This window comes from Ectopseudomonas guguanensis (assembly GCF_900104265.1).
GTDB classification, from domain to species: Bacteria; Pseudomonadota; Gammaproteobacteria; order Pseudomonadales; family Pseudomonadaceae; genus Aquipseudomonas; species Aquipseudomonas guguanensis.
On record NZ_FNJJ01000001.1, the window covers coordinates 1 to 112,745 of the forward strand.

The following is a 112,745-nucleotide window of genomic DNA, read 5'->3' on the forward strand; positions in this document are numbered from 1 at the left end:
TCGCTGTCATCGCCATTCTGCAGCGGATGATCCAGCGGGCCTTGCAGCAGGAATTCGTAGCTGCCATCGGTACCCACCGTCAGGGTGAAGATGGTCTTACCGCCGGCTGTTGCCGTCAGGGTGGTGCCATCGACAGATACTGAATAGCTCAGCGCCTCACCACCCGACTTCAGCCCCAGGCCTTCCAGAGCCGTCAGGGCGCCGGTCTCGGTACTCAGCTTGAAGCCGCCACGCCCGTCGGCGCCGAAGTTCACCAGCGCATCCAGGGTGCCGGCACCACCGCTGACGCTCAGCACCTGCCCGCCGCCCTCGGCATTGCCGGGGGTCAGGGCGTCTTCATGCACCAGCCCGACCACGCGCGGGCCTTCGCCATCCTGCCCGGCCTGCACCGGTACGTCGTCTTCCACGTCGATGACGAAGGTACCCGCTGCAAAGCCGCCGACTACCGCATCGCCGTCGCCGTCGATGGCGATCAGCAAACCGGAGAAATCCAGCACCAGGCTGCTGCCGCCGAGGGTTTCGCTGTCATCGCCATCCTGGCGCAGATGATCCAGCGGCCCCTGCAGCGTGAACAGGAAGCTGCCGTCCGGATTGACCACCAGCGTGAAGACCGGGTTGCCGCCAGCGGAAGCGGTCAAGGTGGTGCCATCGGCCGAAACCGCATAGGTCAGCGGAACCCCTCCCGAGGTCAGCCCCTGACTGACCAGGGTATCCAGGGCCGCGGCACTGCCATCGAGGGAGAAACTGCCGCGGCCGTCGGCACCGAAATTGACCAGGGCATCCAGTGCGCCCGTTGCGCCTGCCAGGGTTGTGCTCTGCGGTGCGCCTTCGAAGTTGCCATTGCCCAGGGCATCCTCGTGAACCAGACCTGCGACCACTGGCCGCTCGTCAGACACACCGGCCTGCTCAGGCGTATCGTCGTTGACCCCCAGGGTCAGGCTGCCGGTAGCCGAATTGCCGATGCCATCGGTGATGACGTAGTTGAACAGAAGGAACAGGTCGTTCTCGCCGCTGCCGCCAGGCGGCGGGGCCGGATGATCGAGCGGGGCGAAAATGCTGAACTGATAGGTACCGGAGGATAGATCCGTCAGTTGCAGGCTGAATACCAGAACGTCCCCGGCGAAGGCGCTGAGGGTCAGGCCGTCGGCACTGACGCTGTACACCAGCGGTACGCCCTGAGAGGTGATGCCCAGGGCCGAAAGACCACCGGTGCTCCAAGTGAAGCTGCCGATACCGTTGGGACCGAAGCTGTAGCCCAGAGACCCGCTGACTATAGTGTCTTCGCCCGCGGCATCGTTGGGTCCGCCGGCAATGCCGCCAGGCAGGCCGTCCTCATCGACGATATTGCTGCTCTCCCCCGCGCTGGGGAAGCCGAGGATGGTCGGCGGTGCCGGATCGGGCGTGATGATCGGCTCGGCATCCGGAAACTCCGGCCCACCCGGCAGCCCCTGGGTGGGGAAGCCGATGACCGGATCCAGTGCGCCGCCCACCTCGCTGAGCAATACGAAGGAGTGGCCGCCGCCGGCGCCACCCGCACCACCGGCGCCAGCACCCGGACCGGCGGCCGTGGCTTCGCCTTCCTGGGTCGGGTCGACGCCGGCCTCGATGGCCGCCTGCAGGCGCTCGACATCGGTGAGGTCAGCATCACTGGGAGCGGCGGGAGGGGTTTCGGCGACCGGGGCTTGCGACTCACCGCGATAAGCGAGCATCTGCGCGTCGAGCATCATGCTGCTGTCGCGCCCAAGAGTCAGTTGCTGACCGTTGGTCATGGTGACGGCCACCGCGCCAGAGGCACCGGTTACCAGTTGCTCGCCGGCGTAGACCCGGTCTCCTTCGCTGATTGGCCGGCGCGATCCGTCGCTCGCTACCGCGAACACTTCGCCGACAACCTGACTGACGACACCAATGAGAGTAGCCATGATTCCATCCTCACTACAGCTGCCGACCACCGCCGACACGTACCTAGCGAAAGGGTCAGAACACCTGGCCGAAATCGAGGAAGGAACCCAGACAGCTGATTGAAATGGAACGGCGCACAATCCCGAAAAACGCTACTGACAAAAAAATGTCACTACAGCATGCGTCGCACTACTCCATCAGATGAATCCCCGCCCTTTTGGTGCCTGACTGCCCATTTCAGCTGCACAGCCCGCAGAAAATGCGGCCCCGGGCAGCTCATACCTTGAAACAATGTGCTGCTTTTCGCAGAGTTCATAAGATTTTTTCCGAATAAAGCTTGTGAGAAAAACATCTTAGCTCCTTCAAAAGTTGTTCTTATCTCTGATGTTACAAGCCTGAAACGGTTTCACAGGCAAAAACGCCATTTTTATGGCGACAGGATAAGAACTTCAGTCAGGAGAAACGCCGATGCGCACCTTAACCCCGCTATGGAGCGCCATGTTTTTGGCGACCCTTTGCAGTCAGGCGTACGCCATGAGTCTGTCGGAGGCGATTCAAAGCACACTGGACAACCATCCGGAAATTCACGCCGCTGCCAATAGCCGACTCTCGTCGGATGAGGATGTGAAATTCGCCAAGGGCGGCTACCTGCCCACCGTCGATCTGCTGGTCGGTTATGGTCGCGAGCGCACGGACAGCCCCAGCACCAGAGCGCTCGGCGATCACAACAAGGAGACGCTGAACTACCGCGATGCCGAGCTGCGCCTGCGCCAGATGCTCTTCGATGGCTTCAATACGCCCAACGAAGTGGCGCGCACCCAGGCCGTGGTCAACTCGCGTGCCTACCGCCTGCTCGGCACCTCGGAAAGCCTGGCGCTGCGCACCGTGGAGGTGTACCTGGACGTGCTGATGCGCCGCGAGATGGTCACCCTGGCCCGCAACAACCTGCAGGCCCACCAGCGCATCAACGACCAGATCGGCCTGCGCAGCCGCCAGGGCGTCGGCAGCACCGCCGACCTGGATCAGTCCGAAGCCCGCCTGGCCCTGGCGCAGAACAACCTCTACACCGAAGAGGTCAACCTGGCCGATGCCGAAGCCAACTTCTTCAGCGCCGTGGGCCGCCTGCCGGATCAGCTGGAGAGCCCCGCATCGGTCAAGGGCAACATGCCCGCCGACCTGCTGGCCGCCCGCCAGACGGTGATGAACAACAACCCCTTCCTGAAATCGGCACAAGCGGACGTCAACGCCGCCGAGAAGCAGTACGAGGTCGCCAAGTCGCCGTTCTATCCGCGCTTCGACCTGGAGCTGGCCACCACCGCCGACGACAACGTGCAGGGTGACGAAGGCCACTACAACACCTGGCGAGCTGCCGTGGTGATGAACTACAACCTGTTCAACGGCATGCGCGACAAGGCTCGCCTGCAGTCGGCCGCGCACCAGATCAACGAGTCGATGGACATTCGCAACAACGCCCTGCGGGTGCTCAACGAGAACCTCTCGCTGGCCTGGAACGCCATGGAAAACGCCCGCCTGCAAACCCCCAAGGCACGCGACTACGCGGACTACACCTCGCGCGTTCGCGAGGCCTATCAGCAGCAGTTCAGCCTGGGCCAACGCACCCTGCTCGACCTGCTCGACAGCGAAAACGAGCTGTTCACCGCCAACCGCCGCTACACCGAGGTTCGCTACAGCGAAGAGTTCTCGATGTACCGCGTCATCGCAGCCATGGGGGATCTGCTGCGCCAGCAACAGGTCGTGGTCCCGGCAGAAGCCGTAGCCCTCACCGAAGTGAAGAGCGAAGCACGCCTGCCGGACATGAAGTAGACCGGCTCGCAAGGCCCGCACGTCAGCGGGCCTGACGAGCAGCAGAGGGCTGAACAGGCTCCCAGGAGTAGTAGAAATTGACCACCATGGAACGGCCAGGGCAGGCCAGCGATCCTCGGCTCAGTCATGACGATCCGCTGCTGGATGGTTTGCTGATCCTCTGCAGGCTGCACGGCTGCCGCGCCAGTCGCGGCAGCCTGAGCGCCGGCCTGCCATTGCCGGCCCAGCGCCTGAGCCCCGATCTGCTGCCCCGCGCGGCGGCACGCGCGGGGTTGCAGGGCCGTCTGCTGCAACGCGATCTGGCCAGCATTTCCCCGCTCAATCTGCCCGTGCTGCTGCTGCTCAAGGATGGCCGTAGCGCCGTGCTGCGCCAGTGGGGACCGAAGCAGCAGGCGCAGATCCTGCCCTGCGAGACCGACGGAGGTGAACAATGGGTCAGCCGCGAGCAACTGGCCGCCGAGTACAGCGGCCAGGCGTTCTTCGCTCGCCCGCGGCACGAGCTGGAGGAAGCCCGCACGCCGCTGGTGCCGCGCATCGACGCCTGGTTCCGCGACACCCTCAAGTTGTCGCGCTGGCTCTACACCGACGCCGTGCTGGCCAGCCTGCTGATCAACCTGCTGGGTCTGATGGTGCCGCTGTTCGTGATGCAGACCTACGACCGCGTGGTGCCCAACCAGGCCACCGCGACGCTCTGGGTGCTGGCCATCGGCCTGTTGATCGGCACCGGCTTCGAGCTGCTGCTGAAGGTGCTGCGCGCGCATCTGCTTGACACCGCCGGCAAGAAGACCGACGTGGTGCTCTCGGCCACCCTGTTCGAACGTATCACCGGCATGTCGATGACGGCGCGACCGGCAACCATCGGTGGCTTCGCCCAGAGCATTCACGATTTTCAGGGGCTCCGCGATTTTCTCACCGCGGTCACCCTCACCAGCCTGATCGACCTGCCCTTCTCGCTGCTGATGTTGCTGGTGATCTGGCTGATCGGCGGGCCGCTGGTGTTCATCCCGCTGCTGGCCTTCCCCATCACCGCGCTGTTCGCCTTCCTCATCCAGGTGCGTATGCGCGACACCGTGCAAAGGAGCCTGCAGCTCGGTTCGCAACGCCAGGCGCTGCTGATCGAGACCCTGGGCGGGCTGGAAACGCTGAAGGCCTGTGGGGCGGAAAGCGAGCGCCAGCACCAATGGGAGCAGACCCACGGTGCCCTGACCCGCCTGGACGGCCACGCCAAGTTCCTCGCCGCGCTGGCCACCAACGGCACCCTGTTCCTGCAGCAGTTCGCCGGCATGGCCACCATAGTCGCAGGGGTCTACGCGATCATCGCCGGCAACCTCAGCGTCGGCGCGCTGGTGGCCTGCTACATGCTCGGCAGCCGCATTCTCGCGCCGCTCGGGCAGATCGCCGGGCTGATCACCCGCTATCAGCAGGCGCGCCTGACCATGACCAGTACCGATGCGCTGATGGCCCTGCCCCAGGAGCGTCAGGACAAGCAGCGGCCACTGGAACGCACCCAGCTCAAGGGGGCGCTGGAGGTGCGCCAGATCAGCTTCACCTACCCGGGCCAGAACGCGCCGGCGCTGAACAACGTCAGCCTGCGCCTTGCCGCTGGCGAACGCCTCGGTATCATCGGCCGCAGCGGCTCGGGCAAGAGCACCCTGGCGCGACTGCTGATGGCCTTGTACAGCGCCGACGAGGGGCAGATCCTGCTGGATAATCTCGATTTGCGTCAGCTCGATGTCGCCGACCTGCGCCACCAGATCGGCTACGTCGCCCACGACCTGCCGCTGCTGGCCGGTAGCCTGCGCGACAACCTCACCCTCGGCGCCCGCTACGTCAGTGACGCGCGCATGCTCGAAGTTGCCGAACTCACCGGTGTCGTCGACCTGGCGCGCCAACATCCGCAGGGGTTCGACCGGCCGGTGGGCGAACGCGGCCAACTGCTTTCCGGCGGCCAGCGCCAGGCCGTGCTGCTGGCCCGGGCACTGCTGCTCGACCCGCCGATTCTGGTGCTCGACGAGCCCACCAGCGCCATGGACAACACCAGCGAAGACCTGCTGCGCCAGCGCCTGCACAAGTGGGTGCAGGGCAAGACGCTGATCCTCATCACCCACCGCGCCTCCATGCTCAGCCTGGTCGACCGCCTGGCCGTGCTGGACAACGGCCATGTGGTGGCGGATGGGCCGAAGGAGGCCGTGATCGAAGCCTTGCGCAAGGGCCGTGTCGGCCCGGCCAGCCTGTAGGAGCGCCCTGCCATGCAAGCCACTCAGAGCCTTGGCGATTACTTCGGCAGCCTGCGCGAGAAGCGCCAGGACACCGAATTCATGCCGGAAGTGGAAGGCGCCATTCTGGAGGATTCCCCCTGGCTCAGCCGCGCCACCGTCTGGGTGGTCAGCGCCTGCCTGCTCGCGGCGCTGGTGTGGGCGCACTTCGCGGTGCTCGAAGAGGTCACCACCGGCGAGGGCAAGGCCATCCCGTCGAGCAAAGTGCAGGTCATTCAGAACCTCGAAGGCGGCATCGTCAGCGAGATCTTCGTTCGCGAAGGCCAGGTGGTGGACAAGGGCGATACGCTGCTGAGGCTGGATGACACCCGTTTCCTATCCAATCGTGGCGAAACCGAAGCCGATCGCCTGGCACTGATGGCCCGCCTGGAAAGGCTCAGCGCCGAAGCCGAGGGGCGCGAGCCCAGGCTTCCGGAACAGATCACCCAGGGCGCCCCGCAACTGGCCGAAGACGAGCTGGCCCTGTACCGCTCCAGGCAGCAGCGCCTGAAAAGCGAGCAGCGCACCCTGGGCGAGCAGTTGCGTCAGAAGGAGCAGGAACTTGCCGAATTTCGCTCCAAGGCACAGCAGTACCGCTCCAGCCTTGGCCTGCTGCAGCAGGAGCTGAACATGTCGCAGCCCCTGGTGGCCTCCGGGGCGATCTCCCAGGTCGAGGTACTGCGCCTGCGCCGCAGCCTGGTGGAAGTGCGCGGCTCGCTGGAAGCCACCAACCTGGCGATCCCCCGCGCCGAAGCGGCGATGAGCGAAATCAGGAGCAAGATGGACGAATCCGAGCTGAGCTTCCGCTCGGAGGCCTTCAAGCAGCTCAACGAGGTACGCACCGAGCTGCAGAAGATCACCGCCACCAGCGTCGCCATCGAGGACAAGGTCACCCGCACCACCGTGACCTCGCCGGTACGCGGCGTGATCAAGCAGCTCAAGGTCAACACCATCGGCGGCGTGGTGCAGCCCGGCAGCGACATGCTGGAAATCGTGCCGCTGGACGACAGCCTGCTGATCGAAGCCAAGGTACGCCCGCAGGACGTGGCCTTCCTCCACCCCGGGCAGAAGGCCATGGTCAAGTTCACCGCCTACGACTACACCATCTACGGCGGGCTCAAGGCCAACCTGGAGCTGATCAGCGCCGACACCATCAGCGACGAGGAAGGCAACAGTTTCTACCTGATCCAGGTGCGTACGGAGAAAAGCCACCTGGGCAGTGAAGAGCACCCGTTGCTGATCATCCCCGGCATGATCGCCACCGTGGACATCATCACCGGCGAGAAAAGCGTGCTGGCCTACCTGCTCAAACCCGTACTCAAGGCCCGCTCCGAGGCCATGCGCGAGCGTTGAGGCCGGTGCGCACGTAGGGTGCGCCATGTGTTCACCAGCTCTATCGGAAAACGCTCTGGTGCGCGCGGCGCACCCTACGTGACCCAGCGCGTAGCCCGGATGAAATCCGGGATTGATCGTCGAGACGCAGAACCTCCCCGGATTGCATCCGGGCTACGCGCTGATCATCCCCGGCATGATCGCCACCGTGGACATCATCACCGGCGAGAAAAGCGTGCTGGCCTACCTGCTCAAGCCCGTGCTCAAGGCGCGCTTCGAGGCCATGCGCGAACGTTGAGACCGATGCGCACGTAGGGTGCGCCATGTGTTCACCAGCTCTATCGGAAAACGCTCTGGTGCGCGCGGCGCACCCTACGTGACCCAGCGCGTAGCCCGGATGAAATCCGGGATTGATCGTCGAGACGCAGAACCTCCCCGGATTGCATCCGGGCTACGCGCCGAAGCGCTACCCTAGGGTGCGCCGCGCGCACCTCATCAGCGCTGATGGTTGCGGATGAACACGTCCTGCCCCATCGCTGCGATCTGCCCTTCGATCAAGACATCGAAGGGCCGCAGCAGCGCGTCGAAACGCTGTGGTGCTTCCAACACATCCAGTGCGGCAGCGATCGCCTCGATGGTCGACAGCGCCCCCTCCTGCGGCGCCTTGCGCAGACGGTAGCGCGACGGCGCGACGGTGCCCAGACTGACCCGCGGCAAGGCTGCCAGCACCGGATTGAGGTACAGCAGTTTGCGCGCCTTGCGCCAGGTGCCGTCGGGCACCACCAGCAGCAGCGGCTTATCCGCCGGCGCGTAAGCGCTCAAGGCGACGGACTCTTCGCCGGGAAACAGCAGGCAGGCCCGGTAGTCGGGCTGGGCGAGCAATTGCGGCAGGTCCTCGAACACCTCGCCGACACGCAGCTCGGCATTGCGCAGCCCAAGCGCAGCCAGGCGCGCGGTATTGAGCGCATGATCGACCTCGCTCGGGTGCTGCAGGATGAGCACGCGGGTACGGCTGTCGAGTTCGGGAATCAGCGCGCACAGGCAATGGCGCAGTGGGCGCTGACAACGGGGGCAGGATGGACGGGGCATGCCGCGCAGTGTGCCACGAAGCCTGCAAGGCCGAAACGACGGCTGAAAAAAGCACAGGGGCCCCGTGCCGCGGCGAAGCTTTTGCTGCGCGCTGCGTGCCCGGTCGCATTGGCTGCGGGGGTGACCGCTGCGGGCCGGGCAATCAGACCGTGGGAGGGGCTTTAGCCGCGACTCGGCCATTGCCGGCTCGTCGCTGAAGCACCTCCCACAAACTGCTCAGCATCAGCGGTTGAAGCGCTCCGCCAGGCTGTGCAGGTAGTCGGCCATTTCCTCCAGCTCGCGGCTGATGGCCGCGCCCTGATGCGCCTGCCCGGCACTGTGGTCGGAAAGTTGTGCGATACGGGTGATCTGCCGGCTGATGTCGTCGGCCACATGGCTCTGCTCTTCGGAAGCCGCCGCCATCTGCTGGCTCATGCCGGTGATGCGCGTCACCGCCGAGCTGATGCCCTCCAGCGCATCGCGCACCGATTCCACGCTCTGCACGCTGCCTCGGGAAATCTCCTCACCCTTGCCCGCCGTCAGCACCGCACGCTCGGCGCCTGCGCGCAGGTCCGAAATGATCTGGTGGATCTGTTCGGTGGACTGGCGCGTGCGCGACGCCAGCGAACGCACCTCATCGGCGACCACCGCGAAGCCGCGGCCCTGCTCCCCGGCCCTTGCGGCCTCGATGGCGGCATTGAGCGCCAGCAGGTTGGTCTGCTCGGCGATCGAGGTGATCACGTCGGCGACGCTGCCGATGGACTGGGTGGAGTTGGCCAGCTCGTTGACCGCCTGACCGATATCGTTGACGGCCTTGGCCATCTGCCGCATGGAGTCGAGACTGCCCACGGCCAGGTCACGCCCCTCGCGTGCCAGACGATCGGCCTCCTCGGCGGCGTGCGAGGTGTTCTGCACGTTGTGCGCGACCTCCTGAATGGTCGCCGCCATCTGGTTGATGGCGGTTGCCGACTGGTCGGTCTCGGCCCGCTGCTGATCGAGCAGCTGCGCGCCGGAGCGCGACAATTCGGCGGACTGCGTAGCACGTTTCTTGACGTTCTCGCCGGCATCTTCCAGGCGCGTCAACGCCGTCTGCAGACGCGCCTCCTCGCTGAACATCGCCATGTCCAGCAATGCCTGGGCGCCACGATTGTCGCTGTAGGTCAGCGCCACCAGATCGCTGGTGAAGGCCTTGGGGTGTTCTTCGAGGGTACGCAGGATCAGCGCTCGGCTTCGGTGTAGCTGATACCCCCCCAGGGCAATCATGATGGCGAAGGTGAAGGCGATCAGCGCAGCGCCACTGAGCAAGGACTCGGCGAGCAGAATGATCGCCGCGGCCAGGATCAGGGACCAGGATCTGGTCAGGCTGTACGTCCAGCGTTCCAGGAGCGGAACGGCCGGCTTGCCGTCACGCAGGCGGGCATAGAGGGCTTCGGCACGGCGTTTTTGCGCCTGCGTCGGCAATGAGCGCACCGACTCGTAGCCGGACACCCGGCCGTTCTCGTAGATCGGCGTGACGTAGGCGCTGACCCAGTAGAAGTCGCCATTCTTCGAACGATTCTTGACGATGCCCATCCAGGGCTTGCCCTGCTTGATGGTGTCCCACATGTGGCCGAACACCGCTGGCGGCATGTCCGGGTGGCGCACGATGTTGTGCGGCTGACCGATCAGCTCCTCGCGGGTGAAGCCGCTGATCTCCACGAAGGCGTCGTTGCAGTAGGTGATCTTGCTGTTGAGGTCGGTAGTGGAGATCAGGCGTTCTTCCGCGGGGAAGGTTCTTTCCCGCTGAGTCACGGGCAAATTCTGGCGCATCGAGGCTTCCTGTTCGAGATGAGTGTGGGGCATACACATGAAACATGAATAAGTACTAGCACAAGGCTATGCGCCTGCTAGGCAGTGCATGACCTACTTTCGCAGTACAAGACGACGCTGTTTCAGATCTGATTCAGCTGCGTCTTGAGCAGGTCGCGAAAGGTCTGGATCAGCGGCTCGCGGCTTCGCCCGCGACGCAGGATGAGGGAGAACGGCGCCTGGTAGCCGAAGGTGGTGGGTAGCAGCACCTTGAGCCGTTTCTGCTCGACCCAGGGTTGCGCGTAATGCTCCGGCAGATAGCCGACGTAGGCGCCGGAGAGCACCAGAATCAGCTGCGCCTCCATCGACTCCACCGTGGCCGCACTGTGCTTGAACCCATGCCGGGCCAGCTCCGCCTGGCTCCAGTAGCCGCGGCCGACCATGCGTTGCTGGGTGATCACCTCGGCGGGGATGCGGCGCTGCTCGTACAGCGAGTGGCGCTCGCTGCAGTACAGCCAGTGCTGCTCGCGATACAGCGGCTGGTAGACCAGGCCGTTCATGCGCGTGGAGAAGGCGCCGATGGCCAGGTCCAGACGGTTGTCCAGCACCGCCAGCTGCAACTCGTACGGGCTCATTACCGACAGGTGCAGATGCACACCGGGGTGCTCCTGGCTGTAGGCACCGATCACTTCGGCCAGCGGCAGTGCCGGGTCGCTTACCGTGGAATCGAGCACGCCAAGGTTAAGGGTGCCGCGCAGCTCGCCCTTGAGCGCCGCCGAGTAGCGCTCGAAGCCTTCCAGCTCGCCGAGCAGGCGCAGGGTTTCCTGATGGAACAGCTCGCCCTTGCTGGTCAGGCTGAAGCCGCCACGGCCGCGATGGCAGAGCACGATGCCGAGCTGGCTTTCCAGCTGGCTCATGTAGGTGCTGATGGCCGAGGTGGACAGGTTCAGCTCCTGCTGCGCGGCGGCGAAGCCCTGGTGGCGTACCACGCTGGCAAAGATGCGCAGCAGTTTCAGATCAGGCAATTGGCTGGTCATGGTGTTCTCGACGGCAATGGAACAGCGGTGCGCACGGCCCACCCTACGCCACCTGTAGGGTGCGCCGCGCGCACCACTCTATCCCGCCGGCAATTAGTTTAGAAATCTCTGAACTAAGTTTTTGCCCCTGCCGATTTTTCCCTGAAGGTGCCTGGCCAAGAATCCGGCCAACGATTCCTACAACCACAACAACCGTGAGGCCTTCCCATGGACAAGGTTTTCCATCAGCCCCTGGGCGGCAACGAAATGCCCCGCTTCGGCGGCATCGCCACCATGATGCGCCTGCCGCATATCCAGAGCACCGAGGAAAAACGCCAGCTCGACGCCGCCTTCGTCGGCGTGCCGCTGGACATCGGCACCTCGCTGCGCTCCGGCACCCGCTTCGGCCCGCGCGAGATTCGCGCCCAGTCGGTGATGATCCGCCCGTACAACATGGCCACCGGCGCCGCCCCCTTCGACTCGCTGAACGTGGCCGATATCGGCGACGTGGCGATCAACACCTTCAATCTGCTCGACGCCGTGCGCATCATCGAAGAGGCCTACGACGAGATCGTCGAACTCGGCATCAAGCCGCTGACCCTGGGTGGCGATCACACCATCACCCTGCCGATCCTGCGTGCCCTGCACAAGAAGTACGGCAAGATCGGCCTGGTGCACGTCGATGCCCACGCCGATGTCAACGACCACATGTTCGGTGAGAAGATCGCCCACGGCACCACCTTTCGCCGCGCCCAGGAAGAAGGCCTGCTCGACAGCCAGCGCGTGGTGCAGATCGGCCTGCGCGCCCAGGGCTACACCGCCGAGGACTTCAACTGGAGCCGCAAGCAGGGCTTTCGCGTGGTGCAGGCCGAGGAGTGCTGGCACCAGTCGCTGGCGCCGCTGATGGCCGAAGTGCGCGAAAAGGTCGGCGGCGGCCCGGTCTACCTGTCGTTCGACATCGACGGCATCGACCCGGCCTGGGCGCCCGGCACCGGCACCCCGGAAATCGGCGGGCTGACCACCATCCAGGCGATGGAGATCATCCGCGGCTGCCAGGGCCTGGATCTGATCGGCGGCGATCTGGTGGAGGTCTCGCCGCCCTACGACACCACCGGCAACACCTCGCTGCTCGGTGCCAACCTGCTCTACGAAATGCTCTGCGTGCTTCCGGGGGTTCAGCGCCGCTGACCGCCGGCTTTTATTGCTCCGCCCGGGCGCCCAACGAAGCGCCCGGTACATACAACAACAATCAAGGTGCCCAGATGAATCGCGAAGAAACCATGCCGCTGCTGGACGACCAGCCGCCGGCCGACACCTCCTACAGCTTGCGCCAGCTCTTGATCTTCCTGATCCCCTCGCTGCTCGGCGTGCTGCTGTTTCTCACCCCCATCGTCTACGAGGAGAAGGTCACCATCGGCCTCGGCGTGATGGCCGACGCACTCAAGGCCATGGTCAGCGATCAGCTGCCGGCCATCGCCACCGCCCTGCTGCTGTTCTCCGCCGCCCTCGGCTTGCTCGGCAGCCTGCTCAAGCCCAGGTGGCTCACCGAACGCCGGGCGCTGAATGACCTGTTCGTGCTGCATCCGCTGTGGCTGGGCCTGCGCGTGCTCGGCGCGCTGTTCGCTGCCATGACCTTCTGGCAGTTCGGCCCGGAATGGATCTGGAACGCCAACACCGGCGGCGTGGTGCTGAAGGACCTGGCGCCGGTGCTGATCACCTTCTTCCTGGTCGCCGGCCTGATCCTGCCGCTGCTCACCGACTACGGCCTGATGGAGTTCTGCGGCACCCTGGTGCGCAATGTGTTTCGCAAGGTCTTCGGCCTGCCCGGGCGCTCGGCCATCGACGCCATCGCCAGCTGGCTCGGCTCCGGCACCGTCGGCGTACTGATCACCGCCCAGCAGTACCAGAAGGGCTTCTACAGCGCGCGGGAAGCAGCGGTGATCGCCACCAACTTCTCCATCGCCTCGATCGCGTTCAGTCTGCTGATCACCAGCTTCATGAAGCTCGATCACCTGTTCGTGCCCTTCTATCTCACCGTGGTGGTCGCCGGCCTGGCCGCCGCCATCATCACCCCGCGCATCCCGCCGCTGTCGTGGAAGAAGGACGACTACGTCGCCGGCGTCGGCAAGCAGATCCGGGAAGACGTGCCGGCTGGCACCTCGCTGCTGCGCTGGGGCCTGCTGCAGGCAGTCAGACGCGCCAACGCCAACCCCTCGCCGGCGCAGATGGTCAAGATCGGCGTGCACAACGTGGTCGACATCTGGCTGGGTCTGCTGCCGCTGGTGATGGCCATCGGCACCGTTTCCCTGGCGATCGCCGAGTTCACCCCGATCTTCAACTGGCTGTCCTACCCCTTCGTGCCCCTGCTCGAGCTGCTGCAGTTGCCGGAGGCGGCCAAGGCGGCGCCGGCCATGCTGGTGGGCTTCGCCGACATGTTCCTGCCGGCGGTACTGGGCAAGGGCATCGAAAGCGAGCTGACACGCTTCGTGGTGGCATGTGTGTCGCTGACCCAGCTGATCTACATGTCCGAAGTCGGCGTGCTGATCATCAAGGCCAAGCTGCCGCTGAACCTGCTGGAGCTGTTCGCCATCTTCATCATCCGTACCCTGATCACCCTGCCGATCATCGCGCTGATGGCGCACTGGATCGTCGGCTGATGCCAGGAGAAATGACCATGACCACCTGTGGCGAATTTCTCGTCAGGCAACTCGAGGCCTGGGGCGTCGACACCGTGTTCGGCATTCCCGGCGTGCATACCGTGGAGCTTTACCGTGGCCTGCCGGGTAGCGGCATCCGCCATATCACCCCGCGCCACGAACAGGGCGCCGGCTTCATGGCCGACGGCTATGCCCGCGTCTCCGGCAAGCCGGGGGTGTGCTTCATCATCACCGGCCCGGGGATGACCAACATTCTCACCGCCATGGGCCAGGCCTACGCCGACTCGGTCCCCATGCTGGTGATCTCCAGCGTCAACGAGCGCGCGCGCCTCGGCCTGGGCAAGGGCTATCTGCACGAGCTGCCCAACCAGCGGGCAATGACCGCGGGCGTCACCGCCTTCAGCCATACCCTGATGAGCGTCGAGGAGCTGCCCGGCGTGCTGGCCCGCGCCTTCGCCGTGTTCGAGGGCGAGCGGCCGCGGCCGGTGCATATCGAGTTGCCGCTGGACATCATCACCGCCGACGCCACCCATATGGCCGTGGCGCCACGGCCGACCGTGCGCCGCCCGGCGCCCAACCGCACGTTGATCCGCGAAGCCGCCGGCCTGCTCAAGCAGGCCGAACGCCCCCTGCTGCTGCTCGGTGGTGGTTGCGTCGCCGCCGAAGCCGAAGCGCGCGCCCTGGCCGCCGCGCTGGATGCACCGACCGCGCTGACCATCAACGCCAAGGGTCTGCTGCCGCCGGGCCACCCGCTGCTGCTGGGCAGCAACCAGTCTCTGCGCCCGGTGCGCGACCTGGCGCTGGAGGCCGATGTGGTACTGGCCATCGGCACCGAGCTGGGCGAGACCGACTACGACGTGGTGTTCGACGGCGACTTCCGCCTGCCCGGCCGGCTGATCCGCATCGACATCGATGCCCAGCAGCTGCAGCGCAACTTCACCCCGCACCTGGCGATCCAGGGCGATGCCCGCGTGGCCATGCGCATGCTGCTGGCCGAGTGCAACCCCGGCGAACCCCGTGCGGACAGCCCCGGCGCACGACGCACCGCCGCCGTGCAGGCACGCCTGAACGAGGACTTCAGCGGCTGGGCGCATTACCGCCAGCTGTTCTACTGTATCCTCGATGCCCTGCCCGATGCCCGCTTCGTCGGCGACTCGACGCAGACCGTGTACAGCGGCAATCACCTGGTGGAGCTGGACGGCGCGCGGCGCTGGTTCAACGCCTCCACCGGCTACGGCACCCTCGGCTACGGTCTGCCGGCGGCCATCGGCGCCAAGCTGGCCGAGCCGCAGCGCCCGGTGATCAGCCTGATGGGCGACGGCGGCATCCAGTTCACCCTGCCCGAGCTGGCCAGCGCCGTGGAAGCGCGGGTCGGCATCATCGTGCTGCTGTGGAACAACGCCGGCTACGGCGAGATCAAGCGCTACATGCAGCGCCGCGACATCGAGCCGATCGGCGTCGACATCTACACCCCGGACCTGCTGGCCATCGCCCGCGGCTTCGGCTGCGCCGCCGAACGAGCGCGCGACCATGCGCATCTGGCCGAGCTGCTGCGCAGCGCGCCGCAGGATCGCCCGCTGATCATCGAAGTACAGGAGGCCGCGCCCTTTCATCCCTGAACCTATTGATCGCGGCTAAAGCCGCTCCCACAAGAACGGAGTACCTCGTGGGAGGGGCTTTAGCCGCGACATCCCGCCCCGGGATTGCATCCGGGCCACGGACATAACCACAAGATTCAGCTGTATCACTGACTGCCGTTCGACCAATACCAACAATCAAGTATCGGGGAGTCGTTCCATGTTCAAGCATCTCAGCCAGCATTTCGGCCAGGACGGTCTGGCCCCAACCGACAAGGGCCATCGCAGCCTCGGCCTCGGCGGTACCACCGCCCTGTGGCTCGGCGCCAACGTGGTGGTCACCACCATCCTCACCGGCATGCTGCTGGTGCCGGATCTGAAATTCACCCAGGCCATGCTTATCGTGCTGATCGGTTCGGGTATCGGCATTCTGCCGCTGGTGCTGGTCGGCCTGATGGGCCAGCGTTCGGGCCTGACCACCATGGTGCTGGCGCGCGGCAGCTATGGTGTGCACGGCGCCAAGCTGCCGTCATTGGTCAACCTGCTGACCCTGCTGGCCTGGAGCTGGATCCAGGCGCTATTGGCCGGCATGAGCCTGAACTATGCGGTGGAGCACCTGACCGGCTACTCCAACCTGCCGCTGTTCACCATCCTCTGCGAGACTCTGGTACTGCTGATCGCCCTGCGCGGCCATCTGGGCATCGAGCGGGTCGAGCGCTGGGCCGCCATCGGCATGCTCCTGCTGGCCGGCGCGGTGTTCTACGTGATGGGGCAGAAGTTCGAGTTCGCCAGCCTTTTGGCCATGCCTACCGAGCCACGTAACGAGATCAGTCCCGGGATCGCCTTCGATATCGTCATCGCCACCGCGTTCTCCTGGATTCCGCTGGCCGCCGACTACAACCGCAACTGCCGCAGCCAGGGCGTGGCGGCGGTCGGCACCTGGGTCGGCTATGTCGCGGCCACGCTGCTGGCCATGGGCCTGGGCGCCACCGTGTCGGGCTTCTCGGTACTCACCGGCATGGAGCAGACCTACGACCCGGCGGTGCTTCTTGCAGGCTTCGGTTTCGGTCTGCCGGCGGCCATCGTGGTGTTCCTCTCGGTGATGACCACCAACGTCATGTGCGTCTACAGCGCCTCGCTGTCATACCTCAACATCAGCCCGAACACCCGCTTCTGGAAGCCGGCGCTGTGCATCGGCGTGCTGTCGATCCTGGGTTCGCAGATCCCCGGCATTCTCGACAACTTCCAGAGCTTTTTGCTGGTGATCGGCAGCGTGTTCATCCCCGCCTTCGCCGTACTGATCGCCGACTACTTCCTGATTCACAAGGGCGACTACGCGGTGGACGAACTGCTCAGCGAAGATGGCGGCCGCTATCGCTACCTGAACGGCTTCAACCCGGCCGCCTTCGTCGCCTACGGCCTGGGCGCCGTGCTGGCCTACTACTGGGGCTGGGTCTCGCCGCTGGCCTGGGGCGCTTCGCTGCCGGTGTTCCTGATCACCGCCGCCAGCTACGCCGTGCTGCGCCGCTGGGTGCTGGTGCCACGGGCACAGCTGGCGTAGCACGGCCAATTGAACGAGCAAAAAGAGCCGGTGCGCACGGCGCACCCTACGAGACTGGTAGCGGAGGCGCAGCTGGCGTAGCGTGATGAGGAGCGCGGCGGGTTGCATCCGCCCTATCGGAAACGACGCCCCGTAGGGCGGGTGCAACCCGCCACCGAGGCCACCTCGGGATGCGAGCCCGGTTTGAGGAACCATCATGAAAATCGTCAGCCGTGACCGCTGGTTCGAGGTGCAGCACCGCCACGATGGCATCTGCCTGATCCACGAGCCCTACGTGCGCCCCTTCTATCGCTGCAACATGTGGCATGTGCAGGGGCGCGTGCATGACGTGCTGATCGATTCGGGCTCGGGGCTGGTCAGCCTGCGTGAGCAATTGCCATGGCTGACCGAAAAACCGCTTATGGCGGTGGCCAGCCACTGCCACTTCGACCATATCGCCGGGCATCACGAGTTCAGTGAGCGCCTGGTGCATCCGGCCGAGGCCGACATCCTCGCCGCGCCGGACGGCGCCAATACCCTGGCCACCGATTTCGTCGGCGACGAGATGTTCGAGGCGCACCCGGATTGCCCGCTGTGCTACGCCGAATACCGCGTACGGGCTGCGCCGGCCACGCGCCTGATCGAGGATGGCGACGTGCTGGATCTGGGGAATCGGGTCTTGCAGGTGCTGCACACGCCCGGCCACTCACCGGGCGGCATCAGCCTGTGGGAAGCGCAGACGCAGACGCTGTTTTCCGGCGACATCCTTTACGACGGCCCGTTGATCGAGGACGCCTACCATTCGAATCTCGAGGATTATGCGCGCAGCCTGGCGCGCCTGCGCGAACTGCCCGTGCGCACCGTGCATGGCGGGCATTTCGCGAGTTTCTCGGGGCAGCGGATGCGCGAGCTGATAGACGCCTGGTTCGACGTCCATCGGCTCCCGTAGGGGGTCAGCGGCGCTGATGGGCTTCGCGACGCAGGCGTTGCTGTTCGGCTTCGCTGATACGAATCGGCTGAGGTTGCGGGACCAGGCCAAGGGCCTGCAGCAGGGCTTGCAGTTGTTCTTGCAGCTTGGCGAGCATGGGTACGACCTCCTGCCAAGTAGATGAAAGAGCCAGCGCGGTGGGCTCCCCTATCAGATTAGGCCCGCCGCAGCGGATTTCAACCGGACCGGGTCAAATCACCGGACTCTTGCGCCGATAGGGAAACACGTCGATCACCTTGCCTGCGCGAATCGCCTCCTGCAATTGTTTCCAGTAATCGGCTTCATAGAGATTGCCGTGCAGCTGGCTGAACAGCCGGCGCTGCTTGATATCGGCGAACAGGAATGGCGGAAACTCCTCGGGAAACACGTCCATCGGCCCCACCGAATACCAGGGTTCGGAGCTCATCTCGTCCTCGGGGAAACGCGGCGGCGGAATGCGCCGGAAGTTCACTTCGGTGAGAAAGCAGATCTCGTCATAGTCGTAGAACACCACGCGGCCATGGCGAGTGACGCCGAAGTTCTTCAGCAGCATGTCGCCTGGGAAGATATTGGCGGCCGCCAGTTGCTTGATGGCCAGGCCGTAGTCGTCCAGCGCCTCGCGTACCTGGGCCTCGCTGGCGCCTTCAAGATAGAGGTTCAGCGGCGTCATGCGCCGCTCGGTCCAGCAGTGCCGAACCAGCACGGTGTCACCCTCCACCACCACGGTCGAGGGCGCTACTTCCAACAGTTCGGCCAGGCATTCGGGCTCGAATTTGGCCTTGGGGAAACGGAAATCGGAAAACTCCTGGGTGTCGGCCATGCGCCCAACCCGGTCGACGCTTTTCACCAGGCGGTACTTCTCGATCACCGTGTTGCGGTCCACCGTCTTGGCGTGGGCGAAGCGGTCCTTGATGATCTTGAACACGGTATTGAAGCCCGGCAGGGTGAACACGCTCATGACCATACCGCGCACTCCGGGGGCCATGATGAAGCGGTCGTCGGTGCTGGCCAGGTGGCCAATCAGGGCGCGGTAGAACTCGGACTTGCCGTGCTTGTAGAAGCCGATCGAGGTGTACAGCTCGGCGACGTGCTTGCCCGGCAGGATGCGCTTGAGAAAGCCGACGAACTCGGCTGGGATCGCCACGTCCACCATGAAGTAGCTGCGGGTGAAGGAGAAGATGATCGACACCTCCGCCTCGTCGGTGATCGCTGCATCGGCCTGGATACCCTGCCCTTCGCGGTGCAACAGCGGAATCGCCAGTGGCCACTGCTCCTCGCGGGTGTAGATGCGCCCGATCAGGTAGGCGCCCTTGTTGCGATACAGCACCGAAGAGAACAGCTCGATGCACAGCTGCGGGTCCTTGCATACCCAGTCCGGCAGGCTGGCGCGCAGTTGCTCTTCCAGACGCTGCAGGTCGCGCGGCAGGTCCTCGTAGGGCACATCGAAGCGGTAATCCTCGAAGATCGCCTGCAGCGCCTGATGCAACTCGCCGGCTGGCCGGTAGCTGCGCGTCTGCGCGGCGCTGGGCTGGTTGCGCAGCGAGGGCCGGGTGGTATGGATGAACATGCAGCCATCGCTGATCAGGTCATGGCTGAACAGGCTGCAGAAGATCGAGTTGAACCAGGTTTCCGCCAGTTCGTCGTCGAAGCGCAGGTCGATCAGGGCGATATAGGCACTCTTGACCAGCGGCCACTGGCCCACCTCCAGCAGCGAAGCATCGAACCCTTGCAGCAGGCGCTCGCGGGTTTCTGCGACCTTCTCTTCGTACAGGTTGATGCGCGCCGCCGAGGCCTGCTGCGCCTCCTGCCACTGCGCCCGCTCGAAGCGCATGCGCGCGCCATCGGTGATCAGGCGAAAGTGCTCGCGATAGTCGTCGAAGCCATCGAGGATCAGGCGAGCGATCTCGCCGGCCGGCCATTGTTGCCCCATGGAAGTGCCTCGCAAGGAAATGAGTGAAGCGAGCTTAGCCGCAAAGTCGGTCAAACGTAGCCCGGATGCAATCCGGGGACTATCACCCGGTCTTCCCGGATTTCATCCGGGCTACGGGTTGGCACAAACCTTGTTCGAAAGTGCAATGCGGATTGCCAGAACCCCGCCCAGCGGCAACACTCTCGGCCCCATCCTGACGGATATACCGCCTTGCGTACCGCCGATCTGCTTCGCCTGCTGCTGCTCGCCGCCATCTGGGGCGCCAGCTTCCTGTTCATGCGCGTTGCCGCGCCCATACTGGGCAGCATGCCGACCGCCTTCTTTCGCGCCAGCTTCGGCGCGCTGGGCCTGCTCGCGCTGCTCGTGCTGCTGCGCAGCGACTGGGACTTTCGCGGCAAGCTGCGCATCTGCCTGGGCCTGGGCGTGATCAACGCCGGCCTGCCTTCGGCCATGTACTGCCTGGCGGCGCTGATCCTGCCGGCCGGCTACTCGGCGATCTTCAACGCCACCACGCCCCTGATGGGCGTGCTGATCGGCGCGCTGTTCTTCCATGAGGGCATCACCCCGAGCAAGGCGGCGGGCGTGTTTCTCGGCCTGCTCGGCGTGGCGGTGCTGACCCGTACCGGGCCGGTGGCATTCGACCTGCAACTGCTGCTGGGTGCAGGTGCCTGCCTGGTGGCCACCACCTGCTATGGCTTCGCCGGCTTTCTCACGCGCCGCTGGATCGGCCAGCAGGGCGGCCTGGACAACCGCCTGACCGCCTTCGCCAGCCTGGTCGGGGCCAGCCTGTTCCTGCTGCCATTGTTCGCCGGCAGCCTGGCGCTGCAACCACCGCCGAGCTGGGGCGGCATCGAGGTATGGCTGTCGCTGGCCGCCCTCGGCCTGGTCTGCACGGCGTTCGCCTATGTCCTGTACTTCCGCCTGCTGGCCGATATCGGGCCGATCAAGGCCAGCACCACCACCTTCCTGATTCCGCCGTTCGGCGTATTGTGGGGCGCCCTGCTGCTGGGCGAGCCGCTCAGCTGGGACTACCTGCCCGGCTGCGTGCTGATCGCGTTGGCCCTGTGGCTGGTAGTCAGGCCTGGCGTGAGCAGAGCGTAGCCCGGATGAAATCCGGGAGACAGGCGGTGAAAATTCCCGGATTGCATCCGGGCTACAGACTGATAGTCAGGCCAAGCACCGCCAAAGCCTAGAGGCCTTGCGGAACCACGAACCTGTAGGAGCGGCGCCCCGCCGCGAATCTGGGCAGCGCGAAATTGAAAAGCTTCGCCCCGGGGCGGGGCTCCTACGAAAGCAGCCCGGATGCAATCCGGGGAGCAGGCGGCGTGACTCCCGGATTGCATCCGGGCTACGGGCTGGTGGCTTGATCAGGCACCGCCAAAGCCTAGAGGCCTTGCGGAATCACGAACCTGTAGGAGCGACGCCCCGCCGCGAATCTGGGCTGCGCGAAATTGAAAAGCTTCGCCCCGGAGCGGGGCTCCTACGAAAGTAGTCCGAATGAAAATCCGGGGCGCAGGCGGCGTGACTCCCCGGATTGCATCCGGGCTACGGGCTGCTGGCTTGATCAGGCGCCGCCAAAGCCTGAACGGCGGTGCGCACGGCGCACCCTACGGCCGAGTCGGCCGGGGCGTGGGGGGAACGCGCTTCATTGATCCACCAGAACAGTGGATGTGAAAAGCGACATCAACGCCCAGCTCCGCCTGTAGCCTGTAGCCTGCAGCCGCTCTTACTGCTGCAGCTCCTGCTCGGTGAACAGGTCGCTGAACAGCATGCTCGACAGGTAACGCTCGCCGGAGTCCGGCAGGATCACCACGATGGTCTTGCCGTGCATCTCCGGTTTCTCGGCCAGGCGCACCGCCGCGGCCATCGCCGCGCCGCAGGAGATGCCGCAGAGAATGCCCTCCTCGCGCATCAGGCGCAGGGCCATGGCCTTGGCGTCCTCGTCGGCCACCTGCTCGACCTGGTCGACCATCGCCAGATCGAGGTTCTTCGGCACGAAACCGGCGCCGATACCCTGGATCTTGTGCGGCGCCGGCTTGACCTCGTCACCGGCCAGGGTCTGGCTGATCACCGGCGACCCCACCGGCTCCACCGCCACCGAGAGGATCGGCTTGCCCTGGGTCTGCTTGATGTAGCGCGACACCCCGGTAATGGTGCCGCCGGTGCCGACACCGGCCACCAGCACGTCGATGGCGCCTTCGGTATCGCGCCAGATTTCCGGGCCGGTGGTCTTTTCATGGATGGCCGGGTTGGCCGGGTTCTCGAACTGCTGCGGCAGGTAATAGTCGGGGTTGGCGGCCACCAGTTCGTTGGCTTTCTCGATGGCGCCCTTCATGCCCTTGGCCGGCTCGGTCAGCACCAGCTCGGCACCCAGGGCCTTGAGCACCTTGCGCCGCTCCAGGCTCATCGAGGCCGGCATGGTCAGCACCAGCTTGTAGCCGCGTGCCGCAGCGACGAAAGCCAGGCCGATGCCGGTGTTGCCCGAGGTGGGCTCGACGATGGTCATGCCCGGCTTGAGCACGCCGCGCTCCTCGGCGTCCCAGATCATGCTGGCGCCAATGCGGCACTTGACCGAATACGCCGGGTTGCGCCCCTCGATCTTGGCCAGGATGGTCACGCCCTTGGGGCCCAGGCGGTTGATCATCACCAGCGGCGTATTGCCGATGGCCTGGGCGTTGTCTGCGAAAATGCGGCTCATGGTCCCTTCCTTAGCGGGTGGATGACGAACAGGGACATCAGCCTATGCCTGGGTGCGGCAGCAGTCCAGCCGAACAGATCGGCGCGGGTGCAGTCCATCGAAGATACCTGCCCTGACAGACGCTGATTATGAAACGACGCTACAGCTGGCCCCTCAAGGCCTTGCTCATCCTGGCTCTGCTGCTGATCACCGCGCAGCTCGCGCTGCCCTGGCTGATCCGTGACTACCTCAACGACAAGCTCGCCGACATGGGCGACTATCGCGGGCACATCGGTGATATCGACCTGGCCTGGTGGCGCGGGGCCTACCGCATCAACGACCTGCGCATCGTCAAGACCAGCGGCGACGTGCCGATCCCCCTGCTCGAGGCTCCGCTGATCGACATCTCGGTGAGCGGGCCGCCGCTATGGCGCGAGCGAGCGGTGGTAGCCGAGGTGTACTTCGAACGACCGCAGCTGAACTTCGTCGATGGCGGCGAGAACGACCAGGCCGACCAGACCGGTGCCGGCACCGACTGGCGCGATCAGTTGAACAAGCTGCTGCCCATCACCCTCAACGAACTGCGAGTGATCGACGGGCGCGTCACCTTTCACAACTTCACCACCAGCCCCAAGGTGGAACTGAGCGCGGACGAGGTCAATGCCAGCCTGTACAACCTCACCAATGTCGGTGACGAGCCGGGTGATCGGGTCGCACACTTCGAAGGGCGTGCGCTTCTGCTCGATCATGCGCCGCTGGAAGCCGAGGCGGCCTTCGACCCGTTCGAGCAATTCGAGGATTTCGAGCTGCGCCTGCGCGCGCGGGATATCGACCTGACCCGCTTCAATGACTTCGCCCGAGCCTACGGCCGCTTCGACTTCAAGCGCGGCAATGGCGACCTGGTGATCGAGGCACAAGCCGACAACGCCCAGCTCAGCGGCTACATCAAGCCCTTGCTGCGTGACGTCGAGGTGTTCGACTGGGAGCAGGACGTCGAGGACGAAGACAAGGGTGTCCTGCGCTCGCTGTGGGAAGCCATAGTCGGCGGCGGCGAGACCCTGCTGAAGAACCAGCGCCGCGACCAGTTCGCCACCCGCGTCGAACTCAGCGGTAACGTTCACGACCAGCAGACCAGCGCCTTCCAGGCCTTCGTCGCGATCCTGCGCAATGGCTTTGTCGAAGCCTTCACGCCCCGCTACGAACGCCCGCCACCCCAACAGGACGAGGGCTGAGCCGTAGTCGAAAGCTGCGGTGACCGCCCATTCAGTGACTGAATACTGCGTCTGCGTTCACAGCCACCGGAGCTGCGCGTTATAGTCGCGCTCTGAATTTCTGCTGCGGGCCGCCCGCGTTACCGTTCCGAGGATTTTCCGATGAAGTTCGAAGGCACCCAGTCCTACGTCGCCACCGACGACCTCAAGCTCGCGGTCAACGCCGCCATCACCTTGCAGCGCCCGCTGCTGGTCAAGGGCGAGCCGGGCACCGGCAAGACCATGCTCGCCGAGCAACTGGCCGACGCCTTCGGCGCCAAGTTGATCACCTGGCACATCAAGTCCACCACCAAGGCGCACCAGGGCCTCTACGAATACGATGCGGTCAGCCGCCTGCGTGATTCGCAGCTAGATTCCGACAAGGTCCACGACGTTCGCAACTACATCAAGAAGGGCAAGCTGTGGGAGGCGTTCGAGTCCGACGAGCGCGTGATCCTCCTGATCGACGAAATCGACAAGGCCGACATCGAGTTCCCCAACGACCTGTTGCAGGAACTCGACAAGATGGAGTTCTACGTTTACGAGACCAACGAGACGATCAAGGCCAAGCAGCGCCCGATCATCATCATCACCTCGAACAACGAGAAGGAGCTGCCGGACGCCTTCCTGCGCCGCTGCTTCTTCCACTACATCGCCTTCCCGGATCGCGACACCCTGAAGAAGATCGTCGACGTGCACTACCCCAACATCAGCGGCGAGCTGGTGGCCGAGGCGCTGGACGTGTTCTTCGACGTGCGCAAGGTGCCGGGCCTGAAGAAGAAGCCCTCGACCAGCGAGCTGGTGGACTGGCTCAAGCTGCTGATGGCCGACAACATCGGCGAAGCCGTGCTGCGCGAACGCGACCCGACCAAGGCCATCCCGCCGCTGGCCGGTGCCCTGGTGAAGAACGAGCAGGATGTGCAGCTGCTCGAGCGCCTGGCCTTCATGACCCGCCGCGCCAGCCGTTGAGAGGCTTGTCTCCCCTCTCCCGCTTGCGGGAGAGGGGCCGGGGGAGAGGGTAGCCGGCTGCGTCGATACGGTCTGAAAAGCCCCTCTCCCTAACCCTCTCCCATGAATGGGAGAGGGAACCGTTCGTGCATCACCGGGAGACCCGCAGCCATGCTGCTCAACCTATTCAACGAAATGCGCGCGGCCAAGGTGCCGGTGTCGGTGCGCGAGCTGCTCGATCTGATCAATGCGCTCAAGCACAACGTCGTGTTCGCCGACATGGACGAGTTCTATTACCTGGCGCGCGCGATCCTGGTGAAGGACGAACGCCACTTCGACAAGTTCGACCGCGCCTTCGGCGCCTATTTCAACGGGCTTGAGAACCTCAACCAGCACATCGAGGCGATGATCCCCGAGGAGTGGTTGCGCAAGGAGTTCGAGCGCCTGCTGAGCGACAAGGAAAAGGCGCAGATCCAGAGCCTTGGCGGCCTGGACAAACTGATCGAGGAATTCAAGAAGCGCCTCGAGGAGCAGAAGGAAAAGCACGCCGGCGGCAACAAGTGGATCGGCACCGGCGGCACCAGCCCGTTCGGCTCCGGCGGCTACAACCCGGAAGGCATTCGCGTCGGCGATGCCGGCAAGCGTCAGGGCAAGGCCGCCAAGGTCTGGGACCAGCGCGAGTACAAGAACCTGGACGACCAGGTCGAGCTGGGCACGCGCAACATCAAGGTAGCGCTGCGCCGCCTGCGCAAGTTCGCCCGCCAGGGTGCGGCCGAAGAGCTCGATCTGGACGGCACCATCGACCATACCGCGAAGGACGGGGGTCTGCTCAACATCCAGATGCGCCCGGAACGGCGCAACACGGTCAAGCTCCTGCTGCTGCTGGACATCGGCGGCTCGATGGATGCCCACGTCAAGGTCTGCGAAGAGCTGTTCTCGGCCTGCAAGACCGAGTTCAAGCATCTGGAATATTTCTACTTCCACAACTTCATCTACGAGAGCGTGTGGAAGAACAACCTGCGCCGCACCAGCGAGCGCACCTCGACGATGGATCTGCTGCACAAGTACGGCGCCGACTACAAGGTGGTGTTCGTCGGCGATGCGGCCATGGCCCCCTACGAGATCACCCAGGCCGGCGGGAGCGTCGAGCATTGGAACGAGGAAGCCGGCTACGTCTGGATGAAACGCTTCACCGAGAAGTTCAAGAAGATCATCTGGATCAACCCCTACCCCAAGGACACCTGGAACTACACCGCCTCCACCAATCTGGTGCGCGAGCTGATCGAGGATCGCATGTACCCGCTGACCCTGCAGGGCCTGGAAGACGGCATGAAGTACCTGTCCAAGTAAGGCAAGCCGCAACGAAAAACGCCGCGAACCCTGCACAGGATTCGCGGCGTTTTGCTATTCGGTTGCACGCGCCTGGTTTGCATATTCCTGCTCCAACCGGCCGAGCATTCTCTCGGTATAGTCGAAACAGTAATCCAGCTTCTCGTGCGCTTTTACATAGTCCACGGCGAACCTGAGCGACATGTCGCTCAGGCATTTCTCGACGAGGGCGCTGATGATCGGCAACGCCTCTTCTGGCACGTCGGGAATCCGTTCGCGAACGAAATCGGCACTGCTGGCCAGTCGATTGGTATCGACGGCAAAAGCCCAGTCCCGCATGGTCGCCTCATGCAGCGTACCACCCTGATCCCATCCCTCGGCGAAGCGATCCGCTTGGCCACAGCCGGCGCCCAGCAACAGCACAACCGCAAGAAAGGAGCCGCGCAGTACGTCCCAGTGCATGACACCACCCACGCTTCGAACTCAACGCTTGCCCGCGTCGTCCGGCTTGTTCAGGTCCATCACCGTCTGCGCCGGGGCCTGTACCGGCTCCTCGACCTTGGCCTCGGCTGGCGCTGCCACAGGAGCAGCCGGCGCACTCGCTTCTTCGCTCGCAGTGTCCTTCCTGCTCAGGCCGATACGCTTGAACAGCCAGCCGATCACCACCACCGGGATGAACCAGAACTTCTTCAGCAGTACCAGCAGCATGGCCAGCAGGCCGGTCTTGGCCGCCACCTTGCCGGCGACCAACGCACCCAGGCCGTAGGCGGCCACGGTGTCGAGATCCGGGTCGAATTCGGCATAGCGCTGGCCCGGGTTGAATTCGGTGGCTGCCAGCACGGCCGGTACGCTGGCCTCGATTTCTGCAAGCTGATCCATGTTGGCAACGAAATTCAGCACCAGCACACCCCTACGGCCCAGCACGCGGATGTTGTAGTTCAGGGTGTTGGCCTCGCTGTCGCCGAACTTCAGTTCCTTGGCCCAGTGCAGCTTCTTGCCCTCGGCATCGTAGCGTGGCGCAGCGGCCCAGCCGACCAGCTGTACCGGCTCGTAGCCGTTCTCTTCACGCCAGGTGTTGGCCTCACGCATGTCGGCCTGCATGTCCTTGAGCATGTCGCCGTAGTCGATGTCGGCGGCGTCCTCGTCGGACACATAACCGCTGTCCTCATATTCGACGGTCACACCCCAGGACTCCTCGGCCAGCGGCGATACCCCGGCCGGCAGGATCATGCCCAGCGGCGGAACGTCGTCCGGCGGGTTGCCCCAGGCATCGACCAGCAGGCGCTGGGCATTCTCGCCATCGAGGAATACCAGCGAATCGGGCAGGTTGAGGGTGGCCAGATCGTTGCCGAGCACCACTCGCCCAGTCTTGAACTCCAGGCTGGCGACGAATTCTTCGGGGCTGATGTACTGCGCCGAATCGTCACCCTCGGTGACCTCCTCGCTGACTGCAGCGACGTCTGGCTCGGTTTCGGGCGTGGCCTGGGCAACGCAGGTGAAGGGCAGCACGGCAACCAGCGCGGCTGCCAGGATCGAATCCTTGATCGACATGGAAACTCCAGGGAAACATCGGGAAAGGGATAAATGTAACGCCGTATTACATTAACACAGCCTGCCCCATGCCCAGGCGAACCAGCGCACCTTTTTACGGCCCCGCCAGCAGCGCTGTAATACCGGCTCTACACGACTCGCATCCCAGCTCAGGGCGACTTGTGTGGCTGTGCAACCTTCCGCTCAACGCCAGTGGCGTTGCTGCGCACGCCGAGTCTGCCCTGCTCCGAACATCCAGCCGAACAGCAGTACCAGCAGTTCCACCAGCCAGGCCAGCAGCAAGGCGCTGATCACCCCCCAGAGAATCGCATCCGGGGTGAACAGCACCTGGTAGCGATACGCCTGCAGGGTTTCCTGGAACAGTTCGTGGTCGGCGCCGGTGGCCAGGTGCCAGGCCTGGGCGTACCAGGGCCCCTGCATGGCCTGCCACTCGCGCTCGAGCAGTGCCGAACGCTGCACCAGGTGTCCGACGCTGTTGGCATCGCTGCGCATCACCGGGTCGTCGCTGACGCGGTAGTGCGCCACCAGGGCATCCATGTCGCCCTTGAAGAAGTTGCGCGCCGTTTCCCGGAACCCCTTGAGGCTTTGCTGCGATTCCAGGCGATGCGCCTCGACGCGCTTGGCGTAGTCGTCGATGAAACCCGGCACCTGCACGCCGAGCAACAGGCCGAAGGCGAACAACGTCAGACGCAGGTAGCTTCTAAGCATGGGATCAGGCCTTGCCGTGAGTGATGCATTCGCCGCAACGCCACAGGCGCCATTCGCCCGGCTGATACAGCGACCATTGTTCGTTGTCGGTCAGAGGTTCGGTGGCGATGACCGTGACCACGTCATCGGGTGTGGTTTCCGCCTGAAAATCGACCTTCAGCTCGGCGTCCTTTAGTTGTGCCGGGCCGAAGGGTGCGCGACGGGTGATATGCGCCAGCTTGCTCGAGCAGAAGCTGAACAACCAGTCGCCATCGCTGAGCAGGCAGTTGAATACGCCCAGCTGGCGGTAGCTGGCACAGGCGGCGACCAGCACCGGCAGCAGCACCTCCACCGAAACCGGCTCGGGAAAGGCGCGCCGCACGCGGTTGAGCAGGTCGCAGAAGGCGGCCTCGCTGTCGGTATCACCCACCGGCCGATAGAAGCTGGTGGCGCCTTCGAGGCCAGCCAGCTGGCCGTTGTGGGCGAAGCACCAGTTGCGCCCCCAGAGTTCGCGGACGAAGGGATGGGTGTTGGCCAGGCAGACCCTGCCGACATTGGCCTGGCGGATATGACCGATCACCACCTCGCTCTTGATCGGGTAGCGCTGCACCAGTTGCGCCACCTCCGACTCGCTGCTCGCTCGCGGGTCCTGGAACAGGCGTAGACCGCGCCCCTCGTAGAAACCGATGCCCCAGCCGTCGCGGTGCGGACCGGTACGGCCGCCACGCTGCATCAGCCCGGTGAAGCTGAAGACGATATCGGTGGGGACGTTGGCGCTCATGCCGAGCAATTCGCACATCGGATCAATTCTCCTTGCCGAGGATCAGGCGCAGCCGCTCGGCTTCGCCCTGCAGGCGCGCCTCGAGTCGCTTGCGGCCCAGCGGCAGAAAACGCACCAGCAACCGCCAGAGCAGCGCCGGCAGGTCGCCCGGCCGGCGCGGAATCAGGTGTAGATGAAGATGGGGCACGTGCTGGTTGGAATCCGGACCATCGTTGATCAGCAGGTTGATGCCGTTGACGCCGTAGCCCGCCTCGCGCAGCGCCCCGGCCATGCGCTCCGCCAGAGTCAGCAGGCGCTCACGAACCGATACGGGCAGGTCACGCAGGAACGGCGCATGCAGGCGGCTGACGATCAGCACGTGGGCCGGACGCATGGGAAAGATATCCAGCAGAACGATGAAATCATCGTCCTCGTAGAGACGATGAGCGGGTAGCCGTCGCTCGGCAATGGCACAGAAAACGCAATCCATCGGGCCTCCCTTGCACAAGGTGATCATGCTGAACGCCCGGGCAGGCAGGCGCAAGGGGGCGACTCAAATACGCGGTTCCATGCGGCCGTTGCGATCACGACCGTAACCGCGAAGCGGCAGGTCGTCGTCTTCTTCCATGCGCTCGCGCAGGGTACGCGGATCCTCGTCGGGCTCGGCTGACTGCAGGCCATCGCGCCCCTTCCACCAGCGTTCGATGGGCCAGCGAACGGCAACGAACAGCAGATAGACGGCCAATGCGATCAGGCTGTAGAGCGCCAGATCGGCCACGGCGCGCCAGGCGTTGTTGCCGACCTTGAGCAGCAGGTCCATGGCGGTGACTGCGAGCGCAGGGGCGAACAGCTCACGCGCCGGGTCGACGATGGTCGGGCTGAACAGCAGCACCGCCACCAGGACGGCCAGCGGCTCGCGCAGATAGCGCCACATCCAGCTGGTCAGGCGCATCCACACCAGCAGGCAACCCAGGGCAGCAATCCCGTAGGCCGCCCAGGCCATGAGGTAGTCGTTTTCATTCATCATAAGCAGGCGCCGGCGTGGCAGGTCTGGCAAAGGGGCGCTTATGATAGCGGTTTTTACCCGGCTCGGCGCTCTTGCCAGCCGAGCTGCTAAGGAGCTTCGCCATGTCCTCTGCCCCCATCGCCCGTCAGGAAGCCGGCAACGATCCCTATCGCTGGCTGGAGAACCGCGACAGCGACGACGTGCTGGCCCATCTGCAGGCGGAAAACGCCTACCTGGAGAAGATGCTGGAGGCGCAGCAGGGGCTGCGCGAGCAACTGTTCGAGGAAATCAGGGGGCGCATCCGCGAGACCCACCTGTCGCTGCCCACGCCCTGGGGCGACTACCTCTATTACCAGCGCACCACCGCTGGTGACGAATATCCACGGCACTATCGCTGCCGTCGCCCTGCCGATGGTTCGCTGCAGGTCGACAGTGCCAGCGAAACGCTGCTGCTCGACCCCAACGAGCTGGCCGGTGGCGGCTTTCTTTCCGTGGGTGCATTCAGCATCAGCCCCGACCAGCAACGCCTGGCCTACAGCCTCGACAGCAGTGGCGACGAGATCTACCGCCTGTTCGTCAAGGAGCTGGGCAGCGGCCAGGTCAGCGAGCTGCCCTTCGACGACTGCGACGGCAGCATGACCTGGGCGAACGACAGCCAGACGCTGTTCTTTACCGAACTGGACGACACCCACCGCCCCTACAAACTTTATCGCCACCGCCTCGGCGAGGCCGCAGCCGAAGCGGTATTCGAAGAGGCAGATGGCCGTTTCTTCCTGCATTGCTACCGCTCCAGCTCGGAGCGCCAGTTGATTCTGCAACTGGGCAGCAAGACCACCAGCGAAGTCTGGGTGCTCGACGCGCAACAGCCGCAGGGCACGTTCACCTGCCTGGCGCCCCGCGAGGAAGGCCACGAGTACGACGTCGACCACGGCATGCTAGACGGCCAGTGGTGCTGGCTGATCCGCAGCAACCAGAGCGGCATCAACTTCGCGCTCTACCGCGCCAGCGAGGACAAGCTGCAGCGCGCGCATTGGCAACAGATTCGTCCACATGACCCGCAGGTAATGCTCGAAGGTGCCACATTGAACCAGCGCGCCATCGTTCTGGCGCTGCGCGAAGGTGGCCTGCCGGTCCTCGAAGTGCAGCCGCAGGGCCAGATGGCGTACCGCGTGCAGTTGCCGGACGCGGCCTACAGCCTCTACGTACAGGACAGCCTGGAGTTTCACAGCCCGGTGATTCGCCTACGCTACGAAGCGCTGAATCGCCCCGCCCAGGTGCGCCAGCTGGAACTGGCCACGGGCGAGCAGCAGGTGCTCAAGCAGACGCCGGTAGAAGGCCCGTTCGATGCCGATATCTATGAAAGCCGTCGTCTCTGGGCCAGCGCCGCCGACGGTACGCAGATACCGATCAGCCTGGTGGCGCGCCGCGAGGTGTTCGCCGCAGGCCAGCCGGCCCCACTCTACCTCTATGGCTATGGTGCCTACGGCGCGAGCCTCGACCCCTGGTTCTCCCATGCTCGCCTGAGCCTGCTCGACCGCGGCTTCGTCTTCGCCATCGCCCACATACGCGGCGGCGGCGAGATGGGCGAAGCCTGGTATCGCGCCGGCAAGCTTGCGCACAAGCAGAACAGCTTCACTGACTTCATCGCCAGCGCCGAACGCCTGATCGCCGAAGGTCTTACCACCGCCTCGCAGTTGGCGATCAGCGGCGGTAGCGCCGGCGGCCTGCTGATCGGCGCCGTGCTCAACCTGCGCCCCGAGCTGTTCGCCGCCGCCATCGCCGAAGTGCCCTTCGTCGACGTGCTCAACACCATGCTCAACCCGGACCTGCCGCTGACGGTGACCGAGTACGACGAATGGGGCGACCCGAACCAGCCGGAGGTGTTCGAGCGCATCAAGGCCTACGCGCCCTACGAGAATGTGCGCGCCCAGGCCTATCCGGCGATTCTCGCCGTCGCAGGTTACAACGACAGCCGCGTGCAGTATTGGGAAGCAGCCAAGTGGGTGGCGAAATTGCGCCGCGACAAGACCGACGACAACCTGCTGCTGCTCAAGACCGACCTCGGCGCGGGACATGGTGGCATGAGTGGGCGTTATCAGGGCATCAGGGATGTGGCGCTGGAATATGCCTTCCTGTTTCGTGTGCTCGGGATAGCGCACGCCTAGGAGCGACTTCAGCCGCGATTGCCCAAGCATCGCGGCTGAAGCGGAATGCCGCCCAGCCACTCCTACAGGAAAACGACGCTCAGTCCTGCTTGCGCTGCCCTTCCAGCCCCTGGCTGTTGCGGCGTATCTGCTCGTCGAGTTGCGGGATCGGCTGATCACCACTGGAGCGTGGCGTCGCACCGGGCAGGGGCTGGCCCTGGGGCGGCGGAAGAAGGGGCGCTGATCCCTGGCGCTTGATCGGTACGGCGGTCGAGGGCTGGCCGTAGGGTTGTGGCGTCGCCGTTCCCGGAGAACCGGCCTCCGGAGTTGAGGGCATGCGTATGGGCTGCTGTGCCCATGCCAGCGTGGCGACAGCGGACGCCAGGATCATCGCGGCGAGAATGGGGATACGCATGATGGCTCTCCTGCTCGGCTGGCTTTCGTTCTATTCTGGCAACATCCGCCCACGAACGTTCCAGCGAAACGCCTCATGAATACGACCAGCAAGCTCGACAAGATCATCGCCGAAGCCCAGCAACGCCGCGAAACCAGCTATCGGGAAAAGGCGCTGCGCATGTACCCGCATATCTGTGGCCGCTGCGGCCGCGAGTTCAGCGGCAAGCGCCTGAGCGAGCTGACCGTGCATCATCGCGACCACAACCACGACAACAACCCGGAAGACGGCTCCAACTGGGAGCTGCTGTGCCTGTACTGCCACGACAACGAGCACCAGCGCCAGGTCGACCTGCACTACCAGAAGGAAGAGGCGGCCAGCGCGGGCTCCGGCAGCAAGGTCACGCACAAGGGGCTGGCCGGCCTGGCCGCACTGCTGAACCGCCCGGAAGGCAAGCAGGACTGAACAGCCAGCCCCACCACCACCCAGACGCCACGCTCCCGTAGGAGCCCCGCCCCGGGGCGAAGCTTTTGCCTTTGCGGTGCTCTTTACACTCACAGTCTTTAGGACATGTACCCGGATATTGCGAGACGGCAGCTATTCGCTGCGGCGCGCAGTTCCTGCATGAGACCGCGGTGTTCCATAGCCTGGTGTAGGCGCGAATTCATTGGCGATTCGCGGCTGAAGCCGCTCCTACTCGATTGTGCCAGGGCTCAGCGCAGCAGGCGCGTATCCAGGGTCTTCGACGGGCCGCCGATGACGTTCTCGGTGATGTCGATGAAGTCCTTGGTGCTGACCCGATCCAGGCGCATCAGCCCGCGGGTGACGTCGTCCAGCGAGAGATTGCCCTTGTCCTTGGTCTTCTGGCGGATTTCCCGGTCCAGCTCCTGCAGCAGCAGTACGGCACGCGCAGTGACCGGGCCGCTGGCGTTGTCGGTACGCAGGCTGCTGACCGGCTTGCTCCAGCGAATCAGCTGTTCGCGAATCTTCTGGTAGCGGTCCTCGCTGATGCCACCGGCGCGGCGCATCAATTCGATGGCGTAATACTCGGCCAGGCCTTCGGCGATCCAGTCGCTGCGGTCGCGGCCATAGATGCGGCCGAACACGTGCACCAGCTCATGCACCAGCGAGCTGGTGCCGTTCTCGCTGACCAGCGGACGGTCGGCGTGCATGTAGTAGGAGTTGGCCGCCGACAGGCCACCACGCCACATCGGGTCGCCGGCCCCGACGATCAGCAGCTTGTCCGGATCGCGCGGGAACACCTGCTGCATCTGCGGCCAGACGAAGGTGAGGAAGGTCATGATATCCATGCGCCGCATGCCCTCGCCCACCGGCGCGGAAATGGCGACCTCGGTATCGCCGAGGCGGGTTCGACGAGTGCCCAGCTTGCCGGCCAGTATCCAGCCGGTGGGACGGTCGAACTTGCGCTGCGGGTTGTCGATGCGAAAGCGGTTTTTGCCAATGCGCGGCCAACCGGTTTCCACGCTCTTCCAGCCCTTGGGCAGCTCGAACTGCAAGCGCGCCACCAGGTCGGTCTTGTCGCGCTGGTCGAGCACCGCGGCGGGCACCAGATTGTCGCCGCGCAGCAGCGCCCAGTCCGGCGTCATGCGTGCATCGTAGCGGCCGGGCTGGCGCTCCTTGTCGATCTTCACCCGATAGGTCAGCACGCTCTTGCCTTCGGCCGGCTGCCATATGCCGCGCCCCGGGGCCTGTTCCGACCATTGGCCGTCAGCCTGGAAGTCACTGTAGCGGCCGTCCTGGCCCAGGTTGAAGTCGAAGCTGCGCACGCGCTCGCCCTTCTCCAGGGTGATGCTGACCTCGGCCTGGTTGCTCTCGGGCAGAAAGCGCACGAGGTAATCCAGATCGACCTTCTGCGTGGCCGCGAAGGCAGGCAGGCTCAGAAGCAGCAGAGACGAGAACAACGGCAAGCGAAGGGACATCGAGCAAAACTCCTGATGCGGGACGTGGCGGCATATGACAGCTGCGCCACAAGGCGAATTCCATGAACCGAGCACAGATTTGCCACGAAGCGGCCGGGCAATCAACCGGCGCGGAAGATCAGATGCTCTTCCCAGTCCTCTTCGGCGACGCTGTTCTCGCTGAGCATGCGGCCCGACTGGGAAATCCGCTCGGCATGCACCGCGTCCGGGTCGCCGCTGACCAGATGGTGCCAGTGCGGCAGGTCCTTGCCCTCGCTGACCAGGCGGTAGGCGCAGGTCGGCGGCAGCCACTGGAACTGGTCGGCCTGCGCCGGGGTGAGCTGGATGCAGTCGGGCACGTGCCTGACGCGGTTGGCGTAGTCGCTGCAGCGACAGGTCTGCAGATCCAGCAGCTTGCAGGCGATGCGCGTGTAGTAGACGGCGCCGTCGTCCTCGTCCTCGAGCTTCTGCAGGCAGCACAGGCCGCAGCCGTCGCACAGCGACTCCCACTCGTGCCGATCGAGCTGGGCAAGTGTCTTGCGTTTCCAGAAGGGTTCGCGGTCGGCGGCCATGGCAGCGGTATGGACTCGGGTGGAAAAAAGCGCGGCAGTCTAGCCCGAGCGCCGGCCCCGGCCAAGCGGCGCATGCCGAACGGCAGCGCGCCGCTCCCAGGGCACGCCCTGATCAGCGCCTGGATGCTCAGTAACCGCGGGCGAAATCCACTTCACCCCGCAGTGGCTCTTCGGCTTGCCAGCGCACCAGGTTGTGCAGAAACAGCTCGGCCATCAGCGCCGGGTCGGTAGGCGCCGAGCTGTGACCGGTAAGCAGCAGGCGCGGCGCCGTCCAGAACGGATGGCCCGGCGGCAGCGGCTCCTGCCGGCAGACGTCGATCACCGCGCCGGCCAGCCTGCCCTGCTCCAGGGCTGCCACCAGATCGTCGTCGACCACCGCACTGCCGCGCCCGGCATTGATCAGCAGCGCCTCGGGACGAAAGCCGGCCAGCAGCTCGGCATCGTAAAGATCACGGGTAGCCGGGGTGTCCGGCAGCAGGTTGATCACATATTCGGCCCAGCCCACCAGGCGCGGCAGCGCATCCATGGCAGCCACCTCGGCGAAGGGCGCCTGCGTGCGCGCCTGGCTGGCCACGCCACGCAGCTGCACGTCGAAGTGCGCGAGAAACTGCGCCACCGCCTGGCCGATCTCGCCACAGCCGACGATCAGCGCGCGCCGCCCGGCCAGGCTGCGCGGCAGGCTGTGATCCCAACGCTGCTCCACCTGCGCGGCCAGGCGGGCGAACAGGCGCCGCTCGTGCGCCAGCAGATGACCCAGCACGTATTCGGCCATCACCTGACCGAAAATGCCCACGGCGCGGCTGAGGCGATAGTCACGCGGCAAATCGGCAGCCAGCAATGGTGTGATGCCCGCCCAGGTCGACTGCAGCCACTGCGGACGCAGGCCCTGGCGCAGCAGCGGCGCCATCAGGTCGGGCTGCCCCAGCCACACCGGGCAATCGCCCGCCGCCGCAGCCAGTTGCACGAGGTCGGCGCCTGCCACCAGCTCCAGCTCGGGCCGGGCATGGCGCACGTGCTGGGCGTAGAGATCGTGGTCGTCCTCGGCAATCAGCAGGCGCATGGCTCAGACCGGGTCGTTGCGGCAGAGCAGTTCGTCGGGCAGGTGCTGGATGTAATCCTCCTCGGGCGGCGGCATCTGCAGGTGATAGCCCTGCTTGTCGAGATTCTCCAGTACCGTGGCGATGTCCTCGCGGGCCAGTTGGCGCTCCGGGCTGAGTACCAGATCGAAGGCATGCGCGGGCGGGCCGAAGATGCCGAGCAGGCCCTCGGGCACACGGGTCAGGGCGTCGGCCTTGAGCACGTAGAGGTACATCTCGTTCTTGCGCGGGCTCTTGTAGATGGAACAGATGCGTTTCACGCGGATTCTCCTTCGGCGGCCAGGCAATCGAGCAGGGCCTGGCCCATCAGCTCCCGGCGCCAGCCGCGCAGGGAGTCGGGCAATTGATAGGGCCCCTTGGGAAAGCCGCTTTTCAGCAGGGCTTCCAGGGTTTTCTTGCGCAGCATCAGCTCGGGCGCGATATCCAGGCGTTCGCCTTCACGCTGGCCAACGGCACGCAGCTTCTTGAGCAGCGCAGACGCTTCGATCGGCAGCGGCTCGGGCAAGGCCTCGGGCCATTGCTCGGGTGGCAGTGCCGCGGCCTCGCGAATCAGCCTGAGCAGGGTTTCGCCATCCTGGCGCACGGTTTTCGGGTGCATGTCCTCGATACGCGCCAGCGCCACCAGGTTATCCGGCTGGGTGCGTGCCAGCGGCCATAGCGAATGCTCGCGCAGCACGCGGTTGCGCGGCTGGTTGCGCGCGCGCGCCTCGCGCTCGCGCCAGGCGCACAGCGCACGCAGCACGGCCTGCTGCTGACGCGACAGCTTCCAGGCCAGCTTGGCCTCGCGCCAGGCGTCCTCCGGTGCCACTTCACGGCTCAGGTTGGCCACCAGCTCGGCGCCGTCCTCCAGCACCCACTCGACCTTCTGCGGAGCCAGGCGCGCCATCAGCGCACGGTAGACCTCCACCAGGTGCAGCACGTCCTCGGCGGCGTAGCGCACCTGCAGCTCCGACAGCGGCCGCTGCAGCCAGTCCGAGCGGGTCTCGCCCTTGGGCAGTTCGATATCGAGCAGCGCCTGCACCAGGCGCGAATAGCCCATGGAGAAACCGAGGTTGAGATAACCGGCCGCCAGCTGCGTATCGAACAGCGGTGCCGGCAGGCTGCCGGTCAGGCGCAGGAGGACCTCCAGGTCCTCGCTGCACGAATGCAGGACCTTGACCACGTTCGGCGCCTCGAGCAGCGCTGCGAAAGGCCGCCAGTCGCCGATGCGCAGAGGGTCGATCAGATAGGCAATCGCCCCATCGCTGACCTGCAGCAGGCCGGCGATCGGGTAGAAGGTGTCGACGCGCATGAACTCGGTGTCCAGCGCGACGAAGGGCAGCGCCTGCCAGGCGGCACAATGCTCGGCCAGGCCGGCGTCGTCGAGAATCCAGTGAATGTCGTTAGCCACGAGGCTCTCCCATGAACAATGCCGCGCAGTATATATGTCCAGGCCATTGCACGGGGCGCGGCCTGCCGTCGACGATGGGAACTGTGTAATCTGTGCCGCGCACCACCTCCGACACGGAAGAACAACAATGCTGAAGAAACTGCTTGCCCTGCTCGTCGTGCTGCTGGCTGCAGCGGCCGGTTACCTGGCGCTCACCCCCAGCCCGATCGATCCGCTGCCATGGGACGCAGCGCCGGCCCCGGCGATGACTGGCGTGCTGGAACCCAACGACACCCTGATGAAGGCCGAGCTGCTCGGCCGCGGCCTGCTCCATGGCCCCGAGGATACCGCCGTGGATGGCGAGGGCCGGGTCTATGCCGGCCTGCACGACGGGCGCATCGTGCGCGTGCTGGCCGATGACAGCGTGGAGACCTTCGTCGACACCGGCGGCCGCCCGCTGGGCATGAACTTCGATGCCGCTGGCAACCTGATCGTCGCCGACGCCTACAAGGGCCTGCTGAGCATCGACCCGCAGGGGGCGATCAAGGTGCTGACCACCGAGGCCGACGGCCTACCCTTCGCCTTCACCGACGACCTGGACATCGCCAGCGACGGCACCATCTATTTCAGCGACGCCTCCTCGCGCTTCCAGCAACCGGACTACCTGCTCGACCTGCTCGAAGCGCGCCCGCACGGTCGCCTGCTGGCCTATGACCCGGCCAGCGGCGAAACCCGCGTGCTGCTCGATGGCCTGTACTTCGCCAACGGTGTGGCACTGTCGGCGAACGAGGACTTCGTGCTGGTCAACGAGACCTATCGCTACCGCATCACCCGTTACTGGCTCAAGGGCGACAAGGCCGGCCAGCACGACATCTTCATCGACAACCTGCCGGGCCTGCCGGACAACCTGCAGGGCGACCGCAAGGGCACCTTCTGGGTTGCCCTGCCCACACCGCGCAAGGCCGATGCCGACTTCCTCCATCGCCATCCCTGGCTCAAGGCGCAACTGGCCAAGCTACCGCGCGCACTGTGGCCGAAGGCGATTCCCTACGGTTTCGCCATCGCCCTCAACGAGCAGGGCGAGATCGTCCGCAGCCTGCACGACACCAGTGGCACCCACCTGCGCATGATCACCTCGGTGAAGCCGGTGGGCGACCATCTGTATTTCGGCAGCCTGGACAACGACCGCATCGGCCGTCTCGAACTGCACTGACAAAAAAGCCCCGGATAACCGTAATGCTGTTCACTTAAGCGGCGGTTGGGCGCGATCAGTCCCCTCGCCCCTGTGGGGAGAGGATTAGGGCGGGCCGCGTTCGGAGAGGGGGGCCGGCAGACTTGCGGCGATTTCAGCCCTCTCCCCCAGCCCCTCTCCCATGAATGGGAGAGGGGAGCAAAGCGCGCACAATCTTATGTGAATACCATTACCGGATAACCGGGGCTTTCTTTTATCGCGACGTTTCGAACCTCAGACCACACCCTGGGCCAGCATGGCATCGGCGACCTTGACGAAGCCGGCGATGTTGGCGCCCTTGACGTAGTTGATTCGTCCCTTCTCCTCGCCATGGTGCACGCAGGCCTGGTGGATGTTCTGCATGATGCCGTGCAGGCGCTCGTCCACTTCGCCGGCGCTCCAGTGCAGGCGCATGGCGTTCTGGCTCATTTCCAGGCCGCTGGTGGCCACGCCACCGGCGTTGGAGGCCTTGCCCGGCGCGTAGCAGATGCCAGCCTCGACGAACAGATCCACCGCTTCCAGGGTCGAGGGCATATTGGCCCCCTCGGCCACGCAGATGCAGCCGTTTTTCAACAGCGTGCGGGCGTTCTCGCCGTCCAGCTCGTTCTGCGTCGCGCAGGGCAGCGCGATGTCGCATGGCAGATCCCAGGGACGCTGGCCGGCGAGAAACTGCAGGCCATAGTGCTCGGCCATCTCGCGCAGGCGGCCGCGACGTACGTTCTTCAGATCCATCAGATGCAGCCACTGCTCGTCGCTCAGGCCACCTTCGGCATACAGGGTGCCGTCGGAGTCGGACAGCGAGATGACCCGCCCGCCCAGCTCCATGACCTTCTGCGCCGCGTACTGGGCGACGTTGCCGGAGCCGGAGATGGCCACGCGCTTGTCTTCGAAGCCCTGACCGATGCGCTTGAGCATCTCCTCGGCGAAATACACGCAGCCATAACCGGTGGCTTCCGGGCGGATCAGGCTGCCACCGTAGCTCAGGCCCTTGCCGGTGAGCACCGAGGTGAACTGGTTGGACAGGCGCTTGTACTGGCCGAACAGGTAGCCGATCTCGCGGCCGCCGACGCCGATGTCACCGGCTGGCACATCCATATCGGCACCGATATGCCGGTACAGCTCGCTCATGAACGACTGGCAGAAGCGCATCACCTCGCCTTCGCTCTTGCCCTTGGGGTCGAAGTCAGAACCGCCCTTGCCGCCGCCCATGGGCAGCGAGGTCAGCGAGTTCTTGAACACCTGCTCGAAGGCGAGGAACTTGAGCACGCCCAGGTTGACCGAGGGGTGGAAGCGCAGGCCGCCCTTGTAGGGGCCGATGGCACTGCTCATCTGGATGCGGTAGCCGCGGTTGACCTGCACCTGGCCGCGGTCGTCGACCCAGGGCACGCGAAACAGGATGGCACGTTCCGGCTCGACCATGCGCTCGAGAATGCCGGCCTCCCGATAGCGCGGGTTGGCCTCGAGGAAGGGCCACAGGCTGCGCACCACCTCTTCCACCGCCTGGTGGAATTCCGGCTGATCGGGATCGCGCTGTTTCAGGCGCGCCAGGAAAGACTCGACGGACAACGACATGCAGCACCTCGACACCACGAAGACAAAGTGGCCGGCACTCTATCAGGCGAACAAGCACCAAAACAGATCAAAATGTCGCTTTTATGAATCTTTTTAGTGCGACTCCATCAGCATCAAGTCAACCAATGCACCGCAAAGCCATCGATTCACATCCACCAGCGCACCAAAATAAATCCTACCGCGCACAGTTTTCGACCATCTCCTCCAGTTCGCCTTCTGTCGGCGCTACCGCTTCGGCGTCCTGCAGCCGGGCCTGCATGCTTTGCCGCGTATCGGCCATCAGCGTGCCCAGACTGTCGCGGTCATAGCGGCTGGCATCGATCGCGGCACCGATCGCCAGCTGCATCGGCTGATCGAGGTTCAGGCGCCAGGTGCGCGCCGGCAGCACATGCTGAATACCGCGGATGGCCACCGGAACGATCACCGCGCCGGTGTCCAGCGCCAGGTGGAAACAGCCCTTCTTGAACGGCTGCAGACGACCGTCGGCCGAGCGCGTGCCCTCCGGCGCCGCCCACAGCACGATGCCGCTTTCCATCATCTGGCGGGCGCGCTCCAGGTCACGGCGCGCCTGCTGCGAGTCGTGCCTGGCCACCGAGGGGAATTCGGCGGCGCGCATGGCACGGCCGAGGAAGGGAATGCGGTACAGCTCGCTCTTGGCCAGCATGCGAATCGAACCGGGCATGGCGACGAAACTGGCCGGAATGTCGTAGTGACTGGAGTGGGTGCAGAGAATCAGGTAACGCCGTCCATCGTTGAAGTCCGGACAGCGGCCCTGCACCGTCATGCGCATGCGCACCAGGCGCAGCAGCGCCGCCGACCAGGCGCGGGTATAACCATCGACATGCTCGCGGCGCAGTCGCCCTGCGGCGGCACGACCGATCACCAGCAGGCAGAAGTACAGCGTCACGCCCACCGATGCCAGCGCCACGCCAGCGCGGCGGGCCAGGTTCGCGCTGCGCGCGATGGGTTGCAGACTCGGCATGAAATGGCTCCTTACTTATCGGCAGACCGATCCGGGTGCAGTGGATCGGCCAGGCGGTATGATGCCGGCAAACGCGTCTACGACACAGGAGGCACCATGTCACTCGCTCAACTGATCAGCGCGCCGCACCTTCAGCAACGTCTCGGCCAGGAGAACCTGCTGGTCCTCGACTGCCGCTTCGCCCTCGAGGACCCGGCCTACGGGCGCCGCAGCTACCTCGACGGGCACATCCCCCAGGCGCATTTCCTGGACCTGGAACAGGACCTGTCCGCCCCGGTGGTCAAGGGCGTGACCGGGCGCCACCCCCTGCCGGACCCGAGCGCACTGGTCGAGCGCCTGCGGGCCTGCGGCCTGCGCGCGGACAGCCAGGTGGTGCTGTACGACGACGGCCCCGGCGCGTTCGCTGCCCGCGCCTGGTGGCTGCTGCTGTGGCTGGGCAAGCGCGACGGTCTGTACCTGCTCGACGGTGGCCTGAAGGCCTGGCGCGAGGCCGGCCTGGAACTCACCACCCAGCCGCCGAGCAACGCCCCCGGCGATTTCTCTGCGCGGCCCGACGCCAGCCTGCTGCTGAGCGCCGAGCAGCTGGCGCTGCGCCTGGGCAATCCGGACCTGACCCTGCTCGACGCTCGCGCCCTGCCACGCTTTCGTGGCGAGGTGGAGCCGCTCGACCCGGTGGCCGGGCATATCCCCGGTGCGCAGTGCGCGGCCTTCACCGATAACCTCGGCGCCGATGGCCGCTTTTTGCCCGGCGCAGCCCTGCGCGAGCGCTTCGACCGACTGCGCGGCGATCGCCCGCTGGACAACCTGGTGGCCTATTGCGGCTCCGGGGTCACCGCCTGCCACAACCTGTTCGCCATGTGCCTGGCCGGTTACCCCCTGGCACCGCTGTATGCCGGCTCATGGAGCGAATGGATCACCGATCCGCAACGCCCCGTAGCCAGCGGCGACTGAGACGGTTTAACAACCGCTGGGAATATGGGAAATAACCGAAAGGTGAAAACAATTTAAAAACAGCTCTTTACAGCACAAAGATCGCACTAGACTTGAAATTGAGCGGCTAACCCCGCTCCCGGTGGGGCCTTTACGTAGAATCACTAAAACCAGCTGCCACGCGCCCGGCCCCACCGGCACCCTCCGCGAGGATGCCATGGGAATAGCCGCCTGCGATCTCAGCCAGCATGTGATCCGCCCTACCCTTCTCTACCTGCAACGCCACAGCGCCACGGCCGAAGCCCTGCTTCTGGGCGCTGCGGCCTGCCAGTCGGCACTTGGCAGCGCCCTGGACACTCCGCAAGGCCATGGCCTGTATCGCATCAGCGAACAGCGTCACCAGCGGCTCTGGGATCGCTACCTGGCCTTCGACCCGGACCTGGCCAGCCGCGTCCGCGGCCTCGCCAGCCAGCATGCCTTCCTCGAAGCACCGCACCTGGAGCTGACGGTCAACCTGCGCTACGCCACGGCCATCGCCTGGCTGCTGATCGAGGCCGAACAACTGCAACTGCCCGCCGCCGATGACCTGCTGGGCATGGGCCGGATCTGGCGCAGGGTGTTTCAGCCGCACGGGCGGCAGCGCGACTTTCTCGAGGCCTGGCAACGCTGCATCGCGCAGACAAGCCAGGCAGCCTGACCGATTCGTCAGAAAAATCTGCGAGAAGATCGCCACACAAATCCAGCCAATTGTTCGACAATACGCTCTATTTCGGGAACTTCAGCGCCTTGGCAGGGGTCAGGAAAAACTGTAGCGTGCGCCCCCTCGTCTCACCACAGGAGCATCCCGTGAGCAAACGTCTTCTCCGGACCGGCCTGGCCGTCGCCATCACCGCCACTTCCAGCCATGGCTTCGCCAGCGGCTTTGCCCTCAACGAACAGAGCATTTCCGGCATGGGCACCTCCTTCGCCGGTCGCTCGTCGTCCGCCGACGACGCCAGCACCCTGTTCGGCAATCCGGCCGGCATGTCGCGCCTCAAACGCGATGAGGTGTATGTCGGTGCAGCGGCGATCCATGCCAGCAGCGATATCGATCGAGTCGGCGCCAGCTCGCCGCTCGGCCCGATCAGCGGCAGCAACGATGGCGACATGGTGCCGACCACCGGCGTGCCGATGGGCTACTACGTCAAGCCGCTGGACGACAAGGTCGCCTTCGGCATCGGCGTGTACGTGCCCTTCGGCCTGATGACCGACTACGAGAGCAGCTTTCAGGGCCGCTACTACGCCGACAAGAGCTACGTGCGCGTGATCACCGTGCAGCCGACCCTGAGCTATCGCTTCAACGACAAGCTGTCGGTGGGTTTCGGCCCCACCTTCAACCATATCGAAGGGGAACTGACCTCCTCCCTGTTCACTCCGCTTGGCGATGGCAAGGTGAAGGTCAAGGGCGATGACGTGGCGGTCGGCTTCAACGCCGGGGTTCTCTACGAGTTCACCCCCGGCACCCGCGCCGGCATTACCTACCGCTCGCGCGTCAAGTACGAACTGGAGGGCGACACCCGTGTCGAGGCCTCGCCACTGGTCGGCATCGCCGGCAAGTACGACGCCAGGCTGGACCTGACCACGCCCGAGTCGGTGGACATGTCCATCACCCATGAGCTTAATGACGCCTGGACCCTGTACCTGGGCAGCACCTGGACGCGCTGGAGCCGCTTCCAGGAAATTCGCGTGGAGAACGAGGCCGCGACGCTGCCGGCCAACCTCGCCACCATAGTCGAGGAGCAGAACTGGCACGACACCTGGGCCCATGCCGTCGGCCTGTCGTACAAGCTCAACCCGCAGTGGACGCTGCGTACCGGCATCGCCATCGATCAGTCGCCGACCAACAACGTCGACCGCTCGCCGCGCGTGCCCTCCGGTGACCGCACCATCTTCAGCGTCGGTGCCGGCTGGAGCCCGAATCAGGACATGACCATCGACCTGGCCTACTCCTACCTGCAGGAAGAATCGGTGGACGTGGACCACGTCAGCGCCACCCGCGGCACCTACCGCGCACGCTACAAGAACAGCGCGCACGGCCTGGGGGCTTCGCTCAGCTATCGCTTCTAATCGAGGCGCGGCATTGGCTAAACTCACGCGGCAGAACAACAAGAAAAGCCGCGTGAGAACATCATGACTGCCCTCTGCACCACCCTGCCCGACCACCTGCGCCTGCTGCTGGTGGACGACCACCGCATCTTCCTCGACGGCCTGGCCCTGGCCCTTGCCCCACTCGCCCGTGGCCTGCAGGTCGACACCGCACAGAACGCCGCGGAAGCGGAGCAGCGCCTGCAGCAGCAGACCTATGACCTGATCCTGCTCGACCTGCGCCTGCCCGACGAACCGGGCCTGGAACTGCTGCAGCGCTGGCTGGCGCGCGGCGAAGGCACGCCAGTGGCCATTCTCAGCGCCAGCGATTCGGCCGTCGATGCGCAGGCGGCGCTGGCCGCCGGCGCGCTCGGTTTCATCCCCAAGAGTGCCGACGGCAAGGCCCTGCGCCAGGCCGTGACGCGTGTGCTGCTGGGCGAGACCCTGCCGGCGCCGAGCAGTACCTCGCCGCTGACGCCCCGGCAGCTGGAAATTCTCCAGCTGCTGGCCGAAGGCCTGCCGAACAAGGCCATCAGCCGGCAGCTGGGCCTGGCCGAGGACACAGTGAAAACCCACCTCAAGGCGCTGTTCGAAACCTTCGAAGTACACACCCGCACCGCCTGCGTCAGCGCCGCCCACCAGCGCGGCTGGCTGTAGCCCTAACTATCGGCGCCAGCAGCGGTGCGCACCTGCAATTGGGTCGCCAGCACCTGGCGCAAACGCGCCGGCAGCAGCGGCTTGCCCAGAGGGATGACGTGCGCCGGCAGGCAGCGCTCGTGTAGCTCCGGGCTGAGATCGGCGCTGATCAGCAATGCCGGCAACATCTGCCCGGCCGCCTCGCGCAGGCGCTCGATGGCCTGCAGGCCATCGCCCTGCTCGGCCAGCCGGTAATCGCTGATCAGCAAATGCGGCGCCTGTTCCTGCAGCGCCGTCAGCGCCTCGGCCAGATCGGCACAGGCCTGCACCTCGCAGCCCCAGCGCCGCAACAGGCCGCTCAAGGCCTCGCGGCCAGTGTCGTCGTCCTCCAGCAAGAGGATGCGCCCCTTGAGCGCCAGCCCCGAACTGCTGCGCGGCGCCTGTTCCGCCAGTTCGGCGAGCGGCAGACGCAGAATGAAGCGCGTTCCGGCGCCGGGCTGCGACTCGAGCTGCAGCGGATGCTCCAGCACCTCGGCCAGTTGCCGCACGATGGCCAGGCCCAGACCCAGACCGCGCTCGGTACTGCGCCCCGGATTGTCCAGCTGGCGAAACTCCTCGAACACCAGCGCCTGCTCGGCCTCGCTCAGGCCACGGCCATCGTCGGCCACTGCCAGCACGACATGCTGCCCCTCACGCCAAGCGCTCAGGCTCAGCTCTGCGGCCCCGGCGTGCAGCAGCGCGTTATGCAGCAGGTTGCGCAGCAGCCGCTCCAGCAGCAGCGGATCGCTGCGCACGGCACATGCCTCGCTGTTCAGCCGCAGTTGCACAGCCTGCTGCTGCGCTTCCGGGGCGATCTCGCCGAGCAGACGCTCAAGCAGCGGGCGCAGGGCGAAGGCGTGCGGCCTGGCCTGCACGCCGCCTGGCAGGGTCAGGCGGCTGTAGTCGAGCAGCGACTGCAGCAGGCGTCCCAGCTGTTCCACCGAGGCGGCCAGGCGCGCGCTGATGCTTCGCGTCTGTGCATCGCCGCCCTGCTCCACCAGATGCTGGGCGTACAGTCCCATGGCATTGAGCGGCTGGCGCAGGTCATGACTGGCCGCCGCCAGCAGACGCAACTTGCGCGCATCATCGGCCTCGGCGCGCTGGCGGGCCAGGTCGAGCAGGCGCAGGTTGAGCCAGGCGCCGCGCTGGCCGTGCTCCTGCATGTAGGCACCAACCGTGCCGATCATGTTGGCGCAGAGCAGGAACAGCGCCTGATAGGCAAACTCGCGTCCCGGCTCGTCGAGCACCACGCCCGTGCCGACGAACAGCAGGCAGAACCCCCAGCTGCACAGGCTGATCACCCGAAACGACAGCCCGAGCAGGGCATAGCCGAACAGCAGGACCAGAAACAGGCCGTCATAGGGCATCGCCACGCCTTGGCGCCAACTCAGATGCACGATCAGCGCGACACTGACGCCGGTCAGCAGGTAGGCCAGGGCGTAGACACCGACTACCGCACCTGGCGTGGCGTGCGCGCGCCGACAATGGAAGAAGGCCAGTACCACCGCGCCTAGGGCCAGCAGGCGCAGGGGCAACACCGACAGGCTGACCTGCAGGGGCATGGCGAGAAAATCCAGCAGCGCGTAGATCAGTTGAAACAGCACGGCGGTCAGCGCGATCAACGGTAGCCGCCTGCGAATGCGCTGAGCCCGATGGGCGGCGAAAGCCTGCTCCAGCTCGGCCACGAAGCGCAGACGGCGATGGCCGCGGCGCTGCTGCGCCAGCAGCAGGGGCTCCAGCGCTGGCGCACTCATCGGCGGCGCCTCTCAGGGCTTGGGCGCAGGTTCCGACTGTTGGGCGGCGATGGCGTCATAGGTCTCCACACGGTGTCGGTCCTCGCTGGCGAACAGGCGCTCGCGCAGCTGCCGCTGCAACCGCTCGCCATCCACCGCACTCAGGCCGCGTCCCTGCAGGCCGTCCAGCTCGCGGCGGTAGGCCTGGTAGCGCTGCTGCCAGTCGCGCTCGCGGCGCTGTTCGACGAGCAGGCGCTGTACGGTGTCCGGATCATAGGTCATGGCCAGGAACTCGCGCACCTGCTGCTCGTCCGCGCCATCACGCCAGAGCTGTTCGCTACGCTGCAACTGCTCCAGTGCCAGCTGCTGGCGCTGCTCGCTGGCGCGCATGGCCTCGGGCAACTGCGCGCGCAGCTGCTCAGCCATCTGGGCCCGCTGCGCCTCGCTGAGGTCCTCACGCTGCTGCAGGGCCAGGCTGTCGAGGGTGTAGCGCGCGTAGGCCTGCTCGGCACCGAACAGCGCCTCCTGCGCGGCCGCGGAAAAATGCGCGCGGCGCAGTGCATCCAGGCGTTCGAAGGCCGCCTGCAGCACCTGCAGCTGCGCCTGCGGATCCGCCTGCTGATGGGCATCCAGAGGCTGCTGCAGCAGCGCCATGCTGGCGCGCTTGTAATCCAAGTAATCGCCGAGCAGGCTGATCAGCTGCCCCAGCGCCGGCTCCGGCAGGCGACGTCCGGCATCGGCCAGCAGCGCCGCGATCACCGCATCGAGCCCGGAACGATCGACTGCGCTGAGGAAATAGTCGAAATAATCGCGAACCGCCAGTTCGAGCAGCAGATTGCCGGCAGCGTCGACCTGCAAGCGACCATCCACCTCGGTGCCAGCCAGGCTGGGCAAGGTGGCCGCCGCTGGCACTTGCGCAGATGGCGCGGCAGAAGTGGCCAACGCCACCTCTGGTGGAGCCTGCCGCGCGGGCGCGGCAGGCGTGACGAGCGGCGCCGACTCCGGCACAGCCGCCGGCCAGCGCACGTAAAGGGTCAGACCGCCGGCCACCAGCACGGCAGCCAGGGAAAGACTGAGGAATCTGGACATAGCACCTCGCTGCGGCGGGACACCCCGCCGCGTTCGTCGGGATCAGATGCCCTTGTTCTTCAGGCGGTTGGCGTGCTGGCGGTACAGCGACACCGGCTCGGTCCAGCCGCGGATGCCGAACAGGTGGTTGATCGCATCGACGTGGTTCATGTTGTAGCTGTCGTCGATCACCTGCCCCAGGTAGGTGGAGCACACGCCCACCAGGCCATCGTTCTTCTCGCTGCCGAACACCAGGCCGGTGAAGGCTAGGAAGGGATCGGCGGCGTCGAGCACGTTGGTATAGGCGGTATTGCCGGTCCAGGAGTAGTAGCGGATGTTGTGCCCGCGCACGTTGTGCACTTCGCTGGATTTGGCGCAGTAGCTGGAGTTGTTGATGCCCCAGGGATGGCGGCCGTTCAGCGCGTTGGTGCCCGGCGTGGTCAGGGTCGCCAGGGCGTCGATGCCGCTCTGCGGGTTGCTGGACCCGGAGAGCAGGTTGATCAGCGAGCCCAGCGCGTTGGCGATGGCATTGGCGCCGCCCTCGATCAGCCCACCGGCGGGAATCACGCCACGCACCACGTCGGCGACCTTCGAGCCCTTGTTGACGCCGTTGACCGAGGTCACCGAGGCGACCAGATCGGGGCGCAGCGAGGCCGCCACGCGCGAGGTTGGCGAGCCCTGACTGTGGCCGATCAGGTTGACCTTGCCGCCGCCGGCCGCGGCCCAGGGCACGATCTGCCGGGCCAGCTCGGCGCCGCGCTGCTCGCTGTCGTTGAAGGCGGCGACGCTGGCGACGTGAACCCGCGCGCCGTCGCGCTCGAGGTTCCAGGGAATGGTGTGGAAGTAGTTGACCAGGCCACCGATGGTATTGAAACCGGTGACGCCGTGAACCAGCACGATGGGGTACTTGGTCTGGGTGTAGTTGGCCTGGGCCTGGACGGCGCCAAGCAGGGCCAGGCTGGCCACAGCAGTGGTAAAGACGCGACGCATGGGTGCCTCCTTATTGTTTTTGTCGGGCACGCCGGGTTACTGCGTCCGGCGCCTGGCCAGTCTAGGCAGGCAGGCGGAGGCGGCCCATCGCCCAGATGGGTGAGGGGCCGTGAATCAGCTCTCAGGGTTGCGAGGCGATAGCCTTCTCCACCGCGGCGACCAGCTCGGGATCGTCCGGCTTGGTCAGGCTGGAAAAACTGGCCACCACCTTGCCCTGGCGGTCGACCACGTACTTGAAGAAGTTCCAGCGCGGCGCCCTGCTCTGCTCGGCCAGCCCCTTGAACAGTGGAATGGCATCGCCCCCGGAAACCGGCTGTGGCTCGGTCATGGTGAAGGTCACGCCATAGTTGACGTAGCAGACGGTAGCCGTTTCCTTGCTATCCGCGGACTCCTGGCGGAAGTCGTCGGACGGTACGCCCAGCACTTCCAGGCCCTGATCCTTGTAGCGCTGGTAAAGCGCTTCGAGCCCTTTGAACTGCGGGGTAAAGCCGCAGAAGCTGGCGGTATTGACCACCACCAGCGGCTTGCCGGCGAACTGGCAGAGTTCGACGCTCTCGCCCTTGGCACGCAGCTTGGGCAACTCGCCCTGCAGCAGTGCCGGACAGTCGGCGGCCAGCACCGGCAAAGCAAGACTGGAGAGCAGCAAGGAGCAGGCAAGACGATGGAACGACATGACGATGACCTCGAGCGAAACGCGATCCCGCCACGCTACTCGCAGCTCCGTCCTCAGGCAACTAGCAGATACCGACGCCCAGCTGCAGCAAGGCCAGCCCGCCCTGGCGCCAGCCCCACCAGGCCAGCGCCAGCAGCAGGCCAATGCCCACTGCCACGGCGCTGAACCTCAGCGCCTTGCGGCTCACGCCGGCACACCCTGCAGACGCGCCACCGGCACCTCGCGCACCGGCCAGTTGAGCGCGGCGGCCATCACACTCAGGCCGATGGAGATCTGCCAGACCAGGTCGTAACTGCCGGTGGTGTCGTACAGATAGCCGCCCAGCCAGCCACCGAGGAAGGAGCCGAGCTGGTGGAACAAAAAGACGATACCGCCGAGCATCGACAGGTTGCGTACACCGAACAGGGTGGCCACGGTGCCATTGGTCAGCGGCACGGTCGACAGCCACAGCAGGCCCATGGCGATGCCGAACAGGTAGGCGCTCCACTGGGTCAGCGGCGCCACCAGAAACAGCGTGATCACCACCCCGCGCAGCAGGTACAGGGCACTGAGCAGGCGCGGCTTGGCCATGCGCCCGCCGAGCCAGCCGGCGATGTAGGTACCGAAGATATTGAACAGGCCGACCAGCGCCAACACCGTGGTGCCGGTCAGCGCCGGCAGGTGGTGATCGACCAGATAGGCCGGCAGGTGCACGGCAACGAACACCACCTGGAAGCCGCAGACGAAGAAGCCCAGAGCCAGCAGCCAGAACCCCGAATGCCCGGCTGCCTCGCGCAGCGCCTCGCCCAGCGTCTGCTGCGGCCCGGTGCTTGCCGGTGGCGGTGTCTCGTTGATCATCGCGGCCAGTGGCAGGATCAGGGCGACCAGCAGGCCCAGCGCCAATAGCGCCGCCGACCAGCCCAGCCAGCCGATCAGGCCCAGCGTACCCGGGAGCATGGCGAACTGGCCGAAGGAGCCGGCAGCGGCGGCAATGCCCATGGCCATGCTGCGCTTCTCCACCGGCACGGCGCGGCCGACCACGCCAAGGATCACCGAGAACGAGGTGCCGGACAGGCCGATGCCGATCAGCAGGCCGGCGCTCAGCGACAACGACAGCGGCGAGTCGGCCATGCCCATGCACAGCAGCCCCAGCACGTAGAGCACGCCGCCGACGAGGATGGCCTTGCGCGCGCCGAAGCGGTCGGCCAGCGCCCCGGTGATCGGCTGCGCCAGGCCCCAGATCAGGTTCTGCAGGGCGATGGCGAAGGCGAACACCTCGCGCCCCCAGCCGAACTCCGCGCTCATCGGCGGCAGGAACAGGCCGAAACCATGGCGAGTGCCAAGCGACAGCGCGAGGATCAGCGAGGCGCCGAGCAGCAGCCAGGTGGTTGAACGCCATGCAGTTGTCATCGGTATCTCCAGCGGACGGTCGCCTGCGACCGTGTAGGCAGTGATGCGGCCATCAGGCCAGTTCTTCGAGCAGTTCCATCAGCTCGGCACGGCGATCTGCGCCTAACCGGGCATTGAGTTCACGCTGCACCTGTTCCCACAGCGGCAGCGCCTGTTCGATGCGTTGCAGGCCGGCTTCTGTGAGCCGTACCTCGCGAGCACGCAAATCGCGCCCTTCTCCCAGTTGCAGCAGCTCCTGCTCCTCCAGCACCCGCAGATTGCGCCCAAGCGTGCTGCGATCGAGCCCCATGGCCTCGGCCAGCACTGAAATGCTCGGCTGTCCGAGCCGCTGTACGTGGCGCAACAGGGAAAACTGGGCGGCACCGAGCCCGACGGCAGCCAGGGCGTCGTCGTATAGGCGGGTTACGCCACGGCTGGCGCGACGCAGTTGGGTGCAGAGACAGGAAGTCGGCAACATGGATACAGGTATATACCCGCATCAGCGATTGGCACTCATACAGTTACCTAGCGCGTCGCCATAACAGTTGTTTCAGAGGCTCAATGCCAGAGCCAGCAGTGCAGCACACTCGGCAAGCTCGACCAGCGCACCGGCGGTATCGCCCGTGGTACCGCCCAGGCGCTGCAACAGGGCGCGGCGTAGCCAGACGAAAAGTGCCAGGGCCGTGGCCAGGGCAATCAATGCCCCCCAGCCCAGCAGCAACATGGCCGCCACATGCCCACCCAGCACCCAGGGCAACTGCCTGCCCGGCAGATGATCGACCAGCGCCTGGCCCAGACCACCGGCGCGCACATAGGGCGTGGTTGCCAGCAGCAGCGGCAGCAGGCTGCGCCCCAGCCAGGGCAGCAGCAGCAGATAGATGGCCTGCCCGGCCTGCAACAGGGTCAGCAGCGCGGCGAACTTGAGCAACAGCAGTAGCACCAGCACCACCACGGCAATCGGCCCGCTGCGCGGGTCTTTCATGATCGTCAGGGTGCGCTCGCGGTCGCCGAAGCCGCCAACCCAGGCGTCGGCCGTATCGGCCAGGCCGTCCAGGTGCAGGCCGCCGCTCAAGCCCACCCACAACGCCAGAATGATCGCCGCCTGCAGCACGTCCGGCGTCTGCCCCAGCAGCAGATGGGCGAGCCACAGCAGCAGGCCGAGCAGCAGCCCCACCGCCGGATACCAGAGCAGCGAGCGGCCGATCTGCTCGGGCGTCGGCATGCCCGGCAGGTTGACCGGCAGGCGGGTGAGAAATTGCAGGGCGATCCGTGGCGCGATCATGCCAGCTCCGTCAGTTGCCCGTCGGCATCCAGGCGCAGGCGAACGCGCTGGGCATAGCCGACGTTGACCTGCAGCAGATCCTGGCGCGGCAGACCGCGAGCGCGCGCCAGCAGCAGGCGCATCACCCCGCCGTGGGTGATCAACAGCAGGCGCTGGCCGGCATGGGTTTGCACTAGGCTCTGCAGCGCGGCCAACACCCGGGCCTCGAACTGCAGCAGCGGCTCGCCGTTAGGTGGCGTGAAGGTGTAGGGGTCAGCCCAGAACTGGCCCAGCGCCTCGGCATGAGTTTCCATCAACTGCGCGGCGCTATGCCCTTCCCAGTCGCCGAAATGCAGCTCCTGCAGACCCGGCTCGTAGTGCAGCGGCAATCCATGAGCCGCCGCCACTTCCTCGGCGAAACGTGCGCAGCGTTGCAGCGGCGAGCTGATCAGCCGATCCCAGGGCCCCGCTCCCTGCACGGCGGCGCGCAGCTGCGCCCAGCCATGCGCGGTCAGCGCATCGTCCAGGCTGCCGCGCAAGCCGCCACCCTGCTCGGTTTCGCCATGACGCAGCAATTCCAGCTCAAGCATCACTGAGGCCTCTGCGCCACGGCCGCCTCGGCAAAGGTAGCCATCTGCCCGTGCAGCGCACAGGCCAGGCGCAACACCGGTACCGACAGCGCCGCCCCGCTGCCCTCGCCCAGGCGCAAGCCGAGCTCGAGCAAGGGTTCGGCGCCCAGCGCCTGCAGCACGCGCACATGGCCCGGCTCGGCACCATGATGGGCGAACAGCAGCCAGTCGCGGCAGCCGGGGTTCAGGTGCACCGCCAGCAAGGCCGCGACGCTGCAGATGAAACCATCGACCAGCACGGCGATGCCCTGCTGCGCCGCGGCCAGGTAAGCGCCGACGAGCGCGGCGATCTCGAAGCCACCGAGATGGATCAGCGCCTGCAACGGCCCATCGATACGCGTCCGGTGCAGGGTCAGTGCCGCATCGATGACCCGCGCCTTGTGCGCCACGCCCGCACTGTCCAGGCCCGTGCCGGGGCCGGCCAGCTCGCTCGCCGGGCAATTCAGCAACCAGCAGGCCAAGGCCGCCGCTGCCGTGGTGTTGCCGATGCCCATCTCGCCACCGACGAACAGGTCGCAACCCGTCGCGCGCGCGCGCAGCAGACTGTCGCGCCCGGCGTCCAGGCAGATCTGCATCTGTGCCCCCGACATGGCTGGCTCGCGGGCGAGATTCCGCGTACCGGCGCCAGCCTGCACATGACGCACGCCCGGCAACGGCGGCAGCGGCTCGGCGGTGCCGAGGTCGATCACCTCGAGCGCTGCATCCAGCTCGCGCGCCAGTACGCTGATGGCTGCGCCACCGGCGACGAAGTTGGCCAGCATCTGCCCGGTCACCGCCTGCGGGTAGGCGGAAACGCCCTCGGCCACCACTCCGTGATCGCCAGCGAAAATGGCGATCCACAAGGACTCCAGACTCGGTTTTTCGCGCCCCTGCAGCGCCGCCAGATGAATGGCCAGTTTCTCCAGACGTCCCAGCGAGCCAGCGGGCTTGGTCAATTGCCGCTGACGGTTTTCAGCCTTGACTCGAGCGACGTGATCGAGCGGCTGGCACGGCCCCTGCCACCATTGCAGACTCATAACGCATCCCCCTTGAGCACCATGGGCAGGCCGGCGACTGTGAACAGCACACGCTGGCTGCGTTCGGCCAGGGCCTGGTGCAGCCAGCCGGCCTCATCGACATAACGCCGGGTCAGTTCGCCCAGTGGCACCACGCCCAGGCCGGTCTCGTTGCTGACCAGCAGAATGCGCCCGGGCAATTGCTCGACACAAGCGAGCAGCGCCTCGCGCTCGGCAGCCAGACGCTGCGCGTCCTCCAGCATCAGCAGGTTGGTCAGCCACAGGGTCAGGCAGTCCACCAGCAGGCAGCGCCCGGGAGCGGCCTGCTCCTGCAGCACACGGGCCAGCGCCAGCGGCTCCTCCACCAGCGCCCAGTGCGCCGGGCGGCGGGCGCGATGCTGGGCAACGCGCTGGCTCATCTCGCCGTCGAGCGGCTGGCTGGTGGCGATGTAAACCACCTCCAGCCCGGACTCGCCGGCCAGCCTCTCGGCCAGGCGGCTCTTGCCGGAACGGGCACCGCCGAGGATCAGTTCAAGCATGATTCAATCCACATTCATTTCTACCGGTAGGAGCGAGCTTTGTTGGCGAAGCAACTTCGCGAGCAGAGCTCGCTCCTACAGGCCGCAAAGCACTTTGAGTTTTTCGCTATCCAGGTGCAGTTCCACCTGGTCGGCCAGGCGCTCGATATCGCGCTCGCGCAGGGCCTGGTAATCCACCGTCTGTACTTCATGCAGCCCGGCCCAGCGCAGTAACGCGGCGAACGCCGAGGGCTGCTCGAACAGGCCATGCAGGTAGGTGCCGAGCACCTGACCGTCGCCGCTGAGGCCGCCGTCGCTGCGGCCGTCGTCAAGCTGCACGGCGCCATTGAGGCCCGGCCCGCGACTGACGCCGGCGTGAATCTCGTAACCACTGACCTGCGCCTGCTCCAGGCACAGCTGGCCACGCACGTTGCGCAGCTGTTTCTCCGGCTCCAGCACCGTCTCGAAATCCAGCAGGCCGAGGCCCTCGCTGCTGCCGGCAGCGCCTTCCAGGCCATGCGGGTCATGAATCTGCCGACCGAGCATCTGCAGGCCGCCGCAGATGCCCAGCAGTTTGCCGCCGTAGCGCAGGTGGCGGGCGATAGCCGTGTCCCAACCCTGCTCGCGCAAGCGGGCAAGGTCGGCGCGCACGCTCTTGGAGCCTGGCAGAATGATCAGGTCGGCAGGCGGGATGGCCTGGCCCGGTCCGACGAAGGTCAGCTGCACCTGCGGATGCAGGCGCAGCGGGTCGAAATCGGTATGGTTGCTGATGCGCGGCAGCACCGGCACCACCACGCGCAGCGCCTGCGCGCTCTTGGCCTGCTGACGGGTATCGACGGCGTCCTCGGCTTCCAGGTGAAAATCCGTCAGGTACGGCAGCACGCCGAGCACCGGCTTGCCGGTGCGCTGCTCCAGCCAGTCCAGCCCCGGCTTGAGCAGGGCGATATCGCCGCGAAAACGGTTGATCACGAAGCCCCTGATCCGCGCCTGTTCGCTGGGGCTGAGCAACTCCAGGGTGCCGACCAGATGGGCGAACACGCCACCCTTGTCGATGTCGGCGATCAGGATCACCGGACAGTCCACCGCCTCGGCGAAGCCCATGTTGGCGATGTCGCCGGCGCGCAAGTTGATCTCGGCCGGCGAACCGGCGCCTTCGACCAGCACCAGTTGGTGGCGCTCGACCAGGCGGGCGTGGGACTCCAGCACTGCGGCCATCGCCACCGGCTTGTAGCCGTGGTAGGTCAGCGCCTGCATGTTGCCGATGGCGCGGCCGTGGATGATCACCTGGGCGCCCATGTCGCTGTTGGGCTTGAGCAGCACCGGGTTCATGTCGGTGTGCGGCGCCAGGCCGGCGGCCTGCGCCTGTACCGCCTGGGCCCGACCGATCTCGCCGCCATCGGCGGTCACCGCCGAGTTGAGCGCCATGTTCTGCGGTTTGAATGGCGCCACGGACACGCCCTGGCGCCGCGCCCAGCGACACAACGCCGTCACCAGGGTGCTCTTGCCGGCATCGGAAGTGGTGCCCTGCACCATCAGGGTTGGCATCAGGAGGTTTCCTCGAGGCTGGCGAGGATCGGCGCGCAGTCCCGCAAGCCCTGCTCCAGGCGCAGCCAGCCGGCCTCGTCTGCCGGCAGGCCGAAGCGCAGGCTGTCCAGCTCGGCGAACAGGCGCACCAGGATGCCGCGCCGTGCCAGCAGCTCCATGCAGGGCACCGCACGGCGCGTACAGCAGAACTGGAACAGCGCCGAACCGCCGGTAGGCGGCAGGCCGCAGTCGCGCAGCAGCGCTGCCAGACGCGCGCCATCGGCCAGCAAACGTTCGCGCTGGCGGCGATGGCCGTCGCTGTCAGCAAGCAGATGGCGGGCGAGGCTGCGCGCCGGACCGCTGACCGCCCAGGGACCGAGCAGCGCGTCCAGCTCATCCAGCAAGGCCTGCGCCGCCAGCACGAAGCCCAGACGCAGGCCGGCCAGACCGAAGAACTTGCCGAACGAACGCAGCACGATCAGCCCCGGCATGTCGCTGTAGGCCGCCAGGCTGTGCTGCGGCGTGCAGTCGATGAAGGCTTCGTCGACCACCAGCCAGCCGCCGCGTTCGGCCAGCTCGTCGTGCCAGTCGAGCAGGCGCGCCGGCTCGATCAGGCGCCCGGTCGGGTTGTTGGGATTGACCACCAGCAGCACGTCGAGCTGCGGCAGCGCGCGATGCACCGAACCCTCGCTGAGCTTGGTGATGCGATGGCCTTCGCGGCGCCAGGCCGCGGCGTGCTCGGCGTAGGTCGGCGCGAGGATGCCCACGTTGCTGTGCGTGCGCAGGCGTGGCAGGGCCTGGATCGCCGCCTGCGAACCGGCCACCGGCAGCAGGCTGGCGGCGCCGTAGTAATCGCGCGCGGCCGCCTCCAGGCCATCGTTGATCTCGGGCAAGCGCGCCCAGGCCTGAACGGGAACCGGCGGCAGATCCCAGCCATAGGGGGCGATACCGGTGGATAGGTCCAGCCAGTCCTCCAGGGGGATGCCATAGCGCTGCGCCGCCGCGCGCAGTCGACCTCCGTGTTCAAGCACCCAGCACCTCCCAGATCATCAGGCACAGCAACCACAGGCCAACGCCGGCAACGACCCGGTTCATCGCCCGTTCGATATCCCGCGCGCGCGGCGCCGGGCCCTCGCCCAGCTGCGGGCGCTCATGCAACTCGCCGTGGTATTCGGCGGCACCACCGAGACTCACCCCCAGGCTGCCGGCACCAGCAGCCATCACCGGGCCAGCATTGGGACTGTCCCACAACGGCGCCTGCCGGCGCCAGCAGCGCAGCGCCAGAAGGGTATTCCCGAGCAGCGCATAGGTCAGCACCACCAGGCGCGCCGGGATGTAATTGAGTAGGTCATCGATCTTCGCCGCCGCCCAGCCGAAGCGCTCGAAGCGCTCGTTGCGATAGCCCCACATGGCGTCCAGGGTATTGCTCAGGCGGTACAGCACCACGCCGGGCGCACCGGCGACGATGAACCAGAACAAGGCGGCGAATACCGCATCGGAGCCGTTCTCCAGCACCGACTCGGTACCGGCGCGGGCCACACCGGTGGCGTCCAGCTCGGCGGTGTTGCGGCTGACCATCCAGCCGACCCGCTCGCGTGCCAGCGCAAGGTCGCCCAGGCGCAGCGCGCGGGCCACCGGCTGCGCGTGCTCGTAAAGACTACGCAGGCCAAGGGCGAAATACAGGGCGAAGATCTCCACCGCCCAGCCCAACCCGCTGATCTGCGCCAGCAGCCAGGTCAGCAGGGTCAGCGGCAGCACGGCCAGACACCAGGCGGTGACGCCATGACTGCGCCAACCACCGCCGGCCGGGTTGAAACGCTGCTCCAGGCGCTCGGCCAGGCGCCCGAAGGCCACCAGCGGATGCGCGCGGCGTGGCTCGCCCAGCACGGCGTCCAGCGCCACACCGGCGCAGGTGATCAGCGCCAGGCTCATCGTTCAGTCACCCTGCACTCCCCATCGATTCTCGAACAGCAGCTCGCTCAGCGGTCGAGGCGTGGCCCAGCCCTCTTGCACCAGCATGGGTTTTTCATAGAAGGCATCCACCGGCCCCAGGCAGAGCAGCGCCACCGGCTTGCTGCCGGCCGGCATGCCCAGCAGCTCGGCCAGCGCTGCGGGATCGAACAGCGACACCCAGCCCAGCCCAAGACCTTCGGCGCGCGCGGCCAGCCACAGATTCTGAATCGCGCAGGCCACCGAGGCCATATCCATTTCCGGCAGCGTGCGTCGCCCGAAGACATGTGCCTCGCGTCCGTCCATCAGCGCCACCGCCAGCAGCTCGGCGCAATCGCGGATGCCCTCGACCTTCAGCCGCATGAATTCGTCGCTGCGCTCGCCCAGGGCCTCTGCGGTGCGTACCCGCTCGGCCTCCACCAGCGCATGGGCCGCCTCGCGCAGTTGCGGATCGCGGATGCGCACGAAACGCCAGGGCTGCATCAGGCCAACGCTGGGCGCGTGGTGAGCGGCTTCGAGCAGGCGCGCCAGCACCTCGGCCGGCACCTCGCCACCGCTGAAATGGCGCATGTCACGACGCTCGGCGATGGCGCGGTACACCGCCGCGCGCTCCTCGGGGCTGAAGGCGCGCTCGCTCATGGGCGCAGCAGCGCGGCGGCTGCCTCCGGGTTGGACGGCAGGTAGAAGTGGATATAGCTGGCGGTCAGTCGCCCCAGGCGATACACCGCCTCGGCCACCGGCTTGCCGTTCGGGCAGCGCCCGCGCACCAGCGGCTCGAGCGGGCTGTCCAGGCGCGAGTGATGGTAGCTATGGCCACGCAGCTCGCCCTCCGGCAGCGTCACCTCCTGCAGGGCCAGCGCGGTCAGGCGCGGCTGCAATGCGGCGCTGCCCGCCAGCAGACCGAGCATCCGGCCGCTGGCGCCCTGCTTGTCGCGCAGTTCGTCGAGCAGATAGAGCATGCCGCCACATTCGGCGAGCAACGGCTTGCCGGCCTGATGATGGGCACGGATGGCCGCGGCCATGGCCTGATTGCCTGCAAGCTCGGCCAGATGCAGTTCGGGATAACCGCCAGGCAGATAAAGGCTATCCACCTCGGGCAGCGCGCTGTCGGCCAGCGGCGAAAAATAGCGCAGCTCGGCCCCCAGCCTCTGCAGCAAATCGAGATTGGCCTGATAGAGGAAGGCAAACGCCGCATCGCGCGCCACGCCGATGCGCACATCCTGCAACAAGGGCGCAGGTTCATTGATAGGCGGCGCGGCGAAACTCACCGCCGGCGGCAGGTCGACATCGGCACTGGCCGCCAGCGCATCGGCGGCAGCGTCCAGGCGCGCATCCAGATCCGCCAGCTCGGCGGCCTGCACCAGACCCAGATGGCGACTGGGCAACTCCACCGCGGCGCTGCGCGGCAAGGCGCCGAACCAGCGAATGCTCGGCGGCAGCGCATCGCGCAAGATCTCGCCATGACGGCTGCTGGCAACGCGATTGCCGAGCACGCCGGCAAAGGGCAGATCGGGCTGGAAGGTGGCCAGGCCATGGGCCAGGGCGCCGAAGGTCTGCGCCATGGCCGCGCCGTCGATCACGCCCAGCACCGGCACGCCGAAATGACGCGCCAGGTCGGCCGCCGAGGGTTTGCCGTCGAACAGGCCCATCACCCCTTCGATGAGGATCAGATCCGCCTCGCCGGCGGCCTGCCACAGCAGGCGACGGCTCTCTGCCTCACCGACCATGGCCAGGTCGAGCTGGTACACCGGCGCGCCGCTGGCGCGGGCGTGGATCATCGGGTCGAGAAAATCAGGCCCGCACTTGAACACCCGCACGAGTCGTCCCTGGCGCGTATGCAAACGCGCCAGCGCAGCGGTGACGGTGGTCTTGCCCTGGCCGGAAGCCGGGGCGGCGATCAGCAACGCCGGACAGTGACGTGTCGTCATCAGAATTCGATGCCCTTCTGCGCCTTCACGCCAGACTTGAACGCATGCTTGACCAGGTTCATCTCGGTGACCGTATCGGCCGCCTCGATCATCCCAGGCAGGGCACCGCGGCCGGTCACCACCACGTGCTGCAGCAGCGGCCGGGCCTCGATGTCGGCCAGCACCGCATCCAGTTCGAGGTAACCGTGCTTGAGGGCGATGTTCAGCTCGTCCAGCACCACCAGGCCGACGGACTCGTCGCCGAGCAGACGCCGGGCCACGGCCCAGGCCTCCTGCGCCTTGGCGATGTCGCGCTGGCGATCCTGGGTCTCCCAGGTGAAGCCCTCGCCCATCACGTGGTAGCTGACTTCCTCGGGAAAACGGCGGAAGAAGGTTTCCTCGCCGGTGCTGGCGGCGCCCTTGATGAATTGCACCACGCCAACCCTGATGCCATGACCGAGGGCGCGCGCGACCATGCCGAAGGCACTGCTGCTCTTGCCCTTGCCGTTGCCGCTGTGCACCAGCAGCAGGCCGTATTCGTCCTGGGCCTGGGCGATCTTCTCGTCGATCAGGGCTTTCTTGCGCTGCATGCGCGCCTTGTGGCGGGCGTCGCGTTCGGCGGATTCGCTCATGCTTTGCTCCTGCAAGTCAGGTGCCCGCGTTGCCTGCTTCTGGAACAGTGCGAACGACAATGAAGAATCGCGATGATCCGCGCGACCTCATCCAGGCGCCAATGGCTGGTCAGGCGAGCGGAAGGCAGGCAACACCGAGGCCCCGGTAGAACCGGAGCACTGGCCGGACAACGCCCTCCGCGATGCCGTGGAACTGCGACAGGCCGGTCTCCGGGCTCGTGAGCGAACCTGAAAGGTTCGACGCTGCGCCTTCCCGTGCATTACACAGTGGCCTGAAACAGCGTTTGACTCACCTACCGTTGCGGGGGCAGCGCCGGCATTGGAACCGGCTTCCCTGTTTCACCCCGGCGCCGTCGGAATAGACGGAGCGGGGCACCTGAAGCAAGGCGCGCAGGGTAGAGGCAGGGCGACCTGCGCGTCAACGCTCGGCTCAGCGTGCGGCGTCCGGACGGGCACGCGGCCCCGGCAGAATGCCGTTGTGAGTGTTGCTCGAGAGCAGGCGGATACTGGTAATGCCGGCGATTTCATGACCGCGATCGCTCAGGGTGTTCACCACCTGATCGACCAGCGCCACGATCAGCATGCCGACCAGGCCACCACCGTTGTTTTGCTGCTGCTCGGCGCTGCTGGCACGGGCAGTGCCTTCCCACAGCAGCTTGCCGTTGCGCAGATCGACCAGCTTGGCCGAAGCGGTAACTGCCACTTCGCTGCTGATGATCTTGTAGCTGCTGCCGTACTCGGTCACGTCCAGGTAAAGCACGCTGTCGGCACCGAAGATCTCGCGCAGCTTCTGCGGCGAGGCCTGGCGAACCTCCTCGGCATTCATCAGGCCGTTCTGCTTGAAGGTCTCGTCCACCACGCCAACCGGCATCACGTAGTAGCCGGCTTCGCTGAGTGGCAGAGTGACCTGCGAATAGAGGCTGTAGGAGGCCTTGACGTCCGGCGACTGATTCACCGGCGGCAGAACCAGGATCGACGCAGGTTTGCTCTCCAGGAAAGCGGTGTAGTCATAGCCCTTGGGCGCCGCGCAGCCACCGAGGATGGCCAGGCAGACCAGCAGTGCACCGGTTTTCAGTGCGGTCAGGAAGAACGTCATCTTCATTTGTCGAATTTCCGCATCAGAAAGTCCATGTAGGTGGCGGACTCGGGGTACAGCGCCTTCTCGGTCTCGAACTGCTGGCGCACCTGATCGAGCTTGCCGACATCGGCATAGAGCATGCCCAGGTGGGCATGGAAGCCCGGCGGCAGCGTGCGGTCGGCGGCACGGGCTTTCTGCACGCTGGCCTCCAGCGCGGCGATCTGCTCTTCGGTACTGCTCTTGCTGTCGAAGCGCTGATAAACCTGCTGCTGGTAACCATCCCAGTAATACAGGGACTGCGGGCCACTGGCGCAGCCTCCCAGCACGCCGAGTACCAACATCCCGGACAAGGCGGCCAATTTGCGTATGGCGATCATGTTCGTAGCTTCCCTTTACTTGGCCGGATTCCATGCGCCACTGTCGACGCCATTGACCAGGTTGTTCACCGCCTCGCGGATGGCCAGGTCGAGCACCTTGCCATTGAGGGTCGAGTCATAGCTGGCGGTGCCGCCAAAACCGACGATCTCGCGGTTGGACAGGCTGTACTCACCCGCGCCCTGGGAAGAGAACACCACTTCGGAGGTCTTCACATCGACGATGTTGAGGTTGACCTTGGCGTAGGCGATCTGCTGCTTGCCACGGCCGAGAATGCCGAACAACTGGTGATCACCGACTTCCTTGCGGCCGAACTCGGTCACGTCGCCGGTCACCACGTAGTTGGCGCCGCGCACCTGCTGCGCCTGCTTGGAGAATCCCGACTCCTGCTGCAGTTCGGCGAGGTTGTCGCGATCGAGCACGTTGAAGCGGTTGGACTGCTGCAGGTGGGTGATCAGGATGGTCTTGGCCTGGCCACCCAGACGGTCGACGCTGTCGGTGAAGATGCCGCGCATGTAGCTGGAACGGTTGTCGAACTTGCCGACGGAAATCGGACTGCGTACACCTGCGTAGGTAACCTGCGCAGTATTGACCTTGGCCACCTCCAGAGTGCGCGACTGCTCGGTGGCGCAACCGGCGAGCAGCACAAGCAAACCGGCAAGACTGCCGGCAAGGGTCTTTTTCATGGAAACCTCGTTCGAATAGATGAATACGCCCATTCAGCACATGCCGAAAGACCGGAAGCGGGGAGCGCCAGAGAGAACGGCCTGAATGGACAGGCGAGACGAAGCGAGAAAGGCGAGTCTGTCCCTGACGATTGAATCCACTGCTCAGCCTGGGTAGTGGTGCATCCTGCAAGCGCGGCGATTCTAGCGAGACAGAAGGCACTTTGCCATCCTCAGGATGAGACTCAGTGCTTATAAGCGCAGTGACATCGCCCTGCGCCAGCCGGGCAATGGGGTGCGCGAGGCGAGGCGCAGGCACGCGCAGCCCTGGCAGCCAGGGCTGAAACAGGTGGTCGAATCGCCCCGCGCTCAGGGATTACGCGCCAGCTCCGGGGTGAGGATGCGCTTGGCATCGAGGTAGACGCCCTGCCAGTAACCGCCGGCAAGACTGTCCAGGCGCACCGTGCCACCTGTGGAAGGGGCATGAACGAAGCGACCCTCGCCGACATAGATACCGGCGTGACTGACGGTACGCCCGCCATTGGTGGCGAAGAACACCAGATCGCCGCTCTGCAGGGCGTCGCGCCGCACATTGGGCACGCGCATCGCGCTGAGTTCACGAGTGGAACGCGGCAGGCTGATGCCGGCAGCGTCCCGGTACACGTAACCGATCAGCCCACTGCAGTCGAAGCCGCCATCGGGGGTGTTGCCGCCATAGCGGTAAGGCGTACCGACCAGGCCCAGCGCACGAAACAGCACGTCTTCAGCGCCGCCCTGATAGGAGGACGAGGAAACGGGAGGGCTATAGGTGGGCTGGGGAGCGGGAGCGCGACTGCTACAGGCGCTCAGCAGCAGGGCGAAGGAAATGAGGACGACGCGGGTCGTGACGGGCATAAGCGAGGCGATCCAGAGCCTGAATGCGCTCTACTCTGCCGTTTGCAGGCAAACGGCGCAACCCTGGGGTTACGCCGTGACACATCAATTGTGGCGTTTGGCTGCCACCTGATCTTCCACCGGAGCCAGCGCAAGAACGCGCTTGGCCTGCAGGTAACTGCGGTTCCAGTAGCTGTCGTCCAGGCTGTCGATGCGCACGCCACCGCTGCGGCTGCTGCTGGAATGGATGAACTGGTCATCGCCCAGGTAGATGCCGGCGTGGCTGACGCGACCGCGGCCGCGGTCGTTGAACAGGATCAGGTCGCCCGGCTCCAGATCGGCACGCGCCACCTTGGGCGCGTCGAGGTTGATCAGCTCGCGAGTGGAACGAGGCAGCTCCAAGCCGACTTCCTCGCGGAACAGGTAACCGACGAAACCGCTGCAGTCGAAACCGGACTGCACCGAGTTGCCACCGTAGCGGTAACGGGTACCGATCAACGAACGCCCGAGATCCAGCAGGCTGTCGGCCAGCTGCGGCATTTCGTAGGGCTTGTCATCGATCAGCGCGTTGATTTCATCATCGGCAGCTGTGACCGGATGAGAGAGCGGACGAGCGACCGGCTCGACATTGGCTTCGCTGATCTGCGGCTGCGGCGAGTGGCCGGCGCAGGCAGCGAGAAAGACTGTGAGTGCAAGAGGCACGAGGGGTGCGAAGCGTTTTAGCATGGGCACGACCGTGTCGGTTGAATTTACAAGTTCGCGACTATGCCCTCAATAACGCTCATTTGCAAATTCTATCGTCAGAAATGTGACCCAGTGGTTTCGCCGCACCATCTAAAGCGCCCGACCACCCGCGCAGCCGGGCAATCGGATGGTTAGCCGAGAATCTCGCTCAGGGGAATGAAGCGCAACATGTCGCCTTCGGCCAGCGTGCTGCCCTCCATCACCTCGGCCAGCCCCTCGGCCCAGGCGGCGCTGCGTAGAACGCCGGAACTCTGGTTGGCATAGGGCACCACCCGGCCGTTCTCCAGACGCGCACGCAGATACTCACGGCGCACACCCGGCTTGCCCCAGGTGAAGCCCGCCGGCACCGCGAAGCCCAGCGGCTCGACCCGCTGCACGCCGAGACGACGCAACATATAAGGACGCGCCAGCAGACCGAAGGTGACCAGGGTCGAGGCCGGGTTGCCCGGCAAGCCTATCACCGGCACGCCCTGGTAATGACCGAAGGTCAGCGGCTTGCCCGGCTTGATCGCCAGTTTCCACAGCGCCAGCTCACCCGCCTCGCGCAGGGCCAGGCCGAGATAATCCGCCTCGCCCACCGACACACCGCCGGTGGAAAGAATCAGATCCACATCGCCCAAACCGCCCAGCGCCTCACGGGTACGCTGCAGGTCATCGGGCAGGATACCGGCATCGACCACGGCGCAGCCCAGACGCTGCAACCAGGCGATCAGCAGGCGCCGGTTACTGTTGTAGATCTGCCCCGGGCCGAGCACCTGGCCCGGCTCCACCAGCTCGTCACCGGTGGACAGCACCGCAACGCGCAGGCGCCGACGCACCGCAAGCTGGTCCGCCCCCAGGGAAGCAGCCAGCCCAAGCTCGATAGGTCCCAGGCGCGTGCCGGCCGGCAGCACGCATTCGCCGATGCGGGTTTCCTGCCCCTGAGCGCGAACGTTCTGCCCGACCTTCAGCGGCTCGCGCAGATGCACGAGCCCGGCTTCATCGAGCTCGACGTTCTCCTGCATTTCCACGCTATCGGCGCCTGCCGGCAGCGGCGCGCCGGTGAAGATACGCGCGCAGGTTCCCGGCTGCAGAGGCTCGGGCGCAGTGCCGGCCTGGATACGCTGACTGACCGGCAACGGCTGGCCGTTCCAGTCAGCCAGGCGCAGGGCATAACCGTCCATGGCGCTGTTGGCCCAGGGCGGCAGGTCCAGCGCTGCGATCAGCGGTTCGGCCAGTACCCGGCCAGCGGCGTCGGCCAGCGCAACCTGCTCGGTCTGTTCGATGGCAGCGGCGTCGGCCAATGTCAGCAGACGCTCCAGCGCCGCCTCCATCGGCATCAGCCCGGGGTGATCGCAAGCGCTCATCCGCGCGACTCGCAGGCGCCCACCGATTTGAGGTGCGGTACGAAATTGCAGGGACGATGCCGTGCATCCAGTTGCTCGGCGAGAATGCCGTCCCAGGCGGTGCGACAGGCGTTGGTCGAGCCCGGCAGGCAGCACACCAGCGTGCCATTGGCCAGGCCGGCCAGCGCGCGCGACTGCACGGTCGAAGTGCCGATATCGGCCACGGAAATCTGCCGGAACAGCTCGCCAAAACCGTCGACCTGCTTGTCCAGCAGGCAGGCGACCGCTTCCGGCGTGCTGTCGCGCCCGGTGAAACCGGTACCTCCGGTGATCACCACGACCTGTACCTGATCCTCGGCGATCCAGGTCGCCACCTTCGCGCGGATCTTGTACAGATCGTCCTTGAGCAGCACACGTTCGGCCAGCTGATGCCCGGCAGCGGTCAGGCGATCGACCAGCAGTTGCCCCGAGGTATCGGTCTCCAGCGTGCGCGTATCGCTGACGGTCAGCACGGCAATGTTCAGCGGCACGAAAACCGCATCGGCCTTGTGGTTCATGGCAGGCTTCCAATTGCGAGAGAATGGGCGCTGTTATATCACACAGCCTGATCCCGGAGACTGCCACATGCCTGCATCCCCTCACCTTCCCGCCTGCTCGGTGCTGCTGCTTTCCGGTGGCCGGGGCCAGCGCATGGGCGGGCGCGACAAGGGGCTGATGCAATGGTGTGGCCGGCCGCTGATCGCCTGGCTGCATGATCTGACCCGGCCACTGAGCGATGACCTGATCATCTCCTGCAATCGCAACTCCGAGCGCTACGCACCCTATGCCGATCGGCTGGTCGCCGATGCGGATCAGGACTTTCAGGGGCCGCTGGCCGGCATTCGCGCCGGCATGGCTGCGGCACGCCACGAGCAGATGCTGGTACTGCCCTGCGATGCACCACTGGTGGACCGCGCGCTGATCCAGGCGCTACTCGCCCACGCCGGCAGCCAGCCGGTGGTGATTCGCCAGGGCCCTTACTGGCAACCGCTGTTCTGCCTGCTGCCGACAGCCCTGAAGGATGATCTGGAACAGGCCTGGCAGGCCGGCGAGCGCAGCCCGCAACGCTGGTTCGGCAGACTGTCGCCGATCGCCGTCGATTGCCAGCCGGAAGACCCCCGACTGGCCAACCTCAACACCCCGGAAACGCTGGGGCAACCTGTGCCTGATCGCTGAAGCGAAACGCCCGCTGCGGAACTCATACGACTGTTTTACGTCTGAGCGAGGGTATGGCACCCATTCGTATGCAAGGAGACAAACCATGAGCAAACGGACCATCCCCGCCCTATTGATGACCATCGGCTTCGCCGTTCTGGCCGGCTGTTCCACACCGTCGGTGATCACCCTGAATGACGGGCGCGAGATCCAGACCGTGGACAAGCCCAAATTCGATGAAGAATCCGGTTTCTACGAATTCGAGCAACTCGACGGCAAGCGCGCCACCATCAACAAGGATCAGGTGCAGACCGTCAAGGAACTCTGAGGCGAGAGCCTCGAGGCGACTGGCGAACGACAGCGGCGCTCGCACCGGCCGCATCGAGGGATGAGTGGCCCGTAGATTTTTTCAGGCTAACCCCTTGTGCGGTAAAAGTTTTTCGGTAGAATACGCCTCATTCGGAGTGTAGCGCAGCTTGGTAGCGCGTCTCGTTCGGGACGAGAAGGTCGCAGGTTCGAATCCTGTCTCTCCGACCAAATCAAAAACCCGCCCTAACCGGCGGGTTTTTTATTGCCTGCGATTTGTCGGCGGCAGCCTTTCAGCTCAAAAAGGCCACCACCTGATCGGCATCGAATGGCCAGTTCAGCTCGCTGCCGGTATCGCAACGGCGCAGTACCGGAATACGCAGACCGTACTGCTCGACCATCCCCTCATGCTCGGCGATGTCGATCAACTCGACCAGCAGACCGTTCTCGACGAACGGCATCAGCAGCGCCTCGGCCACCTCGCAAAGATGACACCCCAGGGTTCCGAAAAGTTGGCATTCAGGCGTCATGTGCGCACCTCACTCTGGCAAGGCACGCAGTTTAGCACCGGCCCGGATCAGCTCGCGTCGACGTTCTTGCCGGCCTGACCGGCAAGCAGCGACTGCAGGCCATCGATCAGGCTGCGGTTGAGGCTGTCGGCCTTCTCCAGACGCGGCAGGTCGAAGCGCTCATCGAGCGAGAAGCCGCCCTTGAGCAGCTCCTTGAGCACACCGCCGGCATTCTGCGCCAGGTCGTTGGCGCTGCGCAGCGCATCGAGCAGGCCCTGCGCATATTCCTGCAGCCCGCCGTTGACCGCACTGGCGCCCTGCCCGGCCACTGCACCGTAGGCGTCGGTAGCCTGACGAATGCTGGTCTGGGTCAGGCGCAGCGACATCGAGGCCAGCTGTTCGCCATCCATCTCCAGCGCCATGGCCCGGTCGAATGCCCCGGCCAGGTCACCCGCGTAGAACTTGTCGGAGAGTTCCTGCACCTGGCTGAATAGCTTCTCCAGCGCCTTGATCTCGTCGTCGTCCAACTCGCCCTCCACATTCACCTGCCAACCGCCGATGCGCAGGCTGCCGGACTGGCTGCTGCCGGCCACGCTCGTGGACTTGCCATCGCTGGAGGCCGCGAAGCTGCTCTGCGACCAGCTGGCCGAAGCCTGCGCCACGGAAATGCGCAGGCGATCACCATCGCGAGTGGTGACGGAAAGATCGAACGTTTCGGCCAGGGCACTGAAGCGCTCGCTGTAACCGGCCATGGCAACCGGGCTCGAGGTACTCGGAGCGGCGCCGCCGAAGCGCCTGTCGAGATCGCCAAGGCCATCCTGAATGCGCTTGTAGGTGTCATCGATATCGCTGGCCACCTGCCCCTTGAGCACGCCCATGCCATCGAGAATCTTGCGCGCCTCGGCGAAGCCCTTCTCCACGCCTTCGCGCGCCTGCGACAGCAGCTTGCCCAGCTTGGCCGAATCGGCACCAGCAGCTGCCTCGCTCTGCAGGCGCTGCTCGATGAAATCGAGAATCCGCCCGGCGACCTTCTCCGGGGTGTAGTCATCACGCGATCCGGAAAGCGAACCCGGCGGCACACCCAGTTTCTCGGCAAGGCGATTGGCCAGGGTGGCCTGCGCATCGGCTGCATTGTTGCGTGCCGCCATGGACTGGCTGGCTTGCGCGGTACGGGATGCGGCGGAATTGAGTGAGTTCAAGGGATTCATGACTGGGTACCCGAATAGGTTATCTGCCGAACTTAACGGCCGGAAAAAGGCAAGCTTTAGCCATTTATCGACCAACGGTCCCTGCCTGATCGCCCTTTCCTTCGGCTTGAAGGCATTTTTTTAGACCTGCGGTGCAACAGCCACGTTCCGCGCGAGCACCCGTCCTAGAGAATCCGAGGCCCCCGAATGCCAACCGCCTTGGCTGCTGCGCCAGACTAAAGTCTTAGAGTCGACTCCTCGGCGAAGTGTTTTATTTCATCGCGCCGTAACTGGCCGGTCACATCGTGGCCGAGCTCACCATAACAACGAGGAGACAATAATAATGAGTAAGACTCCCCTCGCCCGCGCCGTGGCTCTCGCCACGCTGGGCGCCAGCCTCACCATGCCGAGCCTGGCTCACGCCGACTTCATTGGTGACAGCAAGGCCACCCTGGAACTACGCAACTTCTACATGAACCGCGACCTGCGCGAGACCACTTCCGCCCAGCAATCCAAGCGCGAAGAGTGGGCACAGGGCTTCATACTCAAGGCCGAATCAGGCTTCACCGAGGGCACCGTTGGCTTCGGTCTGGACGCCTACGCCGGCCTGGGCCTGAAACTGGACTCCTCCGACGAGCGCGCCGGCACTAACCTGCTGCCCAATGCCTTCGGCAACGAAGGACCGGACGAATATTCCGAAGCCACCGGCGCGGTCAAGGCACGTATATCCAAGACCGTGGCCAAGGTTGGCGGCCTGATGCCCAAGCTGCCCATCGTTTCGTCCGGCGACTCGCGCCTGCTGCCGCAGGTATTCACTGGCGCGATGCTGACCTCGCAGGAAATCGACGGTCTGACCGTCAATGGTGGACAGCTACGCGAAGTGAACTTCCGCAACTCCACCGACCGTCAGGACATCCTCGCCACCAACGTCGGCGGCAGGAGCGATCGCTACAACTACGCTGGTGGCGACTACAAGTTCAACGGCGGCAACACCACGGTCGGCCTGTGGTATGGCGAGCTGGAAGATATTTACGACCAGAAGCTGTACAACCTGATCCATGTGCAGCCGATCGGCGACTGGAAGCTGGGCGCCAACCTGGCCTATTTCGACTCCCAGGACAACGGCCGCAAACTCGGCGGCAAGCTGGACAACGACCTGACATCGGTCAACCTGTGGGCCGGCATCGGCGCCCATACCTTCCGCCTGGGCTATCAGAAGGTCGGTGGCGACAATGCCTTCCCGTTCCTGAACGAAACCGATCCGTACATCGTCAACTACCTCCAGATTCTCGACTTCACCCGTAAGGACGAGAAATCCTGGCAGGCGCGCTATGACATCAACTTCGCCAGCTACGGTATTCCTGGCCTGACCGCCTTCGTGCGCTACGTAACCGGCGATGGCTTTGACGGTGTGGGCGGCGTAAGCGGCAAGGAATGGGAGCGCAACGTGGATATCAGCTACATCATCCAGGAAGGCCCGCTGAAGAACCTCGGCGTGCGCTGGCGTAACGCGATGGTGCGCTCCAACGCGAGCATCGGCGACCTGGACGAGAACCGTCTGATCGTCAGCTACACCATCCCGCTGATGTAAGACCAAGGCATCGCCTCCACGCAGGGCGATTGCCACCGAAACGAGAAACGCCGCAATGCCCTCTGGGGATTGCGGCGTTTTCATGCACAGCCGGTAATGCCCGCAAGCCTCGGCTAGGCTCAGAACAATGCGGAGGACGACTCGATGGACGACTACCAGCCCCTGGCCTGCGATCTCTATGACTACCTGGAGATCGCCTGCCTGCATCGCTATCGCCTGGATATCGAACTGGTCGACGGTGCACGACTGCAGGGCCAGGCCCTGAACACCGAAACCACGGCGAGCAAGGAAGAATTTCTGCTGGTGCGCACGGCAGAAGGCGAGCAACGCCTGCGCATGGATCGTCTGCTGGCGATCACGCCGCTGGACGCAGGCGCCAGCTTCGGTCGGGTGCTGTTGAGCGGCAATCGCTGCTGAGTGCAGCGCACCTGCGGGTTGGGGTGCGCCATGCGCACCTGCGGGTTGGGGTGCGCCATGCGCACCGGCAGTCGTCACACCAATACTCGGTGCGCGCAGCGCACCCTACGCACGCGTGAAGTAACGCTGTATTACCACATCAGATCGTCAGGGATCTGATAGGCCGCGTAGGGATCATCGGCATCCGGCTCCTCGACATGGGTGTTGAGCAGGACGATGCGCGAGGCGTCGCGCTCCTGGATTTTCAGCGCAGCCTCACGCGGAATGACTTCGTAACCACCGCCATGGCGAACGATGGCCAACCAGCCGTTGGAGAGCTTGTTGCGCATCATGGTGTTGACCGGCAGGCGCTTGACCTTCTTGTCATCGACGAAGTTGTAGTAGTCCTCGCCGTCGAGCTTGGGCAGGCGCGAGCGCTCGATCAGTTGCTTGATCTGCGCCGCACGGGCCTTCTGTTCGGCCTTCTCCTGCTGCTGACGGTTGAGCTCCTGATCACGCGCGGCCTTTTCGGCCTGCGCCTGCAGCGCAGCCTGGCGCGCGCTGTCGTCCAGCTCGGCCTGGCCCTTGTGCGCCAGACGCTTCTGCTTCTGCTGCTGCTTGCCAACCTGCTTGGCCTGTTTTTCGTTGACCAGGCCGGCTTTGAGCAGCTGGTCGCGCAGGGAAAGACCCATGGCTAAATATTCCGAACATGATTTCGTTGCGGCAGCGACGCAGATTCGCGCTGCCAGTCCAAGGCGCCCAGCATAATGGCTTACAGCCCGCCGCTCCAGCCGCGTAGCCCGGATGCAATCCGGGGGAACGAATAAGGCATTTCCCGGATTGCGTCCTGGCTACGGTTCTCAGCAACCGGGCGCCTGCTTCTCCAGTTTCTTGGCCTCGCCCCACAGGGCGTCCAGTTCTTCCAGCTTGCACTCGTCCAGGCTGCGCCCGGCTTCGCGCACGCTTTGCTCGATGAAGCGAAAGCGTCGTTCGAACTTGCCGTTGGCAGCGCGCAGCGCGGCTTCCGGGTCGACCTTCAGGTGCCGCGCCAGGTTGGTGACGACGAACAGCAGATCGCCGATTTCCTCGGCAACCGCCTCGGCATCGTTCTCGCTCATGGCTTCGAGCACTTCGTCCAGCTCTTCGCGCACCTTGTCCACCACCGGCAGTGCTTCGGGCCAGTCGAAACCGACCTGCGCCGCACGCTTCTGCAGCTTGGCCGCACGCGAAAGCGCCGGCAGCGCAGTGGGGACGTCATTGAGCAGCGACAGCTGCTCGGGGGCGGCGGCCTTTTCGGCGCGCTCCTGGGCCTTGAGTTCTTCCCAGCGCTGCTTGACCGCCGCCTCCTCAAGCTTGGCCGCATCCGGCGCGCCATACAGGTCGCCGTCGGGAAACACATGCGGATGGCGGCGAATCAACTTGGCGGTGATGCCGTCGACCACCTGGGCGAAATCGAAACGCCCCTCCTCCTGCGCCAGCTGGCTGTAATAGACCACCTGGAACAGCAGATCGCCCAGCTCGCCGGGCAGGTGATCGAAATCACCGCGCTCGATGGCATCGGCGACTTCATAGGCCTCTTCCAGGGTGTAGGGCACGATGCTCGCGTAGCTTTGCTTGAGGTCCCAGGGGCAGCCGTGTTGCGGATCGCGCAGGCGCGCCATCAGGTGCAGCAGGTCGTTGAGTTGGTACATGGAATCTCCTGGGTTTCAAGCTGCAAGTGAAAAGCCCGGTACCTGCAGCTTGAGACTTGCCACTCAATTGGCCCGGTGGCGGCGCGCCTCGATGATATTGGGCAACTGGCCGATACGCGCCAGCAGACGGCCAAGCGCATCGAGCCCGGGAATCTCCACGGTGATCGACATGGAGGCGGTGTTGTCCTCCTTGTTCGAGCGCGTGTTGACCGCCAGCACGTTGAGCTTCTCGTTGAGCAGCACCTGGGTGACGTCACGCAGCAGACCGGAGCGGTCGTACGCCTTGATGACAATTTCCACCGGGTAGGTCTGCACCGGCACCGGCCCCCAGCTCACCTGGATCATCCGCTCCGGCTCGCGCGCGGACTGCTGCAGCGCGGTGGGGCAATCCTGGCGATGAATGGTGACGCCACGACCGAGGGTGATGTAGCCGACGATGGGATCTCCCGGCAGCGGCTGGCAGCAGCCGGCCATCTGCGTCAACAGGTTGCCGACACCCTGGATCTGGATGTCGCCGCGCTTGCCCGGCTTGAAGCCCTGCGCCTTGCGTGGGATCAGTTCGAGCTGCTCGCTGCTGCGCTCCGGTTCGACCAGCTGCTGGGCCAGGTTGACCGCATGCGCCAGGCGCACGTCGCCGGCACCCAGCGCCGCGAACAGGTCCTCGGCGATTTTCAGGTTGGCCTTCTCGGCCAGCTTGTCGAAATCCACGCCGTGCAGGGCCAGGCGCGCCAGCTCGCGTTCGAGCAGCTGCTTGCCGGCAGCGACGTTCTGGTCGCGGTCCTGCAGCTTGAACCAGTGGACGATCTTGGCCCGCGCGCGGCTGGTGGTGACGTAGCCCAGGTTGGGGTTGAGCCAGTCGCGACTCGGCGAGCCCTGCTTGCTGGTGATGATCTCCACCTGCTCGCCGGTCTGCAGACTGTAGGTCAGCGGCACGATACGGCCGTTGATCTTGGCGCCGCGGCAGTTGTGACCGATCTCGGTGTGCACGCGGTAGGCGAAGTCCAGCGGCGTGGCCCCCTTGGGCAGGTCGATGGCGTGGCCGTCGGGGGTGAAGACGTAGACCCGATCCGGCTCGATGTCCACGCGCAGCTGTTCGGCCAGACCGCCGATATCGCCCAGCTCCTCGTGCCACTCGATGACCTGACGCAGCCAGGAAATCTTCTCTTCATAGTGGTTGGAGCCGGACTTGACGTCGGTGCCCTTGTAGCGCCAGTGCGCGCACACGCCCAGTTCGGCTTCTTCGTGCATGGCGTGGGTGCGGATCTGCACTTCCAGCACCTTGCCTTCCGGACCGAGCACGGCAGTATGCAGCGAGCGGTAGCCGTTCTCCTTGGGGTTGGCGATGTAGTCGTCGAACTCCTTGGGAATGTGCCGCCACAGGGTGTGCACGATACCCAGGGTGGTGTAGCAGTCACGCACCTCCGGCACCAGCACGCGCACCGCACGCACGTCGTAGATCTGGCTGAACTGCAGGCCCTTGCGCTGCATCTTGCGCCAGATCGAATAGATGTGTTTCGCCCGGCCGCTGATGTCGGCCTTGATGCCGGTGGCTTCCAGCTCCTGGCGCAGGTGGGCCATGGCGTCGTTGATGTACTGCTCGCGATCCAGACGGCGCTCGTGCAGCAGCTTGGCGATCTGCTTGTACTGCTCCGGCTCCAGGTAGCGGAAGGACAGGTCTTCCAGCTCCCACTTGATATGGCCGATGCCCAGGCGGTGGGCCAGCGGTGCGTAGATGTCGAACACCTCGCGCGCCACACGCTGGCGTTTCTCTTCGTCGGCTTCCTTGACCGCGCGGATGGCGCAGGTGCGTTCGGCCAGCTTGATCAGCGCCACGCGCACGTCGTCGACCATGGCCACCAGCATCTTGCGCAGGTTCTCTACCTGCGTCTGCGAGCCGACCACCACCGATTCACGCGGATTGATACTGGCGCTGATCGCCGCCATACGCAGCACGCCTTCGATCAGCTTGGCCACCACCGGACCGAAACGCTGATGCACCGCGGCCAGGGTGATCTTGCCTTCGCGCACGCCACGATAGATGACCGCCGCGACCAGTGAATCCTGATCGAGCTTGAGGTCGGCGAGGATTTCCGCGATGTCGAGGCCGGCGCGGAACGTCGAGGCGCCCTCGCTCCAGTGATGCTGGGTGGTGTTGGCCTGCTGCTCCAGATCGCGGGCGAATTCGCAGGCCTCTTGCAGTGCCTGACGATCCAGCGCCGGGTCGACGCTGGCGACATGATCCAGCCAGGCCTCGAGATTGATGCTGCCGTCATCGTTGACTGGCTGATGCGCTCTTACCTGAACCATCGTCTTACCTTCCCTACGGTGCGCATAGGTCGCACCGAGCAGTCGCCGGCCTTCTCTGAGCCGGTCGGATTAACTGAAAGAACGTACCTCCTGTACGTCCCTGTGACACCGAACGTGCCACTTACCGCTAAATCTTTTCGAACAATGCCATGGCTTCGACATGCGCGGTCTGCGCGAACATGTCGAGAATCCCGGCACGGCGCAGCCGGTATCCCTGCTGCGCCAGCTCCGCAGCGTCGCGCGCCAGGGTGGTCGGGTTGCAGGAGACGTAGACCAGACGCTGAGCGCCCAATGCACTCATCCCACGCACCGCCTCCAGCGCGCCATCACGCGGCGGATCGAGCAGCACAGCGGCAAAACCGCCACGCGCCCAGGTTTCATTGGCCAGCGGGTTGGACAGGTCGGCACGGAAAAAGTGCGCATTGTCCAGCCCGTTGCTCCGTGCGTTGGCCGCAGCCCGCGCGACCATCGCCTCGACACCTTCCACGGCCACCACTTCGGCCGCCTGACGCGCCAGCGGCAGGGCGAAATTGCCCAGGCCGCAGAACAGGTCCAGCACCCGCTCGCCGGGTTGCACTGTCAACCAGTCTAGCGCCTGAGCGACCATGGCCTCGTTGACCGGACCGTTGACCTGCACGAAATCGCCCGGGCGATAGGCCAGCCGCAGTTGCCAGCGCGTCAATTCGAACCCCAGCTCGGCCGCCGGATCGTCAGGCTGCGGCTGCCCCTCGCCCTGCAGCCAGAGCTGCGCGCGATGCTCGCCGCAGAAGGCGCGCAGACGGCTCAGGTCGGCCTCGAGTAGCTGCGCGGTATGGCGCAGCAGCACGGCTTCGGCGGTGCCGCTGAACAGCTCCACATGCCCAACCGCCTGCGGTTTTTCCAGGCTGCGCAACAGCGCCGGCAATGCCCTGAAAATCGGCTGCAAGGGCTGTACCAGTACCGGACAGTCGTCGATGGCGACGATGTCCTGGCTGGCTTCGGCGCGGAAACCGACCTGCAACTGACGCGCCTTGGCATCCCAGCGCACGGCAACGCGCGCGCGGCGGCGGTAGCCGAACTCGGGACCGACCAGGGGCGCCGCCCATTCATCCGGCTGCACGCCACCCAAACGTGACAACTGCTCGGTGAGCGTGCGCTGTTTCAGGGCGAGCTGATCGGCATGCGGCATGTGCTGCAGGTTGCAACCGCCGCAGCGCTCGGCATGAATGCAGGCCGCCTCGCGACGCTCGCTGCTGGCGACGATGATGCGTTCGGCGCGCGCCTCGACGGTCTGGCTGCGGGCGCCGAGCACCCGCGCCTCGACCTGCTCGCCAGCCAGGGCGCCGCTGACGAACCAGGTGCGCCCGCCTTCGAAGGCGATGCCGCGACCGTCACCGGCCAGGCGCTCGATGGCGAGTTTCTGCTTCTTGCCGACCGGGACCTGCGCCGCGCGACTGCCGCCGCTGGGCTGAAAGCGCAGGTTGGAGCTGCGTCTGGCCATCAGTGCGCCGGTTCTTGGTAAACGCCGGTGGACAGGTAGCGGTCGCCGCGATCGCAGATGATCGCTACCAGCACCGCGTTCTCCACCTGCTGCGACAGGCGCAGCATGCCGGCCACCGAGCCGCCGGAAGACACGCCGCAGAAGATGCCCTCTTCCCGCGCCAGACGCCGCATGACGTGCTCGGCCTCGGCCTGGCCCATGTCCATCACCTGGTCGACCCGTTCGGCCTGATAGATCTTCGGCAGGTATTCCTGCGGCCAGCGACGGATGCCGGGGATGGCTGAGCCTTCCTGCGGCTGCAGGCCGACGATCTGGATCGCCGGGTTCTGCTCCTTGAGGTAGCGCGAGGTGCCCATGATGGTGCCGGTGGTGCCCATGGAGCTGATGAAGTGAGTGATGGTCCCGCCGGTCTGGCGCCAGATTTCCGGGCCGGTGCCGCTGTAGTGCGCCTCGGGGTTGTCGCCATTGGCGAACTGGTCGAGCACCTTGCCGCGACCTTCGGCCTGCAGTCGCTCGGCCAGGTCACGGGCGCCTTCCATACCCTCCTCCTTGCTGACCAGAATCAGCTCGGCGCCGTAGGCAGTCATCGCCCACTTGCGCTCGGCGGTGGAGTTGTCCGGCATGATCAGGATCATCTTGTAGCCCTTGATCGCCGCCGCCATCGCCAGGGCGATGCCGGTATTGCCGCTGGTGGCTTCGATCAGCGTATCGCCAGGCTGAATGTCGCCGCGCAATTCGGCGCGGGTGATCATCGACAGCGCCGGGCGGTCCTTGACCGAACCGGCCGGGTTGTTGCCTTCCAGCTTGACCAGCAGGGTGTTGCTGGTATCACCGCCCAGGCGTTGCAGACGTACCAGGGGGGTATTGCCGACGCAGTCGGCAATGGTGGGGAATTGCAGGGTCATGGGTCGCTCGAATCCAGACTGACGCGAAGGGGCGTCATGATACGCCGAACCCGCGAGCGCAGCATCCCGCGAACGTAACGCGGCGCTGCGCGGCAGGCTCAGGTCGCCGGCAGCTGGATATGCACGCGCAGCCCGGGCTCACCGTTGTGCGCCCATACGCGGCCGCCCTGCGTCTGCACCATGCTGCGGGCGATGGCCAGACCCAGGCCGAAACCGTCGCCACCGGGCCGCGCGGCACTGAGGCGGGTGAAGGGGCGGAAGATGGTCTCCAACTCGCCCTCGGCGACCCCCGTCCCCTGATCCTCGATCCACAACACCCATTGTTCTCCCTGACGCCGGCCAGCCAGGCACACCACGCCGCCGTCCGGCGAGTGGCGAATGGCATTGCGCAGGATGTTCTCCAGCGCCTGCGCCAGGCCGTTGAGGTTGCCCCGCACTCGACAGTCCGCGGGCAGGTCGCAGGGCATGCGTTCGACCGGCCAGCCGGTTTCGAACGAGGCGTTCTCGCGCAATACGTCCCAGAGCCGGACGACGTCCACCTCTTCCAGCGGCAGGCTGGGTCGTTCAGTGTCCAGCCAGACCAGTTCCAGCGCATCGCCGACCAGCTTTTCCATGGCCTGGATCTCCCGTCCCAGGCGCTGACGCAGGGCGTCGATGTCCTGCTCGCTCTCGCCGGCGACGCGCAGGCGCGCCAGCGGCGTGCGCAGCTCGTGGGACAGGTCGCGCAGCAGTTGGCGCTGGAACGCCACGGTACGCTCAAGACGCTCGGCCATGTGGTCGAAGGTGCGCGCCAGCTCGCCCAGTTCGTCCTGGCGCCCTGTCACCTGCGGCCCGAGCCGGGCGGACAGGTCGCCGGCGCTGAGTGCTGCGGCCTGCCGCCGGAGGATGGACAGCGGCGCGATCAGCAAGCGGTACAGCAGCAGTGCCACAACGACCGCCAGAATCGCCGGCAGCACGCGCTGCAGCAGCAGCGAGATCAGCGCGTTGTACTGGCGCGGATCCAGGCGCTGCGGCAGCTCCAGCACCAACCGGGCCTCGCTTTGCGTGAAGGGAATGTAGAAGGTCGGCGTGCCACCCGGCCGCCCCACGGGGAAATCCAGCCGGCGAACGAAATCCAGGCGCTGCGCCTGCTCGGCGGTCAGCGGCTGCGAGGACAGCGAATCCTTGTGCGCATCGACCACCACGGCCCAGATCCGCTCGCGCTCCTGCAGGCGCTGCAAGAAGGCATCGACGCCTGGCGTGCCCCGCTCCTGCCAGCTCGCTTCCGCCTCGCGGGCATAGCCCTTGAGCGTCTGCCGGGTGGATTCGGGCAGATACGAGGTGGCCTCGAGCAACAGCCGGCCAACATCCGCGTAGAGGCTGACCAGCAGCAGGCAGAACAGGGCCAGTGCGCCGGCCAGGCGCCAGAGCAGCGAGTGCCTTGCCGGTAGGCTCATGTGCCGGCCTTTACCAGGACGTAGCCCTTGCCCCAGACGGTGTCGACGCGCGCAGCCTCGTAACCGACGGCCTGCAGCTTGCGGCGGATATGGCTGACATGCATGTCCAGACTGCGGTCGTGCTGGGCGTAGGCGCGGCGTAGCGCCTGCTGATAGAGGAAGGGCTTGCTCAGGGCCTCGTCCGGGTGCCGCCAGAGCAGCTCCAGCACGCGGTATTCGCTAGGGGTCAGGCCAACCCAGTGGCCGCAGAAGGCGACATCGCTGCGCCCTTCGTCGAACTGCAGATCACTGCCGGCCGTACTCGGTTGCGGTTCGCGGCGCTCATAGGCGACGCGGCGCAGGATGGCCTCGACCCGCACGCTCAACTCGCCCAGGCTGAAGGGTTTCGGCAGGTAGTCATCGGCCCCCTGGCTGAACCCGGCGATGCGGTTCTGCTCGTCGCCGAGGGCCGACATCAGCAACACCGGTACGCTGCGCTGCCGGCGCAGACGCTGCAATGCCTCGAGACCATTGGTCCCCGGCAGCATGATATCCATCAGGATCAGGTCGAAGTCCTCGCTTTCGGCCAGCTGCAGGCCTTCACTGCCGTCATGGCTGAGCGTCACGTCGAAACCGCAGCCCTGCAGATGGGACTGCAGGTGGCCGGCAAGCAACGGATCGTCCTCGACGGCGAGGATTCGAGCCGAGGCGGGAAAGGAGGTCATCATGCGAAGAACCGAACGGGCAGAATGAGAACAATTCTACCTACTAAACGACAATCGCTCACCTACAGATTCCCGCGCGCCGAATCGCTACACTGCCCAGATGTTCTGAAGGAGGAAGGTCGTGTTCAAGGATCTAGGCATCAAGGGCCGCGTACTGCTGCTCACCCTGCTGCCCACCAGCCTGCTGGCGCTGGTGCTCGGTGGCTACTTCACCTGGGTGCAGCTCTCCGGCCTGCAGACCCAGCTGCTGCAACGTGGCGAGATGCTGGTCGAACACCTGGCGCCCCTGGCAGCACCGGCGCTGGAACAGAAGGACGTGAAAAAACTCGAACGCATCGCCCAGCAGGCGCTGGAACATCCAGACGTTCGCGCCGCGGGTTTTCTCTCCCCCGAGCGCGCATCGCTGGCGCATGCCGGGCCGAGCATGCTCAATCCCTCACCCGGCGGGCAGCCGGGCGTCAGTCTGCTCAGCGGCCAGGATGCCACGCGCTTTCTGCTGCCGGTCTACGATCAGCACTTGGTGCTCAGCGACAACATCGACGAGGAGCGCAAGCTGGATCTGCTCGGCTGGGTCGAACTGGAACTGTCGCACCAGGGCACGCTACTGACCGGCTATCGCAGCCTGTTCGCCAGCCTGCTGCTGATCGCTGGCGGCCTTGCCGTTACCGCCCTGCTCGCCCTGCGCATGGGCCGCAGCATCAACGAGCCGCTGCGTGCGATCAAGGCCGGCGTGGCGCAGCTCAAGGACGGCCACCTGGAAACCCGCCTGCCACCGCTGGGCAGCGTTGAGCTGGACGAACTGGCCGCGGGCATCAACCGCATGGCCGAGGCCCTGCAGAACGCCCAGGAGGAATTGCAGCACAGCATCGAGCAGGCCACCGAGGACGTGCGGCAGAACCTGGAGACCATCGAGATCCAGAACATCGAACTGGACTTCGCGCGCAAGGAGGCCCTGGAGGCCAGCCGCATCAAGTCAGAGTTCCTGGCCAACATGAGCCACGAGATCCGCACCCCGCTCAACGGCATTCTCGGTTTCACCAACCTGCTGCAGAAGAGCGAGCTCAGCCCACGCCAGCAGGATTACCTGTCGACCATCGAAAAGTCCGCCGACAGCCTGCTCGGCATCATCAACGAGGTGCTCGACTTCTCCAAGATCGAGGCCGGCAAGCTGGTGCTCGAATCCATCCCCTTCAACCTGCGTGACCTGCTGCAGGACACCCTGACGATCCTCGCCCCAGCGGCCCACGAAAAACAGCTGGAGCTGGTCAGCCTGATCTATCGCGACACGCCACTGGCCCTGCGCGGCGACCCGCTGCGCCTGAAACAGGTGCTGACCAACCTGGTGAGCAACGCGATCAAGTTCACCCGCGAGGGCACCATCGTCATGCGCGCCATGGTCGAGGACGAGAGCGCCGACAGTGCGCAGCTGCGCATCAGCGTGATGGACACCGGCATCGGCCTGTCCGACGAAGACCTGCGCGCACTGTTCCAGGCCTTCAGCCAGGCTGACAACTCGCTCAGCCGCCAGGCCGGTGGCACCGGCCTCGGCCTGGTGATTTCCAAGCGCCTGATCGAGCAGATGGGCGGCGAGATCGGCGTCGACAGCACGCCCGGCGAAGGCTCGGAATTCTGGATCACCCTGACCCTGCCCAAGGCCCGCGACGACGCCGAGGACCTGCCGCGCGCCGCCCTGCAGGGCCGCCGCGTCGCGGTGCTGGAGAGCCACGAGCTGGCGCGCCAGGCGCTGGTCCATCAACTCGAAGACTGTGGTCTGGAGGTGGAGAGCTTCACCGCCCCCGGCCAGCTCTTCGAGGCCGTGACCGAACGCCAGCACGGTGAACGGCCGCTGAGCCTGGCCGTGCTGGGCATCACCGCCAGCCAGCTACCGCCCGACGCCCTCGGCCAGCGCATCTGGGAGCTCGACCGGCTCGGCTGCAAGGCACTGGTGCTGTGCCCGACCACCGAACTGGGGCTGTTCCACGAATCGCTGCCCGATGCCTACACCCAGCTGCAGGCCAAGCCGCCTTGCACGCGCAAGCTGCACAAGGCGCTGGTGGAAATGGTCAGCCCGCAGCGCCCGGTCAGCGAACCGGTCGCCATCAGCGAAACGCGCCGGCCGCAGATCCTCTGCGTCGACGACAACCCGGCCAACCTGTTGCTGGTGCAGACCCTGCTCGAGGACCTCGGCGCTCAGGTGAAAGCGGTGGACAGCGGCTACGCCGCGCTGGAAGCCGTCCAGCAGGGCAGCTTCGACCTGGTGTTCATGGACGTGCAGATGCCCGGCATGGACGGCCGCGAAACCACCGAAAGAATCCGCCAATGGGAAAGCGAGGAAGGCCGCAGCGCCACGCCGATCATCGCCCTGACCGCCCACGCCCTGGCCAACGAGAAACGCGCCCTGCTGCAAAGCGGCATGGATGACTACCTGACCAAGCCGATCAACGAACGCCAACTGGCCCAGGTGGTGCTCAAATGGACCGGCCTGAACCTGCGCAACCAGCCGAATCACAAGATCGCCGCGGCTGCACCAACCCAGTTGCAGCCCAAGGTGCTCGACGCCGAAGAGGGCCTGCGCCTGGCCGCCGGCAAGGCCGATCTGGCCGCCGACATGCTCAGCATGCTGCTGGCCGGCCTGCCGGGTGATCGCCAGGCCATCCGCCAGGCGCGCGATGCCGGCGAACGCACGGCGCTGATCGAGCGGGTTCATCGGTTGCATGGCGCCACCCGCTACTGCGGCGTGCCGCAGCTGCGCGCCGCCTGTCAGCGCAGCGAAACGCTGCTCAAGCAGGATGACCCCGAGGCGCAACGCGCCCTGGACGAGCTGGACGATGCCATCGCGCGCCTGACCGAAGCAGCGGCGCAGAGCGCCTGAGGAAGCGTCATGCGAATCTGCCTGTTCAGCAGCAAACCTTACGATCACCAGTCGTTCCTCGCAGCCCACAGGCCATCGCACTGGCATCTGCAATTCCACGAGACGCGCCTGACCCACGACAGCGCCGCGTTGGCCGACGGCTGCGAGGTGGTCTGCGCCTTCATCAATGATGATCTGTCGGCGCCGGTGCTGGAGCGCCTGGCCGCTGGCGGCACGCGCCTGGTCGCCCTGCGCTCGGCCGGCTACAACCATGTCGACCTGGTCACCGCGCAACGCCTCGGCCTACCGGTGGTACGGGTACCAGCCTATTCGCCACATGCGGTGGCCGAGCATGCGGCGGCTCTGGTACTGGCGCTGAACCGGCGCATCCACCGCGCGTTCAACCGCACCCGCGAAGGCGATTTTTCCCTGCACGGGCTGACCGGCTTCGACCTGCACGGCAAGACCGTCGGCATCATCGGCGGCGGCAAGATCGGTCAGGTATTCGCCCGCATCATGCAGGGCTTCGGTTGCCAGGTGCTGATCCACGACCCATTCCCGCTCGCCGGGCTCGATGCCATAGGCGCACGCCAGGCGCCGCTGGACGAGGTGATCGGCCAGAGCGATATCCTCAGCCTGCACTGCCCACTGACCGAGGCCAGCTACCACCTGATCGATGCCACCCGCCTGGCACAGATGAAGCGCGGCGTCATGCTGATCAATACGGGCCGCGGCGCCCTGATCGACACCCCAGCGCTGATCGGCGCGCTGAAAAGCGGCCAGCTCGGCTACCTGGGTCTGGACGTGTATGAAGAGGAATCGGAACTGTTTTTCGAAGATCACTCCGACCTGCCGCTGCAGGACGATACCCTGGCCCGCCTGCTGACCTTTCCCAATGTCATCGTCACCGCGCACCAGGCCTTCCTCACCCACGAAGCGCTGGCCGCCATCGCCCAGACCACGCTGGACAACATCGCCGCCTGGCTCGCCGGCCGGCCGAGCAATGAGGTCAGGGCTGGCGCGTGATAGCATGCCGGCTGATCCGGAGGACCCATGGCCGAACACGATTTCCGTTATTCCCTGCTCAACCCGCAACACACCCTCACCGAATGCCGCGCCCTGGCGCCGGGCCGCTACCAGGTCACCGGCAACGGCGGCTCGATCCAGGCGGGCGACACGCTGCTGGTCACCCTCAAGGGCAGCCGCGACCTGCACATGCGCCTGGATGTGGAGAAGGTCCGCCATCTGATCAATCCGCCCGGCCAATGGCTGGCGGTGTGCAAGGGCCCGCAGTTCAAGGAGCTGGCCATTCACAACTGGCAGGTCAACTGCGACAGCTGCGGCAAGCAGCTGGACTTCGAATTCGCCGTCGATGCGTCCCTCGGCAAGGCAGCGCAAGCCCCGGCCGCCGAGGCCCGCATCGCCGAACTGGGCTGGCGCAACGACGCCGGCCGGCATCTGTGTCGCACCTGCCAGGAGGCCTGACACCATGAACCGCACCCTGCCCTTCGCCCTGCTCGCCGCCACCCTGGCCGGCTGCGCCACTGATGCACCGCAGCTGGAAACCGAGCGCAGCTACCGCGTGGAATGGATCGGCGAACGTCCGCTGATCGACCGCAGCCACCTGACCATCACCTTCGCCGCTGACGGCCGCGCCCATGGCCATGCCGGCTGCAACCACTGGTTCGCCGGCTATACGCTCAAGGGCGACGCGCTCAGCTTCGAGCCCGCCGGTAGCACCCGCAAGATGTGCGCCCCGGCGCTGATGGAACAGGAGCAGCGCTTCCTCGCCGCGCTCGGCGAAGTCAAGCGCTGGGATTTCAACGGCATCGGCCAGCTGCAGCTGTGGCCCGCCGGCAGCAAGCCGATTCGCCTCTGGGCGGAGTGACACGAGGCTCGCCCTGCAGGACGCACACTGCTCCTGCAGGAGCGGCTTCAGCCGCGATAAAACCCCGCGGCTAAAGCGCCCAGCACATTCAACACAGGCAACCCTACGTAGCCCGGATGCAGTCCGGGTCCCGGCTCAAGAACACCCCGGACTTCATCCGGGCTACGCACTGTTCCTGTGGGAGCGGCTTCAGCCGCGATAAACCCTCGCCGCTAAAGCGCCCAGCACATTCAATACACGCACCCTCCGTAGCCCGGATGCAATCCGGGACCAGGCTCAAGAACACCACGGATTTCATCCGGGCTACGCACTGTTCCTGTGGGAGGGGCTTCAGCCGCGATAAACCTCGCGGCTAAAACCTCTGGCACATTCAACACACGCACCCTACGTAGCCCGGATGCAATCCGGGTCCAGGCTCAAGAACACCACGGATTTCATCCGGGCTACGCGAACAGCTCCAGCTGCTCCTGCCGGCCGCGCAGATCGTGCAGCCTGACCCCGACGCCGAGCAGGCGCACCGGCTTGTCGCCACGGGCATGGGCGCTGGTCAGCAACTGCCGATAGCTTTCCAGATCGCGACTGGCCCCCGCCTGCTCCAGGGTGGTCTGGGTGAAGTCGTGAAACTTGACCTTGACGAAGGGCTTGTCCGGCCGGTAGCTGGAATCCAGGCGCTGCAGGCGGCCGTTCATTTCCTTGAGCAGTGCCGGCAGCTTCGCCAGGCAGGCCTGCAGATCCGGCAGGTCCTGCTCGTAGGTGTGCTCCACGCTCAGCGACTGGCGGCGGCTATCCACCTTCACTTCACGTTCGTCGATGCCGTGGGCCAGGCGCCACAGGCGCTCACCGAAACTGCCGAACTCGCGCACCAGCGCCAGCTTGTTCCAGTCGCGCAGATCCAGGCAGGTGCGAATCCCTAAGCGCGTCAGCTTGTCCGCCGTGACCTTGCCAACCCCGTGCAGCTTGTTCACCGGCAGCTCGGCCACGAAGTCATCGACCTGATCCGGCGTGATGACGAACAGCCCATTGGGCTTGCGCCAGTCGCTGGCGATCTTGGCCAGGAACTTGTTCGGCGCCACCCCGGCCGACACCGTGATGTGCAACTCCTGCGCCACGCGGCGGCGAATCTCCTGGGCGATACGCGTGGCGCTGCCGGCAAAATGCGGCGAGTCGCTGACGTCCAGATAGGCCTCATCCAGCGACAGCGGCTCGATCAGGTCGGTGAACTGACGAAAGATGCCGTGGATTTCCCGCGACACCGAGCGGTACACCTCGAAGCGCGGCTTGACGATCAGCAGATCCGGACACAGCTTCAAGGCATGCCGCGACGACATCGCCGAGCGCACGCCGTAGGCACGCGCCTCGTAATTGCAGGTGGCGATCACCCCGCGACGGTCCGCCGAACCGCCAACGGCCAGCGGACGATTGGCCAGGCTCGGGTCGTCACGCATCTCGATGGCGGCGTAGAAGCAGTCGCAGTCCACGTGAATTATCTTGCGCACATCACCCTCGAAAGCCTTGCCCAGCCTGGCCTGGAGCCCAGGAGTCTAACAGCTGTTTAACGCTAAGCACCTGAGTTGAAAACACTTTTCTTGAAAATAGCGGTTGACACCCGATCATCTGGCTGTAGAATGCCGCCCCACAGACGCGGGATGGAGCAGTCTGGTAGCTCGTCGGGCTCATAACCCGAAGGTCGTAGGTTCAAATCCTGCTCCCGCAACCAGCTTCACAAAAAGGCCACTCAATCGAGTGGCCTTTTTGCTTGAGCGAAAATTAATGTTTTCGATCAAAAGCAATAAATCGATTGACAACACTTTAAGCAAGCGTAGAATTGCCGACGCGGGATGGAGCAGTCTGGTAGCTCGTCGGGCTCATAACCCGAAGGTCGTAGGTTCAAATCCTGCTCCCGCAACCACCTTCAGAAAAAGGCCACTCAAGCGAGTGGCCTTTTTCGTTTCCGCTCCTTGGCCAGCACTGGTCAAGCGTATGATCCGCCGCTAGAATTGCGCACTTTTTGATCAGAGGCGCCGCCCAGGTGCCCTTAGAGGTTAGCCCGCATGTCCACCGCCACTCCCAAAGTAGGCTTCGTCTCCCTTGGCTGTCCCAAGGCCACGGTCGACTCCGAACGCATCCTGACCCAGCTGCGCATGGAAGGTTACGAGATCGTGCCGACCTACCAGGATGCCGATGTGGTGGTGGTCAACACCTGTGGTTTCATCGACAGCGCCAAGGCCGAGTCGCTGGACGCCATCGGCGAGGCACTGGCCGAGAACGGCAAGGTGATCGTCACCGGCTGCATGGGCGTGGCCGAAGACAGCATCCGCGACGTGCACCCCAGCGTGCTGGCCGTCACCGGCCCGCAGCAGTACGAGCAGGTGGTCAGCGCGGTGCATGAAGTGGTACCACCGAAGACCGAACACAACCCGCTGATCGACCTGGTGCCGCCGCAGGGCATCAAGCTCACCCCGCGCCACTACGCCTACCTGAAGATTTCCGAGGGCTGCAACCATAGCTGCAGCTTCTGCATCATCCCGTCGATGCGCGGCAAGCTGGTCAGCCGCCCGGTGGGCGACGTGCTCAGCGAGGCCGAGCGCCTGGTCAAGGCCGGGGTCAAGGAGCTGCTGGTGATCAGCCAGGACACCAGCGCCTACGGCGTCGACATGAAGTACAAGCTGGACTTCTGGAACGGCCAGCCGGTGAAGACGCGCATGCTCGAGCTGTGCGAGGCGCTGTCGTCGATGGGCGTGTGGGTGCGCCTGCACTACGTCTACCCCTACCCCAACGTCGACGACGTGATCCCGCTGATGGCCGCCGGCAAGCTGCTGCCGTACCTGGACATCCCCTTCCAGCACGCCAGCCCGAAAGTGCTCAAGGCCATGAAGCGTCCGGCCTTCGAGGACAAGACCCTGGCGCGCATCAAGAAGTGGCGCGAGATCTGCCCGGAGCTGACCATCCGCTCCACCTTCATCGTCGGCTTCCCCGGCGAGACCGAAGAGGACTTCCAGTACCTGCTGGACTGGCTGACCGAAGCCCAGCTCGACCGCGTCGGCTGCTTCCAGTACTCGCCGGTCGAAGGCGCTCCGGCCAACGACCTGGGCCTGGAGCCAGTACCGGATGACATCAAGCAGGAACGCTGGGAGCGTTTCATGGCGCATCAGCAGGCCATCAGCGCCGCGCGCCTGCAGGCCAAGATCGGCCTGGAAATGGACGTGCTGGTCGACGAAGTGGATGGCGAAGGTGCCGTGGCCCGCTCCTGGGCCGACGCCCCGGAAATCGACGGCAGCGTGTTCATCGACTCCCCCAACGTCAAGCCGGGCGACAAGGTGCGTGTACGCATCGTCGATGCCGACGAGTACGACATGTGGGGCGAGCTGGTTTAGCACCTAGCTGCCTAAAAAAACCCGCTCGATGCGGTAATGCTGTTTACTTAAGGTTGTACACGCTTCGTTCCCCTCTCCCCAGAGGGGCGAGGGGACTGATTGCGCTCGACCCTTTCTTATGTGAACGGCATTACGCTCGATGCGGGGTTTGTTTTACCTGTTGGCGCGCAGCGGCGCGCCCCAGGGGCGATAACCCAGGGAGAACACGGCTTCGACGTGGCACTGCGGGTAGATGTGCCTGGGTTCGGCCGGCTCGGCGCGAAACGGCTCGCCATCGGCGCTGACCTGACGGAAGGCCTCTCGGATGATGCCCACCTCGCAAGGCAACGCTCGGCCATAGGCGCGGCGCACCACCTTCGGCAGGCTGCCGGTGCCCTCGCCATCCTGCCACCACACCAACAATCCCAGCGATTGCAGTTCATAGAGCCAGGCGGCATAGACATCGGGCGCCAGCTGCGCGCCGGTGTAGGCGCTCAGGTGCAGTGGCGCGTCCAGCTGGGCGGCGAAGTCCTGCAACTGGCGATACAGGGTCCGGCGCCGCTCGGCGGCCTGAAACTGCACATCATCGAGCTCCATCGGCAGGTACCAGCCAGCCACCGGCAATTGCCACTGCTCGCGCAGCACGCGCTGCTGCGCCAGGGAAAGCCCCAACTGGTGCTGCCAGTAAGCCTCCAGCCCGGGGCCGTCGAGCTGAGCATGGCGCTGGTAGTAGGCCGGGTCCATATACAGGCCCAGTACCAGTTGCAGGCCCTGCTCGCGGGCCAGGCGCAGGCTGTTGGCCAGCCAGCCGTCGCGACCGCCGAAGGTCGACTCACCGTGGGCGGTCCATTGCACCACCACCACCTTAACGCCGGCCTTGGCGGTATCACGCCAGATGCTGCGCCAGGTCTGTTGATCGAGACTGCTGTCGACGTTCAGCGGCTGGAAGAACAGGCGCTCCTCGGCCTCTGCCTGCACCACGGCCAGGCTCAGCAGGATGCCTATCAGTAGACGGCGCATCAGAAATTGACCTCCATTCCGAGCAGCCAGCCATTGGCGCGCTCGTACAGATTGCCGCCCAGGCCCAACTGGTACTCGGTGCGCACCGTGACATGGGCAGGAAAGGCGTTATAACGACTGTCGCCATACCACAGTTGCCAGCGTAGACCGATTCCGCCGCGCAGGTCCTGCCGCCAGTCGTTATCCGGGTCCTGCGTGCTGAATTCGCCGAAGCCATAGACCATCAGCGTCTGCGCGCGCTCGCCGTGCAGTTTCCACACATGCCCTTGCTGGAAGCGCGACAGCCACTGATGATCGCCAGCCTTGGTCCACCAGGCGGCATCCAGATACAGCGAGCGTTCGTTCCACTGCTGTTCGTCGACGCGCCAGTCGTTGCGGTACTCGCCCTGATCGAGGAAGGACGCGGTGGCGCGCAGCAGGTAGTCGGTGGAAGTCTGCGCATAGTGCTCGCGGTCACGTACGCGCCGCTCGAACTTCTCCGGCGTCCAGATTTTGCTCCAGCGCTCGCCGTCGAAGCCGCCGTCGGGGTACTCGTTCTGCTTGTAGAGTTCGCCGTAGAGGTTCAGGTTGAGATCGCCAACGGGCTTGTAACGCAGCCCGACGCCGGCGGCGAGGTACTGGTTGTGGAGCTTGCGCCCGGTGGCGCCGGCCAGGGCGCGCCCATAGACGGACAGGCTGCTGCCGTTGCGCGTCGGTTCTTCACCCAGCGCGTGATCCCAGATCGCCATCTGCACGTTCTGCGAAGAGGCGCGCCGAGCGCTGCCGGTGGGCGTCGCCACGGTCGCCACGCCGGCCGGTGACCAGGTGCTGGCGAGGGTGAAGCTGTCACGCCGCGACAGGGTTTCATGGGCGCGGCGCTGACGATAGCGGCGCGCCTCCATGCTGCCGTATTCGTCGTCGGCGGCGACCGGATTCTGCTCCAGGTCGATCACCCGGCGCAGTTCATCGCGTGCCGCAGCGCTGTTCTCCACCTCGTCGTAGCGCCAGGCCAGCGTCTCGCCCAGACGATAGTCTTCGGGGTAGTCACGCGTGGCCCGCTCCAGCCTGGCAATGGATGCGCGTCGCTCCTGCGGCGTGGGTGCTGCGGCCAGGCGCATCGCGTAATCGGCGTTGTAACGCGGATGATCCGGATCGAGGCGCACGGCCTCGGCAAGCCAGTCGCTGCTTTGTCGCGTCTCGCCTGCCGCCTGCGCAGTCGCCGCTGCGCCATAGTAATGGCCTGCCGCAGGCTGTCGGCTCAGCGCCGTGCGCTGGCGCTGCAGGGCCAAGGGCAGATCGTCACGCGCCTGGGCGATGGCCGCTCCGAGCGCCCAGTCATCAGCCGACCGGGCTTCGCTGCTGCGCCAGTAGCGTTCGGCGGCTGCCGAATCGCCCGCCGCCAATGCACTACGGGCGGCGGTCAGACGGGCAATGTGGTCGAGCTGCGAGATCGGCAGTTGGCGCCAGATGCTCCAGGCGCCCGGGGCATCGCCGGCTGCCTCCAGCGCGTAGGCCAACGGCAGGCGACTGGCTTCGTCGCCCTGAGCCAGGGCCGTACGATAGTGCACCACCGCCTCACCGGGCCGCTGCGGCATGGCGCAACGGCCGAGCACTCGCCACTCGCCCGGGGTTCGTGGTGAATCGCCGATGCTCTCGCGCACCCAGGCGCAGTCGCCGGTTTCGGCCAGTCGCCCGAGCAGCGCCACACGGCCTGGCGCGTCCAGATAAGGCACCAGCCCGCGTGCACGCAGCGGATCGAAGGTCGACCCCGTTTCCGTGTAGAGCCCGCCCAGACGCTGCAGCAGAGGCAGCGGGAGGCGCTGGCGATGCTTCTCGAACGCCTCATCCAGCCACTGCAGAGCCTGCTCGCGCCGCCCGGCCTGAAGCGTCAGGAAGCTGGCCTGATCCAGCGCCTGCAGATCCCCCGTACGCCGATAGAGGTCCAGCCACTGGCGCTCGGCCTCCTGGAGCCGCCCGGAGGCCTGCAGCAATTCGGCACGGCGCCGCGACAGCGCCGGCGTCTGCGGCTGACGCGCCAGCCAGGCCAGGGCCAGATCGTCGCGTCCCTGCGCGTGCCAGGCTTCCAGCAAGCGTGCCTGACGCGAGGCTTCCCAGGGCTCGGGGAGCGTCTGACGCGCCAGCAGGTCGGCGGCCCCCAGACGCTGAGCCAGGACCAGCCAGGTCTGCGGGTCCTCGTCTGCGCGACAACTGCGCAACTGCTGCAACGCCGACTCGCGTTCATGGCGGGAAAGCCATTCGGCCGTTTCCAGGCATGGTCGCCCGAGCTGTTCGCTCAACATGCGTACCTGCTGGCTGTTGCCGCCCTGACGAGCCAGTTCCCAGACGCGCGTACGCTCCTGCGTGCCACGGTCCGCTTCGGGCAGGGTATCCAGCCAGCGCTGTGCCATCTCCGGACGCTCCAGCGCCACGGCGCGGTCGAGCATCGCCAGGCGCACGCGCCGTTCCGCAGCGGGCGATGGCGGCCGCTCGAGCAGACGCTGCAGCCCCGCCTCATCGAGCAACTGCACGCGGGCATTGGCCAGGCGCTGCCAGTCGTCGGGCTGGAGGCTGCCCTCGGCCTCCAGCGGGGCCAGCTGCTCCTCGCTGGTCTGCCAGTCACGCAGGCGCTCGGCCCAGTTGGCGCGTGCCAGGCGCATGGCCATGCCGTCACCCCGTACCGGCACCTGATTGAGCCAGTCCAGCGCGCGCTTGGCGCCGCCGAACTTGGCCAGCGTCAGGCTGTAGGCCTGCCACAAACGCACCCGCTGATCGCCTTCGCTCTCTTCCAGCCAGCGCTCCACCATCTCGCGGGTGGGCGGGTCCTGTTCGATCCAGGCCATACGCAGCTCGAACAGCGCCTCGTGGCTATTGTTCAGTTGCGCTGCCAGGGCTTCGGAATCCCGATAACGCCGCTGCTTGGCCAGGGCCTCGACCAGCAGGCTGCGCCCTTCGTCGTTGTTCGGCACGCGCTCGAGCAACTGGCGCATGAGCCGCTCCACTTCCACCCAGTTGTGGCGCTCGGCCTCACGGTAGGCACGATCAAGAAAGGGGTAACTGCGAAACTGCTGGAAACCGCTGAGCGCTTCGGTGGCGAACGCGGTCGGTGCGAACAGGCAGGCCGCCAGGGAAAAACCGAGCAATCGCCTCATGCCATGGCCTCCACCGCGCGATACGACTCGCGCTGTTCCTCGGCCTGCTCGCGCAACGCCTGCTGCAATACGTCCTCGGTGATCACGCCGCGCTGCAGCAGGTGCTGGCCGAGCGAATGCTGCTCAGGATCGAAGTCGATCAGCGCCTGGTTGAACAGCGACGGCGGGAGCAGGCCACGGACCTGCAGCAGGTCGCCGAACAGCACCTGATGCTTGCACACCTCTTCCAGCAATGCCTCGTCCCCCGCGTGACGCTCGAGCACTTCCAGCAATCTGCGCACCTCCTCGCCGGCATGTCGACCGCCATACCAGTAACGCAAGCCGAGCGTTACCCGCCCCTGCTGCGCCAGCTGCCAACGCACCGGCCGCCCCAGCTGACGACTGATGGCACCGACCGATACCTGGCTGAGCAGGCGCTCGCAGGCCAGCACCAGGGTGTCGCCGTCCTCCTCCACCGGCAGCACGGCGTAGCGCAGCGCCAGGCGTCGCGGAAAGGCGCGGACAAGGCGTTCATCGATACGAAAAGGATTGAGCGGCGCCCAGGGCTCGTCCAACTGCTCGGCCAATGCCTGCACCAGTTGCCGACTGTCGAGCAGCCCGTCGAGCAGCAGTTGCCGGCCCAGGCGACGCCGCACCGGGTTGGTCAGCGCGGCGCCCAGTTGCTCTTCACTGATCAGCCCCTGCTCCACCAGACGCTGGCCCAGTGGCGTCTGCTGGTTCTGGCCCAGCGAGGGGAATTCGTGAGTGGTCTTGTCCCAGGCCACTCGCCGCGAGTCGCCCATCGCCAGCACCTGCTTGAGCGCCCGCACATTGGCGAAGAAGTTGACGAAGTTGCTCCACATCATCCTCGGTGCGGACAAGAGCCCCTGGCCGATGCCATAGAAACGGGTGACGAAGTAGGCACGCTGGAACAGGCGATTGAGCAGCAGCACGCCATTGAGCCAGAGCAGCGTGCTGAGCAGCGGGCTGCCGGACAGGATCGACGGGAAGTGCCAGGCATCGGGATTGAACAGGCCGACCAGCCACATGCCGAGCAATACCACCAGCAGCATGTTGACCAGGAAACTCAGCAGGTAGGCCAGGAGGCCGCGGCGATCGCGCCAGAGGAAGTAGTTGAGTGTCTTGCGCGAGCTCCAGCCGAGATTGGTGGTGCCCTGAAAGACGATACCGGTGATCCAGCGCGACTTCTGCCGCACGGCATGCGACCAGGTGCGCGGGAAGTGTTCGCGTACGCAGATCACCTGGGAGAAACGCTTGCTCATGCCCCAGCCGGATTCCTGGGCCAGGGCCAGCTTCGGATCGCTGACCGGGAAACGGGCGAAGATGCACTTCATGCCCTTGGCCTTCAGGCGAAAACCTATGTCGTAGTCCTCGGTCAGGCTCTGCACGTCGAAGGCGATGCCATCGCCGTCTTCCAGCAGTGCGGCGACGGCACGCCGGCTGAAGCAGGTACCGACCCCGGCGCTGGGCACCTGACCGGTGAGCGCCTCGCGCACCACCACGTCCTTGCCATGGTTCTCGGCGAATTCATCGACGTAATGCCCCGCGGTGAAGCCGCTCCACTCCGGCGCGTAGGGATAGACCGGCACCTGGATCAGATCCTTGTTCGGCAGCAGGTAGTTGAACAGGCGCAGTTCCAGCGGGGAAATCACGTCCTCGGCGTCGTGCAGGATGAAACCGGCGAACTCGACGCGCGCCTCGGCCTCGAAACGCAAGATCGCATCGATCACGTTGTTCAGGCAGTCGGCCTTGCTGGTCGGGCCGGGGCGCGCGCACACCACCTTGTGCACGTTGGGGTAATGCAGGCACACCGCGTCGACATCGCGCTGGGTATCGGGATCGTTGGGGTAGGTGCCGACGAAGATCTGATAATTCTCGTAGTCCAGAGTGGAAGCAGCCAGGCGCGCCATCTCGCCCACCACACCGACCTCCTGCCAGGCCGGCACCATGATCGCCAGCGGTTTTTCCGGCGTGCCGTAGAGCAGTTTCTCGTCGGCGCGCTTGCGCCCGGAATAGATGCGAAAGCGACGGATCAGCACACGCCCCCAATAGACCAGGTCGATGAACAGATCATCCAGGCCCAGCAGGAGCATCAGCGCGGCCAGGGCGATGGCCACGAATTTCAGGGCATAGAGTACGTAGGCCAGCAGATCGACCAGTTCCAGGCTCATGCGCGCCTCACTTGCCGTGACGTTCTGCAGCCCAACGCGTCAGGCGTTGCGCGATCTTCTCGCTGGCATGGCCGTCGCCATAGGGGCTGAACACCCGGCTCATCGACTGGTAGGCCTGCGCGTCATCCAGCAGGCGCGTGGTCTGCTCGACGATGCGCGCGGGGTCGGTGCCCACCAGCAGCACCGTACCGCCCTCCAGCACCGAGGGCCGCTCGGTCACCTCGCGCAGTACCAGCAGCGGTTTGCCCAGTGCCGGCGCCTCCTCCTGCACGCCGCCGGAGTCGGTCAGGATCAGATAGGCGCGATCCATCAGCCAGACGAAGTGCTGATAGTCCTGTGGCGCAATCAGATGGATGTTGCCGTAGCCGCCCAGCAGCGCACGCACCGGCCCCTGCACCTGCGGATCGAGATGCACGGGGTAGACGAACTGCACGTCAGGGTAACGCCCGGCCAGTTCCGCCAGTGCCTGGCAGATATGCTCGAAGCCCTTGCCGAAGTTCTCCCGGCGATGGCCGGTGATCAGCACCAGGCGCTGCTGCGGGTCGAGCTTCGCCAGCGGTGAATCCGCCGCCGGATGCCACTGAGTCTGCTGCAGGTGATCGCGCATCCACAGCAACGCGTCGATCACCGTATTGCCCGTCACCTCGATCTGATCGGCGCAACGCCCCTCACGAATCAGGTCGTCGCGCGCCTTGCCGATGGGGGCGAAATGCAGATCGGCCAGCACGCCGGTGAGGGTGCGGTTGCCCTCTTCCGGCCAGGGCGAGCGCAGGTTGCCGGTGCGCAGGCCTGCCTCGACATGGCCGATGGCGATCTGCCGGTGATAGGCGGCCAAGGCCGCGATGAAGCTGGTGGTGGTGTCGCCGTGTACCAGCACGATATCCGGCAGTACCCGCGCGTAGCTCTCGTCGAGCCGCTGGAGCAACTGCTGCGACAGGCCGTTGAGGGTCTGCCCCTGGGTCATGACATCGAGGTCTTCGTCCACCTGCAGTTCGAAAGCGTCGAGTACCTGCTGCAGCATTTCCCGGTGCTGCCCGGTGGAGCAGACGAACAGGTCGATTCCCGGCCAGTGTTTCAGCACCCGTGCCAGCGGCGCCATCTTGATCGCCTCGGGGCGAGTACCGAAGACCATCTGTACCTTGAGGGACATGCGCAGCTCCTTGGCTGAAAGCTTCCGTCGATAACGATTATTGACGTCCATCCTAGGGCAAGAGTTCGTCAGGGCAAGCAAAAGTCTGACTCAAATTCTGTCCATGACGGTTTTGTGCGCGTCCCGGCAGGCACGGCGCTACAATGTCGCCCCCCTTACTCCGAGCCAGCCCATGAGCGAACCCACCCGCCTGTCCAAGCGCGTCATCGAACTATTCGGCTGTTCCCGGCGCGAGGCTGATCTGTACATCACCGGCGGCTGGGTCGCGGTGGACGGCCAGGTGGTCGAAGCGCCGCAGTTCAAGGTAACGGAGCAGCGCATCGAGCTGCTGCCCGGCGCCAGCCTCGAGCCGGTAGAGCCGGTCACCCTGCTGCTGCATTGCCCGGCCGGCGCCAGCGCCGCGCAACTGCAGCATCTGCTGGTGCGCGAGCGGCACTGGGAAGACGATCCGCACGCCCAGCGTATCCTGCATGGCCATTTCCTGCGTCAGGAACAGAGCCTGCCACTGCAGAACGGCGCCAGCGGCCTGGTGGTGCTCAGCCAGGACTGGCGCGCCCAGCGCAAGCTGCGCGAGGACGGCGCCAAGCTGGAGCAGGAGTATCTGGTCGATGTCGCCGGCGAACTGGCGGCCGGCGCCCTGGAGCGCCTGAAGAAAGGCCTGATTCACAAGGGCACGCAGTTCCCGCCGTGCAAGGCCAGTTGGCAGAGCGAGCAACGCCTGCGCTTCGCCCTGAAGAATCCGCCAGCCGAACTGCTGCAGCAGATCTGCAAGGCACTGGGCCTGCAAGTCAAAGCCATGAAACGCATCCGTATCGGCGGCGTGCCGATGGCCAAGCTGCCAGCCGGGCAATGGCGCTACCTGGGCGACAAGGAACGATTCTGAGGCCATGTTAGGCTGTGCCCGTCACGCTCTGGAGGCAATCATCATGCGCACCCTGCTCCTCACCGCCCTGCTCGCCCTGAGCCTGCCCAGCCTCGCTGCGCCAGCACCCTTCTTCCTCTGGCAGAGCAAGGTCGACGGCCACCTGACCTGCGCCCAGACCAGCCCCGGCGAGGGCTGGATCGCCTTCACCGGGCCGTTCCGCGACGCAGGCTGCCGGGTGCCGTACGACGCCCCGGTCAACCGCCGCTAAGCAACACACCATGCAGCATCTGGTCTCCCCGGTCGGCATCGTCCGCTCCTGCTTCAAGGAAAAGTTCGCCATCCCTCGTCAGCCGCATCTGGCCCCCGCCGCCCGCGGCGTGCTGGAACTGCTGCCGCCCTTCGATCAGGGCGAGGCCGTCCAGGGTCTACAGCAGGTCAGCCACGTCTGGCTGCTGTTTCTCTTTCACCAGGCGCTGGAAGACAAGCCACGCCTGAAGGTGCGTCCGCCACGTCTGGGTGGCAATCAGTCGGTCGGCGTATTCAGCACCCGCGCCACCCATCGCCCCAACGGCATCGGCCAGTCGGTGGTGCGCCTGGAACGCGTGGAGCCGGGGCGCCTGCACCTGTCCGGCATCGACCTGCTCGACGGCACGCCGGTACTGGATATCAAGCCTTACGTGCCCTATGCCGATGCCGTGGCCGACGCCCGTAACGAGATGGCCGATGCCCCGCCGCCGCTGATTCCGGTGGACTGGCAGGACGATGCCCTGGCAGCTGCGCGCAGCCACGGGCTGCGTTTGGACGAACCGCTGGTGGCGCTGATCGAGCAATGCCTGGCGCAGGACCCGCGCCCGGCCTACCAGCAACCGCAGCCCGAGCGGCGCTACGGCGCGCGCTTCTGGGATCTGGACGTGCACTGGCATTACCCGCAACCAGGGCGTATTCGTGTGCTGGATGTGCAGATGGCGAGTCGCGGCTAAAGCCCCTCCCACGCAATCGATGCTCCGTGGGAGGGGCTTTGGCCGCGACAAGGCAAAACGCATGAATCGTCATTTCGACCGGCAATAGTGCCTGATTTACCTGGCGCCAGGTTCTAGGGTGAAGACCTCATCATTCATCGAGGCCTTCCCATGCATCCGTACTTTTCCCTTGTCGGCCGCACCGCCCTGATCACCGGCGGCACGCGCGGCATCGGCCTGATGATTGCCAAAGCCTTCGTCGAGGCCGGCGCCCATGTCTACGTCTGCGCCCGTGACAGCGAAGCCTGTGCGCAGACCGCCGCCGAGCTCTCGGCACTGGGCCGGTGCACCGGCATAGCTGCCAACCTGGCCAGCGAGGAAGGCGTGCAGGCACTGGCCGCCGAACTAACCGGGCGTATCGACAAGCTGGATATCCTGGTCAACAACGCCGGCACCACCTGGGGCGCGCCGCTGGAAAGCTACCCGGCCAAGGGCTGGGAGAAGGTCATGCAGCTCAACGTCACCTCGGTGTTCGGCTGCATCCAGCAGTTGCTGCCGCTGCTGCGCAGGGCCGGCTCGGCCGAATGTCCGGCACGGGTGATCAACATCGGCTCGGTGGCCGGCATCAGCGCCATGGGTGAACAGGCTTACGCCTACGGGCCGAGCAAGGCCGCGCTGCATCAGTTGTCGCGCATGCTGGCCAAGGAGCTGGTGGGCGAGCACATCAACGTCAACGTGATCGCGCCGGGGCGCTTCCCGAGCAAGATGACGCGCTTCATCGCCGAGGACGAAGCGGCGCTGGCCGCCGATACCGCGGTGATCCCGATGAAGCGCTGGGGCCGCGAGGACGAGATGGCCGCCCTGGCGCTGAGCCTGGCCGGCAGCGCCGGGGCCTACATGACCGGCGCCATCATCCCCATCGACGGCGGCTTTCACCTGGGCTGAGGGTCAGGTGCGAAACTGCCGCACCAAACCCTGCAGTTCCACGCCCAGACGCGCCAGCTCGGCGCTGGAGGCGGCAGTCTGTTCGCTGGCCGCGGCACTCTGCTCGCCGATGTCGCGCACGCGGGTGACGCTCTCGTTGATCGCCTCGGCCACCGCGCTCTGCTCCTCGGCGGCGGCGGCGATCTGCTGGTTCATCTGTTCGATGGTGCTGACGGCCTGGGTGATGCGGCCCAGCGCGTCACCGGCCTCGCCAGCCAGTTCGACGGTACGGCGGGTCAGGTCGCGGCTGCTGTCCATCTGCTGCACCGCGCCCTTGGCCATGCGCTGCAGCCCGGCGATCAGGCTCTCGATCTCTTCGGTGCTGTCCTGGGCACGCTTGGCCAATGCCCTGACCTCGTCGGCGACCACGGCGAAACCGCGGCCCTGCTCACCGGCCCGCGCGGCTTCGATGGCGGCGTTGAGCGCCAGCAGGTTGGTCTGCTCGGCGACGTTGCGGATCACCTCCAGGACGCTGCCGATGCGCGCGCTTTCCTGATTGAGGTCGGCGATGGCCTTGGCCGACTGCTCCACCTCGTTGGCCAGGCTGTCGATCTGATCCACCGCCTGTTGCACCACGCGATTGCCCTGCTGCGCCTCCAGGTCGGCATCGCGCGCCGCCAGCGAGGCCTGCTCGGCGTTCTGCGCCACCTCCTGCACGGTGGCGGCCATCTGGTGCATGGCGGTGGCGGTCTGTTCGGTTTCCAGTTTCTGCGTCTGCACCCCGGCGCTGGTCTGCGCGGTGATCGCGGACAGCTGCTCGGCAGCCGCGGCGATCTGCCCGACGCCGCCACCGATGCGGCTGACCAGGTTGCGCAGGCTGAGGGTCATGTCCTGCATGGCTGCGAGCAGCTGTCCGACTTCATCGGCGCGATCCTGCGGGATGTCCTGGCTGAGGTCGCCAGCGGCGATACGCTGGGCGAAGACCACCGACTGGCGCAGCGGCGCAACGATCAGGCGGGTGATCAGCAGCGCGGCGCACAGTCCCAGCACCACGGCAGCGAAGCCCATGATGCCGAGCATCACCAGCGCACGCTCACTGTCGCCGAGCATGCCCTGCTCGGCAGCGGCCTGGGCGGCCTCGGCCAGATCGACGACAGAGCGCGCCCGTTCGATCATGGCCTGCTCGGTGGCCTGGTTCTGCTCACGAAGCTGCTGGTAGTAGAGGAAGGAGCGCTGATAAAGGGTCAGCGCCTGCAAGGCGGTGTCGATGGACGCTTTCTGGTCATCGTCGAGCCAGACCTTCAGGCTGCTGGCAACGGTCTGCAGGTCTTCGCTGACGTAGGCCCACTCCTTCAGCGCTTCGGCGGAACCGTCGATGATGTAGAGGCTTTCATGCCCCCGCAGGTCGAGCATGCGCTTGCTCAGTCCGGACGCGGTTTCCGCCAGGGTCAGCGGATCGCTGCCACGCAGGCGATCGCCCTGCAGACGCAGCTCGCGCACCGCGTCGTACATGTCCAGCTCGATCACCTCGAACTGATCGCGGGCCTCAGCCGCGGCGGTGCGCATGTCCTGACGGGCTTCGCGTGCCTTGCCCTGCTGCTCGACATAGTTGTCGAACTGCTTGAGGTACTCGGTGGTGGCTTGCTGCATGGTCTGCACGCGCGAACCCTCGGCCACCTGCTTGCCGAGCTGCTCCAGCATGCTCTGCACCTTGAGCAGGCTGTCGCGCACGCGAGCGGCGTTTTCCTGGGTCTGCTCGATGGCGAAACTGCGCTCCAGACGACGCGCCTGGAGAATTTCCTGATTCACCTGCGCCAGCTGTCCGACCTGCTCGTGTCCCTTCAATACCGCTTGCACGGCCAGGTAGCCGCTGACCGTCATGGCAGCGGTGAGCAGTAGCACCAGGCCGAAACCGATGAAGAGTTTCTTGCCTACGGCAAGGTTGGCGAAAAGACGTGCGGCAGGCTTGAACATAGGGTAACTCCGGGTTCTTCTTATACAGCCGCGCCTCGTGAGCGCGACCTGGTCGATTGGCAAGGCAACAGCTATGCCATGTCGAGTCCATGCTATCGGCAGCAGAGTGGCGCCGCTTGAGTGCTGGCAATTCGCCAATCCACCTCTTGCAGCATAGCCAGCGGATCGACGGCAGACGGGAAAACTCGGCAACTATCCGCTTATTGACGCCCAATAACTGGCGATTTATCGCCGATCGACCAACCCCATCCCACAAAAAAGGTTCTTCGCGTTCTCGCGGGGAAGATGCGCTTGACACCGAACTGGCAATTACGTGTTAGCTGTCGATGACTTGGCACTATCCCTTAGCGTGTCGTCTGACCTGCTGGGTTTCGCCCCTTACGGGCGACTCACTTTCTTTGCTTGTGCAAAGAAAGTAAGCAAAGAAACACACCCCTGCATACGGCCCCGGCTGCGCCGGGGTTCCCTCGCTCCATCACCGCTCCAGGGGCACGCTGCGAAGGGCCATCCCTGGCCCATCGCAGCTCTCGCGACATCCATGTCGCTCAACCCCTTCCACGGCGATTCCACTCGGCCTCCTGAAGGGGGCTTGGGCGTCGTCTGTTCCATCGCAGTTGAAGAGCAAGGGCAAAGGCAAAGGCAAAGGCAAAGGCAAAGGCAAAGGTCAGACGACGCCAATTTCAACTTCGCAAAGATAATGCAAGCTCGCGACCCGGTCCCCTTCAGGAGGCCGAGTGGAGGTGTTGCGTAGGGGGACGAGCCGCATGGATGCGGCGAGATACCGATGGCGGCCCCGCTTAAAGGGCCATGGACGGCCCTTGTAAGCCGGCCCCCGGAGCAGCACCGGAGCGAGGGAAGTTTCGCGTAGCGAAACCCGGATGTCGGGGTGCCCTTCTTTGGCACACCTTTCTTGGGCAAGCAACGAAACGTAGCGCAGCGGAGTAACAGCCGCAGGCTGGCCCGAAGGGTGAGCGCAGCGAATCAAGGTGTGGCGCCCGTAAGGGGCGCAACCCAAACGATCAGTACACGCGGTAATGGATAGTGCTAAGTCCGCAAGCGATACGCACACAAACTTGCCAGTCCGGTATCAACCCGCATTTTCCCGCCTGTTCCAGCGGGGCGCGGTTCAGCGACCGGCAAGCACCGGCATCACTCGAGGCCGCAGGGCTTCACCGGCGACCGCCAGCAGGCCGATGGCTCCGGCGATCCAGTACCACTGGGCGACCGGGTCGAACAGCAGCCAGCCCAGCGCATGCAGGAACACCACCATGATCAGCACCGGGCTGACGTAACGCACCATGAACAGCCACAGGGCGTAGCCTGCAGGCGGCAGATCCAGCTCGTCGCGCATGATTTCGCTGCGCAGCGCATAGCCGGCGAGCACCACCATGAAGATGCCGCCCAGCGGCATCATCCAGCGCGAGGTGAGGTAATCCAGCCAGTCGAAGAAGTTCTTGCCCAGCGGCGTCCAGCCGGCCAGCAGGTTGAACGAGAGCATCGCCAGCAGGCTGATTACCAGCAGCACGGCGCCGGAAGCCAGCGCTGCACGCAGACGGCTGATACCGTGTTTCTCGTTCAGATAGGCCACCGTGGCTTCGATCATGGAGATGGCCGAGGTCAGCGCGGCGATCGACACCATGGCGAAGAACAGCACGCCGAAGGCGATGCCCAATGGCATCTGCTGGAAGGCCAGCGGCAGGCTCATGAAGATCAGCCCCGGCCCTGCGCCCGGGCTCATGCCGTTGGCGAAGATGATCGGGAAGATCGCCAGGCCCGCCAGCAACGCCACGCAGGTATCGCAGATCGCCACCAGGAAGGTGGTGCGGGCAATCGACTGGCCGTCGGGGATGTACGAGCCGTAGGTGAGGATGGCGCCCGAGGCCAGACTGAGGGTAAAGAAGGCATGACCCAGAGCGGCCAACAGCGCCTCGCCGGTGATCTTCGAGGCATCGAAATGGAACAGGAAATCGAACCCAGCCTGGAAGCTGCCGCTGGTGAAGGCGTAGCCGACCAGCACGATCAGCATCAGGGCCAGGCCCGGCATCATCCAGCGCACCGCGTTCTCGATACCCTTCTGCACGCCCTTGGCCACGATCCACAGGGTCAGCAGCGCCACCAGCACGCTCCAGCCGCCGAGCTGCCAGGGGTTGGCGTTGTGCGCCTCGAACACCCCGCCGAGCGCCTCGACGCTGGTGGCAGCCAGCGAGCCGTCGAGCATCTTCCAGGTGTAGGCGAAGGCCCAGCCGGCGACGACCACGTAGAAGCACAGGATCATGAAGCCGGCAAGCATGGCCATGCCGCCCACCGCCTTCCACAAGGGGTTGCCGCCGTTCTCGCGGACCACGCGGCCGATGGCATCGATGGGGCTGCCGCGACCACGGCGGCCGATGGCGATCTCGGTCATCATCACCGGAATGCCGATGGCCAGGATGCACGCCAGGTACATCAGCACGAAGGCGCCGCCGCCGTACTCACCAGTGATATAGGGGAATTTCCAGATATTGCCCAGGCCCACGGCCGAGCCGGTTGCAGCGAGGATGAAACCCCAGCGCGAGAGCCAGAGGTTCTTCGGTTTTTCACGGGTCATGCGTCACCTGTTTGTTTTTATCTGTGACGGAATCGGACCCGCCGCGCTCGTGGCGCAGCGGAATGCAAGGCTTGGGTTGAAGCCGGAGATGTCACTGGGCGTCGGCTTGCACCTCCGGCGCGGCCAGTTGGAAGGCCTCCAGGGGTTCACAGCGCGCCGCCATGGCGACGATGCGTGGGTACGCGGCAAGGTCACAGTTAAAACGCCGCGCATTATACAGCTGCGGGATCAGACAGGCTTCCAGATATCCGGGCCGCTCGCCGAGCGACAGGCGACCGTCGAACGCGGCCAGCCCTTCCTCCACCGCTGCAAGACCGAGCGTGACCCAATGCCGGTACCAGGCGTTCTTCGCCTCGTCGGAGGCGCCCAGCTCGCTGGACAGGTACTGCAGCACGCGCAGGTTGTTCAGCGGATGCACGTCGCAGGCAATGTGCAACGCCAGCGCCCGCACCTGGGCGCGCTCGGCCGGGTCGGCCGGCAGCAGCGCCGGCACCGGAAAGATTTCCTCGAGGTATTCGATGATCGCCAGGGACTGGGCGATGCGCACGCCGCCGTTCTCCTCGTCCACCAGCAGCGGCAGCAGCCCCTGCGGGTTCAGCGCGCGGTAGTCGGCGCCGTGCTGCTGGCCGCCATCCTTGACCAGATGCACGGGCACCTGCTCATAGGCCAGGCCCTTGAGGTTGAGGGCGATGCGCACGCGATAGGCAGCGCTGGAGCGCCAATAGCCGTAGAGTTTCAGCATTACGGATTCCTTTCGAAACGCGACCTGGTAGGAGCGGCTTCAGCCGCGATGCTTTAAGCGACTGCTGGCGAATCGCGGCTAAAGCCGCTCCTACCGATCAGCGGGCGTCGTACTTTTCCACCACCTGATCGATGGCGCCGAAGATGCTCTGGCCGGCTGCGTCGAACATCTCGATACGCACCCGGTCGCCGAACTTGAGGAACGGCGTCTTCGCTTCGCCCTGCTCGACGATTTCCAGCATGCGCTTTTCCGCCAGGCAGCTCGATCCGGCGCTGCGGTCATAGTTCGACACGGTGCCCGAACCGATGATGGTGCCGGCTCCCAGCGGACGGGTCTTGGCGGCGTGGGCGACCAGGGTGGGGAAGTTGAAGGTCATGTCCACGCCGGCGTTCGGCTGGCCGAACAGCGCACCGTTGATATGCGAGACCAGCGGCCGGTGCACCTTGCCGTCCTTCCAGCTTTCACCCAGCTCGTCCGGGGTGACCGCCACCGGCGAGAAGCTCGACGACGGCTTGCTCTGGTAGAAACCGAAGCCCTTGGCCAGTTCGCCGGGGATCAGGTTACGCAGCGAGACGTCGTTGACCAGCATAAGCAGGCGGATATGGCCTGCCGCTTCGGCCGGCGTGGCGCCCATCGGCACGTCGTCGGTGATCACCGCCAGCTCGGCTTCCAGGTCGATGCCCCAGGCTTCGTCGGCCAGGCGGATCGGGCTGTGCGGCGGGATGAAGGCATCTGCGCCGCCCTGGTACATCAGCGGGTCGTGCCAGAAGGATTCCGGCATCTCGGCACCACGTGCCTTGCGCACCAGCTCGACATGATTGACGTAGGCGCTGCCGTCGGCCCAGTGGTAGGCGCGCGGCAGCGGGCTGTGGCAGGCGGCCTGATCGAAGGCGAAGGCGCCCTCCTCCAGGCCGTCGTTGAGGCGCTGATAGACCGCTTCGAGCTTGGGCCGGGCCACGGCCCAGTGGTCCAGCGCGGCCTGCAGGGTGAGAGCGATTTGCGGCGCGAGCACGGCGCGGGTGAGATCGCGGGAGACGACGATCAGCACGCCGTCGCGGCCCTGGTTCAGTGATGCGAGTTTCATGGTTCCTACCTATTCGTCTGTTCGCGTGCGGGCTGTTCCCCCTCTCCCACTTGTGGGAGAGGGGCCGGGGGAGAGGGTGTGTTGCCAGCCCCCTCTCCCTAGCCCTCTCCCCAAGGGGAGAGGGGACGATTGGTGCCCGCCCTTAACCTTGTGTACCCGGCGCACGCCAGGAGTTGACGTACTCGGCCACGTCCACCGCACTGGCGGCATCACTGACCTCCAGGGCGCGGCGGGTGTCGATCATCACCGCCACCTCGTCGATGAAGGTGGCCGGGTCCTCCTGGCTCTTCTTCAGCGCCTTGGGGTGCGGCCCGTGCGGGAAACCGCAGGGGTGCAGGGTGACCATGCCGGCCTCGATGTTGTCGCGGCTGAAGAAGTTGCCGCGGTGGTAGAACAGCACCTCGTCGTAGTCGTCGTTGTTGTGGAAGAACGGCACCTTGAGCGCACCGGGGTCGGATTCGACCGGCCGCGGGGTGAAGGTGCAGACCACGAAGCCATTGGCGACGAAGGTGGTGTGCGCCGAAGGCGGCAGGTGGTAGCGATGGCTGATGAGCGGGCGAATATCGCGCCAGTTCAGGCGCACCACGGTGTTGTCGCCGTGCCAGCCGACCACGTCCAGCGGGTTGTACGGGTAGGTCACGGTGCTGATCTGATTGCGCCGCTTGATCCTGATCTGCCAGGTGTTCTCGTCCTGCTGCGCCTTGAAGGCCTCGTCGAGCCGCGGATGATCGAGCACGGCGGGGTCGAAGATCGCCTGCGGACCCAGCAGGCCCTTGTCCGGCAACTGGTAGGCGCCGTCGCTGTTCTCGATCAGCAGGAAGTAGCTCGGCGTGCTGGCCTCGATGCGCCAGGCGGTGCCGCGCGGGATCAGCAGGTAATCGCCGTCGCGATACTCCAGATGACCGAAATCGCAGTACAGGTGCCCTGCCCCCTCGTGGACGAACAGCAACTCGTCGCCGTCGGCGTTGCGCACCAGGTGGCGCATGGCGCCGTGGGTGCGCCACACGCGCAACTTCACATCAGCGTTGTGCAGGGTCAGCGGCGCCGCCAGCGGGCAGTCGCGCTCGCTGGGGATGTCGTTGAAGTTGAAGGCATGCGGGCGCAGCGGGCCTTCCCAGTCGATCCAGCCGGTTGGCGGATGCTTGTGGTGCAGGTGCGCGGTGGGGCCGAAGAAGCCCTCACGGCCCATCTCGCGCTCGTAGGTGCCCTGCGGCAGGTCGCAATGCGCCTGGCGCGAGCACTCGCCTTCACGCAGGGGAAAGCGGATCCATTGGCGGCTCATGGCATCACTCCTCGGAGATCACACCGCGACGCAGCTGGTCTTCCTCGATCGACTCGAACAAGGCCTTGAAGTTGCCCTCGCCGAAACCCTGATTGCCCTTGCGCTGGATGATCTCGAAGAAGATCGGGCCGATCACCGTGTTGGTGAAGATCTGCAGCAGGATGCCGTCGTCGCCCGGCGCCCCGTCGATCAGGATATTCAGCTCGCGCAGCACATCGGTCGGCTCGCCATGGCCGGCGACGCGGCTGTCGACCTTTTCATAATAGGTGTCCGGGGTGGTCATGAAGTCCACGCCGTTGGCGCGCAGCTGGCGCACGGTGGCGTAGATGTCGTCGGTGGACAGGGCGATGTGCTGAATGCCCTCGCCGTGGTACTCACGGATGAATTCCTCGATCTGCGACTTGTCGTCGGCCGACTCGTTGATCGGGATGCGGATCTTGCCGCACGGCGCGGTCATGGCGCGGGAGAAGAGGCCGGTGAGCTTGCCTTCGATGTCGAAGTAGCGGATCTCGCGGAAGTTGGCGATGCGCTCGTAGAAGCCGGACCAGACATCCATCTGCCCGCGGCGCACGTTGTGGGTCAGGTGGTCGATGCACTGCAGGCCGACGGCGTTGTCGTTGGCACTGCGGCCTTCGATGTACTCGAAGTCGACGTCGTAGATGGTCTTGTCGCCATAACGGTCGACCAGATACAGCAGCGAGCCGCCAATGCCTTCGACGCAGGGAATGTTCAACTCGCCGAAATTGGCGTGGCTGCCCACCAGCTTGGCGCCCTGCTGCTCGACGTAGGCCGCGGCCTGGGCGGCGTTCCTGACCCGGAAGGCCATGGCGCAGGCGCTGGGGCCATGCTTCTCGCCGAAGGCGCGCACGTGCCCGGTGGGGCTGCCGTTGAGCACGATGTTGATGTCGTTCTGCTGGAACAGCCACACCTCTTTCGAGCGGTGCTTGGCGGTTTCGGTAAAGCCCATGGCGGTGAACAACTGGCGCAGTTGCTCGATGCCTTCGGCAGTCGGTGCGGTGAATTCGACGAACTCGAAACCGTCGGTTCCGATGGGGTTGTGCTGCTCGATCTTGGCCACGGCGGTCATTTCGCCTCCTGATTGTCATTGTTATGGCAGCCGCACGAATGCGTTGCGGACAACCTCATGACAACCGAGCGCAGAGGCGCTCTCAAGATGGCTTGCGACACTTCGACACAGCAGGCGGGCGCAGCACCGGCAAATTTTCTTTACGCCATGCAGTTCGAGCAGGCAACGCCCCGGCTGGCGTAAAGAAAATCTTACAGACCGGTCTGCCGGCTTGCCGCTGGCGCTCACTCAGAGCGCGAGAAGCTGTAGGCGCGCTCGACCTTGGCCACCCGCGTGGTGAATGCAGCGTACCAACCGGCTCGCCCCTGCTCACGCACGGCGCTATGCTCGGCGTGCTCACGCCAGGCGCGGATAGCCCCCTCGCTCTGCCAGTAGGACAGGGTGATGCCCAGGCCATCGCTGCGCGCCGACTCCACGCCGAGAAAGCCGGGCTGCTCTGCGGCCAGTTCCAGCATGCGCTGCGCCGCCTCGGCGTAGCCGGCGTCCACCTCGGTGCGCAGCGAGGTGAAGATCACCACGTAATAAGGCGGCTGTGGCGTGGCAGCGATCACGAGGCCACGGCCAGGTGCGCCTCGTGCACCGACTGCACCGCGCAGGCACCGACCAGGCCGGCGACCAGCGGCGGCAATCGACCTTCCAGCGCCGCACGCTCGGGCTGGAACAGGGTGGCGATGAAGAACGGATGGTCCTCCAGTTCGATCGCCCGCACCGCACCGGCCGCGTCATGTCCGGAAGCCTTCAGCGCCTGGGCCATCAGTGGCTCGACGAAGGCATCGACGAGACCGTAGCGGCACAGGTACTGCTCGCTGATCTCACGTACGCCGTAGAGTTGGGCAATGCGCGAGCCGGAGACCAGATGCACATGCTCGCTGACATCCAGCAGCGCACAGGTCAACGGCGCGATCATCGGGCTTTGCGCCTGCGGCGACAGCTCGGCGTGCTCGGCATCGGTCCAGCCCAGGCGGTTGCGTGCGTATTCGAGCAGTGCGTGCTGGAAGCCGCCACAGGTGCCGAGAAATGGCACACCCTGCTCGCGGGCAAAGCGAATGGCACGTAGCGCCCCCTCGGTGGCGGCGTAAGGGCTGCCCGGCACGCACCAGATACCGTCATAGGCGGTCAGGGTGGCGTCATCGACAATGCGCTCGGTGGCCAGCCAGTCGTGCTCGACCGCCACGCCCAACGCCTCGCTGGCCAGGCGCAAGGCCTCGGGAATGGCCCGGTGCGCGGCGATCGCCGCATTGTAGTTACCCACCAGAGCGATCTTGACTCGACACTTGCTGTACATACGCCTACCCCCTCTTGCATGACGGCCTGCCTGCCACTATAAGATGGCGTCCGCGCAATAATAATTGGCGAATAGACAAGCAGAGATTGCAGCCGTGCAATATCAAATCGACCACACCGACCTCTCGCTGGTACTCGCCCTGGTGCGCGGCCGCTCCCTGGCGCGGGCCGCAGAACTGCTGCAGGTGGACGTCTCCACCGTATTTCGCGCCGTACGCCGGCTCGAAGCGGCATTGGGTGTGGCGCTGTTCGAGAAAAGCCGGCGCGGCTACGAACCCAGCGAGACCGCTCGCGCCCTGGCGGAACAGGCCGAACGCGCCGAACAGGCGCTGGATGCCGCGCGTGTGGCGCTGGAACTGGGCAAGCAGGTAGTCAGCGGCACGGTGCGCCTGACCTGTACCGACGCCGTACTGAGCAGCCTGCTGCTACCGGCGCTGGCGCGCTTCATGCCCAGTTACCCGGCCCTGGCGCTGGAGCTGGTGACGTCCAACGACTTCGCCAACCTCAGCCGGCGCGATGCCGACCTGGCCCTGCGCCTGACCAACGAGCCGCCGGAGCATCTGGTGGGGCGGCGTCTGGCCAAGGTGTCGTATCGGGTTTGCGCCCGCGATGATGGCGAGGATCGCAGCGATCTGGCACGGCAGAGCTGGATCGCCCCGGACGAGGCGATGCCGGATCACGCCACGGTACTCTGGCGTCTGCGCGAACTGCCGGGCGTCACCCCCAACTACCGCTGCAGCAGCATGTACGCCGTGGCGCAACTGGCGCGCGCCGGCTTGGGCGTTGCCGCCCTGCCCGACTTCGTGCTGCGCGCCCATCCGGAACTCAAGGCACTCGGCCCGCCGCTGACCGGCTGCGACACCGAGCTCTGGCTGCTGACCCGCCCCGACTGCCGGGCGTTGCGTTCGGTGCAGACGCTGTTCGAGGAACTGAGCGAAGCGCTGATGAGCCATGGCTGAGGCGGAGCATCGCCGCTAAAGCGCCTCCCACGGAGCGGGGGCAGCCTGTCATTGCAGCGGCGAAACCTTGTGGGAGGGGCTTTAGCCGCGACAGACCAGAAAGCTGTGTAGCCCGGATGCAATCCGGGGACGTTGGCTGCGCAAAAGAGCATCGCGGCTAAAGCGGAATGCCGCCCAGCCGCTCCTACCTATCCCGTAGAAACGGCTTCACATCCGTAGGGCGGGTGCAACCCGCCACTCATTTACTGAAGCGCCTCCCACGGAGCGGGGGCTGCCTGTCGTTGCAGCGGCGAAACCTTGTGGGAGGGGCTTTAGCCGCGACAGCACAGAAAGCTCTGTAGCCCGGATGCAATCCGGGGACGTTGGGCATCGCGGCTAAAGCCGCTCCTACCTGTCCTGTAGAAGCGGCTTCACACCCGTAGGGCGGGTGCAACCCGCCACTCACTTTACATGGTGGGTTACACCCGCCCTACAACTCAGCCGCGAAGAACTTCCCGAGATCCTGATCGCCGCGGTGCGCACGGCGCACCCTACGGTTTACCCTTGCTGCAAATGTCCGTAGAGCTTGGCGTACAGCCCGCCTTCGGCAATCAGTTGCTGATGGTCGCCATCCTCGGCGACGCTGCCGCCATCGAACACCAGCACCCGGTCAGCCTGCTTCACCGCACTCAGGCGGTGGGCGATGATCAGCGTGGTGCGGCCTTCGAGAAACTGCGCCAACGCTTCGTGCAGGGCATACTCGGTGGCGGCATCCAGCGCCGAAGTGGCTTCGTCGAGGATCACCACCTTGGGTTCTGCCAGCACCATGCGGGCAATGGCCAGGCGCTGGCGCTGGCCGCCGGACAGGCGCACGCCGCTGCGGCCGACCACGCTGTCCAGCCCCTGGGGTAGTTGCGCGATGCTGTCGTGCAGCTGGGCGATGCGCAGCGCCTGCCAGCAGGCCTCGTCGCTGCGCTCACGGCCCATGCACAGGTTGGCGCGCACCGTGTCGTTGAACAGCGCCGGGTGCTGCAACACCACCGCGACGTTGTCGCGCACGCAGTCCAGGCCTATTTCCTCCAGCGCGCTGCCGCCGAAGCGGATGCTGCCGGCCTGCGGCGTATACAGGCCCAGCAGCAACTGCACCAGGGTGCTCTTGCCTCCGCCGGAGGCACCGACGATGGCCACTTTCTCGCCTGGAGCGATGGACAGGTCGAGCCGGTCGAGCACCGGTTCCTCGCCATAGGCGAAGGTCAGCCCCTGCACCTCGATACCGACCGTGTCGCGCCCCTTGAAAGGGTCGACGCGCCCGGCGTACTGCGGCTCGTCCTGGCGCGCCAGCAGCTCGTTGATCCGCGTCAGCGCACCACCAGCAGCGTAGAAGGCATACTGCAGGCTGAGCAGCTGCTCCACCGGGCCGATCATGAACCACAGGTAGCTGAACACCGCGAGCATCTGGCCGATGGACAGGTCGGAAAACAGCACGGTGAGCATCGCCGCGGCGCGGAACACGTCGATACCGAACTGAAACAGCAGGCCGCTGGCGCGGTTCGACGCGTCGCTCTTCCATTGCGAGGCCACGGCGTAATCGCGCACCTCGCGCGCCCGCCCGCCAAGGCGGCCGAGGAAGTAGCCCTGGCGGTTGCCGGCGCGCACTTCCTGGATCGCCTCCAGGGTTTCGGTCAGCGCCTGGGTGAAGCGCGAGGTGCTGTCGTTCTCCAGCTTCTTCAGGTGCTTGACCTTCTTGCCCAGCAGCACGGTGGCGTAGATCACCAGCGGGTTGAACAGCAGGATCAGCAGGGCCAGCTGCCAGTGCATCCAGATCAGGATGGCCGAGGTGCCGACCAGGGTCAGGATCGCCACCAGGAAGCGGCTGAGGGTCTCGCCGACGAACTTGTCCAGGGTGTCCAGATCGGTGACCAGGTGGGTGGTCACGGTGCCGCCGCCCAGGCTCTCGTACTCGCCGAGTGAGATACGCTTGAGCCGTTCGATCAGGCGCATGCGGATGCGGTAGACGATGTCCTTCGACAGCCTGGCGAACAGGCGTGCCTGCAGAACGTTGAAGATCAGCGCCGAGCCGCGCAGCAGCAGGGTCAGCAGCAGCATCAGGCCGATGTAGCCGGCGGCGGTTTCCCACTCGGCGGGCAGGAAGTTGTCCATCACCTTGAGCGCCGCATCGCCGTCGTGCAGCAGCACTTCGTCCACCAGCAGCGGCAACAGCAACGGGATCGGCACGCTGCACAGGGTGGCCAGCACGGCGACCAGGTTGGCCAGAATCAGCGCTTTCTTGTGACGCAGGGCCAGGCGACGGACTTCTGCCCAGCTCAACCGATCAGGCATTGACAGCACGCTCCAGCCAGCGGCCCAGCAGCGGTGACAGCGCCTCGAGCGGCTGATAGCCGTTGGTCAGCAGCGCCAGCTGACCATCGCGCTCGGCCAGCAAGGTGGGGAAACCGGCGATGCCCAGATCCTGCACCCAGCTGAAATCGGCGGCGGTGGCATCGACCATGGCCTGACTGTCGAAAGCCTCGGCGAATTCGATGCGCGGAATCCCTGCCTGCTCGGCCAGCTCGACTAGCACACTGGCCTGGGTGACGTCGGCGCCCTCGGTGTAGAAGGCCTGCTGGATCAGCTTGAGCAGGGCCCAGGCGCTGGGCTCATCGAGCTGGCGCGCGGTGACCAGCGCGCGGCAGGCCGGCTCGGTGTCGTAGACCATGCCCTCGGGCAGGCCGCGGTCGAAGTCGAACAGCTGCCCGGTGCTGGCGTTGACCGCCTGCCAGTAGCCCAGGTATCGCACCCGCGCTGCGGCATCGATCGCCACCTGATCGCGGCGCAGGCCGCCCACCACGATCTGCAGCGGCACGCCGGCGGCAGCCGCCTGCTCGGCGAGGGCTTCGACCACGGGTGCGAAGCCCCAGCACCAGGAGCACATCGGGTCCATCACGTAGAGCAGGCGGCTAGCCATGGTCAGGCCTCGTTCAGTTGGCGGGGGTCGCGGCCGATGGGGTGCGGCTGGTTGCGCGCACGCGCCAGCTCGATCTGCTTCTGCCGCTCGCGGGCGCTTTCACGGGTCTTCTCCGGCAGCGAATCCCAGCAATGCGGACAACTGACGCCGGGGCTGTAGAACTCGGACTGGCGGTCTTCCACGGAAATCGGATTGCGGCAGGCATGGCACTGATCGTAGTCGCCTTCGGACAGGTCGTGGCGCACGGTCACGCGGTTGTCGAAGACGAAGCAGTCGCCGCGCCACTTGGTCTGCTCCTGCGGCACTTCCTCTAGGTATTTGAGGATGCCGCCCTTGAGGTGATAGACCTCCTCGAACCCCTCGCCGAGCATGTAGCTGGAGGCCTTCTCGCAGCGGATACCACCGGTGCAGAACATCGCCACCTTCTTGTGCTTGCTCGGATCGAAGTGGGCCTTGACGTACTCGGGGAACTCGCGGAACGACTTGGTCTTGGGGTCGATGGCGCCCTCGAAGGTGCCGATGGCCACCTCGTAGTCGTTGCGCGTGTCGATCAGCAGCACCTCGGGGTCGCTGATCAGGGCGTTCCAGTCCTTGGGCTCGACGTAGGTGCCGACGCGCTGGTTGGGGTCGACGCCCGGCACGCCGAGGGTGACGATTTCCTTCTTCAGCTTGACCTTGGTGCGATAGAACGGCTGCTCCTCGCAATAGGATTCCTTGTGGTCGATATCGGCCAGGCGGGCGTCCTGGCGGAACCAGGCGAGCAGCGCATCGATGCCGGCGCGGCTGCCGGACACGGTGCCGTTGATGCCCTCTTCGGCGAGCAGCAGGGTGCCTTTGATGCCGTTGTCAAGCAGGGTTTGCAGCAGGGGTTCGCGTAGCGCCTGGTAATCCGGCAGGGAGACGAATTTATACAGCGCCGCGACGACGATCTTGTCGGTCATGAATATTCTCTCAGTAGTCACCCACGTAAAGGGCGGACTGGACTTCGATCAGCTGCGCGTCGGCCCTGCTGCGTTAAAAACAGGCTCGGAATGCTCATGTACAAAAGTACACTGCGCTTCCTCGCCTGCTTTTGCCTTGCATGGCTCTAGCTCGCTAGATCGAGAATCTAAACGAAAGCGCCGGCGTGGGCCGGCGCGGGAGCGATTGTAGCAAAGCAGAGAATCGCCGGGGCGGGTTGGCGACAAGGCGCGACAGCCTGTCACGTAGCCCGGATGCAATCCGGGAACTGCCGAGGGGTTTCCCCGGATTGCATCCGGGCTACCTCAATGCCCGCCGCGGCAGGTCGGCGAAGCCGGGGCCGCGCCCTGCTCTGCCCATTCCTGCGGGGTGTAGGTATGCAGGGCCAGGGCATGGATCTGCCCCATCAGTTCGCCAACGGTGGCATAGACCTTCTGATGTCGCTTCAC

General features: G+C 65.5%; 105 protein-coding genes, 3 tRNA genes and 1 riboswitch (1 of these 109 running past the window's edge). Of the genes, 37 read left to right on the forward strand and 71 right to left on the reverse strand.

From position 1 onward, the window contains the following. A partial coding sequence (locus tag BLS61_RS00005) for a retention module-containing protein (RefSeq protein ID WP_139205520.1) occupies positions 1-1,919 on the reverse strand: 1,919 nt, incomplete at its 3' end. A gap of 448 nt (positions 1,920-2,367) precedes the next feature. On the opposite strand from BLS61_RS00005, the gene BLS61_RS00010 reads away from it, so the two are divergent. From BLS61_RS00010 to BLS61_RS23600, 4 genes are all read left to right on the forward strand, one after another. After that, positions 2,368-3,723 carry a TolC family outer membrane protein gene (locus BLS61_RS00010; RefSeq protein ID WP_090425625.1) on the forward strand — a complete coding sequence of 452 codons (1,356 nt, stop codon included), beginning with the start codon at positions 2,368-2,370 and terminating at the stop codon, positions 3,721-3,723. Positions 3,724-3,809: 86 nt separating this feature from the next. Next, positions 3,810-5,960: a type I secretion system permease/ATPase gene (locus BLS61_RS00015; RefSeq protein WP_090426847.1), complete on the forward strand. Its 2,151-nt coding sequence runs from the start codon at positions 3,810-3,812 to the stop codon at positions 5,958-5,960. Positions 5,961-5,972: 12 nt separating this feature from the next. Next, positions 5,973-7,331, forward strand: a complete 1,359-nt coding sequence (locus BLS61_RS00020) for an HlyD family type I secretion periplasmic adaptor subunit (protein ID WP_090425628.1) — start codon at positions 5,973-5,975, stop codon at positions 7,329-7,331. Positions 7,332-7,443: 112 nt separating this feature from the next. Continuing rightward, positions 7,444-7,608, forward strand: a complete 165-nt coding sequence (locus BLS61_RS23600) for a hypothetical protein (protein ID WP_167358690.1) — start codon at positions 7,444-7,446, stop codon at positions 7,606-7,608. A 197-nt stretch (positions 7,609-7,805) separates the two neighbouring features. Here the strand turns inward: BLS61_RS23600 and BLS61_RS00025 are convergent, their stop codons facing one another. From BLS61_RS00025 to BLS61_RS00035, 3 genes are all read right to left on the reverse strand, one after another. Beyond that, positions 7,806-8,399, reverse strand: coding sequence for a tRNA-uridine aminocarboxypropyltransferase (locus BLS61_RS00025; protein ID WP_090425630.1), 594 nt, complete (start codon positions 8,397-8,399; stop codon positions 7,806-7,808). 222 nt (positions 8,400-8,621) lie between these two features. Then, on the reverse strand, positions 8,622-10,187 hold the full coding sequence (locus BLS61_RS00030) for a methyl-accepting chemotaxis protein (protein ID WP_090425633.1): 1,566 nt from the start codon (positions 10,185-10,187) through the stop codon (positions 8,622-8,624). 122 nt (positions 10,188-10,309) lie between these two features. Next, positions 10,310-11,203 carry a LysR family transcriptional regulator gene (locus BLS61_RS00035; RefSeq protein ID WP_090426849.1) on the reverse strand — a complete coding sequence of 298 codons (894 nt, stop codon included), beginning with the start codon at positions 11,201-11,203 and terminating at the stop codon, positions 10,310-10,312. A gap of 207 nt (positions 11,204-11,410) precedes the next feature. On the opposite strand from BLS61_RS00035, the gene speB reads away from it, so the two are divergent. The 5 genes from speB to BLS61_RS00060 all read left to right on the forward strand — a co-directional run bounded on the left by speB (position 11,411) and on the right by BLS61_RS00060 (position 17,905). Next, entirely contained in the window at positions 11,411-12,370 is a 960-nt protein-coding gene (gene speB / locus BLS61_RS00040; RefSeq protein ID WP_090425636.1) for an agmatinase, read from the forward strand. A 74-nt stretch (positions 12,371-12,444) separates the two neighbouring features. Then, the gene (locus BLS61_RS00045; RefSeq protein WP_090425639.1) at positions 12,445-13,839 is read left to right on the forward strand and encodes a YjiH family protein; all 1,395 of its coding nucleotides are present in this window, start codon (positions 12,445-12,447) and stop codon (positions 13,837-13,839) included. A 17-nt stretch (positions 13,840-13,856) separates the two neighbouring features. Further along, a complete protein-coding gene (locus BLS61_RS00050; protein ID WP_090425643.1) occupies positions 13,857-15,458 on the forward strand; it encodes a 5-guanidino-2-oxopentanoate decarboxylase in 1,602 nt (533 codons plus the stop codon). A gap of 178 nt (positions 15,459-15,636) precedes the next feature. Continuing rightward, positions 15,637-16,977: a purine-cytosine permease family protein gene (locus BLS61_RS00055; RefSeq protein ID WP_090425646.1), complete on the forward strand. Its 1,341-nt coding sequence runs from the start codon at positions 15,637-15,639 to the stop codon at positions 16,975-16,977. Between the two features lie 196 nt (positions 16,978-17,173). Next, complete coding sequence (locus tag BLS61_RS00060; RefSeq protein WP_090425650.1) at positions 17,174-17,905, forward strand: MBL fold metallo-hydrolase; 732 nt, start codon at positions 17,174-17,176, stop codon at positions 17,903-17,905. A gap of 4 nt (positions 17,906-17,909) precedes the next feature. On the opposite strand, the gene BLS61_RS23955 is transcribed toward BLS61_RS00060, so the two are convergent. Together BLS61_RS23955 and aceK are read right to left on the reverse strand one after the other, a co-directional pair. Beyond that, complete coding sequence (locus tag BLS61_RS23955; RefSeq protein ID WP_279615155.1) at positions 17,910-18,041, reverse strand: PA1414 family protein; 132 nt, start codon at positions 18,039-18,041, stop codon at positions 17,910-17,912. A gap of 93 nt (positions 18,042-18,134) precedes the next feature. Continuing rightward, positions 18,135-19,853 carry a bifunctional isocitrate dehydrogenase kinase/phosphatase gene (aceK, locus tag BLS61_RS00065; RefSeq protein WP_090425652.1) on the reverse strand — a complete coding sequence of 573 codons (1,719 nt, stop codon included), beginning with the start codon at positions 19,851-19,853 and terminating at the stop codon, positions 18,135-18,137. Positions 19,854-20,063: 210 nt separating this feature from the next. Here aceK and BLS61_RS00070 point away from each other — a divergent pair, with 210 nt between their 5' ends. Further along, positions 20,064-20,954 (forward strand): DMT family transporter, encoded by an 891-nt coding sequence (locus BLS61_RS00070; RefSeq protein WP_090425655.1) that lies wholly within the window; start codon positions 20,064-20,066, stop codon positions 20,952-20,954. A gap of 625 nt (positions 20,955-21,579) precedes the next feature. Here the strand turns inward: BLS61_RS00070 and cysK are convergent. Further along, positions 21,580-22,551, reverse strand: coding sequence for a cysteine synthase A (gene cysK / locus BLS61_RS00075; RefSeq protein ID WP_090425658.1), 972 nt, complete (start codon positions 22,549-22,551; stop codon positions 21,580-21,582). Between the two features lie 128 nt (positions 22,552-22,679). Here cysK and BLS61_RS00080 point away from each other — a divergent pair, with 128 nt between their 5' ends. The 3 genes from BLS61_RS00080 (at position 22,680) to BLS61_RS00090 (ending at position 26,078) form a co-directional block, all read left to right on the forward strand. After that, positions 22,680-23,762 (forward strand): DUF748 domain-containing protein, encoded by a 1,083-nt coding sequence (locus tag BLS61_RS00080; RefSeq protein ID WP_090425661.1) that lies wholly within the window; start codon positions 22,680-22,682, stop codon positions 23,760-23,762. A gap of 141 nt (positions 23,763-23,903) precedes the next feature. Beyond that, positions 23,904-24,749 (forward strand): AAA family ATPase, encoded by an 846-nt coding sequence (locus BLS61_RS00085; protein ID WP_017362874.1) that lies wholly within the window; start codon positions 23,904-23,906, stop codon positions 24,747-24,749. 150 nt (positions 24,750-24,899) lie between these two features. Continuing rightward, positions 24,900-26,078 carry a vWA domain-containing protein gene (locus tag BLS61_RS00090; protein WP_090425663.1) on the forward strand — a complete coding sequence of 393 codons (1,179 nt, stop codon included), beginning with the start codon at positions 24,900-24,902 and terminating at the stop codon, positions 26,076-26,078. A 54-nt stretch (positions 26,079-26,132) separates the two neighbouring features. On the opposite strand, the gene BLS61_RS00095 is transcribed toward BLS61_RS00090, so the two are convergent. The 6 genes from BLS61_RS00095 to BLS61_RS00120 form a co-directional block, all read right to left on the reverse strand. Beyond that, positions 26,133-26,519, reverse strand: coding sequence for a hypothetical protein (locus BLS61_RS00095; protein ID WP_244157887.1), 387 nt, complete (start codon positions 26,517-26,519; stop codon positions 26,133-26,135). Positions 26,520-26,540: 21 nt separating this feature from the next. Continuing rightward, positions 26,541-27,608 carry a DUF2167 domain-containing protein gene (locus BLS61_RS00100; protein WP_090425669.1) on the reverse strand — a complete coding sequence of 356 codons (1,068 nt, stop codon included), beginning with the start codon at positions 27,606-27,608 and terminating at the stop codon, positions 26,541-26,543. A 183-nt stretch (positions 27,609-27,791) separates the two neighbouring features. Next, positions 27,792-28,316, reverse strand: a complete 525-nt coding sequence (locus tag BLS61_RS00105; protein ID WP_090425672.1) for a DUF2937 family protein — start codon at positions 28,314-28,316, stop codon at positions 27,792-27,794. A gap of 4 nt (positions 28,317-28,320) precedes the next feature. Next, positions 28,321-29,094, reverse strand: a complete 774-nt coding sequence (locus BLS61_RS00110) for a class II glutamine amidotransferase (RefSeq protein WP_090425675.1) — start codon at positions 29,092-29,094, stop codon at positions 28,321-28,323. 4 nt (positions 29,095-29,098) lie between these two features. Continuing rightward, positions 29,099-29,545, reverse strand: a complete 447-nt coding sequence (locus BLS61_RS00115; RefSeq protein WP_090425678.1) for an HIT family protein — start codon at positions 29,543-29,545, stop codon at positions 29,099-29,101. A 63-nt stretch (positions 29,546-29,608) separates the two neighbouring features. Next, a complete protein-coding gene (locus tag BLS61_RS00120; RefSeq protein WP_090425681.1) occupies positions 29,609-30,082 on the reverse strand; it encodes an MFS transporter in 474 nt (157 codons plus the stop codon). Between the two features lie 101 nt (positions 30,083-30,183). On the opposite strand from BLS61_RS00120, the gene BLS61_RS00125 reads away from it, so the two are divergent. Then, positions 30,184-32,226: a S9 family peptidase gene (locus BLS61_RS00125; RefSeq protein ID WP_090425685.1), complete on the forward strand. Its 2,043-nt coding sequence runs from the start codon at positions 30,184-30,186 to the stop codon at positions 32,224-32,226. 79 nt (positions 32,227-32,305) lie between these two features. Here the strand turns inward: BLS61_RS00125 and BLS61_RS00130 are convergent, their stop codons facing one another. Then, positions 32,306-32,620: a hypothetical protein gene (locus BLS61_RS00130; protein ID WP_090425687.1), complete on the reverse strand. Its 315-nt coding sequence runs from the start codon at positions 32,618-32,620 to the stop codon at positions 32,306-32,308. 75 nt (positions 32,621-32,695) lie between these two features. Between BLS61_RS00130 and BLS61_RS00135 the strand changes: the two genes are divergently transcribed. Further along, a complete protein-coding gene (locus BLS61_RS00135; protein ID WP_090425692.1) occupies positions 32,696-33,064 on the forward strand; it encodes a YajD family HNH nuclease in 369 nt (122 codons plus the stop codon). 248 nt (positions 33,065-33,312) lie between these two features. Here the strand turns inward: BLS61_RS00135 and BLS61_RS00140 are convergent, their stop codons facing one another. The 5 genes from BLS61_RS00140 to rnd all read right to left on the reverse strand — a co-directional run bounded on the left by BLS61_RS00140 (position 33,313) and on the right by rnd (position 37,577). Next, positions 33,313-34,539 (reverse strand): hypothetical protein, encoded by a 1,227-nt coding sequence (locus BLS61_RS00140; RefSeq protein WP_090425695.1) that lies wholly within the window; start codon positions 34,537-34,539, stop codon positions 33,313-33,315. 101 nt (positions 34,540-34,640) lie between these two features. Continuing rightward, a complete protein-coding gene (locus BLS61_RS00145; protein ID WP_090425699.1) occupies positions 34,641-35,090 on the reverse strand; it encodes a YcgN family cysteine cluster protein in 450 nt (149 codons plus the stop codon). 127 nt (positions 35,091-35,217) lie between these two features. Next, positions 35,218-36,150, reverse strand: a complete 933-nt coding sequence (locus tag BLS61_RS00150) for a D-2-hydroxyacid dehydrogenase (RefSeq protein ID WP_090425702.1) — start codon at positions 36,148-36,150, stop codon at positions 35,218-35,220. Positions 36,151-36,153: 3 nt separating this feature from the next. Next, positions 36,154-36,447: a YcgL domain-containing protein gene (locus tag BLS61_RS00155; RefSeq protein WP_003244590.1), complete on the reverse strand. Its 294-nt coding sequence runs from the start codon at positions 36,445-36,447 to the stop codon at positions 36,154-36,156. Then, positions 36,444-37,577, reverse strand: a complete 1,134-nt coding sequence (gene rnd / locus BLS61_RS00160) for a ribonuclease D (protein WP_090425705.1) — start codon at positions 37,575-37,577, stop codon at positions 36,444-36,446. The genes BLS61_RS00155 and rnd overlap by 4 nt, the downstream gene beginning before the upstream one ends. 127 nt (positions 37,578-37,704) lie before the next feature. Between rnd and BLS61_RS00165 the strand changes: the two genes are divergently transcribed. Further along, entirely contained in the window at positions 37,705-38,769 is a 1,065-nt protein-coding gene (locus BLS61_RS00165; RefSeq protein WP_394328125.1) for an SMP-30/gluconolactonase/LRE family protein, read from the forward strand. A 252-nt stretch (positions 38,770-39,021) separates the two neighbouring features. Here the strand turns inward: BLS61_RS00165 and gdhA are convergent, their stop codons facing one another. Then, positions 39,022-40,359, reverse strand: a complete 1,338-nt coding sequence (gene gdhA, locus BLS61_RS00170) for an NADP-specific glutamate dehydrogenase (RefSeq protein WP_090425708.1) — start codon at positions 40,357-40,359, stop codon at positions 39,022-39,024. Positions 40,360-40,534: 175 nt separating this feature from the next. After that, positions 40,535-41,341, reverse strand: coding sequence for a lysophospholipid acyltransferase family protein (locus BLS61_RS00175; protein WP_090425710.1), 807 nt, complete (start codon positions 41,339-41,341; stop codon positions 40,535-40,537). 96 nt (positions 41,342-41,437) lie between these two features. Between BLS61_RS00175 and BLS61_RS00180 the strand changes: the two genes are divergently transcribed. The 4 genes from BLS61_RS00180 to BLS61_RS00195 all read left to right on the forward strand — a co-directional run bounded on the left by BLS61_RS00180 (position 41,438) and on the right by BLS61_RS00195 (position 45,052). Then, positions 41,438-42,292 (forward strand): sulfurtransferase, encoded by an 855-nt coding sequence (locus tag BLS61_RS00180; RefSeq protein WP_090425713.1) that lies wholly within the window; start codon positions 41,438-41,440, stop codon positions 42,290-42,292. 196 nt (positions 42,293-42,488) lie between these two features. Beyond that, entirely contained in the window at positions 42,489-42,968 is a 480-nt protein-coding gene (locus BLS61_RS00185; protein WP_090425717.1) for a hypothetical protein, read from the forward strand. A gap of 149 nt (positions 42,969-43,117) precedes the next feature. Continuing rightward, the gene (locus BLS61_RS00190; protein ID WP_090425720.1) at positions 43,118-44,377 is read left to right on the forward strand and encodes an OmpP1/FadL family transporter; all 1,260 of its coding nucleotides are present in this window, start codon (positions 43,118-43,120) and stop codon (positions 44,375-44,377) included. Between the two features lie 63 nt (positions 44,378-44,440). Beyond that, positions 44,441-45,052: a response regulator transcription factor gene (locus tag BLS61_RS00195; RefSeq protein ID WP_090425723.1), complete on the forward strand. Its 612-nt coding sequence runs from the start codon at positions 44,441-44,443 to the stop codon at positions 45,050-45,052. Positions 45,053-45,054: 2 nt separating this feature from the next. On the opposite strand, the gene BLS61_RS00200 is transcribed toward BLS61_RS00195, so the two are convergent. The 24 genes from BLS61_RS00200 to moaB all read right to left on the reverse strand — a co-directional run bounded on the left by BLS61_RS00200 (position 45,055) and on the right by moaB (position 65,935). Next, entirely contained in the window at positions 45,055-46,824 is a 1,770-nt protein-coding gene (locus tag BLS61_RS00200) for a hybrid sensor histidine kinase/response regulator (RefSeq protein WP_090425725.1), read from the reverse strand. Positions 46,825-46,836: 12 nt separating this feature from the next. Then, positions 46,837-47,892, reverse strand: a complete 1,056-nt coding sequence (locus BLS61_RS00205; RefSeq protein ID WP_090425727.1) for a lipase secretion chaperone — start codon at positions 47,890-47,892, stop codon at positions 46,837-46,839. A 42-nt stretch (positions 47,893-47,934) separates the two neighbouring features. Continuing rightward, positions 47,935-48,861: an esterase/lipase family protein gene (locus BLS61_RS00210; protein ID WP_090425730.1), complete on the reverse strand. Its 927-nt coding sequence runs from the start codon at positions 48,859-48,861 to the stop codon at positions 47,935-47,937. 121 nt (positions 48,862-48,982) lie between these two features. Continuing rightward, positions 48,983-49,534, reverse strand: coding sequence for a glutathione peroxidase (locus tag BLS61_RS00215; RefSeq protein ID WP_090425732.1), 552 nt, complete (start codon positions 49,532-49,534; stop codon positions 48,983-48,985). Positions 49,535-49,595: 61 nt separating this feature from the next. Continuing rightward, entirely contained in the window at positions 49,596-49,721 is a 126-nt protein-coding gene (locus BLS61_RS23960; protein ID WP_279615156.1) for a hypothetical protein, read from the reverse strand. Beyond that, positions 49,718-50,923, reverse strand: coding sequence for an MFS transporter (locus BLS61_RS00220; RefSeq protein WP_090425738.1), 1,206 nt, complete (start codon positions 50,921-50,923; stop codon positions 49,718-49,720). The genes BLS61_RS23960 and BLS61_RS00220 overlap by 4 nt, the downstream gene beginning before the upstream one ends. Positions 50,924-50,975: 52 nt before the next feature. Beyond that, complete coding sequence (locus BLS61_RS00225) at positions 50,976-51,380, reverse strand: MarR family winged helix-turn-helix transcriptional regulator (protein WP_090425741.1); 405 nt, start codon at positions 51,378-51,380, stop codon at positions 50,976-50,978. Between the two features lie 72 nt (positions 51,381-51,452). Next, complete coding sequence (locus BLS61_RS00230; protein WP_090425745.1) at positions 51,453-52,184, reverse strand: adenosylcobinamide-GDP ribazoletransferase; 732 nt, start codon at positions 52,182-52,184, stop codon at positions 51,453-51,455. Continuing rightward, positions 52,181-52,756: an alpha-ribazole phosphatase family protein gene (gene cobC / locus BLS61_RS00235; RefSeq protein WP_208598761.1), complete on the reverse strand. Its 576-nt coding sequence runs from the start codon at positions 52,754-52,756 to the stop codon at positions 52,181-52,183. Before cobC ends, BLS61_RS00230 begins: the two co-directional genes overlap by 4 nt. Then, on the reverse strand, positions 52,753-53,808 hold the full coding sequence (cobT, locus tag BLS61_RS00240; RefSeq protein WP_090425750.1) for a nicotinate-nucleotide--dimethylbenzimidazole phosphoribosyltransferase: 1,056 nt from the start codon (positions 53,806-53,808) through the stop codon (positions 52,753-52,755). Before cobT ends, cobC begins: the two co-directional genes overlap by 4 nt. Next, positions 53,805-54,326: a bifunctional adenosylcobinamide kinase/adenosylcobinamide-phosphate guanylyltransferase gene (gene cobU / locus BLS61_RS00245; protein ID WP_090425753.1), complete on the reverse strand. Its 522-nt coding sequence runs from the start codon at positions 54,324-54,326 to the stop codon at positions 53,805-53,807. Before cobU ends, cobT begins: the two co-directional genes overlap by 4 nt. A gap of 75 nt (positions 54,327-54,401) precedes the next feature. Continuing rightward, positions 54,402-55,850 (reverse strand): cobyric acid synthase, encoded by a 1,449-nt coding sequence (locus tag BLS61_RS00250; RefSeq protein WP_090425756.1) that lies wholly within the window; start codon positions 55,848-55,850, stop codon positions 54,402-54,404. Continuing rightward, positions 55,850-56,860 carry a threonine-phosphate decarboxylase CobD gene (gene cobD, locus BLS61_RS00255; RefSeq protein WP_090425759.1) on the reverse strand — a complete coding sequence of 337 codons (1,011 nt, stop codon included), beginning with the start codon at positions 56,858-56,860 and terminating at the stop codon, positions 55,850-55,852. Before cobD ends, BLS61_RS00250 begins: the two co-directional genes overlap by 1 nt. Further along, positions 56,853-57,761: an adenosylcobinamide-phosphate synthase CbiB gene (gene cbiB / locus BLS61_RS00260; protein WP_090425763.1), complete on the reverse strand. Its 909-nt coding sequence runs from the start codon at positions 57,759-57,761 to the stop codon at positions 56,853-56,855. The genes cobD and cbiB overlap by 8 nt, the downstream gene beginning before the upstream one ends. A gap of 3 nt (positions 57,762-57,764) precedes the next feature. After that, positions 57,765-58,418, reverse strand: coding sequence for a 5,6-dimethylbenzimidazole synthase (bluB, locus tag BLS61_RS00265; protein ID WP_090425766.1), 654 nt, complete (start codon positions 58,416-58,418; stop codon positions 57,765-57,767). After that, a complete protein-coding gene (locus BLS61_RS00270; RefSeq protein ID WP_090425769.1) occupies positions 58,415-59,707 on the reverse strand; it encodes a cobyrinic acid a,c-diamide synthase CobB in 1,293 nt (430 codons plus the stop codon). The genes bluB and BLS61_RS00270 overlap by 4 nt, the downstream gene beginning before the upstream one ends. Next, positions 59,707-60,318 carry a cob(I)yrinic acid a,c-diamide adenosyltransferase gene (gene cobO / locus BLS61_RS00275; protein ID WP_090425771.1) on the reverse strand — a complete coding sequence of 204 codons (612 nt, stop codon included), beginning with the start codon at positions 60,316-60,318 and terminating at the stop codon, positions 59,707-59,709. Before cobO ends, BLS61_RS00270 begins: the two co-directional genes overlap by 1 nt. Positions 60,319-60,502: 184 nt before the next feature. After that, a riboswitch (cobalamin riboswitch) is annotated at positions 60,503-60,713 on the reverse strand. 35 nt (positions 60,714-60,748) lie between these two features. After that, positions 60,749-61,414 (reverse strand): DUF799 domain-containing protein, encoded by a 666-nt coding sequence (locus tag BLS61_RS00280; protein WP_090426855.1) that lies wholly within the window; start codon positions 61,412-61,414, stop codon positions 60,749-60,751. Between the two features lie 2 nt (positions 61,415-61,416). Then, positions 61,417-61,773 (reverse strand): DUF4810 domain-containing protein, encoded by a 357-nt coding sequence (locus BLS61_RS00285; RefSeq protein WP_090425774.1) that lies wholly within the window; start codon positions 61,771-61,773, stop codon positions 61,417-61,419. A gap of 15 nt (positions 61,774-61,788) precedes the next feature. After that, a complete protein-coding gene (locus BLS61_RS00290) occupies positions 61,789-62,490 on the reverse strand; it encodes a CsgG/HfaB family protein (RefSeq protein ID WP_376782541.1) in 702 nt (233 codons plus the stop codon). 315 nt (positions 62,491-62,805) lie between these two features. Then, complete coding sequence (locus BLS61_RS00295) at positions 62,806-63,330, reverse strand: C40 family peptidase (RefSeq protein ID WP_090425780.1); 525 nt, start codon at positions 63,328-63,330, stop codon at positions 62,806-62,808. 84 nt (positions 63,331-63,414) lie between these two features. Then, complete coding sequence (locus BLS61_RS00300) at positions 63,415-64,035, reverse strand: C40 family peptidase (protein WP_090425783.1); 621 nt, start codon at positions 64,033-64,035, stop codon at positions 63,415-63,417. 149 nt (positions 64,036-64,184) lie between these two features. After that, on the reverse strand, positions 64,185-65,399 hold the full coding sequence (locus BLS61_RS00305; RefSeq protein WP_090425786.1) for a molybdopterin molybdotransferase MoeA: 1,215 nt from the start codon (positions 65,397-65,399) through the stop codon (positions 64,185-64,187). Then, a complete protein-coding gene (gene moaB / locus BLS61_RS00310; RefSeq protein WP_090425789.1) occupies positions 65,396-65,935 on the reverse strand; it encodes a molybdenum cofactor biosynthesis protein B in 540 nt (179 codons plus the stop codon). Before moaB ends, BLS61_RS00305 begins: the two co-directional genes overlap by 4 nt. A gap of 67 nt (positions 65,936-66,002) precedes the next feature. On the opposite strand from moaB, the gene mobA reads away from it, so the two are divergent. From mobA to BLS61_RS00325, 3 genes are all read left to right on the forward strand, one after another. Further along, entirely contained in the window at positions 66,003-66,593 is a 591-nt protein-coding gene (mobA, locus tag BLS61_RS00315) for a molybdenum cofactor guanylyltransferase MobA (protein WP_090425794.1), read from the forward strand. Positions 66,594-66,678: 85 nt separating this feature from the next. Next, complete coding sequence (locus BLS61_RS00320) at positions 66,679-66,900, forward strand: YgdI/YgdR family lipoprotein (protein ID WP_090425797.1); 222 nt, start codon at positions 66,679-66,681, stop codon at positions 66,898-66,900. Positions 66,901-67,032: 132 nt separating this feature from the next. Next, positions 67,033-67,109: transfer RNA gene (locus BLS61_RS00325), tRNA-Pro, on the forward strand. A gap of 62 nt (positions 67,110-67,171) precedes the next feature. On the opposite strand, the gene BLS61_RS00330 is transcribed toward BLS61_RS00325, so the two are convergent. After that, positions 67,172-67,408 carry a glutaredoxin family protein gene (locus BLS61_RS00330; protein WP_090425800.1) on the reverse strand — a complete coding sequence of 79 codons (237 nt, stop codon included), beginning with the start codon at positions 67,406-67,408 and terminating at the stop codon, positions 67,172-67,174. A gap of 47 nt (positions 67,409-67,455) precedes the next feature. Then, the gene (locus tag BLS61_RS00335; RefSeq protein WP_090425803.1) at positions 67,456-68,595 is read right to left on the reverse strand and encodes a DUF5610 domain-containing protein; all 1,140 of its coding nucleotides are present in this window, start codon (positions 68,593-68,595) and stop codon (positions 67,456-67,458) included. 322 nt (positions 68,596-68,917) lie between these two features. Here BLS61_RS00335 and BLS61_RS00340 point away from each other — a divergent pair, with 322 nt between their 5' ends. Both BLS61_RS00340 and BLS61_RS00345 read left to right on the forward strand, forming a co-directional pair. Further along, on the forward strand, positions 68,918-70,165 hold the full coding sequence (locus BLS61_RS00340; RefSeq protein ID WP_090425806.1) for an OprD family porin: 1,248 nt from the start codon (positions 68,918-68,920) through the stop codon (positions 70,163-70,165). A 144-nt stretch (positions 70,166-70,309) separates the two neighbouring features. Continuing rightward, positions 70,310-70,582 (forward strand): Rho-binding antiterminator, encoded by a 273-nt coding sequence (locus BLS61_RS00345; protein WP_090425809.1) that lies wholly within the window; start codon positions 70,310-70,312, stop codon positions 70,580-70,582. A 131-nt stretch (positions 70,583-70,713) separates the two neighbouring features. Here the strand turns inward: BLS61_RS00345 and BLS61_RS00350 are convergent, their stop codons facing one another. The 7 genes from BLS61_RS00350 to BLS61_RS00380 all read right to left on the reverse strand — a co-directional run bounded on the left by BLS61_RS00350 (position 70,714) and on the right by BLS61_RS00380 (position 79,087). Continuing rightward, entirely contained in the window at positions 70,714-71,253 is a 540-nt protein-coding gene (locus BLS61_RS00350) for a DUF2058 domain-containing protein (RefSeq protein WP_090425812.1), read from the reverse strand. 168 nt (positions 71,254-71,421) lie between these two features. Beyond that, positions 71,422-72,252 carry a nucleoside triphosphate pyrophosphohydrolase gene (gene mazG, locus BLS61_RS00355; RefSeq protein WP_090425815.1) on the reverse strand — a complete coding sequence of 277 codons (831 nt, stop codon included), beginning with the start codon at positions 72,250-72,252 and terminating at the stop codon, positions 71,422-71,424. 63 nt (positions 72,253-72,315) lie between these two features. Continuing rightward, positions 72,316-74,559 (reverse strand): GTP diphosphokinase, encoded by a 2,244-nt coding sequence (gene relA, locus BLS61_RS00360; protein ID WP_090425818.1) that lies wholly within the window; start codon positions 74,557-74,559, stop codon positions 72,316-72,318. 127 nt (positions 74,560-74,686) lie between these two features. Next, positions 74,687-76,039, reverse strand: coding sequence for a 23S rRNA (uracil(1939)-C(5))-methyltransferase RlmD (gene rlmD, locus BLS61_RS00365; protein WP_090425821.1), 1,353 nt, complete (start codon positions 76,037-76,039; stop codon positions 74,687-74,689). Next, entirely contained in the window at positions 76,039-76,944 is a 906-nt protein-coding gene (cysM, locus tag BLS61_RS00370; protein ID WP_090425825.1) for a cysteine synthase CysM, read from the reverse strand. Before cysM ends, rlmD begins: the two co-directional genes overlap by 1 nt. Before the next feature lie 98 nt (positions 76,945-77,042). Further along, on the reverse strand, positions 77,043-78,380 hold the full coding sequence (locus BLS61_RS00375; protein WP_090425828.1) for a sensor histidine kinase: 1,338 nt from the start codon (positions 78,378-78,380) through the stop codon (positions 77,043-77,045). After that, complete coding sequence (locus BLS61_RS00380; protein ID WP_090425831.1) at positions 78,377-79,087, reverse strand: response regulator transcription factor; 711 nt, start codon at positions 79,085-79,087, stop codon at positions 78,377-78,379. Before BLS61_RS00380 ends, BLS61_RS00375 begins: the two co-directional genes overlap by 4 nt. Before the next feature lie 118 nt (positions 79,088-79,205). Here BLS61_RS00380 and BLS61_RS00385 point away from each other — a divergent pair, with 118 nt between their 5' ends. From BLS61_RS00385 to BLS61_RS00400, 4 genes are read left to right on the forward strand one after another with little or no spacing between them, the layout of a single operon-like run. Beyond that, positions 79,206-81,956: a response regulator gene (locus BLS61_RS00385; RefSeq protein ID WP_090425835.1), complete on the forward strand. Its 2,751-nt coding sequence runs from the start codon at positions 79,206-79,208 to the stop codon at positions 81,954-81,956. Positions 81,957-81,965: 9 nt separating this feature from the next. Further along, positions 81,966-82,961, forward strand: coding sequence for a 2-hydroxyacid dehydrogenase (locus BLS61_RS00390; protein WP_090425838.1), 996 nt, complete (start codon positions 81,966-81,968; stop codon positions 82,959-82,961). A gap of 27 nt (positions 82,962-82,988) precedes the next feature. Beyond that, positions 82,989-83,420 carry a hypothetical protein gene (locus tag BLS61_RS00395; RefSeq protein ID WP_090425841.1) on the forward strand — a complete coding sequence of 144 codons (432 nt, stop codon included), beginning with the start codon at positions 82,989-82,991 and terminating at the stop codon, positions 83,418-83,420. A gap of 4 nt (positions 83,421-83,424) precedes the next feature. Beyond that, the gene (locus tag BLS61_RS00400; protein WP_090425844.1) at positions 83,425-83,823 is read left to right on the forward strand and encodes an META domain-containing protein; all 399 of its coding nucleotides are present in this window, start codon (positions 83,425-83,427) and stop codon (positions 83,821-83,823) included. A gap of 443 nt (positions 83,824-84,266) precedes the next feature. Here the strand turns inward: BLS61_RS00400 and dinB are convergent, their stop codons facing one another. After that, positions 84,267-85,319, reverse strand: a complete 1,053-nt coding sequence (gene dinB, locus BLS61_RS00410; RefSeq protein WP_090425851.1) for a DNA polymerase IV — start codon at positions 85,317-85,319, stop codon at positions 84,267-84,269. A 144-nt stretch (positions 85,320-85,463) separates the two neighbouring features. Here dinB and BLS61_RS00415 point away from each other — a divergent pair. From BLS61_RS00415 to rimO, 3 genes are all read left to right on the forward strand, one after another. Continuing rightward, positions 85,464-85,540: transfer RNA gene (locus BLS61_RS00415), tRNA-Met, on the forward strand. A 115-nt stretch (positions 85,541-85,655) separates the two neighbouring features. Next, positions 85,656-85,732: transfer RNA gene (locus BLS61_RS00420), tRNA-Met, on the forward strand. Positions 85,733-85,874: 142 nt separating this feature from the next. Further along, on the forward strand, positions 85,875-87,197 hold the full coding sequence (gene rimO, locus BLS61_RS00425; RefSeq protein WP_090425854.1) for a 30S ribosomal protein S12 methylthiotransferase RimO: 1,323 nt from the start codon (positions 85,875-85,877) through the stop codon (positions 87,195-87,197). 153 nt (positions 87,198-87,350) lie between these two features. Here rimO and BLS61_RS00430 read toward each other — a convergent pair whose 3' ends face one another. The 4 genes from BLS61_RS00430 to wecB are packed head-to-tail and all read right to left on the reverse strand — an operon-like array spanning position 87,351 to position 94,645. Continuing rightward, positions 87,351-88,196: a DUF4434 family protein gene (locus tag BLS61_RS00430; protein ID WP_090425857.1), complete on the reverse strand. Its 846-nt coding sequence runs from the start codon at positions 88,194-88,196 to the stop codon at positions 87,351-87,353. Next, positions 88,196-91,324 carry an NfrA family protein gene (locus tag BLS61_RS00435; RefSeq protein ID WP_090425860.1) on the reverse strand — a complete coding sequence of 1,043 codons (3,129 nt, stop codon included), beginning with the start codon at positions 91,322-91,324 and terminating at the stop codon, positions 88,196-88,198. Before BLS61_RS00435 ends, BLS61_RS00430 begins: the two co-directional genes overlap by 1 nt. Next, on the reverse strand, positions 91,321-93,495 hold the full coding sequence (gene nfrB / locus BLS61_RS00440) for a cyclic di-3',5'-guanylate-activated glycosyltransferase NfrB (protein ID WP_090425863.1): 2,175 nt from the start codon (positions 93,493-93,495) through the stop codon (positions 91,321-91,323). The genes BLS61_RS00435 and nfrB overlap by 4 nt, the downstream gene beginning before the upstream one ends. A 7-nt stretch (positions 93,496-93,502) precedes the next feature. Further along, a complete protein-coding gene (gene wecB / locus BLS61_RS00445) occupies positions 93,503-94,645 on the reverse strand; it encodes a non-hydrolyzing UDP-N-acetylglucosamine 2-epimerase (protein ID WP_090425866.1) in 1,143 nt (380 codons plus the stop codon). Positions 94,646-94,817: 172 nt separating this feature from the next. On the opposite strand from wecB, the gene BLS61_RS00450 reads away from it, so the two are divergent. The 4 genes from BLS61_RS00450 (at position 94,818) to BLS61_RS00465 (ending at position 97,414) form a co-directional block, all read left to right on the forward strand. Next, positions 94,818-95,528: an rRNA pseudouridine synthase gene (locus tag BLS61_RS00450; RefSeq protein WP_090425870.1), complete on the forward strand. Its 711-nt coding sequence runs from the start codon at positions 94,818-94,820 to the stop codon at positions 95,526-95,528. A 43-nt stretch (positions 95,529-95,571) separates the two neighbouring features. Further along, the gene (locus BLS61_RS00455) at positions 95,572-95,778 is read left to right on the forward strand and encodes a hypothetical protein (RefSeq protein WP_090425875.1); all 207 of its coding nucleotides are present in this window, start codon (positions 95,572-95,574) and stop codon (positions 95,776-95,778) included. 10 nt (positions 95,779-95,788) lie between these two features. Continuing rightward, complete coding sequence (gene tsaA, locus BLS61_RS00460) at positions 95,789-96,490, forward strand: tRNA (N6-threonylcarbamoyladenosine(37)-N6)-methyltransferase TrmO (protein ID WP_090425877.1); 702 nt, start codon at positions 95,789-95,791, stop codon at positions 96,488-96,490. Between the two features lie 150 nt (positions 96,491-96,640). Beyond that, the gene (locus BLS61_RS00465) at positions 96,641-97,414 is read left to right on the forward strand and encodes an SDR family oxidoreductase (RefSeq protein WP_090425881.1); all 774 of its coding nucleotides are present in this window, start codon (positions 96,641-96,643) and stop codon (positions 97,412-97,414) included. A 3-nt stretch (positions 97,415-97,417) separates the two neighbouring features. Here the strand turns inward: BLS61_RS00465 and BLS61_RS00470 are convergent, their stop codons facing one another. The 8 genes from BLS61_RS00470 to BLS61_RS00505 all read right to left on the reverse strand — a co-directional run bounded on the left by BLS61_RS00470 (position 97,418) and on the right by BLS61_RS00505 (position 107,434). Further along, positions 97,418-99,367, reverse strand: a complete 1,950-nt coding sequence (locus tag BLS61_RS00470) for a HAMP domain-containing methyl-accepting chemotaxis protein (RefSeq protein WP_090425884.1) — start codon at positions 99,365-99,367, stop codon at positions 97,418-97,420. Between the two features lie 1,126 nt (positions 99,368-100,493). Continuing rightward, complete coding sequence (locus tag BLS61_RS00475; protein ID WP_090425887.1) at positions 100,494-101,954, reverse strand: sodium-dependent transporter; 1,461 nt, start codon at positions 101,952-101,954, stop codon at positions 100,494-100,496. 91 nt (positions 101,955-102,045) lie between these two features. Beyond that, the gene (gene maiA / locus BLS61_RS00480) at positions 102,046-102,696 is read right to left on the reverse strand and encodes a maleylacetoacetate isomerase (protein ID WP_090425890.1); all 651 of its coding nucleotides are present in this window, start codon (positions 102,694-102,696) and stop codon (positions 102,046-102,048) included. A gap of 97 nt (positions 102,697-102,793) precedes the next feature. Then, positions 102,794-103,780, reverse strand: a complete 987-nt coding sequence (locus tag BLS61_RS00485; protein WP_090425893.1) for a fumarylacetoacetate hydrolase family protein — start codon at positions 103,778-103,780, stop codon at positions 102,794-102,796. A 142-nt stretch (positions 103,781-103,922) separates the two neighbouring features. Further along, positions 103,923-105,062, reverse strand: coding sequence for a homogentisate 1,2-dioxygenase (locus BLS61_RS00490; RefSeq protein ID WP_090425895.1), 1,140 nt, complete (start codon positions 105,060-105,062; stop codon positions 103,923-103,925). Positions 105,063-105,066: 4 nt separating this feature from the next. Continuing rightward, entirely contained in the window at positions 105,067-106,149 is a 1,083-nt protein-coding gene (gene hppD / locus BLS61_RS00495) for a 4-hydroxyphenylpyruvate dioxygenase (RefSeq protein ID WP_090425898.1), read from the reverse strand. Between the two features lie 224 nt (positions 106,150-106,373). Continuing rightward, positions 106,374-106,700: an antibiotic biosynthesis monooxygenase family protein gene (locus tag BLS61_RS00500; protein ID WP_090425901.1), complete on the reverse strand. Its 327-nt coding sequence runs from the start codon at positions 106,698-106,700 to the stop codon at positions 106,374-106,376. Then, on the reverse strand, positions 106,697-107,434 hold the full coding sequence (locus BLS61_RS00505) for a CTP synthase C-terminal region-related (seleno)protein (RefSeq protein ID WP_090425904.1): 738 nt from the start codon (positions 107,432-107,434) through the stop codon (positions 106,697-106,699). Before BLS61_RS00505 ends, BLS61_RS00500 begins: the two co-directional genes overlap by 4 nt. Before the next feature lie 94 nt (positions 107,435-107,528). Between BLS61_RS00505 and BLS61_RS00510 the strand changes: the two genes are divergently transcribed. Then, a complete protein-coding gene (locus BLS61_RS00510; RefSeq protein ID WP_090425907.1) occupies positions 107,529-108,392 on the forward strand; it encodes a LysR family transcriptional regulator in 864 nt (287 codons plus the stop codon). 537 nt (positions 108,393-108,929) lie between these two features. Here the strand turns inward: BLS61_RS00510 and BLS61_RS00515 are convergent. From BLS61_RS00515 to BLS61_RS00530, 4 genes are all read right to left on the reverse strand, one after another. Beyond that, the gene (locus BLS61_RS00515) at positions 108,930-110,711 is read right to left on the reverse strand and encodes an ABC transporter ATP-binding protein (protein ID WP_090425910.1); all 1,782 of its coding nucleotides are present in this window, start codon (positions 110,709-110,711) and stop codon (positions 108,930-108,932) included. Beyond that, a complete protein-coding gene (locus BLS61_RS00520; RefSeq protein WP_090425913.1) occupies positions 110,704-111,336 on the reverse strand; it encodes a DsbA family protein in 633 nt (210 codons plus the stop codon). Before BLS61_RS00520 ends, BLS61_RS00515 begins: the two co-directional genes overlap by 8 nt. Positions 111,337-111,338: 2 nt before the next feature. Beyond that, positions 111,339-112,277: an oxygen-dependent tRNA uridine(34) hydroxylase TrhO gene (trhO, locus tag BLS61_RS00525; RefSeq protein WP_090425917.1), complete on the reverse strand. Its 939-nt coding sequence runs from the start codon at positions 112,275-112,277 to the stop codon at positions 111,339-111,341. 324 nt (positions 112,278-112,601) lie between these two features. Continuing rightward, a protein-coding gene (locus tag BLS61_RS00530; protein WP_090425922.1) for a BolA family protein crosses the window boundary here: on the reverse strand, positions 112,602-112,745 show its 3' end. Its footprint extends 150 nt past the window's final position; 144 of the gene's 294 nt are visible here — the last part of the coding sequence; its start codon lies beyond the right edge, outside the window — the gene reads right to left on this strand; the stop codon is at positions 112,602-112,604.

Excerpts from the sequence above, each read along its gene's own strand:
- BLS61_RS00010 (WP_090425625.1), top strand. The coding sequence starts at position 2,368 with ATGCGCACCTTAACCCCGCTATGGAGCGCCATGTTTTTGGCGACCCTT.
- BLS61_RS00015 (WP_090426847.1), top strand. The coding sequence starts at position 3,810 with ATGGAACGGCCAGGGCAGGCCAGCGATCCTCGGCTCAGTCATGACGAT.
- BLS61_RS00020 (WP_090425628.1), top strand. The coding sequence starts at position 5,973 with ATGCAAGCCACTCAGAGCCTTGGCGATTACTTCGGCAGCCTGCGCGAG.
- BLS61_RS00025 (WP_090425630.1), bottom strand. The coding sequence starts at position 8,399 with ATGCCCCGTCCATCCTGCCCCCGTTGTCAGCGCCCACTGCGCCATTGC.
- BLS61_RS00030 (WP_090425633.1), bottom strand. The coding sequence starts at position 10,187 with ATGCGCCAGAATTTGCCCGTGACTCAGCGGGAAAGAACCTTCCCCGCG.
- BLS61_RS00035 (WP_090426849.1), bottom strand. The coding sequence starts at position 11,203 with ATGACCAGCCAATTGCCTGATCTGAAACTGCTGCGCATCTTTGCCAGC.
- speB (WP_090425636.1), top strand. The coding sequence starts at position 11,411 with ATGGACAAGGTTTTCCATCAGCCCCTGGGCGGCAACGAAATGCCCCGC.
- BLS61_RS00045 (WP_090425639.1), top strand. The coding sequence starts at position 12,445 with ATGAATCGCGAAGAAACCATGCCGCTGCTGGACGACCAGCCGCCGGCC.
- BLS61_RS00050 (WP_090425643.1), top strand. The coding sequence starts at position 13,857 with ATGACCACCTGTGGCGAATTTCTCGTCAGGCAACTCGAGGCCTGGGGC.
- BLS61_RS00055 (WP_090425646.1), top strand. The coding sequence starts at position 15,637 with ATGTTCAAGCATCTCAGCCAGCATTTCGGCCAGGACGGTCTGGCCCCA.
- BLS61_RS00060 (WP_090425650.1), top strand. The coding sequence starts at position 17,174 with ATGAAAATCGTCAGCCGTGACCGCTGGTTCGAGGTGCAGCACCGCCAC.
- BLS61_RS23955 (WP_279615155.1), bottom strand. The coding sequence starts at position 18,041 with ATGCTCGCCAAGCTGCAAGAACAACTGCAAGCCCTGCTGCAGGCCCTT.
- aceK (WP_090425652.1), bottom strand. The coding sequence starts at position 19,853 with ATGGGGCAACAATGGCCGGCCGGCGAGATCGCTCGCCTGATCCTCGAT.
- cysK (WP_090425658.1), bottom strand. The coding sequence starts at position 22,551 with ATGAGCCGCATTTTCGCAGACAACGCCCAGGCCATCGGCAATACGCCG.
- BLS61_RS00080 (WP_090425661.1), top strand. The coding sequence starts at position 22,680 with ATGAAACGACGCTACAGCTGGCCCCTCAAGGCCTTGCTCATCCTGGCT.
- BLS61_RS00085 (WP_017362874.1), top strand. The coding sequence starts at position 23,904 with ATGAAGTTCGAAGGCACCCAGTCCTACGTCGCCACCGACGACCTCAAG.
- BLS61_RS00090 (WP_090425663.1), top strand. The coding sequence starts at position 24,900 with ATGCTGCTCAACCTATTCAACGAAATGCGCGCGGCCAAGGTGCCGGTG.
- BLS61_RS00095 (WP_244157887.1), bottom strand. The coding sequence starts at position 26,519 with ATGCACTGGGACGTACTGCGCGGCTCCTTTCTTGCGGTTGTGCTGTTG.
- BLS61_RS00100 (WP_090425669.1), bottom strand. The coding sequence starts at position 27,608 with ATGTCGATCAAGGATTCGATCCTGGCAGCCGCGCTGGTTGCCGTGCTG.
- BLS61_RS00105 (WP_090425672.1), bottom strand. The coding sequence starts at position 28,316 with ATGCTTAGAAGCTACCTGCGTCTGACGTTGTTCGCCTTCGGCCTGTTG.
- BLS61_RS00110 (WP_090425675.1), bottom strand. The coding sequence starts at position 29,094 with ATGTGCGAATTGCTCGGCATGAGCGCCAACGTCCCCACCGATATCGTC.
- BLS61_RS00115 (WP_090425678.1), bottom strand. The coding sequence starts at position 29,545 with ATGGATTGCGTTTTCTGTGCCATTGCCGAGCGACGGCTACCCGCTCAT.
- BLS61_RS00120 (WP_090425681.1), bottom strand. The coding sequence starts at position 30,082 with ATGATGAATGAAAACGACTACCTCATGGCCTGGGCGGCCTACGGGATT.
- BLS61_RS00125 (WP_090425685.1), top strand. The coding sequence starts at position 30,184 with ATGTCCTCTGCCCCCATCGCCCGTCAGGAAGCCGGCAACGATCCCTAT.
- BLS61_RS00130 (WP_090425687.1), bottom strand. The coding sequence starts at position 32,620 with ATGCGTATCCCCATTCTCGCCGCGATGATCCTGGCGTCCGCTGTCGCC.
- BLS61_RS00135 (WP_090425692.1), top strand. The coding sequence starts at position 32,696 with ATGAATACGACCAGCAAGCTCGACAAGATCATCGCCGAAGCCCAGCAA.
- BLS61_RS00140 (WP_090425695.1), bottom strand. The coding sequence starts at position 34,539 with ATGTCCCTTCGCTTGCCGTTGTTCTCGTCTCTGCTGCTTCTGAGCCTG.
- BLS61_RS00145 (WP_090425699.1), bottom strand. The coding sequence starts at position 35,090 with ATGGCCGCCGACCGCGAACCCTTCTGGAAACGCAAGACACTTGCCCAG.
- BLS61_RS00150 (WP_090425702.1), bottom strand. The coding sequence starts at position 36,150 with ATGCGCCTGCTGATTGCCGAGGACGACCACGATCTCTACGCCCAGCAC.
- BLS61_RS00165 (WP_394328125.1), top strand. The coding sequence starts at position 37,705 with ATGCTGAAGAAACTGCTTGCCCTGCTCGTCGTGCTGCTGGCTGCAGCG.
- gdhA (WP_090425708.1), bottom strand. The coding sequence starts at position 40,359 with ATGTCGTTGTCCGTCGAGTCTTTCCTGGCGCGCCTGAAACAGCGCGAT.
- BLS61_RS00175 (WP_090425710.1), bottom strand. The coding sequence starts at position 41,341 with ATGCCGAGTCTGCAACCCATCGCGCGCAGCGCGAACCTGGCCCGCCGC.
- BLS61_RS00180 (WP_090425713.1), top strand. The coding sequence starts at position 41,438 with ATGTCACTCGCTCAACTGATCAGCGCGCCGCACCTTCAGCAACGTCTC.
- BLS61_RS00185 (WP_090425717.1), top strand. The coding sequence starts at position 42,489 with ATGGGAATAGCCGCCTGCGATCTCAGCCAGCATGTGATCCGCCCTACC.
- BLS61_RS00195 (WP_090425723.1), top strand. The coding sequence starts at position 44,441 with ATGACTGCCCTCTGCACCACCCTGCCCGACCACCTGCGCCTGCTGCTG.
- BLS61_RS00200 (WP_090425725.1), bottom strand. The coding sequence starts at position 46,824 with ATGAGTGCGCCAGCGCTGGAGCCCCTGCTGCTGGCGCAGCAGCGCCGC.
- BLS61_RS00205 (WP_090425727.1), bottom strand. The coding sequence starts at position 47,892 with ATGTCCAGATTCCTCAGTCTTTCCCTGGCTGCCGTGCTGGTGGCCGGC.
- BLS61_RS00210 (WP_090425730.1), bottom strand. The coding sequence starts at position 48,861 with ATGCGTCGCGTCTTTACCACTGCTGTGGCCAGCCTGGCCCTGCTTGGC.
- BLS61_RS00215 (WP_090425732.1), bottom strand. The coding sequence starts at position 49,534 with ATGTCGTTCCATCGTCTTGCCTGCTCCTTGCTGCTCTCCAGTCTTGCT.
- BLS61_RS00220 (WP_090425738.1), bottom strand. The coding sequence starts at position 50,923 with ATGACAACTGCATGGCGTTCAACCACCTGGCTGCTGCTCGGCGCCTCG.
- BLS61_RS00225 (WP_090425741.1), bottom strand. The coding sequence starts at position 51,380 with ATGTTGCCGACTTCCTGTCTCTGCACCCAACTGCGTCGCGCCAGCCGT.
- BLS61_RS00230 (WP_090425745.1), bottom strand. The coding sequence starts at position 52,184 with ATGATCGCGCCACGGATCGCCCTGCAATTTCTCACCCGCCTGCCGGTC.
- cobT (WP_090425750.1), bottom strand. The coding sequence starts at position 53,808 with ATGAGTCTGCAATGGTGGCAGGGGCCGTGCCAGCCGCTCGATCACGTC.
- cobU (WP_090425753.1), bottom strand. The coding sequence starts at position 54,326 with ATGCTTGAACTGATCCTCGGCGGTGCCCGTTCCGGCAAGAGCCGCCTG.
- BLS61_RS00250 (WP_090425756.1), bottom strand. The coding sequence starts at position 55,850 with ATGCCAACCCTGATGGTGCAGGGCACCACTTCCGATGCCGGCAAGAGC.
- cbiB (WP_090425763.1), bottom strand. The coding sequence starts at position 57,761 with ATGAGCCTGGCGCTGATCACCTGCGCCGGTGTGGCGCTGGACGCCGTG.
- bluB (WP_090425766.1), bottom strand. The coding sequence starts at position 58,418 with ATGAGCGAGCGCGCCTTCAGCCCCGAGGAGCGCGCGGCGGTGTACCGC.
- BLS61_RS00270 (WP_090425769.1), bottom strand. The coding sequence starts at position 59,707 with ATGACGACACGTCACTGTCCGGCGTTGCTGATCGCCGCCCCGGCTTCC.
- cobO (WP_090425771.1), bottom strand. The coding sequence starts at position 60,318 with ATGAGCGAATCCGCCGAACGCGACGCCCGCCACAAGGCGCGCATGCAG.
- BLS61_RS00280 (WP_090426855.1), bottom strand. The coding sequence starts at position 61,414 with ATGACGTTCTTCCTGACCGCACTGAAAACCGGTGCACTGCTGGTCTGC.
- BLS61_RS00285 (WP_090425774.1), bottom strand. The coding sequence starts at position 61,773 with ATGATCGCCATACGCAAATTGGCCGCCTTGTCCGGGATGTTGGTACTC.
- BLS61_RS00290 (WP_376782541.1), bottom strand. The coding sequence starts at position 62,490 with ATGGGCGTATTCATCTATTCGAACGAGGTTTCCATGAAAAAGACCCTT.
- BLS61_RS00295 (WP_090425780.1), bottom strand. The coding sequence starts at position 63,330 with ATGCCCGTCACGACCCGCGTCGTCCTCATTTCCTTCGCCCTGCTGCTG.
- BLS61_RS00300 (WP_090425783.1), bottom strand. The coding sequence starts at position 64,035 with ATGCTAAAACGCTTCGCACCCCTCGTGCCTCTTGCACTCACAGTCTTT.
- BLS61_RS00305 (WP_090425786.1), bottom strand. The coding sequence starts at position 65,399 with ATGAGCGCTTGCGATCACCCCGGGCTGATGCCGATGGAGGCGGCGCTG.
- moaB (WP_090425789.1), bottom strand. The coding sequence starts at position 65,935 with ATGAACCACAAGGCCGATGCGGTTTTCGTGCCGCTGAACATTGCCGTG.
- mobA (WP_090425794.1), top strand. The coding sequence starts at position 66,003 with ATGCCTGCATCCCCTCACCTTCCCGCCTGCTCGGTGCTGCTGCTTTCC.
- BLS61_RS00320 (WP_090425797.1), top strand. The coding sequence starts at position 66,679 with ATGAGCAAACGGACCATCCCCGCCCTATTGATGACCATCGGCTTCGCC.
- BLS61_RS00330 (WP_090425800.1), bottom strand. The coding sequence starts at position 67,408 with ATGACGCCTGAATGCCAACTTTTCGGAACCCTGGGGTGTCATCTTTGC.
- BLS61_RS00335 (WP_090425803.1), bottom strand. The coding sequence starts at position 68,595 with ATGAATCCCTTGAACTCACTCAATTCCGCCGCATCCCGTACCGCGCAA.
- BLS61_RS00340 (WP_090425806.1), top strand. The coding sequence starts at position 68,918 with ATGAGTAAGACTCCCCTCGCCCGCGCCGTGGCTCTCGCCACGCTGGGC.
- BLS61_RS00345 (WP_090425809.1), top strand. The coding sequence starts at position 70,310 with ATGGACGACTACCAGCCCCTGGCCTGCGATCTCTATGACTACCTGGAG.
- BLS61_RS00350 (WP_090425812.1), bottom strand. The coding sequence starts at position 71,253 with ATGGGTCTTTCCCTGCGCGACCAGCTGCTCAAAGCCGGCCTGGTCAAC.
- mazG (WP_090425815.1), bottom strand. The coding sequence starts at position 72,252 with ATGTACCAACTCAACGACCTGCTGCACCTGATGGCGCGCCTGCGCGAT.
- relA (WP_090425818.1), bottom strand. The coding sequence starts at position 74,559 with ATGGTTCAGGTAAGAGCGCATCAGCCAGTCAACGATGACGGCAGCATC.
- rlmD (WP_090425821.1), bottom strand. The coding sequence starts at position 76,039 with ATGGCCAGACGCAGCTCCAACCTGCGCTTTCAGCCCAGCGGCGGCAGT.
- cysM (WP_090425825.1), bottom strand. The coding sequence starts at position 76,944 with ATGACCCTGCAATTCCCCACCATTGCCGACTGCGTCGGCAATACCCCC.
- BLS61_RS00375 (WP_090425828.1), bottom strand. The coding sequence starts at position 78,380 with ATGAGCCTACCGGCAAGGCACTCGCTGCTCTGGCGCCTGGCCGGCGCA.
- BLS61_RS00380 (WP_090425831.1), bottom strand. The coding sequence starts at position 79,087 with ATGATGACCTCCTTTCCCGCCTCGGCTCGAATCCTCGCCGTCGAGGAC.
- BLS61_RS00390 (WP_090425838.1), top strand. The coding sequence starts at position 81,966 with ATGCGAATCTGCCTGTTCAGCAGCAAACCTTACGATCACCAGTCGTTC.
- BLS61_RS00395 (WP_090425841.1), top strand. The coding sequence starts at position 82,989 with ATGGCCGAACACGATTTCCGTTATTCCCTGCTCAACCCGCAACACACC.
- BLS61_RS00400 (WP_090425844.1), top strand. The coding sequence starts at position 83,425 with ATGAACCGCACCCTGCCCTTCGCCCTGCTCGCCGCCACCCTGGCCGGC.
- rimO (WP_090425854.1), top strand. The coding sequence starts at position 85,875 with ATGTCCACCGCCACTCCCAAAGTAGGCTTCGTCTCCCTTGGCTGTCCC.
- BLS61_RS00430 (WP_090425857.1), bottom strand. The coding sequence starts at position 88,196 with ATGCGCCGTCTACTGATAGGCATCCTGCTGAGCCTGGCCGTGGTGCAG.
- BLS61_RS00435 (WP_090425860.1), bottom strand. The coding sequence starts at position 91,324 with ATGAGGCGATTGCTCGGTTTTTCCCTGGCGGCCTGCCTGTTCGCACCG.
- nfrB (WP_090425863.1), bottom strand. The coding sequence starts at position 93,495 with ATGAGCCTGGAACTGGTCGATCTGCTGGCCTACGTACTCTATGCCCTG.
- wecB (WP_090425866.1), bottom strand. The coding sequence starts at position 94,645 with ATGTCCCTCAAGGTACAGATGGTCTTCGGTACTCGCCCCGAGGCGATC.
- BLS61_RS00450 (WP_090425870.1), top strand. The coding sequence starts at position 94,818 with ATGAGCGAACCCACCCGCCTGTCCAAGCGCGTCATCGAACTATTCGGC.
- BLS61_RS00455 (WP_090425875.1), top strand. The coding sequence starts at position 95,572 with ATGCGCACCCTGCTCCTCACCGCCCTGCTCGCCCTGAGCCTGCCCAGC.
- tsaA (WP_090425877.1), top strand. The coding sequence starts at position 95,789 with ATGCAGCATCTGGTCTCCCCGGTCGGCATCGTCCGCTCCTGCTTCAAG.
- BLS61_RS00465 (WP_090425881.1), top strand. The coding sequence starts at position 96,641 with ATGCATCCGTACTTTTCCCTTGTCGGCCGCACCGCCCTGATCACCGGC.
- BLS61_RS00470 (WP_090425884.1), bottom strand. The coding sequence starts at position 99,367 with ATGTTCAAGCCTGCCGCACGTCTTTTCGCCAACCTTGCCGTAGGCAAG.
- BLS61_RS00475 (WP_090425887.1), bottom strand. The coding sequence starts at position 101,954 with ATGACCCGTGAAAAACCGAAGAACCTCTGGCTCTCGCGCTGGGGTTTC.
- maiA (WP_090425890.1), bottom strand. The coding sequence starts at position 102,696 with ATGCTGAAACTCTACGGCTATTGGCGCTCCAGCGCTGCCTATCGCGTG.
- BLS61_RS00485 (WP_090425893.1), bottom strand. The coding sequence starts at position 103,780 with ATGAAACTCGCATCACTGAACCAGGGCCGCGACGGCGTGCTGATCGTC.
- BLS61_RS00490 (WP_090425895.1), bottom strand. The coding sequence starts at position 105,062 with ATGAGCCGCCAATGGATCCGCTTTCCCCTGCGTGAAGGCGAGTGCTCG.
- hppD (WP_090425898.1), bottom strand. The coding sequence starts at position 106,149 with ATGACCGCCGTGGCCAAGATCGAGCAGCACAACCCCATCGGAACCGAC.
- BLS61_RS00505 (WP_090425904.1), bottom strand. The coding sequence starts at position 107,434 with ATGTACAGCAAGTGTCGAGTCAAGATCGCTCTGGTGGGTAACTACAAT.
- BLS61_RS00515 (WP_090425910.1), bottom strand. The coding sequence starts at position 110,711 with ATGCCTGATCGGTTGAGCTGGGCAGAAGTCCGTCGCCTGGCCCTGCGT.
- BLS61_RS00520 (WP_090425913.1), bottom strand. The coding sequence starts at position 111,336 with ATGGCTAGCCGCCTGCTCTACGTGATGGACCCGATGTGCTCCTGGTGC.
- trhO (WP_090425917.1), bottom strand. The coding sequence starts at position 112,277 with ATGACCGACAAGATCGTCGTCGCGGCGCTGTATAAATTCGTCTCCCTG.